At 50.1% G+C, this 115343-nt stretch carries 107 protein-coding genes, 1 other RNA gene, 1 pseudogene and 1 other annotated feature (2 of these 110 only partly in view); of the genes and pseudogenes, 50 read left to right on the top strand and 59 right to left on the bottom strand.

From position 1 onward, the window contains the following. The 5 genes from AC0IXI_RS18340 to AC0IXI_RS18360 form a co-directional block, all read left to right on the top strand. Positions 1–253 carry the 3' end of a TolC family protein gene (locus tag AC0IXI_RS18340; protein ID WP_471682907.1) on the top strand. Its footprint begins 398 nt before the window's first position, so 253 of the gene's 651 nt are visible here — the last part of the coding sequence; its start codon lies off the left edge, out of view; its stop codon occupies positions 251–253. A 128-nt stretch (positions 254–381) separates the two neighbouring features. Next, complete coding sequence (gene copA, locus AC0IXI_RS18345; protein ID WP_064516742.1) at positions 382–2889, top strand: copper-exporting P-type ATPase CopA; 2508 nt, start codon at positions 382–384, stop codon at positions 2887–2889. 90 nt (positions 2890–2979) lie between these two features. Further along, complete coding sequence (locus tag AC0IXI_RS18350) at positions 2980–3786, top strand: TraB/GumN family protein (protein WP_134183972.1); 807 nt, start codon at positions 2980–2982, stop codon at positions 3784–3786. Between the two features lie 356 nt (positions 3787–4142). Next, positions 4143–4622: a Cys-tRNA(Pro)/Cys-tRNA(Cys) deacylase YbaK gene (ybaK, locus tag AC0IXI_RS18355; RefSeq protein WP_064516738.1), complete on the top strand. Its 480-nt coding sequence runs from the start codon at positions 4143–4145 to the stop codon at positions 4620–4622. Between the two features lie 83 nt (positions 4623–4705). After that, entirely contained in the window at positions 4706–5593 is an 888-nt protein-coding gene (locus tag AC0IXI_RS18360) for an AraC family transcriptional regulator (RefSeq protein ID WP_471682908.1), read from the top strand. 85 nt (positions 5594–5678) lie between these two features. On the opposite strand, the gene ushA is transcribed toward AC0IXI_RS18360, so the two are convergent. Continuing rightward, positions 5679–7331 carry a bifunctional UDP-sugar hydrolase/5'-nucleotidase UshA gene (gene ushA, locus AC0IXI_RS18365; protein WP_471682909.1) on the bottom strand — a complete coding sequence of 551 codons (1653 nt, stop codon included), beginning with the start codon at positions 7329–7331 and terminating at the stop codon, positions 5679–5681. Positions 7332–7520: 189 nt separating this feature from the next. On the opposite strand from ushA, the gene AC0IXI_RS18370 reads away from it, so the two are divergent. Both AC0IXI_RS18370 and ybaL read left to right on the top strand, forming a co-directional pair. Beyond that, positions 7521–8729 (top strand): MFS transporter, encoded by a 1209-nt coding sequence (locus AC0IXI_RS18370; protein ID WP_471682910.1) that lies wholly within the window; start codon positions 7521–7523, stop codon positions 8727–8729. Between the two features lie 215 nt (positions 8730–8944). Continuing rightward, positions 8945–10621 (top strand): YbaL family putative K(+) efflux transporter, encoded by a 1677-nt coding sequence (gene ybaL / locus AC0IXI_RS18375; RefSeq protein ID WP_471682911.1) that lies wholly within the window; start codon positions 8945–8947, stop codon positions 10619–10621. A gap of 39 nt (positions 10622–10660) precedes the next feature. On the opposite strand, the gene AC0IXI_RS18380 is transcribed toward ybaL, so the two are convergent. The 7 genes from AC0IXI_RS18380 to AC0IXI_RS18410 form a co-directional block, all read right to left on the bottom strand. After that, positions 10661–11965 (bottom strand): inosine/guanosine kinase, encoded by a 1305-nt coding sequence (locus tag AC0IXI_RS18380; RefSeq protein ID WP_064516728.1) that lies wholly within the window; start codon positions 11963–11965, stop codon positions 10661–10663. A 62-nt stretch (positions 11966–12027) separates the two neighbouring features. Then, positions 12028–12990, bottom strand: coding sequence for a ferrochelatase (gene hemH, locus AC0IXI_RS18385; RefSeq protein ID WP_064516726.1), 963 nt, complete (start codon positions 12988–12990; stop codon positions 12028–12030). A 182-nt stretch (positions 12991–13172) separates the two neighbouring features. Continuing rightward, complete coding sequence (adk, locus tag AC0IXI_RS18390; RefSeq protein WP_064516724.1) at positions 13173–13817, bottom strand: adenylate kinase; 645 nt, start codon at positions 13815–13817, stop codon at positions 13173–13175. A gap of 207 nt (positions 13818–14024) precedes the next feature. Beyond that, positions 14025–15899 carry a molecular chaperone HtpG gene (gene htpG / locus AC0IXI_RS18395; protein WP_424222136.1) on the bottom strand — a complete coding sequence of 625 codons (1875 nt, stop codon included), beginning with the start codon at positions 15897–15899 and terminating at the stop codon, positions 14025–14027. A 236-nt stretch (positions 15900–16135) separates the two neighbouring features. Further along, positions 16136–16741, bottom strand: a complete 606-nt coding sequence (gene recR, locus AC0IXI_RS18400; protein WP_034458095.1) for a recombination mediator RecR — start codon at positions 16739–16741, stop codon at positions 16136–16138. Between the two features lie 105 nt (positions 16742–16846). Next, a complete protein-coding gene (locus AC0IXI_RS18405; RefSeq protein WP_064557068.1) occupies positions 16847–17524 on the bottom strand; it encodes an isochorismatase family protein in 678 nt (225 codons plus the stop codon). Positions 17525–17598: 74 nt separating this feature from the next. Continuing rightward, complete coding sequence (locus AC0IXI_RS18410) at positions 17599–18465, bottom strand: pirin family protein (RefSeq protein WP_134183984.1); 867 nt, start codon at positions 18463–18465, stop codon at positions 17599–17601. 104 nt (positions 18466–18569) lie between these two features. On the opposite strand from AC0IXI_RS18410, the gene AC0IXI_RS18415 reads away from it, so the two are divergent. Further along, on the top strand, positions 18570–19481 hold the full coding sequence (locus AC0IXI_RS18415; protein WP_471682912.1) for a LysR family transcriptional regulator: 912 nt from the start codon (positions 18570–18572) through the stop codon (positions 19479–19481). 109 nt (positions 19482–19590) lie between these two features. Here AC0IXI_RS18415 and AC0IXI_RS18420 read toward each other — a convergent pair whose 3' ends face one another. From AC0IXI_RS18420 to AC0IXI_RS18435, 4 genes are all read right to left on the bottom strand, one after another. After that, positions 19591–19920, bottom strand: coding sequence for a YbaB/EbfC family nucleoid-associated protein (locus AC0IXI_RS18420; RefSeq protein ID WP_064557065.1), 330 nt, complete (start codon positions 19918–19920; stop codon positions 19591–19593). A 211-nt stretch (positions 19921–20131) separates the two neighbouring features. Beyond that, positions 20132–22051 carry a DNA polymerase III subunit gamma/tau gene (gene dnaX, locus AC0IXI_RS18425; protein WP_471682913.1) on the bottom strand — a complete coding sequence of 640 codons (1920 nt, stop codon included), beginning with the start codon at positions 22049–22051 and terminating at the stop codon, positions 20132–20134. Further along, positions 20738–20802, bottom strand: a sequence feature (DnaX frameshifting element). (Overlaps the previous gene by 65 nt.) 162 nt (positions 22052–22213) lie before the next feature. Next, complete coding sequence (apt, locus tag AC0IXI_RS18430) at positions 22214–22765, bottom strand: adenine phosphoribosyltransferase (RefSeq protein ID WP_034493753.1); 552 nt, start codon at positions 22763–22765, stop codon at positions 22214–22216. A gap of 138 nt (positions 22766–22903) precedes the next feature. Next, positions 22904–23281: a DUF454 family protein gene (locus AC0IXI_RS18435; RefSeq protein WP_034458081.1), complete on the bottom strand. Its 378-nt coding sequence runs from the start codon at positions 23279–23281 to the stop codon at positions 22904–22906. A gap of 45 nt (positions 23282–23326) precedes the next feature. Here AC0IXI_RS18435 and priC point away from each other — a divergent pair, with 45 nt between their 5' ends. The 3 genes from priC to rsmS are packed head-to-tail and all read left to right on the top strand — an operon-like array spanning position 23327 to position 24296. Next, a complete protein-coding gene (priC, locus tag AC0IXI_RS18440; RefSeq protein ID WP_064516711.1) occupies positions 23327–23863 on the top strand; it encodes a primosomal replication protein PriC in 537 nt (178 codons plus the stop codon). Positions 23864–23891: 28 nt separating this feature from the next. Then, positions 23892–24140: a GlsB/YeaQ/YmgE family stress response membrane protein gene (locus AC0IXI_RS18445; RefSeq protein ID WP_471682914.1), complete on the top strand. Its 249-nt coding sequence runs from the start codon at positions 23892–23894 to the stop codon at positions 24138–24140. Beyond that, the gene (gene rsmS, locus AC0IXI_RS18450) at positions 24141–24296 is read left to right on the top strand and encodes a pleiotropic regulatory protein RsmS (protein ID WP_064516707.1); all 156 of its coding nucleotides are present in this window, start codon (positions 24141–24143) and stop codon (positions 24294–24296) included. A gap of 3 nt (positions 24297–24299) precedes the next feature. On the opposite strand, the gene mscK is transcribed toward rsmS, so the two are convergent. Together mscK and acrR are read right to left on the bottom strand one after the other, a co-directional pair. Beyond that, positions 24300–27680, bottom strand: a complete 3381-nt coding sequence (mscK, locus tag AC0IXI_RS18455) for a mechanosensitive channel MscK (RefSeq protein WP_064516706.1) — start codon at positions 27678–27680, stop codon at positions 24300–24302. A 129-nt stretch (positions 27681–27809) separates the two neighbouring features. After that, positions 27810–28451 (bottom strand): multidrug efflux transporter transcriptional repressor AcrR, encoded by a 642-nt coding sequence (acrR, locus tag AC0IXI_RS18460; protein ID WP_422568921.1) that lies wholly within the window; start codon positions 28449–28451, stop codon positions 27810–27812. Positions 28452–28594: 143 nt separating this feature from the next. Between acrR and acrA the strand changes: the two genes are divergently transcribed. From acrA to AC0IXI_RS18490, 6 genes are all read left to right on the top strand, one after another. Beyond that, a complete protein-coding gene (acrA, locus tag AC0IXI_RS18465) occupies positions 28595–29794 on the top strand; it encodes a multidrug efflux RND transporter periplasmic adaptor subunit AcrA (protein ID WP_134183992.1) in 1200 nt (399 codons plus the stop codon). A 22-nt stretch (positions 29795–29816) separates the two neighbouring features. Then, the gene (gene acrB, locus AC0IXI_RS18470; protein WP_134183994.1) at positions 29817–32966 is read left to right on the top strand and encodes a multidrug efflux RND transporter permease subunit AcrB; all 3150 of its coding nucleotides are present in this window, start codon (positions 29817–29819) and stop codon (positions 32964–32966) included. Positions 32967–33519: 553 nt separating this feature from the next. After that, entirely contained in the window at positions 33520–33894 is a 375-nt protein-coding gene (gene tomB, locus AC0IXI_RS18475) for an Hha toxicity modulator TomB (RefSeq protein WP_034458068.1), read from the top strand. Between the two features lie 30 nt (positions 33895–33924). Next, positions 33925–34143 (top strand): HHA domain-containing protein, encoded by a 219-nt coding sequence (locus AC0IXI_RS18480; protein ID WP_034458066.1) that lies wholly within the window; start codon positions 33925–33927, stop codon positions 34141–34143. Between the two features lie 322 nt (positions 34144–34465). Continuing rightward, the gene (gene maa, locus AC0IXI_RS18485) at positions 34466–35032 is read left to right on the top strand and encodes a maltose O-acetyltransferase (RefSeq protein ID WP_064516698.1); all 567 of its coding nucleotides are present in this window, start codon (positions 34466–34468) and stop codon (positions 35030–35032) included. 101 nt (positions 35033–35133) lie between these two features. Further along, positions 35134–35592, top strand: coding sequence for a YlaC family protein (locus tag AC0IXI_RS18490; RefSeq protein WP_134183996.1), 459 nt, complete (start codon positions 35134–35136; stop codon positions 35590–35592). Positions 35593–35635: 43 nt separating this feature from the next. Here the strand turns inward: AC0IXI_RS18490 and ykgO are convergent, their stop codons facing one another. Further along, the gene (gene ykgO, locus AC0IXI_RS18495) at positions 35636–35776 is read right to left on the bottom strand and encodes a type B 50S ribosomal protein L36 (protein ID WP_034458060.1); all 141 of its coding nucleotides are present in this window, start codon (positions 35774–35776) and stop codon (positions 35636–35638) included. A 3-nt stretch (positions 35777–35779) separates the two neighbouring features. Then, positions 35780–36037 (bottom strand): type B 50S ribosomal protein L31, encoded by a 258-nt coding sequence (locus tag AC0IXI_RS18500; protein WP_471682915.1) that lies wholly within the window; start codon positions 36035–36037, stop codon positions 35780–35782. Between the two features lie 312 nt (positions 36038–36349). On the opposite strand from AC0IXI_RS18500, the gene AC0IXI_RS18505 reads away from it, so the two are divergent. The 4 genes from AC0IXI_RS18505 to AC0IXI_RS18520 are packed head-to-tail and all read left to right on the top strand — an operon-like array spanning position 36350 to position 39659. Next, positions 36350–37387, top strand: a complete 1038-nt coding sequence (locus AC0IXI_RS18505) for an isopenicillin N synthase family dioxygenase (RefSeq protein WP_471682916.1) — start codon at positions 36350–36352, stop codon at positions 37385–37387. A gap of 18 nt (positions 37388–37405) precedes the next feature. Next, a complete protein-coding gene (locus tag AC0IXI_RS18510) occupies positions 37406–38215 on the top strand; it encodes a MetQ/NlpA family ABC transporter substrate-binding protein (protein WP_034458056.1) in 810 nt (269 codons plus the stop codon). Further along, positions 38212–39003: a methionine ABC transporter ATP-binding protein gene (locus tag AC0IXI_RS18515; protein ID WP_424221941.1), complete on the top strand. Its 792-nt coding sequence runs from the start codon at positions 38212–38214 to the stop codon at positions 39001–39003. Before AC0IXI_RS18510 ends, AC0IXI_RS18515 begins: the two co-directional genes overlap by 4 nt. After that, entirely contained in the window at positions 38988–39659 is a 672-nt protein-coding gene (locus AC0IXI_RS18520) for a methionine ABC transporter permease (RefSeq protein ID WP_471682917.1), read from the top strand. The genes AC0IXI_RS18515 and AC0IXI_RS18520 overlap by 16 nt, the downstream gene beginning before the upstream one ends. Positions 39660–39748: 89 nt before the next feature. Here AC0IXI_RS18520 and AC0IXI_RS18525 read toward each other — a convergent pair whose 3' ends face one another. Then, positions 39749–41119, bottom strand: a complete 1371-nt coding sequence (locus tag AC0IXI_RS18525; protein WP_471682918.1) for a PTS transporter subunit EIIC — start codon at positions 41117–41119, stop codon at positions 39749–39751. A 304-nt stretch (positions 41120–41423) separates the two neighbouring features. On the opposite strand from AC0IXI_RS18525, the gene AC0IXI_RS18530 reads away from it, so the two are divergent. Beyond that, positions 41424–42623, top strand: a complete 1200-nt coding sequence (locus AC0IXI_RS18530; protein ID WP_134184006.1) for an enolase C-terminal domain-like protein — start codon at positions 41424–41426, stop codon at positions 42621–42623. On the opposite strand, the pseudogene AC0IXI_RS18535 reads toward AC0IXI_RS18530, so the two are convergent. Further along, a pseudogene (locus AC0IXI_RS18535) lies at positions 42611–43331 on the bottom strand (GntR family transcriptional regulator). The gene AC0IXI_RS18530 and the pseudogene AC0IXI_RS18535 sit on opposite strands and share 13 nt — an antisense overlap. Positions 43332–43473: 142 nt before the next feature. On the opposite strand from AC0IXI_RS18535, the gene AC0IXI_RS18540 reads away from it, so the two are divergent. Then, complete coding sequence (locus tag AC0IXI_RS18540; RefSeq protein WP_471682919.1) at positions 43474–45045, top strand: EAL domain-containing protein; 1572 nt, start codon at positions 43474–43476, stop codon at positions 45043–45045. Between the two features lie 5 nt (positions 45046–45050). Here the strand turns inward: AC0IXI_RS18540 and norR are convergent, their stop codons facing one another. Then, complete coding sequence (gene norR, locus AC0IXI_RS18545; RefSeq protein WP_064516679.1) at positions 45051–46565, bottom strand: nitric oxide reductase transcriptional regulator NorR; 1515 nt, start codon at positions 46563–46565, stop codon at positions 45051–45053. 218 nt (positions 46566–46783) lie between these two features. On the opposite strand from norR, the gene norV reads away from it, so the two are divergent. Next, positions 46784–48223 carry an anaerobic nitric oxide reductase flavorubredoxin gene (norV, locus tag AC0IXI_RS18550; protein WP_471682920.1) on the top strand — a complete coding sequence of 480 codons (1440 nt, stop codon included), beginning with the start codon at positions 46784–46786 and terminating at the stop codon, positions 48221–48223. After that, positions 48220–49353 (top strand): NADH:flavorubredoxin reductase NorW, encoded by a 1134-nt coding sequence (gene norW, locus AC0IXI_RS18555; protein ID WP_064516675.1) that lies wholly within the window; start codon positions 48220–48222, stop codon positions 49351–49353. Before norV ends, norW begins: the two co-directional genes overlap by 4 nt. Before the next feature lie 53 nt (positions 49354–49406). Here norW and AC0IXI_RS18560 read toward each other — a convergent pair whose 3' ends face one another. From AC0IXI_RS18560 to yczE, 3 genes are all read right to left on the bottom strand, one after another. Continuing rightward, the gene (locus AC0IXI_RS18560; RefSeq protein ID WP_064516673.1) at positions 49407–49760 is read right to left on the bottom strand and encodes a DUF1428 domain-containing protein; all 354 of its coding nucleotides are present in this window, start codon (positions 49758–49760) and stop codon (positions 49407–49409) included. 96 nt (positions 49761–49856) lie between these two features. Then, positions 49857–50675, bottom strand: a complete 819-nt coding sequence (locus AC0IXI_RS18565; protein WP_471682921.1) for a GNAT family N-acetyltransferase — start codon at positions 50673–50675, stop codon at positions 49857–49859. 34 nt (positions 50676–50709) lie between these two features. Continuing rightward, positions 50710–51324: a membrane protein YczE gene (yczE, locus tag AC0IXI_RS18570; protein ID WP_471683251.1), complete on the bottom strand. Its 615-nt coding sequence runs from the start codon at positions 51322–51324 to the stop codon at positions 50710–50712. Positions 51325–51414: 90 nt separating this feature from the next. Here yczE and yczR point away from each other — a divergent pair, with 90 nt between their 5' ends. After that, the gene (yczR, locus tag AC0IXI_RS18575; RefSeq protein ID WP_471682922.1) at positions 51415–52845 is read left to right on the top strand and encodes a MocR-like transcription factor YczR; all 1431 of its coding nucleotides are present in this window, start codon (positions 51415–51417) and stop codon (positions 52843–52845) included. Between the two features lie 59 nt (positions 52846–52904). Here yczR and AC0IXI_RS18580 read toward each other — a convergent pair whose 3' ends face one another. After that, complete coding sequence (locus tag AC0IXI_RS18580) at positions 52905–53543, bottom strand: helix-turn-helix domain-containing protein (protein ID WP_424221954.1); 639 nt, start codon at positions 53541–53543, stop codon at positions 52905–52907. Positions 53544–53776: 233 nt separating this feature from the next. Between AC0IXI_RS18580 and AC0IXI_RS18585 the strand changes: the two genes are divergently transcribed. Next, positions 53777–55753 (top strand): alkyl/aryl-sulfatase, encoded by a 1977-nt coding sequence (locus AC0IXI_RS18585; RefSeq protein ID WP_471682923.1) that lies wholly within the window; start codon positions 53777–53779, stop codon positions 55751–55753. A gap of 148 nt (positions 55754–55901) precedes the next feature. Here AC0IXI_RS18585 and ffs read toward each other — a convergent pair. After that, an RNA gene (gene ffs / locus AC0IXI_RS18590) (signal recognition particle sRNA small type) lies at positions 55902–55998 on the bottom strand. Positions 55999–56169: 171 nt separating this feature from the next. On the opposite strand from ffs, the gene AC0IXI_RS18595 reads away from it, so the two are divergent. Further along, positions 56170–56478, top strand: a complete 309-nt coding sequence (locus AC0IXI_RS18595; RefSeq protein WP_064516663.1) for an MGMT family protein — start codon at positions 56170–56172, stop codon at positions 56476–56478. A 34-nt stretch (positions 56479–56512) separates the two neighbouring features. Here AC0IXI_RS18595 and AC0IXI_RS18600 read toward each other — a convergent pair whose 3' ends face one another. After that, positions 56513–57088, bottom strand: a complete 576-nt coding sequence (locus AC0IXI_RS18600) for a YbaY family lipoprotein (RefSeq protein ID WP_064516661.1) — start codon at positions 57086–57088, stop codon at positions 56513–56515. 214 nt (positions 57089–57302) lie between these two features. On the opposite strand from AC0IXI_RS18600, the gene tesB reads away from it, so the two are divergent. Continuing rightward, positions 57303–58163: an acyl-CoA thioesterase II gene (tesB, locus tag AC0IXI_RS18605; protein ID WP_471682924.1), complete on the top strand. Its 861-nt coding sequence runs from the start codon at positions 57303–57305 to the stop codon at positions 58161–58163. A gap of 109 nt (positions 58164–58272) precedes the next feature. Here the strand turns inward: tesB and amtB are convergent, their stop codons facing one another. The 5 genes from amtB to AC0IXI_RS18630 form a co-directional block, all read right to left on the bottom strand. Beyond that, on the bottom strand, positions 58273–59559 hold the full coding sequence (gene amtB / locus AC0IXI_RS18610) for an ammonium transporter AmtB (protein WP_064516657.1): 1287 nt from the start codon (positions 59557–59559) through the stop codon (positions 58273–58275). Positions 59560–59590: 31 nt separating this feature from the next. Then, on the bottom strand, positions 59591–59929 hold the full coding sequence (glnK, locus tag AC0IXI_RS18615; protein ID WP_034458018.1) for a P-II family nitrogen regulator: 339 nt from the start codon (positions 59927–59929) through the stop codon (positions 59591–59593). A 253-nt stretch (positions 59930–60182) separates the two neighbouring features. Then, positions 60183–61961, bottom strand: a complete 1779-nt coding sequence (locus tag AC0IXI_RS18620; RefSeq protein WP_471682925.1) for a SmdB family multidrug efflux ABC transporter permease/ATP-binding protein — start codon at positions 61959–61961, stop codon at positions 60183–60185. Next, entirely contained in the window at positions 61954–63732 is a 1779-nt protein-coding gene (locus AC0IXI_RS18625; RefSeq protein ID WP_064516652.1) for a SmdA family multidrug ABC transporter permease/ATP-binding protein, read from the bottom strand. The genes AC0IXI_RS18620 and AC0IXI_RS18625 overlap by 8 nt, the downstream gene beginning before the upstream one ends. Positions 63733–63798: 66 nt before the next feature. Beyond that, positions 63799–64260: an Lrp/AsnC family transcriptional regulator gene (locus AC0IXI_RS18630; protein ID WP_064516763.1), complete on the bottom strand. Its 462-nt coding sequence runs from the start codon at positions 64258–64260 to the stop codon at positions 63799–63801. Positions 64261–64374: 114 nt separating this feature from the next. Here AC0IXI_RS18630 and AC0IXI_RS18635 point away from each other — a divergent pair, with 114 nt between their 5' ends. Beyond that, entirely contained in the window at positions 64375–65424 is a 1050-nt protein-coding gene (locus AC0IXI_RS18635) for a PLP-dependent cysteine synthase family protein (protein ID WP_134184030.1), read from the top strand. Between the two features lie 42 nt (positions 65425–65466). On the opposite strand, the gene cof is transcribed toward AC0IXI_RS18635, so the two are convergent. Next, positions 65467–66288, bottom strand: coding sequence for an HMP-PP phosphatase (gene cof, locus AC0IXI_RS18640; protein WP_422567997.1), 822 nt, complete (start codon positions 66286–66288; stop codon positions 65467–65469). Positions 66289–66391: 103 nt separating this feature from the next. Between cof and AC0IXI_RS18645 the strand changes: the two genes are divergently transcribed. Both AC0IXI_RS18645 and queC read left to right on the top strand, forming a co-directional pair. Then, positions 66392–68095 carry an SgrR family transcriptional regulator gene (locus tag AC0IXI_RS18645; protein WP_471682926.1) on the top strand — a complete coding sequence of 568 codons (1704 nt, stop codon included), beginning with the start codon at positions 66392–66394 and terminating at the stop codon, positions 68093–68095. Positions 68096–68159: 64 nt separating this feature from the next. Then, positions 68160–68855 carry a 7-cyano-7-deazaguanine synthase QueC gene (gene queC, locus AC0IXI_RS18650; protein ID WP_134184036.1) on the top strand — a complete coding sequence of 232 codons (696 nt, stop codon included), beginning with the start codon at positions 68160–68162 and terminating at the stop codon, positions 68853–68855. A 49-nt stretch (positions 68856–68904) separates the two neighbouring features. Here the strand turns inward: queC and AC0IXI_RS18655 are convergent, their stop codons facing one another. The 9 genes from AC0IXI_RS18655 to bolA form a co-directional block, all read right to left on the bottom strand. Next, positions 68905–69303: a YbgC/FadM family acyl-CoA thioesterase gene (locus AC0IXI_RS18655; protein WP_134184038.1), complete on the bottom strand. Its 399-nt coding sequence runs from the start codon at positions 69301–69303 to the stop codon at positions 68905–68907. Between the two features lie 124 nt (positions 69304–69427). Then, complete coding sequence (locus AC0IXI_RS18660) at positions 69428–69799, bottom strand: ComEA family DNA-binding protein (protein ID WP_134184207.1); 372 nt, start codon at positions 69797–69799, stop codon at positions 69428–69430. A 162-nt stretch (positions 69800–69961) separates the two neighbouring features. Then, positions 69962–71833 carry a peptidylprolyl isomerase gene (gene ppiD / locus AC0IXI_RS18665; RefSeq protein WP_413498091.1) on the bottom strand — a complete coding sequence of 624 codons (1872 nt, stop codon included), beginning with the start codon at positions 71831–71833 and terminating at the stop codon, positions 69962–69964. 357 nt (positions 71834–72190) lie between these two features. After that, the gene (gene hupB / locus AC0IXI_RS18670; RefSeq protein WP_034457998.1) at positions 72191–72463 is read right to left on the bottom strand and encodes a nucleoid-associated protein HU-beta; all 273 of its coding nucleotides are present in this window, start codon (positions 72461–72463) and stop codon (positions 72191–72193) included. A 210-nt stretch (positions 72464–72673) separates the two neighbouring features. Beyond that, positions 72674–75028, bottom strand: a complete 2355-nt coding sequence (gene lon / locus AC0IXI_RS18675; RefSeq protein WP_064516637.1) for an endopeptidase La — start codon at positions 75026–75028, stop codon at positions 72674–72676. 251 nt (positions 75029–75279) lie between these two features. Then, on the bottom strand, positions 75280–76554 hold the full coding sequence (gene clpX / locus AC0IXI_RS18680) for an ATP-dependent protease ATP-binding subunit ClpX (RefSeq protein WP_034457994.1): 1275 nt from the start codon (positions 76552–76554) through the stop codon (positions 75280–75282). Between the two features lie 132 nt (positions 76555–76686). Beyond that, positions 76687–77310, bottom strand: coding sequence for an ATP-dependent Clp endopeptidase proteolytic subunit ClpP (clpP, locus tag AC0IXI_RS18685; RefSeq protein ID WP_064516635.1), 624 nt, complete (start codon positions 77308–77310; stop codon positions 76687–76689). Between the two features lie 320 nt (positions 77311–77630). Beyond that, complete coding sequence (tig, locus tag AC0IXI_RS18690) at positions 77631–78929, bottom strand: trigger factor (protein ID WP_064516633.1); 1299 nt, start codon at positions 78927–78929, stop codon at positions 77631–77633. A gap of 356 nt (positions 78930–79285) precedes the next feature. After that, on the bottom strand, positions 79286–79603 hold the full coding sequence (gene bolA / locus AC0IXI_RS18695; protein ID WP_064516631.1) for a transcriptional regulator BolA: 318 nt from the start codon (positions 79601–79603) through the stop codon (positions 79286–79288). 305 nt (positions 79604–79908) lie between these two features. Between bolA and AC0IXI_RS18700 the strand changes: the two genes are divergently transcribed. From AC0IXI_RS18700 to AC0IXI_RS18735, 8 genes are all read left to right on the top strand, one after another. Further along, the gene (locus tag AC0IXI_RS18700) at positions 79909–80487 is read left to right on the top strand and encodes a lipoprotein (protein WP_471682927.1); all 579 of its coding nucleotides are present in this window, start codon (positions 79909–79911) and stop codon (positions 80485–80487) included. A gap of 48 nt (positions 80488–80535) precedes the next feature. Continuing rightward, positions 80536–82011 carry a muropeptide MFS transporter AmpG gene (gene ampG / locus AC0IXI_RS18705; protein WP_064516629.1) on the top strand — a complete coding sequence of 492 codons (1476 nt, stop codon included), beginning with the start codon at positions 80536–80538 and terminating at the stop codon, positions 82009–82011. Positions 82012–82485: 474 nt separating this feature from the next. Then, entirely contained in the window at positions 82486–83433 is a 948-nt protein-coding gene (gene cyoA / locus AC0IXI_RS18710; RefSeq protein ID WP_064516627.1) for a cytochrome o ubiquinol oxidase subunit II, read from the top strand. Positions 83434–83452: 19 nt separating this feature from the next. Next, positions 83453–85444, top strand: coding sequence for a cytochrome o ubiquinol oxidase subunit I (gene cyoB / locus AC0IXI_RS18715; protein WP_064516625.1), 1992 nt, complete (start codon positions 83453–83455; stop codon positions 85442–85444). Continuing rightward, positions 85434–86048 (top strand): cytochrome o ubiquinol oxidase subunit III, encoded by a 615-nt coding sequence (locus AC0IXI_RS18720; protein ID WP_064516623.1) that lies wholly within the window; start codon positions 85434–85436, stop codon positions 86046–86048. The genes cyoB and AC0IXI_RS18720 overlap by 11 nt, the downstream gene beginning before the upstream one ends. Then, complete coding sequence (locus AC0IXI_RS18725; RefSeq protein WP_034457975.1) at positions 86048–86377, top strand: cytochrome o ubiquinol oxidase subunit IV; 330 nt, start codon at positions 86048–86050, stop codon at positions 86375–86377. The genes AC0IXI_RS18720 and AC0IXI_RS18725 overlap by 1 nt, the downstream gene beginning before the upstream one ends. Positions 86378–86388: 11 nt before the next feature. Next, complete coding sequence (cyoE, locus tag AC0IXI_RS18730) at positions 86389–87276, top strand: heme o synthase (protein ID WP_064516621.1); 888 nt, start codon at positions 86389–86391, stop codon at positions 87274–87276. A 147-nt stretch (positions 87277–87423) separates the two neighbouring features. Further along, complete coding sequence (locus tag AC0IXI_RS18735; protein ID WP_422568002.1) at positions 87424–88788, top strand: MFS transporter; 1365 nt, start codon at positions 87424–87426, stop codon at positions 88786–88788. Positions 88789–88802: 14 nt separating this feature from the next. Here AC0IXI_RS18735 and AC0IXI_RS18740 read toward each other — a convergent pair whose 3' ends face one another. Beyond that, a complete protein-coding gene (locus tag AC0IXI_RS18740) occupies positions 88803–89294 on the bottom strand; it encodes a YajQ family cyclic di-GMP-binding protein (protein WP_064516617.1) in 492 nt (163 codons plus the stop codon). A gap of 127 nt (positions 89295–89421) precedes the next feature. Here AC0IXI_RS18740 and panE point away from each other — a divergent pair, with 127 nt between their 5' ends. Both panE and yajL read left to right on the top strand, forming a co-directional pair. After that, positions 89422–90336, top strand: a complete 915-nt coding sequence (panE, locus tag AC0IXI_RS18745; RefSeq protein ID WP_471682928.1) for a 2-dehydropantoate 2-reductase — start codon at positions 89422–89424, stop codon at positions 90334–90336. Beyond that, positions 90296–90892: a protein deglycase YajL gene (gene yajL, locus AC0IXI_RS18750; RefSeq protein WP_064516613.1), complete on the top strand. Its 597-nt coding sequence runs from the start codon at positions 90296–90298 to the stop codon at positions 90890–90892. The genes panE and yajL overlap by 41 nt, the downstream gene beginning before the upstream one ends. An 85-nt stretch (positions 90893–90977) precedes the next feature. Here yajL and thiI read toward each other — a convergent pair whose 3' ends face one another. After that, positions 90978–92426: a tRNA uracil 4-sulfurtransferase ThiI gene (thiI, locus tag AC0IXI_RS18755; RefSeq protein WP_064516610.1), complete on the bottom strand. Its 1449-nt coding sequence runs from the start codon at positions 92424–92426 to the stop codon at positions 90978–90980. A 199-nt stretch (positions 92427–92625) separates the two neighbouring features. Here thiI and xseB point away from each other — a divergent pair, with 199 nt between their 5' ends. From xseB to AC0IXI_RS18775, 4 genes are all read left to right on the top strand, one after another. Then, positions 92626–92874, top strand: a complete 249-nt coding sequence (gene xseB, locus AC0IXI_RS18760) for an exodeoxyribonuclease VII small subunit (protein ID WP_471683252.1) — start codon at positions 92626–92628, stop codon at positions 92872–92874. Beyond that, positions 92875–93774 (top strand): (2E,6E)-farnesyl diphosphate synthase, encoded by a 900-nt coding sequence (gene ispA / locus AC0IXI_RS18765; protein WP_471682929.1) that lies wholly within the window; start codon positions 92875–92877, stop codon positions 93772–93774. Positions 93775–93845: 71 nt separating this feature from the next. Beyond that, a complete protein-coding gene (dxs, locus tag AC0IXI_RS18770) occupies positions 93846–95708 on the top strand; it encodes a 1-deoxy-D-xylulose-5-phosphate synthase (RefSeq protein WP_413498126.1) in 1863 nt (620 codons plus the stop codon). 55 nt (positions 95709–95763) lie between these two features. Further along, positions 95764–96738, top strand: coding sequence for an aldo/keto reductase (locus tag AC0IXI_RS18775; RefSeq protein WP_413498093.1), 975 nt, complete (start codon positions 95764–95766; stop codon positions 96736–96738). Positions 96739–96789: 51 nt separating this feature from the next. Here AC0IXI_RS18775 and pgpA read toward each other — a convergent pair whose 3' ends face one another. The 6 genes from pgpA to nrdR all read right to left on the bottom strand — a co-directional run bounded on the left by pgpA (position 96790) and on the right by nrdR (position 100989). Then, complete coding sequence (gene pgpA / locus AC0IXI_RS18780) at positions 96790–97296, bottom strand: phosphatidylglycerophosphatase A (protein WP_064516602.1); 507 nt, start codon at positions 97294–97296, stop codon at positions 96790–96792. After that, entirely contained in the window at positions 97283–98260 is a 978-nt protein-coding gene (thiL, locus tag AC0IXI_RS18785) for a thiamine-phosphate kinase (RefSeq protein ID WP_471682930.1), read from the bottom strand. The genes pgpA and thiL overlap by 14 nt, the downstream gene beginning before the upstream one ends. Before the next feature lie 168 nt (positions 98261–98428). Beyond that, positions 98429–98848 (bottom strand): transcription antitermination factor NusB, encoded by a 420-nt coding sequence (gene nusB, locus AC0IXI_RS18790; RefSeq protein WP_034457944.1) that lies wholly within the window; start codon positions 98846–98848, stop codon positions 98429–98431. Between the two features lie 20 nt (positions 98849–98868). Then, positions 98869–99339, bottom strand: a complete 471-nt coding sequence (gene ribH / locus AC0IXI_RS18795) for a 6,7-dimethyl-8-ribityllumazine synthase (protein WP_471682931.1) — start codon at positions 99337–99339, stop codon at positions 98869–98871. 79 nt (positions 99340–99418) lie between these two features. Continuing rightward, the gene (gene ribD, locus AC0IXI_RS18800; RefSeq protein ID WP_471682932.1) at positions 99419–100534 is read right to left on the bottom strand and encodes a bifunctional diaminohydroxyphosphoribosylaminopyrimidine deaminase/5-amino-6-(5-phosphoribosylamino)uracil reductase RibD; all 1116 of its coding nucleotides are present in this window, start codon (positions 100532–100534) and stop codon (positions 99419–99421) included. A gap of 5 nt (positions 100535–100539) precedes the next feature. Then, complete coding sequence (nrdR, locus tag AC0IXI_RS18805; RefSeq protein ID WP_471682933.1) at positions 100540–100989, bottom strand: transcriptional regulator NrdR; 450 nt, start codon at positions 100987–100989, stop codon at positions 100540–100542. Positions 100990–101140: 151 nt separating this feature from the next. Here nrdR and AC0IXI_RS18810 point away from each other — a divergent pair, with 151 nt between their 5' ends. Beyond that, positions 101141–101704, top strand: coding sequence for a SadB/YajI family lipoprotein (locus AC0IXI_RS18810; RefSeq protein WP_134184057.1), 564 nt, complete (start codon positions 101141–101143; stop codon positions 101702–101704). 377 nt (positions 101705–102081) lie between these two features. Continuing rightward, a complete protein-coding gene (locus tag AC0IXI_RS18815; protein WP_064516594.1) occupies positions 102082–102966 on the top strand; it encodes a nucleoside-specific channel-forming protein Tsx in 885 nt (294 codons plus the stop codon). 31 nt (positions 102967–102997) lie between these two features. Here AC0IXI_RS18815 and AC0IXI_RS18820 read toward each other — a convergent pair whose 3' ends face one another. The 7 genes from AC0IXI_RS18820 to queA all read right to left on the bottom strand — a co-directional run bounded on the left by AC0IXI_RS18820 (position 102998) and on the right by queA (position 109784). Beyond that, positions 102998–103717 (bottom strand): helix-turn-helix transcriptional regulator, encoded by a 720-nt coding sequence (locus AC0IXI_RS18820; RefSeq protein WP_471682934.1) that lies wholly within the window; start codon positions 103715–103717, stop codon positions 102998–103000. 71 nt (positions 103718–103788) lie between these two features. Next, on the bottom strand, positions 103789–104154 hold the full coding sequence (locus tag AC0IXI_RS18825) for a VOC family protein (RefSeq protein WP_064516591.1): 366 nt from the start codon (positions 104152–104154) through the stop codon (positions 103789–103791). A 140-nt stretch (positions 104155–104294) separates the two neighbouring features. Further along, complete coding sequence (gene secF, locus AC0IXI_RS18830) at positions 104295–105266, bottom strand: protein translocase subunit SecF (protein ID WP_064516589.1); 972 nt, start codon at positions 105264–105266, stop codon at positions 104295–104297. Positions 105267–105276: 10 nt separating this feature from the next. Then, positions 105277–107124 (bottom strand): protein translocase subunit SecD, encoded by a 1848-nt coding sequence (gene secD / locus AC0IXI_RS18835; protein ID WP_424222899.1) that lies wholly within the window; start codon positions 107122–107124, stop codon positions 105277–105279. Between the two features lie 27 nt (positions 107125–107151). After that, positions 107152–107484, bottom strand: a complete 333-nt coding sequence (yajC, locus tag AC0IXI_RS18840; protein ID WP_034457929.1) for a preprotein translocase subunit YajC — start codon at positions 107482–107484, stop codon at positions 107152–107154. A gap of 21 nt (positions 107485–107505) precedes the next feature. Then, entirely contained in the window at positions 107506–108633 is a 1128-nt protein-coding gene (tgt, locus tag AC0IXI_RS18845) for a tRNA guanosine(34) transglycosylase Tgt (protein ID WP_064516584.1), read from the bottom strand. Between the two features lie 80 nt (positions 108634–108713). Beyond that, the gene (gene queA / locus AC0IXI_RS18850; RefSeq protein WP_064516582.1) at positions 108714–109784 is read right to left on the bottom strand and encodes a tRNA preQ1(34) S-adenosylmethionine ribosyltransferase-isomerase QueA; all 1071 of its coding nucleotides are present in this window, start codon (positions 109782–109784) and stop codon (positions 108714–108716) included. Positions 109785–109887: 103 nt separating this feature from the next. Between queA and acpH the strand changes: the two genes are divergently transcribed. Both acpH and AC0IXI_RS18860 read left to right on the top strand, forming a co-directional pair. Then, positions 109888–110469 carry an ACP phosphodiesterase gene (gene acpH / locus AC0IXI_RS18855; protein ID WP_471682935.1) on the top strand — a complete coding sequence of 194 codons (582 nt, stop codon included), beginning with the start codon at positions 109888–109890 and terminating at the stop codon, positions 110467–110469. A gap of 200 nt (positions 110470–110669) precedes the next feature. Further along, positions 110670–111272, top strand: a complete 603-nt coding sequence (locus AC0IXI_RS18860) for a peroxiredoxin C (RefSeq protein WP_034457921.1) — start codon at positions 110670–110672, stop codon at positions 111270–111272. A gap of 60 nt (positions 111273–111332) precedes the next feature. Here the strand turns inward: AC0IXI_RS18860 and AC0IXI_RS18865 are convergent, their stop codons facing one another. The 4 genes from AC0IXI_RS18865 to malZ all read right to left on the bottom strand — a co-directional run. Next, entirely contained in the window at positions 111333–113201 is a 1869-nt protein-coding gene (locus AC0IXI_RS18865) for an amidohydrolase (RefSeq protein WP_471682936.1), read from the bottom strand. Between the two features lie 23 nt (positions 113202–113224). Next, entirely contained in the window at positions 113225–113767 is a 543-nt protein-coding gene (locus AC0IXI_RS18870; protein ID WP_471682937.1) for an antibiotic biosynthesis monooxygenase, read from the bottom strand. A 16-nt stretch (positions 113768–113783) separates the two neighbouring features. Then, on the bottom strand, positions 113784–114425 hold the full coding sequence (locus AC0IXI_RS18875; protein WP_064516574.1) for a hydrolase: 642 nt from the start codon (positions 114423–114425) through the stop codon (positions 113784–113786). 175 nt (positions 114426–114600) lie between these two features. Next, a protein-coding gene (gene malZ, locus AC0IXI_RS18880; protein ID WP_413498098.1) for a maltodextrin glucosidase crosses the window boundary here: on the bottom strand, positions 114601–115343 show its end. The gene runs 1075 nt beyond the window's last position; only the last 743 of its 1818 coding nucleotides appear in the window; its start codon lies beyond the right edge, outside the window; its stop codon occupies positions 114601–114603.

Here is a 115343-nt window from a genome sequence, read left to right on the forward strand (position 1 = left end):
TGATGCTAAAACGGCGTTGGGCGTGCTGACCGTCAGCCAACAATTGCTCGACGCCGCACAAGCCAGCGTTAATTCGTCACGCCGTCGTTACGATAAAGATGTGGCCGATATTCTTGAAGTTTTGAATGCTCAATCGGCACTGGCTGATGCACAACAGCAACGTATTCAGGCTATTGCTGAATGGCAATCTGCGCGCTTAAGCCTGCTTGCGAATACCGGAATACTGAGTCAACTGCCCGCAGGAACTGAATAATCTAACGGAGATATGCCCTAAATAGGTCGATGTATTGGCTGCGCCGCGAAATATTTAGGGTATAGCTTGACCTTACCCTTGAGGGAAGGTTTAGGCTTACCACAATCCCACATAAAAGGAGTCGGATGATGTCTCACGTTATCGATCTAAACCTTGATGGCCTAACCTGCGGCCATTGCGTTAAACGCGTTAAAGAAAGCCTGGAGCAACGTCCTGACGTTGATACAGCTGAAGTGACGCAAACTCACGCCAGCGTAACCGGAACGGCTTCCGTTGATGAGTTAATCAACACAGTAAAACAAGCCGGGTACGAGGCGACTGCGGCCAGCCACCCAAAGTCTGATCCGCTGACAGAGTCATCAATCCCGTCGGAAGTGCTGACAGCGGACGCATTGAAGCTTCCGACAGCTACCGATGATGATGACGATAGCCAACAGTTGTTGATCAACGGGATGAGCTGTGCCAGCTGCGTGACCCGGGTACAAAGTGCATTGCAAAATGTCCCTGGTGTCAGCCTGGCGCGGGTAAACCTTGCCGAGCGCAGTGCCCTGATTATGGGTACTGCCTCCGCCGAATCTTTAGTAAAAGCGGTGGAAAGTGTCGGGTACGGTGCGGAAGCCATCGAAGATGATGCAAAACGCCGTGAACGCCAACAAGAGACCGCCAACGCCGCCGTAAAACGATTCCGCTGGCAGGCTATTCTGGCACTGGCCGTCGGTATCCCGGTAATGGTCTGGGGAATGTTCGGTGACAATATGATGGTCACCGATGACAACCGCTCGTTATGGCTGACCATCGGGATTATCACGCTGGGCGTGATGGTGTTTGCTGGTGGGCATTTCTATCGCAGCGCCTGGCGCAGCTTGCTCAACAAAACCGCCACCATGGATACGCTGGTCGCGCTAGGAACTGGCGCCGCGTGGATTTATTCCATCACAGTGAATATCTGGCCACAGCACTTCCCAATGGAAGCTCGCCACCTCTATTACGAGGCCAGTGCGATGATTATCGGCCTGATAAACCTTGGGCATATGCTGGAACAACGTGCACGCCAACGCTCTTCTAAAGCGCTGGAACGGTTGCTGGACTTAACGCCACCAACGGCGCGCGTGGTCACCGAAGAAGGTGAAAAGACACTGCCACTGGCAGAAGTCACCGCAGGCATGATACTGCGCTTAACCACCGGTGACCGCGTGCCGGTCGACGGTGAAATTACCCAGGGCGAAGCGTGGTTTGATGAAGCGATGCTCACCGGTGAACCGGTACCGCAGCAAAAATCCACCGACGAGCCGATTCATGCAGGCACCGTGGTACAAGACGGCAGCGTATTATTCCGTGCTACCGCAACCGGCAACCACACTACACTTTCGCGCATTATTCGAATGGTGCGCCAGGCGCAAAGCAGTAAGCCTGAGATTGGCCAACTTGCCGATAAAATCTCGGCGGTGTTTGTGCCTGTAGTGGTACTGATTGCTTTGTTTAGCGCCGCAATCTGGTACTTCTTCGGCCCGGCACCTCAAATCGTTTATACGCTGGTGATTGCCACAACCGTACTGATTATCGCCTGCCCTTGTGCGCTGGGTCTGGCAACACCGATGTCGATTATTTCCGGTGTGGGCCGTGCCGCTGAGTTTGGTGTATTAGTGCGTGATGCCGATGCCCTGCAACGCGCCAGTACACTCGATACTATTGTGTTTGATAAAACCGGTACGCTGACCGAAGGCAAACCGCAGGTTGTCGCCGTCGTGACTTACAACGACTACTCAGAAGCTGATGCATTAAGACTTGCCGCGGCCCTTGAACAAGGATCAAGCCACCCGCTTGCTCGCGCTATTATCGATAAAGCCGAAGGGGCTGAATTACCGCAGGTTAATACCTTCCGCACCTTGCGTGGGTTGGGTGTTAGCGGTGAAACCGAAGGGCATCAATTACTGCTTGGCAACAAAGCACTGCTTGATGAGCAAAACGTGGATACCAGCCCTATGGCTGCTGAAATTGAAGCACAGGCCAGCCGTGGTGCAACACCGGTGCTACTGGCGGTCGATGGCAAACTGGTCGCCCTGCTCGCCATCCGCGACCCGCTGCGTGCCGACAGTGTTAGCGCACTGCAACGCTTGCACCGTAACGGCTACCGCCTGGTGATGTTGACCGGCGATAACCCAACTACGGCTAACGCCATTGCCAAAGAAGCGGGTATTGATGAAGTGATTGCGGGCGTATTGCCGGATGGCAAAGCTGAAGCGATCAAAAAGCTGCAACAACAAGGGCGGCAAGTTGCAATGGTCGGCGATGGTATCAACGATGCGCCAGCGTTAGCACAGGCTGAAGTGGGTATTGCAATGGGTGGCGGTAGCGATGTTGCTATCGAAACGGCTGCCATCACGTTGATGCGCCATAGCCTGGTGGGTGTCGCTGATGCGCTGGCAATATCTAAAGCGACTTTGCGTAACATGAAGCAGAACCTGGTCGGGGCGTTTATCTACAACACGTTGGGTATCCCAATTGCTGCGGGGATTTTATATCCACTGACCGGAACGCTGCTTAACCCGGTAGTTGCAGGCGCTGCAATGGCACTGTCATCCATTACAGTAGTCAGTAACGCCAACCGTTTGTTGCGCTTTAAACCGAAGGACTGAATGATCTTCCCCTCGGCGTAAAAACCGTGGGGAAATTTGCACCAGGTCACTCGCAGCGGTAGCATGACTTTTTAGCCAGGGAATCTGCAAATGGGTCTGCTATCGCGAATTACCGCATTATTTTCAAGCCTTTCAAACACCCAATATCCCTGGCCTGCTCTGGATATTGTTCTACCCGGAGATCGCCATCTTCACCTTGTCGGCAGTATTCATATGGGTACGCGCGATATGGCGCCGCTATCGAGCAAGCTTATCGATAAACTCAACAATTCCGATGCGCTGATTGTTGAAGCCGACATATCCGAAGGCGGTTCCCCCTTCCCGAATAATCCCGATGAACTCCCGCTTGAACAACGACTATCAGCTGATGACCTGGCGCAGGTGATGTCGTTAATCCACGAGTTGGGTATCCCCCTGAGCCAAATTGATAATCAACCCGCCTGGCAAATTGCGCTGGTGCTACAGGCCCACCAGGCACAGCGACTAGGGTTAAGAGCCGATTATGGGATTGATTTTCAGTTGCTGGAAGCCGCGAAGGCGCAGGCAGTACCGATTATTGAACTGGAAGGTGCGCAGCATCAGGTGGATATTCTCACCCGCCTTCCTGATGGCGGCATGCCGTTATTAACAGATACGCTCACCCATTGGCACACCAATGCGCGTTTGCTGCAAACGATGATTAGCTGGTGGCTGGAGTCGCCACCGCAAAGTGGGAAAGTGCTGCTACCTAATACATTTGGCGATGAGTTATACGATGTTCTTATGCATCAACGTAACCTTCAGTGGCTACATTTCTTGCAGCAACTTCCTGCCGGTCGCTACGTTGTGGCCGTCGGAGCACTGCATTTGTACGGTGAGGGGAACCTACCAGGGCTATTGAAATATCCCACTAAATAAGCGGAAAGCCTGGTCTAAATAATTCGAGTTGCAGGACAAAAGGCTTTAGCCTTTTGAACAGCGCTTGCGCTGGCCCCTTCGGGGCGAGGCCCTGGATGGGCCGAGTATTGCCAACGCACCTGCAGCTTGGAGTATGACGACCGGGAAAAAAAACGGCCAATATCGCTATTGGCCCGTCAAAGAGGAATTTGTATATTATTTTAATTATTCTGGCCAAATTAATGGCCAGATACAGAATTGTCGCTCAATGTAACGATTAACGCCAACACTATTGCGTGACATTATAATATTTGAAAAACATATCACCCTGTTTATTAATTTGTGCGTATATCAGACAAATTCACTAAGAAGGTCCCATGACTCCCGCCGTAAAACTCCTCGAAAAAAACCGTGTTCCATTTCAGTTACATGCTTATGACCACGACCCAAGTGAAACAAACTTTGGCGATGAAGTGGTACGTAAACTCGGTCTGAATGCCGAGCAAGTCTACAAAACGCTGCTTGTTGCCATCAACGGTGACATGAAACAGTTAGCGGTTGCTGTTACGCCAGTTTCGGGCCAACTGGACTTAAAAAAAGTGGCCAAAGCATTGGGTGCCAAAAAAGTGGATATGGCTGACCCCATGGTAGCGCAGCGCATTACCGGTTATTTGGTCGGTGGCATTAGTCCGCTGGGGCAAAAGAAGCGCCTGCCAACGGTTATCGATGCCCCTGCACAAGAATTTACCTCTATCTATGTTTCCGGCGGTAAACGCGGGCTGGATATCGAACTGTCCGCCGCAGATCTCGCAAAATTGCTGAATGCGACTTTTGCTGAAATTGCCCGCCGTGACTGATCGTTATTTCCTCCCAAAAGAGCAATCTCAGTCAGGATGGAAAAGAGAGCCGCTGGCAAAGTAAACGTCTTGAGGGAGGAATTATGACGAGCAATAGACACGAACTTTATGCCCGGCGTTTTGAGCAAGTATTTGCCTGGATTGAACAGCATCTTGATAGCCCGTTAACGGTCGAGCAACTAAGTGAAGTCGCCTGTTTTTCGCGTTTTCATTTTCACCGGCAATTCAGCCAGTTTTGTGGAATCAGCGTTAGCCGTTACATCACTCTAATGCGGCTAAAAAGAGCCTCTTTCCAGTTAGTGAAAAATCCTCAGGAAAGAGTGATTAACATTGCCCTGGATGCCGGGTTTGAAAACCCCGAATCATTTTCCCGTGCCTTCAAAAATACCTTCGGCCTGACACCCAGCGAGTTTCGCAAAGATCCTGTTTGGGTTGACTGGCATGTGCATTTTCAATTTCCCGGACGGGAAAATCAGCAGAGGTTAAAAAATATGGACGTGAAAATCATTACTGTCGAACCGATGAAAGTCGCGGTGCTTGAGCATCTTGGCGATCCTATGCACGTAAATAATACCGTCGCGGCGTTTATTGAATGGCGTAAAGCATCAGGGCTTTCGGATTGCAGTACACAAGGGACTTACGGTGTTCCGTGGAACGACCAGCTGACCACACCGGGTCCAGAGTTTCGTTTTGATGTATGTGGTGAGCTAAACCCTAAGGCCACCGGCCTGGTTCCTGAAAATCCTCAGGGTGTTATCAGTAAAACAATACCCGGCGGGCGCTGTGCAGTGGTACGCCATGTTGGTGCTTATGAGCGCATCAGCGATAGCGTTTATTATCTTTATCGCCAGTGGTTGCCAAACAGCGGTGAGGAGTTACGCGATTTTCCGGTCTATTTCCGCTACCTCGAACTCGATAAAGACCATCCCGAGCATGCGCAGCAGACTGATATATTACTGCCGTTGAAATAAAAAATGGTGGATGTCGTTTCCGCTAATCCCCTTACAAAGGTTACCTTGTAGGTTGGATTAGCGTAGCGACATCCGACAAATTCCCTTACTGCCAGCTCACCTCGCCTTTCGGCTCATAAGCATTAACATCAAGCGGAGAATTCTTCTCGATATATTGCTTCAGCACTTCTGCATCAACAAAACCGGTGTTCACATAACCCGGTTTTTTATCGATAGCTGGATAGCCGTCACCGCCGGAAGCGTTAAAGTTTAACGTCGCCATACGGTAGGTTTTCGCAGGATCAACCGGCTCACCTTTGATTTTCAGGTCCTGCAGGCCAGCAGCCGTTGCCACAAAGCTGACATTCGCGAACTGCGGATACGCGCCAGAGTCTGGTTTTTTCTGCGCCACGGCGCTCAGATACTCGGTGACTTCTTTGCCCGTCATATCGGTATAAACCACGGTGTTGCCAAACGGCTGCACCTTCAGCACATCTTTATAAGTGATGTCCCCGGTTTCAATCGAATCACGAATACCGCCGCCGCTCATCACAGCAAAATCAGCACCGGTACGGTCCATTTGTGCCGCCAGCAGCAGACGCGCCAGGTTGGTTTGCACGAAACGCACTTTGCTACGATCGCCTTCCAAGTGGCCGTTAACGCTGCCGACTTTCACATTCAACTGCGCCTGGCCTTTATTCTGGAATGGCGTCAGCAGTGAGAGCATTTGCTGGTTTTCCGGGATCTGCGGTGTATACAGCACGCGCTCACTTTCACCGTTATCGTAGGTGATTTTTTTCTTCAAATTGATGGGGATCAGCTGGTAGTGCACCAGTTTCATTTCGCCATTACGGAATTCAAAATCAGCACGGCCGACATACTTGCCCCACTCATGGGCCTGCACAATCCAGATACCGTTTTGCTGATCTGGCGCACATGGCGTGCCAGGCACGTAATCCACCTGCTTTTTATTTTCCGCCACCATGCAGACCGGATCTTGTGAGTGCCCTCCGACAATCATCGTCAACGCACCAGCAGGGAGGCTGCGCGCCATTTCTACGTCGCCCGGCGCGTTAGAACCATGGTCGCCGTTGTCATAGTGGCCCATATGGGTTGCCGCGATTAACACATCAGGTTTTTCAGTGCTTTGCAGCTCTTGAATCACCAATTTTGCTTCTTCAGCAGGTTTGCGGAATTCGATATCAGTGAAGTTTTCCGGGTTACCAATTTTCGCGGTGTCGTCAGTGGTTAAACCGATAACCGCAATTTTAATGCCCTGTGGCTTAAAGATGGCCCAAGGCTTAAATAGACGCTCGCCGGTGCTTTTCTGGTAAATGTTGGCCGAAAGCAGCGGGAATTTGGCCCACTTTTCTTGCTGACGTAACACTGTCAGCGGTTTGTCGAATTCGTGATTACCGATTGCCATCGCGTCATAACCAATCAGGTTCATGCCACGAAAATCAGGCTCTGCATCCTGCAAGTCAGATTCAGGTACACCGGTGTTGATGTCGCCGCCAGAGAGTAACAATACGCTGCCTCCCTTCTCTGCCACCTCTTTACGAATGCTATCCACCAGGGTTTTCTGTGCAGCCAGGCCATATTCCGCGTGTTCGTTGCGCCAGAAATGACCGTGGTGATCGTTGGTGTGTAGAATGGTGATGTTATAAGTTTTATCTTTTTCCCAGGCCAGTGCAGATGCGCTGGTCAAGCCGACTGCTATAAGCAGTGCTGCGGTCACCCCTTTCACGACGAACTTCATTGCAAATCTCCATATTCAAAAAAATACTTCCGCACCAATAGCAGACAGCTACTAGCATAGACAAATAACTTTTCACGATTGTGACTTTCTTCAGAAAGTTCCTGCAGGTATGTTAGCAGGGTAACTGTTTCCCACGGTTCCATCGCTGAACCGATATAAAATAATATAATCAATTCCTTGCAGGTATTTATGGCAATCTCGGAACAAACACTCGCACCAACGGAGCCTAAAAAGGCTCGCACCGCGTTTGGCATTCTGGGGGCAATTAGCCTCTCCCATTTGCTCAACGATATGATTCAGTCGCTTATTCTGGCGCTCTACCCGCTACTCCAGAGCGAGTTCTCTTTGAGCTTTGTGCAGATTGGGATGATAACGCTCACCTTCCAGGTGACCTCATCACTCCTTCAGCCGGTGGTAGGATACTACACCGACAAATACCCGATGCCGTGGTCGTTGCCGATTGGTATGTGCTTCACACTTTGCGGGTTAGTTATCCTCGCTTTAGCTGGCAGTTTCCCGATGGTGCTGTTGGCAGCCGGGCTTGTAGGAACGGGTTCTTCCGTTTTCCACCCGGAATCATCCCGCGTAGCGCGTATGGCATCTGGTGGCCGTCATGGCCTTGCACAGTCGCTGTTCCAGGTTGGCGGCAACTTTGGTAGCTCTTTAGGCCCATTGCTGGCTGCGCTGATTATCGCGCCTTACGGCAAAGGCAATGTCGGCTGGTTTGTGTTGGCCGCTCTACTGGCGATTATTGTATTGCTGCAAATTAGCCGTTGGTATGCCGCGCAGCATCGCATGGCGAAAGGTAAAACCGCAGCACCTGTCGTTAACCCGCTGCCGCGCAAGCAAGTGATTCAGGCGGTATCTGTACTGCTGGTACTAATTTTCTCCAAGTACTTTTATATGGCGAGTATCAGCAGCTACTACACCTTCTACCTGATGCACAAATTTGGTTTGTCGGTGCAAAATGCCCAATTCCATCTATTTGCCTTCCTGTTTGCAGTAGCAGCCGGGACAGTAATTGGTGGACCAGTGGGAGATAAAATTGGTCGCAAATACGTTATCTGGGGTTCAATCCTGGGCGTCGCGCCATTTACCCTGTTCCTGCCGTACGTTTCACTGTACTGGACCGGGATTCTGACCGTGATTATCGGCTTTATCCTTGCCTCCGCGTTTTCAGCGATTCTGGTTTACGCGCAAGAGCTGATGCCTGGACGTATCGGCATGGTTTCCGGGCTATTTTTCGGTTTTGCTTTTGGGATGGGTGGGCTGGGTGCTGCAATACTCGGCCTGGTAGCCGACCATACAAGTATCGAGTTAGTCTATAAAATATGTGCTTTCCTACCACTTCTTGGCATATTGACCATATTCCTACCTGATAATCGCCATAAGTCATAGTTATAAAGGGTCAGAGAGCCCCTCTGATCCTTTATATTACCCACATTTACCCATACCTTTCTTAAACTAAGTGTATAAAACCCCCTTCAGACACCATTTTTTGTCTAAATGCGCCTTTTATTAAAAAACGTTCTATTTAACACACACATCGATTAAAAAATTGTCATAAACTAAATGTAGATTATTGGATCTTATTTGTTACGAAAGGAGACGGAATGCATCACGCCACCCCGCTTATCACCACCATTGTCGGCGGCCTCGTATTGGCCTTTTTGCTCGGTATGATCGCCAACAAACTTCGCATCTCACCCCTTGTGGGCTACTTACTAGCAGGGGTACTTGCCGGCCCTTTTACGCCAGGCTTTGTTGCAGATACTAAACTCGCGCCTGAACTGGCAGAGCTCGGTGTGATTTTGCTGATGTTTGGCGTGGGTTTGCACTTTTCGTTAAAGGATTTGATGGCGGTAAAGGCCATCGCCATCCCCGGAGCTATCGCCCAGATTGTTGTGGCGACGCTACTGGGAATGGCGCTTTCATCGCTGATGGGCTGGTCGTTAATGACCGGCATCGTATTTGGCCTGTGTCTTTCCACCGCCAGTACCGTGGTACTGCTACGCGCCCTTGAAGAGCGGCAATTAATTGACAGCCAGCGCGGGCAAATCGCCATTGGCTGGCTGATTGTTGAAGACCTGGTGATGGTGTTAACGCTGGTTCTGTTGCCAGCTGTCGCCGGAATGATGGAAAAAGGCGGCGTCGGCTTTGCGACGCTGACGCTGGACTTGGGTTTGACCATCGGTAAAGTGGTGGCGTTTATTGCCATTATGCTGATTGTTGGCCGCCGCGTGGTGCCGTGGATTCTGGCGCGAAGTGCTGCAACCGGTTCGCGCGAACTCTTCACACTGGCCGTTCTCGCATTGGCTCTCGGCATTGCTTTTGGTGCGGTTGAACTGTTTGATGTTTCATTCGCCCTGGGTGCGTTTTTCGCAGGCATGGTGCTCAATGAATCTGAATTAAGCCACCGCGCCGCGCACGACACGCTGCCACTGCGCGATGCGTTTGCCGTGCTGTTCTTTGTTTCCGTCGGCATGCTGTTCGACCCATTAATTCTGATTCAGGAACCGCTCGCGGTGCTTGGCACGGTGGCTATCATCGTCTTTGGTAAGTCGTTAGCCGCTTTCTTCCTGGTGCGTCTGTTTGGCCACTCACAACGCACAGCGTTAACCATCGCCACAAGCCTTGCGCAAATTGGTGAATTCGCCTTTATCCTTGCAGGTCTCGGTATGGTGCTAAATCTGCTGCCGCAGACCGGGCAAAATCTGGTACTTGCAGGGGCGATTTTGTCGATTATGCTCAACCCCATTTTGTTTGCGATTCTTGAGCGCTATCTCGCAAAAACCGAAACGCTGGAAGAACAGACACTGGAAGAAGCCATCGAAGATGAGAAACAAATTCCAGTCGATATTTGCCATCACGCGTTGCTGGTTGGTTTTGGCCGCGTAGGCAGCCTGCTGGGCGAGAAATTGCTGGCGCAAGGCATTCCACTGGTGGTGATTGAAACCTCTCGCAGTCGGGTTGATGAGCTACGTGCGCGTGGGATCCGTGCGGTACTCGGCAATGCGGCCAATGAAGAGATCATGAATCTCGCCCATCTGGATTGCGCGCGTTGGTTATTACTGACGATTCCTAATGGCTACGAGGCGGGTGAAATTGTTGCAGCAGCACGTGCAAAATGCCCGGATATCGAGATTATTGCCCGCGCTCATTATGACGATGAAGTGGATTACATCACCGAACGTGGTGCTAATCGGGTCGTGATGGGTGAGCGCGAGATAGCCAATACCATGATGGGGTTGCTGGAAAAACCAACAGTGCAGGAATCCGTCTCGGGGTAGTTGTTGTAGGGTGGGTTAACCACCCTACAAACTAAAGACTTAGCGAGCCCAATAAGACTCTTCGAGGCTATCTTCGCGCTCTGGCAAGCCACGCGTCAGGCGCGGAGAGTGCTGGTTCAGCACCTGGTAACTGACGCGGTTTGCGTATTTACACACTTGTGCCAAAGAGGAATAAGTCAGCCACGTATGCTGGTGTTTGCTGGAGTTTGGCACGTTAGAACGGTGATAATTATTCGCCGTTATATCATGCAGAAGTGCAGCCAGCGCACCGTCGCCCGCGCCATTGGTGTTCATGATTTTCTCAGGCCCGCCCATGTAGGGCGCGATGTGCGAGAAAATACGCATCGGGTTCTGGCAGTCTTTATGGCGCATTGCACGGCTAAATTCGTACTGGTTAAATTCAGCAATCGCACCCGGCAACAACGGATGTTGTGTCGTGCGTTTTGAAGACTCTTCTGTAAAGCCCGCCATGTACAGGCCAACAGGCCCTGCGGTACACAATACTAAATCGACCCAATCCAGCGCTTTATCAGCCGCCAGCAGTGGATCGTTTTCACCGGTCAGCGCCAGCCCTTCTTCTTCGTTCATCGCAAGAATCGAGACATGTTCTTTCAGGAACGCCTGCCACCACTCCGGGTTTTCTGCGATGACATATTTGGTGCCAAGTGTGAGCACCACAGGAACGTTGTATTTTTTTGCATAGGCGATGGCCTGCATCGTTGCTTCCGGCATTGGTTCGCCATCTTTACAACGCACCAGATACGACGTCAGAACCAACGCAGACGCGCCAGCAATCACCTCTTCCGGGATGCTCTCGGCGCGAAGCTGGTTCATGTAGCCGGGGCTTATCGCAAAAGTACGCTCGCCCTGCTCGCCAATCAGCGTAAAGCAGCGGCCAATCGGCCCGTTAACGCCTTGCAGGTAGTTGAGGTCGGTACGGCTGGAGGTGTTGCACAGGTAGCGGTAGGCGTAGCTACCAATTTCGATGTGGCTGCACATCACGCCCAACAAAACAGAGCGGTCATCGGCTAATACCGAATAGTTGTGCATGGTGTTGCCGATGGTGCCACCGGCAAACTGGTGAGTAATCAGATCTTTTTGCACCAGTTCCTGATACAGCGCTTCTGCAACATCATCTTCAATAACCAAAGAGTGCCCGAAACTCAAACCGTAACGATGAACAAACGCATCATCGACTTTGGCTTCGATATCCACCAGCGTCTGGTCTATCCCGACAATCCAGGAAGTGCCTGTTTCGTTTTCAGGCTGAACCTGTTGCAGTAACGGATCGCGCGCGTTTACAGGGAAGTAGTGTTTGGATTTTCGTTTGCCGGGAAATTTCATGATGTTGTTCGAGTTTGCTAATCAGGCCGGAAATGGTAGCACATTAACGGCCAGTAGTGAGATTAGCGATATTTCTGCACCAGATTCATCATCATGGCGATGTGAGCCGGGTCGTCATTAAGTGCAGGGATATATTCATATTTTGTGCCGCCCGCTTCGATGAAGACTTCACGGTTTTGCACCGCCATTTCCTCAAGCGTTTCGAGGCAATCGGCAGAAAAACCAGGGCACATCACCTGAATGTGTTTCACCCCTTTCTCCGCCAACATTTTCAGCGTTTCATCGGTATACGGCATCAGCCAAGGTTCGCGGCCAAAACGCGACTGGTAAGTCATCATCACTTTTTCTGGCGGCAGCTCAAGCGCTGAAAGCAGCTCGCGCGTAGTGTCGCGGCAGCGTTGCGGGTAATCATCACCTTCGTTGGCATAACGCTGCGGAATGCCGTGGTACGAGAGCAATAACACATCCGGCTCGCCATGCTGGGCAAAAGAGTGTTTTACCGAAGCCACCAGCGCATTGATATATGAAGTGTCTTCAGCATAATCGCGAATCAGTGAGATTGAAGGCAATGAGCGATAGTTAGCAAAAATACGCCCCAGTTCATCCCAGACGGCCGCAACCGTCGAGCAAGAAAATTGCGGATAGAGCGGCAGTACCACAATATGGTCTACATGATGCGACATCAGCTCTTCCACAGCACTTTTCAGCGAGGGAGAACCATAACTCATCCCGAGTACAACCGGAGTGCCTGGTAACTGCGCCGCAAGTGCGGCCTGCTGACGGCGGCTGTAGACCAGCAACGGAGAACCTTCATCCATCCATACCGACTGGTAAAGTTTGGCGACTCGAGCCGAGCGCAGAGGAAGAATCACGCCACGCAGTAGCGGCCACCAAATCAGGCGCGGTGTATCAACCACGCGTTTGTCGCTCAAAAACTGGCGTAAATAGCGTTTTACCGCAGCCGGAGTGGGTGCGTCAGGCGTGCCAAGGTTTGCCAGTAAGATACCCACTTTTTCCTGATTCATTTCCACTCCTTATCAACAGATTGCTGATAATTGTAACGTAAAAGCGCCTCAGGAGAACCGATTACAGCGAAAGGGCAAAATTTGGGCAAAAAAATACCAGGAACAGGTCCTGGTATTTTTATCTACCCAAAGATTTCGGGGTGCAGGAGTGTTATCTGCAACTTGAAAGATGACGGGTACGATTAGCCGAGGATTTTAGCCAGCTCAGCGCTAACTTCTGTCACTTTACGGGTGCCGTCGATTTTCACGTATTTGGTGTTACCGGCTTGCGCTTCTTTGCTGTAGTAAGAGATAAGCGGAGCAGTCATCTGATGGTATTCTACCAGGCGCTTACGCACGGTCTCTTCCTGATCGTCTTTACGAGTAGTCAGCTCTTCGCCAGTCGCATCGTCTTTACCTTCCACTTTTGGTGGATTGAAGGTGACGTGATAAACGCGGCCAGATGGTGCGTGTACGCGACGGCCAACGATACGCTCAACAATCAGCTCGTCCGGCACTGCGAACTCCAGAACCACGTCCACATTGATGCCAGCTTCTTTCATTGCATCAGCTTGTGGAATAGTGCGTGGGAAACCATCAAGCAGGAAACCGTTACGGCAATCTTCCTGGGTAATACGTTCTTTAACCAGAGCGATAACCAGTTCATCTGTAACCAGTTTACCGGCATCCATGATGTCTTTTGCTTGTTTGCCCAGCTCTGAGCCAGATTTCACTGCAGCACGCAGCATGTCACCTGTGGAGATTTGCGGAATGCCATATTTCTCCATGATGAACTGAGCCTGAGTTCCTTTGCCTGCGCCCGGAGCGCCAAGCAGAATAATACGCATTGCGTAATTCCCCATTCGTTTGGATTTTTGATTATTTAAAGCAGAGGCGATGACCTTACCATTAAAGGCGTATTCACCTCAAGAATAGCGGGGCTTGCGAGCGTTGTTAGCAGGGTTTAGATGAAAAAAAACCTGCCATTTTGGCAGGTTTTTGTCTTTTCTTGATGGAGGATGGCGGGTAAACGTAATCGCTACCCGCCCCTGTCATTAAGAAACCAGCAACTGGTTCATACGACGGATAAACTGGTTTGGATCTTCCAGCGTACCGCGCTCAGCTAACAGTGCCTGGTCGAGCAGCAGCTCAACCCACTCAGCGAACAACGCTTCATCCTGAGTATCCGCAACACGTTTCACGAGGCCATGATCCGGGTTCAGCTCGAAGATGTACTTCACTTCCGGCACTTCCTGGCCCGCAGCGGCAAACAGTTTTGCCATTTGCGTGCTCATGTCATTGCTGTCAGTGGTCACGATAGCCGGAGTGTCGGTCAGACGGTGAGTCAGACGCACTTCTTTCACACGTTCACCCAGCAGGGTTTTCACACGGTCAACAAACGGCTCAAGTGCTTTTTCAGCTTCTTTTGCTTCCGGAGTCTCTTCGTCGGCCATTTTTTCCAGTGACTCGTCAGTTTTGCTGACTGACTGGAACATTTTGCCGTCGAATTCGGTCAGGTAGCTCATCATCCACTCGTCGATGCGGTCAGAAAGCAGCAACACTTCGATGCCTTTCTTACGCAGCAATTCCAGATGCGGGCTGCTCTTGGCGGCTGCATAGCTGTCGGCGGTGATGTAGTAAATCTTCTCCTGCCCTTCTTTCATGCGTGACACATACTCTTCCAGCGACACAGTCTGTGCAGCGGAATCGGTATGCGTGGTCGCAAAGCGCAACAGTTTAGCGATAGCTTCCTGGTTCGCGTTGTCTTCAGCAGGGCCTTCTTTCAGCACCAGACCGAAGTTTTTCCAGAAGGTCTGGTATTTTTCGCTGTCGTCTTTTGCCAGTTTTTCCAGCATCTGCAATACGCGTTTGGTCAGTGCACTACGCAGGTTTTGCGTTACACGACTGTCTTGCAGAATTTCACGCGACACGTTCAGTGGCAGATCGTTGGAATCTATCAGACCACGTACAAAACGCAGGTAGTTCGGCATAAACTGCTCAGCGTCGTCCATGATGAAAACGCGCTGCACGTACAGCTTCAGGCCGTGCTTATGGTCACGGTTCCACATATCCCACGGCGCCTGAGACGGGATGTACAGCAGGCTGGTGTACTCTTGCTTCCCTTCCACGCGGTTATGGCTATACGTCAGCGGGTCAGTGAAGTCATGAGCCACATGTTTGTAGAACTCGTTGTACTCTTCGTCTTTAATTTCAGACTTGCTACGGGTCCACAGCGCCTGGGCTTTGTTGATCTTTTCCCAACCGAGAATGGTTTCGCCATCTTTCTCTTCGCGAGTTTCAATCTCAACCGGCAATGCGATGTGGTCAGAGTATTTGCTGATGGTCGAACGCACGCGCCAATCATCTAAGAACTCATCTTCACCTTCACGCAGGTGCAGGGTAATTTCAGTACCGCGATCGGCTTTAGTGATATCCGCAACGGTATATTCGCCAGCACCTTCTGATTCCCAGAACACAGCTTGATCTGCAGGCACACCTGCTGCGCGAGTACGCACAGTCACTTTATCTGCCACGATAAACGCAGAGTAGAAGCCCACACCAAACTGGCCGATAAGCTGGCTGTCTTTTGCCTGGTCAGAACCCATAGATTCGAGGAACGCTTTGGTGCCAGATTTTGCAATCGTACCGAGGTGATCAATCGCTTCGTCGCGCGTCATACCGATGCCGTTGTCGGCAATGGTCAAAGTGCGTTTTTCTTTATCAAAAGAGACGCGCACGCGCAGTTCGCCGTCACCCTCGTAGAGGTCAGCCTGAGACAATGCGCGGAAGCGCAGTTTGTCTGCCGCATCAGAGGCGTTGGAGATCAGCTCACGCAGGAAAATTTCTTTATTTGAGTAGAGGGAGTGGATCATCAGGTGCAGAAGTTGTTTCACTTCAGACTGGAAGCCACGTGTCTCTTGTCCTTTCATGGTCATTGATACCTCAACAAAATCAAAATACAGGGGTGATGAAAACGCTGAAGGTGATATGAGGATAGAACTTGAGGTTTTCAAGCGGGAAAAGAGATTCTTCCAATCTTTACCCTAAATAATTGGAGTTGCATCAAGGCGGCAAGGGAGCAAATCCCCAGGAGCTTACTCAAGTAAGTGACTGGGGTTTGTGAGTGAAGCCAACGCCGATGCAGCTTCAAGTATGACGGGTAAAATTAGAAATTAATCTTGTGACGCCCTGCTAAAGAGTGGGACAACGTCGTGCCATCGACCATTTCCAGCTCGCCGCCCACCGGCACACCGTGCGCGATACGGCTGGCATCCACACCATATTGCCCGCATAGCTCGGCAATATAGTTGGCGGTGGCTTCACCTTCCACGGTTGGGTTGGTGGCAAGAATAAGTTCTTTGATGGTCTCGCGCTCAAGACGCTGTTCGAGCCTGTCGAGGCCAATATCTTGCGGGCCGATGCCGTCGATTGGAGACAAATGCCCCATCAGCACAAAGTAACGCCCGGAAAACTGCCCGGTCGCTTCAATGGCGTGGATATCCGCAGGCGTTTCCACCACACAAATCTGGCCATTTTCCTGGCGGCGCGGATTGGCGCAGATTGCGCACACTTCCTGTTCGGTAAAGGTACGGCAATCAGCACAGTGGCCGATTTCAGACATCGCGCGTGTTAACGCTTGAGCAAGACGCATTCCACCGCTGCGGTCGCGTTGCAGGAGCGCGAACGCCATACGTTGGGCAGACTTTGGGCCAACGCCTGGCAGGCAGCGCAAGGATTCCATAAGGGCGGTAAGTAAAGGACTGGTTTGCATCGCTCAGACTTCTGAAAAAAGAGTGGACCATAGCCTAACATTAGCCCCGCAGGAGGGCATAGAAAATAATCCCCTTGTGCGAGGTGCTGCGCAAGGGGAAAACTTTTATGCGCGTTGGGAGTCGAGTTGCTCCTGATTGGTCACTACGTCTTGCGCTTTTTGGTAGCTTTCCATCAGCAAGCCGTACTCAATAAACACGCCACCCCACAGGTTTGCCCACTCCATAGCATCATCACGGTTCCAGGTGTGCTGGACTTCGGCTACTACTGCGGCGGTGTCCATCGGCACAACACCCGCCTGCACCACACGCGCCAAAGTCACTTCCTGGGCCATTTTGGAATAGGTGCCGGAGGCGTCAATCACTGCAAAGACTTTAAAACCTTCGGCCGCGGCACTGATTGCCGGGAAAGCCATGCACACGCTGGTTACAGTACCGGCAATAATCAGTGTTTTGCGTCCGGTAGCTTTTACCGCAGCGACGAAATCAGGGTTGTCCCAGGCGTTGATTTCACCTTTACGCGGCACATACTGCGCATGCGGTGCGTACTGGTGGATTTCTGGAATCAGCGGGCCATTCGGGCCCTGTGGTACAGAAGCGGTGGTGATGACCGGAATATTTGCAAGCGTTGCAACTTTAGCAAGCACGGTGGCATGAGTGCGTAAAGTTGGCATTGGCATATCGTGCACGAGCTGGAACAAACCGCTTTGATGGTCGATAAGCAGCATTACCGCGTCACTCGGGTCAATCATTGGAATTTGTCCGTTAAAGTTTGCAGGTGCCATGTTCATATCCTCTTAATTTAATAAATAAACTACTGAAAGTTAACGGCTACCTGGACGATAGCCGTTTATGCTAGTTAAACTTTCTGACCAAATTTGCCCTGATTAAAATCGTCAATGGCCTCTTTGATTTCCTCACGGGTGTTCATGACAAACGGCCCGTATCCCACCACTGGCTCGTTCAGCGGCTCACCGCTCAATACCAGAACGACTGCGTCATTGTTGGCTTCAAGCGTCACTGTTTCACCTTTAGCATCCAGCACCACCAGTTGCGCCTCACGAACCACTTCCTGCCCATTGACCTGTACTGTGCCTTTGAGAACCACCAGCGCCGTGTTCCAGCCATCTGGCAACGTCAGTTGCGTAGAACTGTGCGCATTGAGCCGCATATCCAGCACACGCAGTGGAGAAAACGTGTGTGCCGGGCCTTTTGCGCCATCCATTTCACCTGCGATGACACGTATCTGTCCTGCGTTATCCGGTAGCGTGACAACCGGGATATCGGCGTCGGTAATGGACTGGTAGTTCGGTGGCGTCGACTTGTCTTTGGCTGGCAAGTTGACCCACAGCTGAACCATTTCAAGCGTACCGCCCTTCTCGCTGAAAGCCGGTGAGTGGAACTCTTCATGCAAAATGCCACTGCCAGCGGTCATCCACTGCACGTCACCCGGGCCAATCACACCGCCGCTGCCGGTGGAGTCGCGGTGAGCCACTTCGCCTTTGTAGACGATGGTGACGGTCTCAAAACCGCGGTGCGGGTGTACATCAACGCCGCGCTGCCCTTTGTTGCTCGGCTTAAATTCCGCTGGGCCTGCGTAATCGAGCAGCAGGAACGGGCTGAGCTGTTTTTCAAATTTTGAGTAAGAAAACAGTGAGCGAACCGGGAAGCCATCGCCCACCCAGTGGGAAGTCGGTGCTGAATAAACGCCAAGAATTGATTTCATCGTTATCTCCATAGAGTGTCGATTTCTGTTGAGATAAAGTTTACTCATAAGACGAACTCCCCGGTAGACTCTGAAAATGAACTCAGTGTTCCATAAACAGGACAATGGCAATGCAAGACCTCAACGATCTGTGGTATTTCGTGCAAGTGGTGGATAACGGAGGGTTTTCTCCAGCAAGCCGCGTTATCGGCATTCCAAAATCACGCTTGAGTCGCCGTATTGCACTACTGGAAGAAAGTCTTGAGACACGTTTGATTCAGCGTTCAACACGCAGTTTCACGGTAACCGAGGCCGGGCAGATTTTTTATCGCCACTGCAAAGCAATGATTATTGAAGCCGAAGCCGCGCAGGAAGCGATTAACTCGTTACGCGCAGAGCCTCGTGGGCTGATTCGCCTGAGCTGTCCGATTGCTCTGCTGCATGTGCATATCGGAGAGATGCTGGCGAAGTTTATGGCCCTTTATCCGCAAGTCACCGTGCAGCTTGAAGAGACAAATCGCCAGGTTGATGTGCTAAATGAAAATGTCGATTTAGCGGTGCGGGTACGCCCATTGCCGCTGGACGATAGCGATCTGGTGATGCGCAAGCTGGCGGATCGCGGCATGTGCCTTGTGGCAAGCCCCGAACTGGTTGAGCGCTTTACAACGCCTGCATCACTGGCAGATCTTCAGCACTGGCCAAGCCTTGCGTTGTCAAAACCGCAGCAGATTTACCGCTGGTGCCTGTTCGGCCCGGATAATCAGGAAGTGACGCTGCACCACAAGCCACGCTTTGTGACCACCGATATGGATGCGCTACGAGCGGCTGCGCTGGCAGGTGTGGGGTTGGTTCAGTTGCCAATATTAATGGTTAACAAGCAACTGGCAGATGGAAGCCTGGTGCGTTTATTACCCGAGTGGCGAGCAAGGCGTGAGGTTATTCATTTGGTGTTTCCTTCGCGGCGCGGTCAGTTACCGGCGGTCAGGGCATTGATTGATTTTCTGGTGGAGAGTTATGCGGAGTTTGAAGAGGAGTAAGGGTGTTAGTTAGATGCCCTCATTGAGTTAAGGGCAAACTATTAATGCCCTAAATAATTCGTGTTGCGAGTGCAGCTAACGCCCCCGCAACACGAAGAATGACGGGAAATTAGAATGGCATTTTGAAACCTGGCGGCAACTGCATCCCGTTGGAAACACCCGCCATTTTCTCTTTCTGCGCTTCGCCGATACGACGAGCAGCATCGTTGAAGGCCGCAGCAACCAGGTCTTCAACCATCTCTTTGTCATCTTCCATCAGACTTGGATCGATTTCCACGCGACGGCAGTTGTGCGCGCCGTTGATGGTGACTTTGACCAGACCCGCGCCAGATTCGCCAGTGACTTCCATTTGGGCGATTTCTTCCTGAACCTGGGCCATTTTTTCCTGCATCTGCTGGGCTTGCTTCATGATGTTGCCCAGACCGCCTTTTCCAAACATAGTCTTCTCTCTTTTGCTCGGGCCGACTAACCGTACGTGACGATTAACGGCTATCAGGGTTTACAACAAACCGGTATATACCCAAGCTACTTCAAGATGCAGGTAGGCGGCAATCGAATGAATCCCGATGAGCTTACTTGAGTAAGTGATTCGGGTGAACGAGAGCAGCCAACAACCCTGCAACTTGAAGGGCGAAGGGTATAACGGTCTGTCAAATAGGTCGAATACTGTCTTCATCCAGTTCCGCATCAAAGAAACGACGCAGCGTCTGAATGTTATTGTCAGTTCTCATTGATTCCCGCGCGTTCGCAAGCTTCTCTTCATAGATAGCCTGACGCCACTCCAGCGGGGTACGTTGTGCAAGATTATCATCTTCAATAATAGTCAGCTCAACAGTTTCACCACTAAAAGTACTCAACGCGTCCACCAGCGTTTTCTGCGCCGACGGTGAATTCAAATGCCGTAGCGCCGGGCGCAAGTGTAAACACACCCGGTTGCCGTCCTGCTCTTTCCAGGCGTTCAGCGCCAGTTGCTGCACTAATTTTGGCAGCACCAGTTGGCTAATTTCAGCCGACCAGCTATCGCGCTCAATGGCTTCCACAGCCAGCTTTTGCGCAAGCTCTGGCGTTTTCTCATGCTCCATCGCGCGTTTTAATGCTTTAGGTGTCGCAACGGGTTCTTCGACGACATCAGAAACAATTTGCGATTTCCAGCGATAAGCCTCGGGCTTGGGTTCAGGCTTTTCTTCTGTCTGCGCTGCGGGCCGGGACTGGATACGTTCGCTCACCGAGGCTAAACGTTCCAGAGCGGTGTTGTTCTTTGCCGGCCGCGCTAGATTTGGCGCTGCCGGCTCACTCTTTTTTGCTTTGTTGGCTCCCTGCTGACGCATGAGCTGTGTTCGTGCTTGCAATACCTGACTGGTGGTGTCTGGCAGCGCAGTCTCATTTGGCCGTGGCGCGGATGCCATTTGTTGGCGCACCGGAACAGGGTTCACCACCGGAATACTTGGCGCCTGACGCGGTTGTTCTGGCTCTGGTAGCGGCTTGCGCGGGTGGAATGCCAGCGCGCGCAACAGAGTCATTTCAATGCCCATACGGCGATCTGGTGCCCAGGATAGCTCCTTGCGGCCAATCAGCAAGGTTTGGTAATAAAGTTGGACTTCAGCAGGCGGCACGACACGCGCTAGTTCACGCATACGCTGTTCATTCGCGGCCATGTCGCTGCCTAAGGCTGCAGGCGAAAGCTGAACCATTGCTACGCGGTGCAGCAAACTCAGCATTTCCACCAGCAAAGCTTCCCACTCAACACCGCGCCCGGCGGCTTCATTAAGCAAGTTCATCACTCGCTCACCATCAGCCTGCACCATCGCCTCAACTAGCGAAAGAGCCTGGTCGTCATCGAGCGTGCCCAGCATCGTGCTGACAGCGGCTGTTGTTACATGCCCATCACCACTCGCAATCGCCTGGTCGGTAAGACTTAGTGCATCACGTAGGCTGCCATCTGCGGCGCGAGCCAACAGTTGCAGAGCACGGGTTTCGCTGGGGATTTTTTCTTCGCCAAGAATGTATTCCAGCTGATGGCGGATTTGTTCGACATCCAGCGCTTTCAGGTGGAATTGTAGGCAGCGAGAAAGAATAGTGACCGGCAGTTTTTGCGGGTCAGTCGTCGCCAGCAGGAATTTGACGTGCGATGGCGGCTCTTCCAGCGTCTTCAACAATGCGTTGAAGCTGTGGCGGGAGAGCATGTGCACTTCATCGATAAGATAAACTTTAAAGCGGCCACGCGCTGGCGCGTACTGAACGTTGTCCAGCAAATCACGCGTATCTTCTACTTTGGTGCGCGAGGCGGCATCAATTTCAATCAGATCAACAAAGCGACCTTGTTCGATTTCGCGGCAATTGTCGCATACACCGCAAGGGGTGGCGGTAATGCCGGTTTCACAATTTAACCCTTTCGCCAACAGGCGAGCGATGGACGTTTTACCCACGCCGCGCGTCCCTGAAAAGAGATAGGCGTGGTGGATTCGGCCCATGGATAAGCCATTAGCCAGGGCAGTCAACACGTGTTGCTGGCCGACTACATCAGCAAAAGTTTGTGGCCGCCATTTGCGGGCTAAGACCTGGTAGCTCATTCGAGATAGGCTCTACATCGCGGGAGTGAATTGAGGGGGTAATGCTAACATAAGCCTCACCTTATGGGCGAGGCTTCTATACCCATCATCCTTCAAGCTGCAGGGGTGTTGGCTGCAACTCGAATGCTAACGGGTATAATTTGGGGAATACGAAGGCTGGACTTAGTGGCCAGGGAAAAGCACGAGGCTGTAGCTTTTCACGCCCATTTTTTCCAGGCGCTGCTCACCACCAATATCAAACAGATTGATGATAAACGCAGCGTCAGTCACTTCCCCACCCAAACGGCGGATCAGTTTCACTGTTGCTTCGATGGTGCCGCCAGTTGCCAGCAGGTCATCCACCACCAGAACTTTGTCGCCAGGCTGGATTGCATCAACGTGGATCTCCAGCTGATCGGTGCCGTATTCCAGCTCGTAGTTTTCAGCGATAGTTTCACGCGGCAGTTTGCCAGGCTTGCGTACCGGCACGAAGCCGACACCTAATTCCAGCGCAACCGGTGCGCCAAACAAGAACCCACGCGCTTCGGTACCCACCACTTTGGTGATACCGGCGTCTTTGAAGCGTGAGACTAATAACTCGATGCTGGTGGCGTAGGCTTTCGGATCTTCAAGCAAGCTGGTAACGTCACGGAATAAGATCCCAGGTTTTGGGTAGTCTGGAATACTTTTGATGCTATTTTTCAGATATTCAAGCTGCTGCGCAGTCGCGGTCATAATTAATGCCTGCTAAAAACATGATTCTAACAAAGCACGAGACGGATTTATTAAACGTTCAATAATCGGTCATACCGTGCTCGAAAACGGTCGAATTTACTGGCTGGCACCAACAATTGCAACCACTGCAAATGCGGTTTATGGCTTTTGTTGCTTTTCATCAATTACCGGCATACGCCACATAAAGAACAGCAGCGCGCACATCATCACTAATAATAGTAGTCTGACCCACAGAATATTGACCAGATAAAGGGATACCGCAAAGGTTAATACGATGAAAATCAGCGCCCTGGGTTTAGCTCCCGGCGGCAGCGCACGATGGTCCTGCCAATGGCGGATATAACTGCCAAACCATGAGCGGTACAGTAACCAGTGATGAAAGCGCGGCGAGGAACGGGCGAAGCACCAGGCCGCCAGCAGCAAAAATGGGGTTGTGGGAAGTAAAGGTAAAACAACACCCAGCGTCGCAAGGACTACCGCCAGCCAACCAATGATGATTAAAATGATCCGTTTCATTCATTATTCCGTACTTAAACACGTGCAACACTGGAGATTCATTTTGTGAAAACCGCCGCGCTGTTACAAGCTTTGGATGCTCGCGTCGCGGAACTCGCACAGGCCATTGCGCCTGTCTCGTTACAACGCGCATCGCAAGCACGCTTCGATCGTAAACTGTTTTCCACTCACAGTACGCAACTTAAAGATTATCTGACCGAAGTTCAGGCAAATCTCGCACAGCTACAGCTTAGCGTGAAAGTGGGTAAAGCGGAGCAAGTTGCGTATCTGGCCGAAAAGCTGGTGGCGCAGATTTCCGCTTTGCAGCGTGAGCTGGCGACCTGGAAGATGCGTAAAAACGATCCGCAGCCGCCGGTTGTCGAAAACTTGTATGAGAAGCTCTCCACTCACCAGGATTATGAGCGCCGCATCCAGATTATGATTAGCGATCGTGAAAGCCAGCTTTCAGTACAGGTCACGCTCGCCGGGCAACAAAAGCTCCAGAAGGAACTGGCCGCTCTTGAAGGCCGTTTGCAGCGTTGTCGCCAGGCTTTAACGCGTATCGAGCGATCCATCGAACGCCGGGAACGTGGGCTAAGCTAACGAGAGTCGGTCAATCGGGAGAAGCTCCATGGGACTTTTAGCCTGGGTATTAATCGGTGTGCTGGTCGCGGTAATGATGAGGCTGTTATGGCCAGCAAGAAGCGGCATGTTTGCGATTGCAGTCGTGACAACCACCGCAGGGGCACTGATCGGCGGCTATATTTGCGCCGTCTTTAATATTGGTACTTTGGCCACGCTTGATGCGCGAGCGCTGTTTGCCGCCATCATTGGCGCGCTGTTATTTCTCTTTTTGTTTCGCAAACTACGGGTTAATTAAATGTCGCTGGAAAACGCACCAGAAGAAGTCAAACTGGCTGTCGATTTGATAATGCTGCTGGAACAACATGAAATCCCGACGGAAACCGCGCTCGCAGCGCTTGAGATTGTCCGTCAGGATTTTTTGCGTAAGCGGGAAGAGAACACCTCCCGCTAATTTTTACTGAGCAGGAACGATGTCGTCACCGTTTGAGTTGCCCTTGATATCGCGTTTCACTTCTGTCAATTCATTACCTTTGTCATTACGCAAATGCACTTCGAGTTGGTTGAAGGCGATATTAATGCCATTTTCGCGACACAGACGATCGATAGTCCGGTTTAGCTCATCGACGGTGTAGCTGCGATCACGCAGTTCACGCACATACAATCGCAGCTCGTGATCCAACGTACTGGCCCCAAAGGTAGTAAAGAACACTGTAGGCTCAGGGTCGTGCATCACTTTCGGATGCTCATGCGCAGCTTTCAGTAAGATCTCACGTACTTTATCCAGATCGGATCCGTACGCCACTCCCAGACGGATAACCACGCGGGTGATGGTGTCGGTAAGCGACCAGTTGATCAGTCGCTCCGTCACAAACGCTTTGTTCGGGATGATCACTTCTTTGCGGTCAAAGTCTGTAATCGTGGTGGCACGAATACGAATTTTGCTGACGCTACCGGAATATGCACCAATCGTAACGGTATCGCCGATACGCACCGGGCGTTCAAACAGGATAATAAGGCCGGAAACGAAGTTACCGAATATCTCCTGCAAACCAAAACCTAAGCCCACCGACAGCGCGGCTGCCAGCCATTGCAACTTATCCCATGACACACCGAGAGAGCCGAAGATGGTCATCGCCCCTACGGCAGTAATGGCGTAGTTAAGAATGGTAGTGATGGCGTATGAAGCACCCTGACGCATTTGCAGACGTGAGAGTACCAGTACTTCAAGCAGGCCCGGTAAGTTGCGAATCAGCACCCAGGCAACAGCGAAAGCAATCGCGGCAAATAACAGGCTGCCCATGGTGACGTTTTTCACTACTGCTACACCCGCTTCGGAAGCGCTATAACTCCAGAGCTGGATACTGTCCAGGTAACCGAATACCCCGAACAAATCTGACCAAATGGTGTAGAACACCAGTGCAAACAGGGCGAACAGAGCAATAATAGCCAGACGCATGGTTTGTTGGTTGATTTGGTCCAACGCTAACGGTGGCTCTTCTACCGGCTCGCCCCCTTCTGCGCCCTCTTTCACCAGATTCTCACGGCGCGCAACGGCGCGGCGGTAAGCCATACGACGCGCTGCAACGCTTAATCCACGCAGTACGGTCTGATAAACCAGGTTCCAGATAAGTATCAGATAGATAGTTTCAATCCAGCGACCGGCAAGGCGAAGTGTCGTATAAAAATAGCCCATCGCTGTAAGCACGATTAACACCGCGGGTACCACGCCCATCATCGTGACAGTAAACAACTGCATGGTGTGGTTGTTTTTATTGCGCCAGTTTTCACGGCACATTGGGAAGACAAGCGCGGTGATAAGCAACAGGTTGAAGAAGATGATCAGTTGACCCAACGCATCTTCAACCAGATGTAGCGGCGAACGCTCCCCGAGCACCGACCAGAATAACAACGGTAATAGTGCACAACCAATACGCACCAGTTGGCGGCGATAATGGCTGCACAGTTGCGGTTGCATATTAAAGTGGCTAACAGCTACACCATTTTTAGAGAGCACCTGGTAAGTTAAACCGAAGACTAACCAGAACAAGGAGAGCTGTTTGCAAAACGCCAACATCGATTCGCTGATGTTCATCTGCAAGCCAGCAAACACCAGGCCGATTGAGTAGATGACCAGAGCGCCCGGCAAAACTTTAACCAGCGTCAGAGCAATGGCTTTCGGGGTCAGCATTTGGCTGTCGTTACGCAATTGCCCGACACGACTCGCCTGCTTTTCCAGATAACGGTCTATCGCTTTAAAGCGCCAACGTATAACGCCTGCCAACAACAAAGCCGGAATCATCAGCAGCAGAATGGCGAGAATTTTAAGCGAGTTTTCTGGCCCTTTGAAATTGAGTCTGGCGTTTTTAAACTGATCGCGCAGAGAAGAAGGCAATGATTTCAGCCAGTCCCAATCCATCGGCTTATTACTGGTTACCCAGAAAATTTGCTCAGTCAGGATCTGGTCGAGGGATTTGGTGACGTTTTGCAGCTGCTGCTGGTTGTTCTGCAAGTTGATGGCCAGCATTAACTGCATGCCAAGCTGCTTATTCAACTGATCGAGCAATTCACGACGAGTATCCAGAACCTGCAATAACGCATCGTGAACTTCCGGGGTGACATCGGCTTTATGACCATCTTCGATTTTCGCGACCAGCTCGTCCGGTTGGAACAACGCGTCACGTTGCTGGTTTACATCAAACTGTTCGAGACGAATATCCGCAATGCGGTTGGTCAGATCTTCAGTGTCTTCCGCCGACGGCAGGTTTTGTTGCTGCTGTTGGTAAAGAATACGCGACAGCAACAAGCTGCCTTTCAGAACGGCGATCTGTTCTTTGAGGTTACGTTCAGATTGCAGAGCACGATCCAGCGTATTTTTAATGCGGATGCTCGAAGGCACCATTTCATTGGCATGCTGAGTGGCATCAATCAGACGCTGGCTCAACTGATGGTTGATATCGAGCTCCTGCTTAACCAACGGGTTTTGCTGAATTTTAACGGTATCTTCAGAGTCTATGGCGTCCTGCGCGGTCTGCTGCGTCAGGGTTAAACGCTTGCTGCTCGCCACTTTTTGCAGGATCTGGAGGGTCGCCTCCATTTGATTAATATGCGCATTGGTGTAGTCACGTTGCTTTTGCAACGTATCTTGCAAGATGGTGTTGCCTTTGAGGCTGTCACGCTGTTGATCTAACTGCGCGTTCAATAATGCTTGTTGGGCCAGTAATAAAGTTTGCTGGCTTGGTCGTAAGTCTACAGCGCCTGGAGTGACACCATTAAGACGATTGCGAATCGCTTCAAGCTGAGTCGATGCCGCAGTCATTGCATTCTGAACACGCTCAGGTTGCGTTTGCAGCGAAATCAGTTGGCTATTCCAGGTCGCTAAATCGCTTTGCGCGTTCTGTAACTCCGTCATTAAATCATTCAGGCGAGACTCAAGTTGGCGCAAACTGAGCGCTTCGATTTCCGCTTCTTCATCGGCCGGATTGGCGTGTTGGTTTTTAATCTCGTTGAGCGCATCAGTGGCTTTGCGCAGCACTTTTGGTGCTTCCGTCACCTGCTGATGGAGTTTTGCCGTTTCGTCCTTGACCCGATCAATTTTATCCAGCACCTCAAGAGTCTCATTGAGATCTTGTTGGGTGAGTTTGTCATTTGGAGACAGTGTCTTTTGCTTATTCAGTGCGGACAGCTGATTTTGAATCTCATCGCGGCTAGGGAGATCGCTACCATTTTTTTGCGCCCAGGCTGGCTGCGCCAGCACGCAAAGCAGGCTAACGAATGCAATGAGCAAAAAACGTGCGGGTACGCGACGTGAATACAGTGAATACAAGAGTTGCGGCATAGTTTGACAGTGTTTGAGAACAGGCCGAAGAATGGCGAGTTAAAGACGAAATATGAGCCGCAAGATTAGCACGTCTTTTCGGAAAAACCTTGGTCTACTATGTTCAGAATCACCCTAATAAGCATATTTTTATTGTGGGATGGATCTCAGGGTTGGGCAGGTTTGAAACATTTCCAGCAGAATGGCGACGTAGTCCTCGGCCTGGCCGTGGAGATCAAAACTATCTGGTGCAACCAGCCAGTTTTCAATCAGCCCGGTAATATAACTACGCAGTAAGATAACGGCGTGGGGAAGACGCAAGTTTTTGGGTAACATTTCAGCATCAATACAACGCTGCAAACTGCTCTCAATTCTCTCGTTTCCTTCCATATAAAGTTCGCGTCTGGCCTGTTGTAAAACAGCCAGTTCACCTACAAACTCGCACTTATGGAAGATGATTTCGGTCATTAAGCGGCGGCGTTCATCGGCGACAGTTGCTTGTAATATGTAAATAAGTAACTCTCTGACAACAGAAAGTGGATCGTCAGGAAATTTTGCCCGATACTCAGTTTCTAAATCGCCAATACTGGACTCAGTTAGCTCCCAGATTTCATTAAACAAATCCGACTTATTTTTGAAATGCCAGTAAATTGCACCACGGGTTACACCAGCTGCTTTTGCGATATCTGCAAGCGAAGTTGCGGAAACTCCGTATTGTGAAAACAAGCGGATCGCAACATCCAGAAGGTGTTGGCGTGTTTCCAGTGCTTGTTGTTTGGTTTTTCGTGCCATAAGTGGGTGAAATAACGGTAGTTAGATTTACATACATTTGTGAATGTATGTACCATAGCACGACGATAATATAAACGCAGCAATGGGTTTGTGGACATTTGATCCATTGAACAACTTTGAAATCGGACACTCGAGGTTTACATATGAACAAAAACAGAGGGTTTACGCCTCTGGCGGCCATTCTGATGCTCTCAGGCAGCTTAGTACTTACAGGATGTAATGACAAAGAGACAAAACAGAGTGCGCCGCATACCCCGGAAGTGGGTGTGGTAACTCTGAAAAGTGCTCCTTTGCAGATAACTACAGAGCTTCCTGGCCGTACAAGCGCTTATCGTATTGCAGAAGTTCGCCCGCAAGTCAGTGGCATCATCCTGAAACGTAACTTCGAAGAAGGAAGTGAAATCAAGGCTGGCGTTTCGCTGTATCAAATCGACCCTGCAACATACCAGGCCGCATATGACAGCGCTAAAGGCGACCTCGCAAAAGCACAAGCAAGTGCAAATATTGCTCAGCTGACGCTTAAACGTTATCAGAAACTGTTAGGTACTAAGTACATCAGTCAACAAGACTACGACACTGCACTTGCCGATTCTCAACAGGCAAACGCATCTGTTGTGGCTGCTAAAGCCGCCGTTGAAACTGCTCGCATTAACCTTGCATATACCAAAGTGACTTCACCTATTAGCGGTCGCATTGGTAAGTCTTCTGTTACAGAAGGCGCTCTGGTGACTAGCGGACAAGCTTCTGCACTGGCAACCGTACAACAGCTCGACCCGATTTATGTCGATGTAACCCAATCCAGCAATGATTTCTTGCGCCTTAAGCAAGAGCTGGCTGAAGGCAAACTGAAACAAGAAAACGGTAAAGCTAAAGTCAAATTAGTGACCAACGACGGTATCACTTTCCCACAAGAAGGCTCTTTAGAGTTTTCTGATGTGACGGTTGACCAGACCACCGGTTCTATCACTTTGCGAGCTATCTTCCCGAATCCAGATAAAACGTTACTGCCGGGCATGTTTGTTCGCGCACAACTGGAAGAAGGTACCAATCCAAACGCACTGTTAGTTCCACAACAAGGTGTGACTCGTACACCGCGTGGTGATGCTTCAGCAATGGTTATTGGTAAAGATGACAAAGTAGAAGTACGCAATATCACCGCAGCTCAAGCTATCGGCGACAAATGGCTGGTAACCAGTGGGTTGAAGGATGGTGATCGCGTTATTGTGACCGGTTTGCAAAAAGTGAAACCCGGTGTTCAGGTGAAAGCGCAGGAAGTGGCGGCAGAAAATAAAGGCCAGGATCAAGCAGCCGCTGGCGCACAGTCTGAACAAACGAAGTCTTAACTTAAACAGGAGCCGTTAAGACATGGCTAAGTTTTTTATCGATCGCCCGATTTTTGCCTGGGTAATCGCCATCATTATTATGTTGGCGGGCGGGCTTGCGATCATGAAATTACCGATCGCGCAATATCCAACCATTGCGCCACCGGCAATTTCGATCTCAGCAAACTATCCAGGTGCAGATGCGAAAACGGTACAGGATACCGTTACACAGGTTATCGAACAGAACATGAACGGTATCGACAACCTGCTGTACATGTCCTCATCCAGTGATTCCTCTGGTTCTGTAACCATAACCATTACCTTTGATTCTGGTACTGACGCGGATATCGCCCAGGTACAGGTTCAGAACAAACTGCAACTTGCGATGCCACTGCTTCCTCAAGAAGTACAGCAGCAAGGTGTTAGCGTTGAGAAGTCCTCCAGTAGCTTCCTGATGGTTCTCGGTATGATCAACACCGATGGCTCCATGACACAGGAAGATATTTCGGACTACGTTGGCGCAACCATTAAAGACCCGATCAGCCGTACTCGCGGTGTCGGTGATGTTCAGCTGTTTGGTGCTCAGTACGCGATGCGTATCTGGATGGATCCGAACAAACTGAACAATTACCAGCTCACGCCGGTTGATGTTATTGCCGCTATCAAAGCGCAGAACGCCCAGGTAGCAGCAGGTCAGTTAGGTGGTACTCCACCAGTTAAAGGTCAACAACTTAACGCCTCAATCATTGCTCAGACCCGTTTAAAATCTGCCGATGAGTTCAGCAAAATTCTGCTGAAAGTGAATCAGGATGGCTCACGTGTTCTGCTTAAAGATGTGGCAAAAGTTGAGTTGGGCGGCGAGAACTATAACGTTGTTGCACGTTTCAACGGCCAACCTGCGTCTGGTTTAGGTATCAAGCTGGCAACCGGTGCTAACGCCCTGGATACCGCCAATGCGGTACGTGCCACTGTGGAAAAACTACAGCCCTTCTTCCCTGCGGGTCTGAAAGTTGTTTATCCATATGACACCACGCCATTCGTTAAAATCTCTATCAAAGAGGTAGTAAAAACCCTCGTTGAAGCAATCGTGCTGGTGTTCCTGGTAATGTATCTGTTCTTGCAGAACTTCCGCGCCACATTGATTCCAACGATTGCGGTACCGGTGGTACTGCTGGGGACGTTTGCCATCCTTGCCGTCTTTGGCTATTCGATAAACACCCTAACGATGTTCGGGATGGTGCTTGCGATAGGCTTGTTGGTTGATGATGCCATCGTGGTGGTAGAGAACGTTGAGCGTGTAATGGTGGAAGAAGGATTGCCACCAAAAGAAGCCACACGCAAATCAATGGAGCAGATTCAGGGCGCTCTGGTCGGGATCGCGATGGTACTGTCGGCGGTATTTATACCAATGGCATTCTTCGGTGGTTCTACAGGTGCAATCTATCGTCAGTTCTCTATTACCATCGTATCGGCAATGGTGCTTTCTGTACTGGTAGCAATGATTTTGACACCAGCACTTTGTGCCACCCTGCTTAAGCCAATCGCGAAAGGCGAGCACCACGAGAAGAAAGGCTTCTTCGGCTGGTTTAACAATATGTTCGACAAGAGCACGCATCACTATACCGACAGCGTCGGTAATATTTTGCGTAGCACCGGTCGTTACTTAGTGCTTTATCTGCTGATTGTGGTTGGCATGGCCTTCCTGTTTATTCGCCTGCCAAGTTCCTTCTTGCCAGATGAAGACCAGGGCGTGTTCCTGACCATGGCACAGCTGCCTGCGGGTGCAACACAAGAACGTACACAAGCCGTTCTTGATGATGTGACCAAGTACTACCTCGAAAAAGAGAAAGACAACGTTAACTCCGTATTTACCGTTAACGGCTTTGGCTTCTCTGGTCAGGGGCAGAACACCGGTCTGGCATTCGTATCCTTGAAAGATTGGGATGAGCGTCCAGGTGAAGAGAACAAGGTTCCGGCCATTGCAGCTCGCGCCAGTGCCGAGTTCTCGAAAATCAAAGATGCCATCGTGTTCGCATTTAACCTGCCAGCTATCGTTGAACTGGGTACTGCAACGGGCTTCGACTTCCAGTTGATTGACCAGGCAAACCTTGGCCACGAAAAACTGACTCAGGCGCGTAACCAGTTGTTTGGCGAAGTCGCTAAACACTCTGATCTGTTAGTGGGCGTGCGTCCAAACGGTCTGGAAGATACGCCGCAGTTCAAAATCGATATTGACCAGGAAAAAGCGCAAGCATTGGGCGTTTCTATCAGCGACATCAACACCACACTGGGTGCTGCATGGGGTGGTAGTTACGTGAATGACTTCATCGACCGTGGTCGTGTGAAGAAAGTTTACCTGATGGCTGATGCGCCATTCCGTATGCTACCAAGCGATATCAACAGCTGGTATGTTCGCGGCTCTACTGGGCAGATGGTGCCATTCTCAGCGTTCTCTTCTGCGCACTGGGAATACGGTTCACCGCGTCTGGAACGTTACAACGGTTTGCCGTCCATGGAAATCCTTGGTCAGGCGGCTCCGGGTAAGAGTACCGGTGAAGCGATGGACCTGATGGAACAACTGGCCAGCAAACTGCCAACCGGTATTGGTTATGACTGGACGGGTATGTCCTATCAGGAACGTTTATCTGGTAACCAGGCCCCTGCCCTGTATGCCATTTCCCTGATAGTGGTGTTCCTGTGTCTGGCTGCACTGTACGAGAGCTGGTCGATTCCATTCTCGGTCATGCTGGTTGTTCCACTTGGGGTTGTCGGTGCACTGCTTGCCGCGACGCTGCGTGGGCTGACCAACGACGTGTACTTCCAGGTAGGCCTGCTGACAACCATTGGCTTGTCGGCGAAGAACGCGATACTTATCGTGGAATTCGCCAAAGACTTGATGGAGAAAGAAGGCAAAGGCTTAATTGAAGCTACGCTGGAAGCTGTTCGTATGCGTCTACGTCCAATTCTGATGACATCACTGGCGTTTATCCTCGGGGTAATGCCACTGGTAATCAGCTCCGGTGCAGGCTCTGGTGCACAGAACGCCGTAGGTACAGGGGTAATGGGCGGGATGGTTACTGCAACAGTCCTGGCTATCTTCTTCGTACCAGTGTTCTTCGTGGTAGTTCGCCGTCGCTTCAGCCGTAAGTCTGAAGATGTCGAACACACTCACGCTGTTGAGCACCACAAGTAAGTCTTAAATCTGCAATTAAAAGGCCGCGCAAGCGGCCTTTTTTATATCTGCGGCCCTATTTGTCATATTAATAAATAACGATAGCTGCTGGCTTTTTCTACGATAGGTTTCTAAATGTTGCAATAAAAACTCAGTTGGAGTTGAATATGATGACAAGATATTTCTTAAATTCACTGGCAGATAAGGCAAGAAGGTTCATACTTATATATTAGGAAGATTCTTAATTAACCTCTTATTTACACCTCGTTTAAGATTCATTGCGATAACACAAAATTAACCTATTGAATATAAACTGCTTTCCTAAACATTCACTTAAGTTAATTTATCAGACAATGCTTTTAAAAAAAGTGAAAGTCTTAATAAACATTACGTTAGAGTAAACAGCTTTGCTGTAAATGTAATTTTTCGTAATAGTGAAAGGAAATCTACTACGGATTGATTTATAGTAAACGTATATGGAATAATCGTTGTAATTGATTCCCACCTCATCCAGGTGTGTCCACCCCAAGGCGTTTTGTTTATCAAATTTTCTTCGATAAAAAGGGGCTGCATTATGGACGAATACTCACCAAAACGGCATGATATCGCGCAGCTTAAATTTCTCTGCGAAAACCTGTATCATGACTGCCTTACCAACCTTGGCGAGAGTAATCATGGTTGGGTTAATGATCCTACTTCGGCCATTAACTTGCAGTTGAATGAATTGATTGAGCATATTGCTGCTTTCGCACTTAATTACAAAATTAAGTACGATGATGAGAGTAAATTGATTGAACAAATTGACGAATATTTAGACGATACATTTATGCTGTTCAGTAACTATGGCATCAATGCCCAAGACTTGCAGAAATGGCGTAAGTCCGGGAATCGGTTATTCCGATGTTTCGTCACAGAGAGTCGCGCTAACCCTGTAAGCCTCTCCTTTTAGAACTATTACAAGATGTAATAAGGTGATTTCATGACAACAAAACCACTAACTAAGACCGATTATTTGATGCGCCTGCGACGCTGCCAAACAATTGACACTTTAGAGCGCGTAATCGAAAAGAATAAATACGAATTACCAGATAATGAGTTGGCTGTATTTTATTCAGCAGCAGACCATCGTCTGGCTGAACTGACCATGAATAAGCTTTACGATAAAATACCACCATCTGTATGGAAATTTATCCGCTAATACCCCTTAACTGTTATTACCTTTATGGTTTCAGACTGACATGCTGTTGTAATCAGCGACAAATGGATTCAGGAACTCTTTTTGTCACTTAATAGCGTGCTAAATAGATATTTATCCTGGGCTGTTCAGCTTTCGAGATACAAGCTGCTCATCGCTCTTTTGTAAGGCTTGCTACATTCTGTCCGTCGCTTCCCTTAATTTGTGATTGTTAATAGCACATTTAACCATGTGATTACCGTCACAAAAAGGAGCTATAGCCACATTAATTACAAACTAATCGCTTAGGGTAACGGGTGTCCTGTCTATTTTAAAAGGCATCACCATGAGTGAAGAAAAAAACAAAATGATTGCAGGCGAATTTTATCGCCCTGCAGACCAACAGCTCCGAGATGACCGCGTAAAAGCGCGCCATCTGATTCACCGTTTTAATCACACCGCTCCAGATGAAAAAGCCATTCGTAGTGAACTGCTCGAACAACTATTAGGCCAAAGTCTGGATGCCTATATTGAACCATCGTTTCGTTGTGATTACGGCTACAATATTTTCCTCGGCAAAAACTTCTACGCCAATTTTGACTGTGTGATTCTCGACGTTTGTCCTGTTCACATCGGTGAGAATTGCATGTTGGCTCCAGGTGTTCATATTTATACTGCGACTCATCCGCTGGATGCTGAAACGCGCAACAATGGTGTTGAGTTCGGTAAACCTGTCACGATTGGCAATAATGTCTGGATTGGCGGGCGCGCGGTTATCAACCCTGGTGTGACTATTGGCGATAATGTAGTGATAGGTGCCGGCTCCGTCGTCACTAAAGATATTCCGGCGAATTCGGTAGTTGCAGGAAACCCAGCTCGGCTGATTAAAATGGTGCCTGACACGCCACATTAACTGTTATGGTTTTTTATGGCGAAACTGTTACTTTTTTACCCTCGCAGGGCTTCTTAAAATAACAGTTCTCTGCCTGTCGCGTTCCCGTTCAGAAGGCCATCATGACTGAAATTCAGCGTCTGCTCACCGATACAATCGAACAACTTAATGCGGAAGAAAAGCGCGACAATCGCCCGCGTTTTAGCATCAGCTTTATTCGCAAGCATCCGGGGTTATTTATTGGCATGTGGATAGGTTGGTTCGCAACTCTATGGGTGATGCTTGAGTCGGATACTCTGTCGGGATCGGTTTGGCTATTGGTTGTGTTGTTTGCGCTGCTAAACGGCTTTTTCTTTTTTGATGTGAATCCCCGTTATCGCTATGACGACATTGATGTGCTGGATTTACGCGTTTGCTATAACGGTGAGTGGTACAACACGCGTAACGTTCCACCCACATTGATCGATAAAATCCTGCATTCCCCTGGTGTTGACGAACAACAAAAATCGCTACTGCATAAGATGGTGGCGACGAAAGGCGAGCTCTCATTTTACGATATTTTCTCGCTCGGACGTCCGTAACGTTCACAACTTATAAGAGACAAGGGGCGAAATGCCCCTTGTCTTAACGCCGCTTCTTCCCGCCCTGCACCGCTTTGAAACGCGGGTTACTTTTGCAAATCACATACAGCCGCCCTTTACGCTTCACAATCTGGCAATCTGGATGGCGTTGCTTTGCACTACGTAATGAATTCAGAACCTGCATCTCTTACTCCCTCTTGCCAAAAAAACGACCGAAACGCTGCTGGAAACGAGCCGGACTGCCTTCATTGGTGAATGTTCTTTGTTTACCCGTGTAATGTGGATGAGAGGCCGATGAAACCTCCAGTGTGATATAGGGATATTTCACACCCTCAAGCTCAATTTCCCGGTCTGTCTTGATAGTCGAACCCACTTTAAAGAACTCATTGGCGGTGGTGTCGTGGAACACGACTGTTCGATAGAAAGGATGGATGTCACGTTTCATTTTCTTTTCCAAGATATGTTATAACATAACAATAAAGTAAAAGATGAATGAAAAAAAAGCAAGTCTGTTTGGCAACAAACCTTAATAACCGTTGATTGCCAAATTCTGCAAAAGCTTAGAACCCCGCCCAGCAATAACTTAGAAGATAACAATATTGGGCGGCGTGGCGCAGTTGCGGCAATGTCATTTCCACGAACAACACATCAATACAGAAGGGATAAACCATGAGTCAGCGCTGTCGTTGTGAAAATTATTGTTGGGCTAAAACATCAAAACGTGACGGGAAAACATCTGAATTACGTGGAGTTCAAAATGAGCAAAACAACGACCCAGGCATTGCCAATACTCGATCTCTTAGCCCTTGATGGCACCGACACCGATCGCGCAGCCTTTCTTGAACAACTACGCCATGCTGCTCGTGACATCGGCTTCTTTTATCTGATTAATCATGGTATCAGCCCGGAACTGCAACAGGCCGTTCAGGATGAAGCCCAGCTGTTTTTCTCTTTGCCTGACGCAGAAAAACAAAAAGTAGCGATGATTCACTCCCCCCATTTTCGTGGTTACAACCGCGCCGCCAGCGAATTAACACGTGGTAAACCTGACTGGCGTGAGCAATTTGATATTGGCGCTGAACGCCCGGTACTTTCCGTCAGTCCATCACAGCCTGGCTGGCTACGTCTGCAAGGGCCCAACCTGTGGCCTGAATCGCTGCCAACTCTCAAGCCGACTCTGTTGCAATTTCAGCGTGAAATGACCGCTGTGGCGTTGAAATTACTACGCACTTTTGCATTAGCGTTGAAGTTACCGGCTAATAGCTTTGATGATCTGTATGGCAACAAACCCAACGAGCATATCAAGCTGATTCGATATCCCGGCCAACAGGCTACCGATAGTAATCAGGGTGTTGGCGCTCACAAGGACTCCGGCTTCCTAAGCTTCCTGCTACAAGACAGGCAGCAGGGTTTACAGGTTGAAGTCAGCCCCGATAACTGGATAGATGCAGCCCCCCTACCCGGTAGTTTTGTGGTGAACATTGGTGAGTTGCTTGAACTGGCAACCAATGGCTACTTGCGCGCCACGGTTCATCGCGTGGTTTCTCCTCCGCCTGGGCAGGAGCGCCAGTCCATCGCATTTTTCCTCGGCGCACAGTTAGATGCCGTGGTTCCGGTTTATACATTGCCCCCTGACCTTGCAAGCCAGGCTCATGGCCCAGAAAGCGATCCTCACAACCCGTTACTGCGTGATGTTGGTTGGAATTACCTGAAAGGCCGCCTGCGATCTCATCCCGACGTGGCGGAACGTTATTACCCGGATGTCTTGCGTAGCAGCACTGAACTCATCGCTTAAATATTGAAGGAAACCACCATGAAATATGCCTCTTTTAAACTGGCAGGGATCGCGTTGTCTTTGACTCTGGCTTTCAGTGCTCAAGCAGCAGATACCTTACGTATTGCAGCAGATGCTGTACCACACGCAGAAATTCTGGCCTTTGTGCAGAAACTCGATCCTAATTTAAAGCTCAAAGTCATTGAGCTCAGTAACGGCGTAAATGCCAACGAACTACTGGCCAACGGCGATGTGGACGCCAACTACTTCCAGCATGTTCCGTATTTACGCGACCAGGAGAAAGCGTTAGGTAAAAAATTCACCGTTGCGGCCACTGTTCACATCGAGCCACTGGGGATTTATTCACACAAATATAAAGACCTGAAATCGGTGCCGGAAAATGCCACGATCGCCTTACCAAATAACGTTACCAACCTAAGTCGGGCTCTTTATCTATTGCAGGACAAAGGGCTTATCACGCTGAAACCTGAATTTAAAGATGCTGCGCAAAACCAGGCGACACCGCGCGATATCGCCAGCAATCCTAAAAAGCTAAAAATTATTGAAATCGAAGCGCCGCAACTGCCGCGTTCGCTTGATGATGTCGATTTAGCCGTGATTAATGGTAACTACGCATTGGAAGCTGGGTTAACGCCGTCAAAAGATGCGCTGGGCCTGGAAAGTGCCACTCATAACCCGTATGCCAATATTCTGGTTACCAACCCAAATCTGGCAAACGATCCACGCATCAAGGAGCTGGCGAAAGATCTGCAATCACCGCAGGTTGCTGACTTTATTCGCAAGCAGTTTAATGGCTCAGTGATCCCGGTTGCTACGCCACAGTCATGATAACCCTTGAGCGGCTGAGCAAAGTGTATGCCGGAGGAGGCCAACCGGCACTGGATGATGTCTCACTGATTGTGCCAGACGGCGCAATCTACGGCATTCTCGGGCGCAGTGGCGCTGGGAAAAGCACCTTGATTCGCTGCCTTAATTTGTTGGAGCGGCCCACTTCGGGCCTCATTCTGATGCAAGGTGTCGATATCACCACGCTCAATAACCGGGAGTTGCGAGTGCATCGCCAACGCACCGGAATGGTATTCCAACACTTCAACCTGATTCATGCGCGAAATGTGGCGGACAACATTGCCGTACCGTTAGAAATTGCGGGCCTGCCTCGTGAAGAGCGGCAAAAACGCATCACTGAACTACTCGAGTTAGTAGGCCTTAGCGATAAAGCACTGGCTTTTCCTTCACAGCTATCCGGTGGGCAAAAACAGCGTGTAGGAATTGCTCGCGCGCTGGCTGCTCATCCTGATGTTCTGCTGTGTGATGAAGCAACCAGCGCATTAGATAGTGAAACCACCGCATCCGTGCTGGCACTACTGAAAGATATTAACCATAAGCTTGGCGTCACCATTGTGCTGATAACCCATCAACTGGAAGTCGTGAAAGCTATCTGCGACCACGCAGCATTGCTGGAAAACGGCAGGCTCATTGAAAGCGGCTCGTTATCTGAATTACTGCTCATCCCCAGTTCCCGTCTGCGCCAGGCGTTGCTCCCTGGAGATGCGGCCGAACAAGCATTCTTACGCCGTATCGGTGTGACAAGGAGTCTATTATGCGAAGTCGCCTAGACTGGGATGATTTATGGCCATTACTGTTAGATGGTTCACTGGATACGCTGTACATGGTCAGCCTCGCGGCACTCTTAACCGTGCTGATTGGATTGCCGTTGGGGGTGTTGTTGTTCCTCACTCGCCGTGATGGCGTATTGCCCGCTCCGCTATTTAATCAGGTCATTGGTAGTGTCGTGAATGTCGGTCGTTCACTGCCGTTTATTGTGCTGTTAATAGCGCTGATCCCCTTTACGCGCATAATTATCGGCACCACGTTAGGCAGCACAGCCGCAGTGGTTCCGATAACAATTGGTGCCTTCCCCTTCTTTGCGCGGGTAGTAGAAAACGCGTTAGATGAGGTCGATAAAGGTCGCATTGAGGCCATTTTATCCATGGGAGGAAATGTCTGGCATATCATCAGCAAAGTACTGCTACCCGAAGCGCTGCCTGCTCTGCTTGCAGGGATCACGCTGACCATCGTAATGCTAATTGGTTTTTCATCTATGGCTGGTGTGATTGGCGGTGGCGGCTTGGGAGACCTCGCAATTCGCTACGGCTATCAGCGATTTAATGACCAGGTCATGGTTGGCACCGTGGTTATTCTGGTGGTCATGGTGCAATTAGTACAAAGTATTGGAGACCGTCTGGTGCGCCGCCTGGCGCACCGACGTTAAAGCATTTGATGTCGCTACGTTAATCCAGCCTCCAAGGCCCGTAGGGTGGATTAACGTCAGCGACATCCACCATTTGCAGTGGATCCCGTTTATGCTTTCTCGCGCACCAGCAAAGTAGTCAGCGTAAATGACAATCCTAATGCCAGCGCCACCCCCATCAAAGCAAAGATAAAGTATGGCCCGATGTAAGCCGGCAGGCTGAAAATACTCGACAAAATATAGCCATACAAACGCACACCGAAGAAGGCAATAAATGCCGAGGCGATGGAGCTGGCAATCGTGGCGGCGATAAACGCTTTCTTGTAGCGCGTCAGAACACCAAACAATGCAGGTTCGGTAATACCCAGCAAGGCGGAAATAGCCGCAGGCAGAACCACCGCTCTTTCTTCGCGAGATTTACTTTGTTTCCAGATGGCAAACGTTGATCCGGCAATCGCCATATTAGCCATAAACATCATTGGCATAAGCATGTCGTAGCCGCGGTCGGTAAAGTTTTGCAGCGCGATTGGTGTCATCGCGTGGTGCATTCCGGTCAAAATAGCTACCGGGCGAATAGCCCCCACTACTAATCCTGCAAAACTTGCGGATACACCAAACAGCCCTTCAATAAACCACGCCAACGCTTTACCCAGATAGATCCCTAATGGCCCGATCACCACCAGCGCAACTAACGCGGCGAGGAACAAAGTGAGCGTCGGAGTAAATACTGTTTTCAATACATCCGGCATAAACCGGTCCACCCAGCGATGGATGTAGCTAAGGGCCAGAACCGAGAAAATCACCGGGATCACGCTCGAGGCGTAGTTAAATACCGAAACAGGCACCACGTTCAGAAAATAGAACGTATCGACAGCATTCGGCGCATGACTTGCCAGTAACTTTGCCGCTTCAATAAGTGATGGATACATCAGGCAGGCCGCCACCGCTGCGGCCAGGTATTCGTTAGTTTTAAAGATACGTGCCGCAGAGATAGCGAGGAAAAACGGTAAAAAATAGAACACGCCGCTGGCAATTAAATCGATGACAATTACCGTATCGCTTTTTGCCGAAACGAATTTAAGCGCAATCAAACCTGCTAACAGACCTTTGATCATCCCGGCGCCAGCGATAGCGGGAACAATCGGCCCAAATACGCCCGATACGGTATCCATAAACATCGACACCAGGCTTTTACGGGCTTTCTTGTCAGTCGCGGGGGCAATTTGCTCACCAGATGTCTCCAGCGCGCTGTTCAGCTGTTCGTACCAACTGTTCACCTGCGGGCCAATAATAATCTGGAATTGGTCACTCTGAATCTGCGCCCCTAATACACCGGGGATTTTTTTAATTTCGGACTGATCAATTTTATTCTCATCAATCAGAGAGAAGCGTAAGCGCGTCATACAGTGCCAGGCTTTGTTAATATTATCCGCACCACCTACAAGGTGAATAATATTATTAATGGCATCACGAGTCCCCATCTGTCGCTCCCAAAGAATTACTAATTATTATGTGTTGAATGCCTGAGATGGTAGAGAATCGAAAGAACCAAAACAAACCAATAAACTTTGAACAACATCACAATTACGTCTATCAAAGGGCATTAAACACCTCAAACTAACAAATTGGTATGGTTTTTAGGTTGCACACAACTATTTTACGGACCAATAAAAATAAGCAAAAATAATGGTTTACCCACATATAAAAATAAGGTGATAGTAAATAACAGAAGCCTTTAATTGATGAGTAAATGACCGCGATTGACAAGGTCTGTGGAGTAATCTCGTGCAACCAACCATTATTGAAAATATTGAATGTTTTATTACCCGCCCTGACCGTCACAACCTGATTACGGTGCGTGTCACCACCAATAAGGGTGTAATAGGTCATGGATGTGCGACCTTCCAGCAACGCCCACTGGCAGTAAAAGTGATGGTCGATGAATATCTCAAACCACTGCTAATAGGGCGCGATGCCAATAACATTGAAGATCTGTGGCAGATGATGATGGTCAACGCTTACTGGCGCAACGGACCGGTTATCAATAACGCTATCGCAGGTGTCGATATGGCGCTTTGGGATATTAAAGGCCAACTGGCAGGAATGCCGCTATACCAACTTCTGGGCGGTAAATCGAAAGACGCTATCGCGGCATATAGCCACGCCGCCAGTGAAACGCTTGAAGGTTTGTATCTGGAAGTCGACAAACTTTTGGCACAAGGTTATCGCTACATTCGCTGTCAGTTAGGGTTTTATGGCGGAACACCTCAGGGTTTGCATGCTACAAAGACACCTACTCCGGGCGCCTACTACGATCAGGACGAATACATGGCCAATACTGTGGCAATGTTTAAGGCGCTGCGCGAAAAGTACGGCAACCAGTTCCATATACTTCACGATGTGCATGAGCGTCTGTTCCCGCAACAAGCGGTGCAACTGGCAAAAGCTCTTGAGCCATACCAGCCATGGTTTATCGAAGACATTCTACCGCCGCAACAAAGCGCCTGGCTTGAGCAGGTTCGCGCGCATTCTTCGGTTCCACTTGCTTTGGGGGAGCTATTTAATAACCCTGCCGAATGGCATGATTTGATTGTTAATCGCCGCATCGATTTTATCCGCTGCCACGTTTCGCAAATTGGTGGAATCACCCCTGCATTGAAGCTCGCTATTCTATGTCAGGCATTCGGTGTACGCCTGGCATGGCATGGCCCATCGGATATGACGCCTATTGGCGTGGCGGTAAATACCCATTTAAATATCCATCTGCACAATGCAGCGATTCAGGAATTTATTCCCAATAAGCCAAATACCGAATCGGTCTTTCCAGGCAGCCCGGTTGCGGAGAAGGGCTATATTTATCCGCTTGAAAAACCGGGTATTGGCGTAGGTTTCGACCAACAAAAAGCGGAAACCTTCCCGGTGGAATATCGCCCACATGAGTGGACGCAAAGCCGCTTACCAAACGGAGCCATTCACACTCCCTGAATGCCCTGCCGCCAGGCCAAATTATTGTGGTTATAGGGGGTAACGTAGGTACAGGAATAATTGATATCAATGATATCGCTGATTTCAAAAACCCGTCCTCCGTCAAGAATTCCCCGGTTGATGATGTGCATCGCCGGGATACCTTTTACACTCCAGCAATACCGCCTGCTCTTTACTGACTGCTACCGCCTGATAACTGGTTAACAGGTGCGAAATCCGCAACCCTTTACTCAGCACATATTGTTGAATCGAGCGCTCGATGACCTGCTGGTTCAGATCGGGAAAATCCTGTACCGGCATGCGCGAAATCTCAATTTGTATCTTTTGATTTTCGACATATCGCAGGCGGCAAAATTGCCAAATGTAGTCATCTTTACCCAAACCAAATACCTGCTGCTCTTCGCGATTGGGTAATTTCTTATGCAGATTGACCATGCGAAAAGCTATCTGGTCGAAATGCTTCTCGGTGATGGAGTTATAAACCAGTGGGTTGTTTCTTGCCTGCGGATTAATCCAAATCCCGGATCCCTGAATAATCTCAATGACCCCAATGCTGACCAACTTTTCCAGCGCTTTACGAATCGTGAAACGCGAGACATCATATTCCAGTGCTAATTGGCGCTCAGGCGGTAATTTGCGCCTTTGGTTATCGTTGCGCTGATAAATTTTGCTCAGTAGATCCTGAATAACAAACTCTTTTTTCTTCATTTATTGCTCACCAGACACTCGCTTTCACAGGTTATCCCACTACAGAGGCAGGAAAACATAACATCACCTATTCATGTGAGATAGACTGTTCTCGTCTATGAAAAACCATTATAAAAACTAACTCTTAACTGGGTCTAAAAGAATGACATCCCGAAAGCTCATCAGCCTGGTAAGCGGTGTACTTATTTTGGCATTTTTGCTACCAATTCTGTTAAGCATTTATCTTGCTCATCGTAATGCTGAACACGCATTTCATGATGAATTAGGAGAGTTTGCCGATCACGCATTGCTTCGCACCGGCAAAGTCATCGACCAGGCTGTTTCTGCGATTAATGATATTAACCGCTTTAATGACAATACATGTTCGCCAGCACACGCGGAAGCCATGCATCGTATCGCTCTTGAATATCGCTACGTGCAAGAAGTGATGTTCCAGCAAGATGCGCATATTTTGTGTACTTCACTGGAGTCCATTACTCATAGTGCTACATTAGGTAAGCCAGACCGTCAGGGCATTCATGGTTTTAACGCTTGGTATACCACTCCACCGATACCCGATTTTCAACGCAAGATGGTATATATCGGCAAAAAGCCTCATCTTGCATTAATTGACCCAATGTCATTTATTGATGTTCTCCCCTTTGGTAGTTACACGTTAAATATTGCGATGATTGGGCTGCATAATAATCAGATCATTGCCAGCAACAGCCGATATATCCCCGAGACATGGCACGAAGCGCTGAAACAAGGTACGGACGAATTTCAAAGCAACAACAATTTCTACGTGATTCGTCGGGATAATAATCTTGGTCTGGCCATGATTGCCTGGGCGTCAATGGAACCCCTGACGACCGCCTGGTATCAGCAATTGTTTATCTGGCTGCCTGTGGGCTTAATTATAAGCCTCGCTGCAGGTGGACTCTTGATTAGTATTTTGCGTCGATTGTTATCACCTCGAAACAGGCTGATGGATGCTATTAAAAACAATGAATTTAGCGTGGTTTATCAACCTATTGTTCATCTTCAAAGTGGCGAGATTGTCGGTGCGGAAGCCTTAATTCGTTGGCAGCAACAAGATGGCTCAATGTTAAACCCGGATATGTTTATCCCACTGGCGGAGCAAACCGGGTTGGTAACACAATTAACAGAGCAGGTCATTAAGCGCATTTTTCTTGAGTTGGGCGACTGGTTAAGCAAGCATCCTCATCATCATATTTCTGTGAACATGGGTGTTCAGGATGCGCGTAGCCTGCATATTCTTGATATCACTCGTCCGTACCTGGCACGTTATTCAGTTAATCCAAAACAGATAGCATTTGAGATTACTGAACGTGGCTTTTCTGACCCGAAAATTACAGCACCGATTATTGCGCAATATCGAAAGGCCGGGCACGCCATCTATATTGATGATTTTGGAACCGGTTATTCCAGCCTGAGTTATTTACAAGATCTGGATGTAGATATCCTTAAAATAGATAAATCATTCGTCGATGCTCTCGAATATAAAAATGTCACTCCACATATTATTGAAATGGCAAAGGCTCTGGGTATTTTGATGGTGGCCGAAGGCATTGAAACCCCCAGTCAGGCGGCATGGTTGCGTAAACAGGGTGTGCAGTACGGACAGGGCTGGTTCTTCAGTAAAGCCCTGCCTAAAAATGAATTTATCGAGTGGGTAGCAGGCTCTTGTGCCAGGAAATCAAAAATTCCCTGAAAACACTACTTCACACCAAGACGTTTCGCCAGGCGGTGTAAATTAGCGACATCTAGTTGCAACTGCCGGGCACTCGCAGCCCAATTCCCCGCATTAGCCTCCAGCGTGCTGATAATAATCCGCCGCTGGAAATCATCAGTTGCCGTCCGCAAGTTATCGACCTCAGCCACGCGGGCTACAGCTGTACTTGCAGGTTTAGCCTCAACATCCATCAGTTGAAAATGCTGCGGTTCCAGCCAGATTTCTCCATCCGGTTTACCGGAGCGTGCAAGCACAGTGGCGCGATAAAGAGCATGCTCCAGCTCGCGAATATTTCCGGGCCAGTCGTATCGACGCAGTAATTCCCGAGCGCCATCCGTTAAGGCGACCTGTTTCAGCCCCATTTTTACGCGGCTTTGCTCACAGAAGAACCCAGCCAATAGAGTGATGTCATCGCCACGCTCGCGTAGCGGTGGAACGTGCAGTGGGAAGACGCTTAAACGGTGGAATAGATCGGCACGAAAATCACCTGCTAGTACGTGCTGCTTTAAGTCACGATTGGTCGCCGCCAGCACCCGCACATTTACCCTTTGGCTGCTGTCATCGCCCACACGCTGAATATCGCCATACTGTAAAACTCGCAACAATTTTGCCTGTAGCGTTAATGGCAGTTCCCCTATTTCATCGAGGAATAGCGTGCCGTTATCCGCCATTTCAAATTTGCCGGTTCGATGATGAATTGCCCCGGTAAATGCCCCCTTTACGTGACCAAACAGTTCACTTTCCGCCACGCTTTCCGGTAATGCCGCACAGTTGAGATACACCAGCGGATTTGCGGCACGTACCGACCCACTGTGAATAGCACGCGCCACCAGCTCTTTCCCAACACCCGTTTCCCCAGTTATCAGCACATTCAGGTCAGAACCGGCGACAATTTCTATCTCTTTCTTAAGCTGCATAATCCCTGCAGACAAGCCCACCATCTCGGCACTGCTGGTTTTGCTCGTAATGGGAGTGGAGACAACAGCAGGCGTTTGGTTTTCAAGCTGTTCCATCAACAAGGCATTATTCAGTGCCCCTGCGGCCAACACGCTAATTAAGCGCAATTCTTCATCGCTGAAATGATCGAACTGCAAAGGGTCCATACCATCCACGGTTAATGCACCTATCAGGTTCTGATCGGCAAATAGTGGTAACCCAAGACAGGCATGAACTTTTAAGTCGGTGTGGTCAGGAATGAGTCCATCATAAGGATCGGGCAATTCACTTTCTGCCGGGAAGCGCACCACGTCCCCTGCCCGTGCTATTGCTTCCAGGCGAGGATGGGCATCTAAATCAAAACGTCGACCAAGCACATCTTGCGCCAGCCCATCAATTGCCAGCGGGCGAAACTGCCGCGCTTCATAACGCAGTAGCGCCGTGGCATCTCCCCCTAAAAGTTGGCGCAAAGTGCGAATTAAACGAGCAAAGCGATCCTGATGAGAAATGCCGCTTTGCAGGTCAATGGCAATGTTGGCAAGGGAGGTAATTGAAAGGCTCATAAGCGGCTCCAGAGGACGATTCTCGCTAACTTAGCCCTTGATAGTCAAAAAGACAATTCAATTGTCAAAAAGACTAATATTATAATTGTCATTTTGACAATGAAAAGTTAAAAAAAACAAATATATTCATATTAATCAATATTATAAAAAGTTGGCACGCCATTTGTAATAACTCAAATACGAGCACCGTTTTTTCATTCTTTTTGAGGTACTGACAAATGGCAATTCAGGTTAAAAACAACATTCAATGGGTTGGTCAACGTGACTGGGAAGTGCGTGATTTTCACGGCACCGAATACAAAACGCTGAAAGGCAGTAGCTACAACAGCTATCTGATCCGTGAAGAGAAAACGGTACTCATCGACACTGTTGACCATAAATTCAGCCGTGAGTTTGTGCAGAACCTGGCTGCCGAAATTGACCTGAATAGCCTCGATTACATCATCATCAATCACGCTGAAGAAGACCATGCGGGCGCGCTGACGGAATTGATGTCACGCATTCCCAACACACCGATTTACTGTACCGCCAACGGCGTGGACTCCATCAACGGCCACCACCATCACCCGGAGTGGAATTTCCACGTAGTGAAAACTGGCGATAGCCTGGACATCGGCAACGGCAAGCAACTGATTTTCGTTGAAACACCTATGCTGCACTGGCCTGACAGCATGATGACTTACATGACCGGTGACGCAGTGCTATTTAGTAACGATGCTTTTGGCCAACACTATTGTGATGAGCATCTGTTTAACGATGAAGTCGATCAGGCCGAGCTATTTGAACAATGCCAGCGCTACTACGCCAACATTCTGACCCCGTTTAGCCGCCTGGTCACTCCCAAAATCACCGAAATTCTCGGCTTCAATCTGCCGGTAGATATGATTGCGACGTCTCACGGTGTGGTATGGCGCGATAACCCAACACAAATCGTGGAGTTGTACTTAAAGTGGGCGGCTGATTATCAAGAAGATCGCATCACGATTTTCTACGACACCATGTCCAACAACACCCGTATGATGGCGGATGCTATTGCCCAAGGGATCAACGAAGTCGATCCGCGCGTGGCGGTGAAAATTTTCAACGTTGCCCGCCATGATAAAAACGAGATCCTCACTAATGTGTTCCGCTCCAAGGGAGTGCTGGCAGGAACATCCACGATGAATAACGTGATGATGCCGAAAATTGCAGGCCTGGTTGAGGAGATGACCGGCCTGCGTTTTCGTAATAAACGCGCCAGCGCATTCGGTTCCCATGGCTGGAGTGGCGGTGCAGTAGACCGACTCTCTACCCGCTTGCAGGATGCCGGTTTTGAAATGTCACTAAGCCTAAAAGCGAAATGGCGCCCGGATATCGATGCGCTCGCAATCTGTCGTGAACACGGTCGCGAAATTGCCCGCCAGTGGGCGTTAACGCCGCTCGCTTCTGCGCCCTTTGTAGCACCGCAAGAAAGCATGGTTGAAAAGCCAGCCTGCGCCGATTTAGGCCCACAAATGCAATGCAGTGTTTGTCAGTGGATTTACGACCCACAAACCGGCGAACCGATGCAGGATGTCGCGCCAGGAACGCCGTGGAGCGAAGTGCCGGACAGCTTCCTGTGCCCTGAATGCTCGCTTGGGAAAGACGTATTTGATGTGCTGGCAACGGAGGCAAAATGAAGCATGGCATTGTGATTATCGGTTCGGGCTTTGCCGCCCGCCAGCTGGTGAAAAATATCCGCAAACATGACGCGCAGGTACCTGTGCGCATGATTGCCGCCGACAGCATGGACGAATACAACAAGCCCGATCTCAGCCATGTTATCAGCCTGAATCAGCGAGCTTGCGACCTCACGCGGCAACATGCCGGTGAATTTGCTGAACAGTTTGACCTGACGCTAAACGCCAACAGTTGGGTGTCAGGTATCGACACTCGCGAACGCCTGGTGAAATGCGGTGACCAGCAATGGCAGTACGACAAACTGGTGCTGGCAACGGGTTCCCGCGCCCTCCTGCCGCCAATTGAAGGCAAAGAGCTGATGCTGACGCTCAACAGCCAGCAGGAATATCTGGCCTGTGAATCAACGCTGCGCGAGGCTAAACGCGTGATGATTCTGGGCGGCGGTTTGATTGGCACCGAACTGGCGATGGATTTTTGCCGCGCTGGGAAGCAGGTGATTCTGGTGGATAACGCCGCCAGCCTGCTCGCCTCGTTGATGCCTGCGGAGGTTAGCAGCCGTTTGCAGCAGCGCCTGAACCAAATGGGCGTCGAACTGTTGTTTAATCAGCGGCTTGAATCACTCAGCCAAACACCACAGGGAATTCATGCGGCATTGAGCAACGGGCGAATAGTCACCGTGGATGCCGTGGTAGCGGCGATTGGCCTGCGTCCAAACGTCGACCTGGCGCAGCACGCCGGGCTGGCGGTAAACCGTGGGATTCAGGTGAACCGCCAGTTGCAGACATCTGACGCGAATATTTATGCCCTCGGTGATTGCGCGGAAATCGACGGCAAAGTGCTGCCGTTCCTGCAACCGATTCAGTTCAGCGCCATGACGCTTGCCAAAAATCTGCTGGGAGCCGCCGACGGCCTGAATCTCCCCGCGATGCTGGTAAAAGTGAAAACGCCGGAGTTGCCGCTACATCTGGCGGGTGAAACGCAACGCCATGATTTGGCCTGGCAAATCAGCACCGAGCAGCAGGGTCTGATTGCCAAAGGCTATGACGAAGCACAGCAGTTACGGGCGTTTATTGTCAGCGAAGCGCACATGAAAATGGCGTTTGGATTGTTACGGGAATTGCAGGTTTAGCGGATGTTCATGCGGGTGGCGCTAGATATGATGTCAGCGCCGCCCGCGTGACGTTACTCGTCAAGAATTGGCGCAAAGCCACCATAGATCATACGTTTGCCATCAAATGGCATCGACTCGCCAAACTCTTTCATCCTTGGGTCAGACATCATCCTGGCATTGGCGGCATCCCGCACTTCTTTTGATGGATACTCAATCCAGCTAAACACCACTTCTTCGCTCTCTTCGGCTTTCACCGCCATGCGAAAATCAGTGAGTTTACCGTCAGGCACATCATCAGCCCAACACTCCACGACGCGTAGCGCGCCAAACTCTTTAAATAACGGTGCCGCTTTTGCGGCTAACTGCTTATACGCTTCTTTATTGGCTGCGGGAACCGCAACAACGAAACCATCAACATAACTCATTGTGAACCTCCACGGTGTGGGGAATACGGGTAGATAATTTCCACCCGTGATGATTACGATTGATAAGTTTAGTCGTTAAGAATGAACACTACCTGTTCATAATTTGAGCAGCATCTCATATTGGGTAATGGGATCCTGACGGTAGCCACTGCTCAGATAAAGCGGTGCCAGTTGCTCAGGAATAGCTGTTGCGGTGAATAATCCTGGGAAACGTTCACGTAATAGCGTAAGCAATTTTTTCGCCTGCCCTTTGCCACGTGCCATCGGGTCAACATAGAGCATCCGTAATCTGGGCTTAGGGGTTGTGGCAACCATTGCGTATGCAATGTCATTGAGAACGAATGCCTTGCCCGGTAATTTATATAGCGTTTCAGGTGCGCTTAACCACGGCAGATTCAGGCTTTCGTCCATCATCATTTTTTTCGCCATCACTAGCGGGTCGATTTCCTGCAATTCGCCGGTTTCTGTAAACTGCGGCGACTGAATGGTATCAAACCCGACCAATGTCTGCTGGCGAACAAACCCCATACGTTCATACAGTGACACTCCACTCTCGTTGCCAACAATAACTTCCAGCCAAAAGTTACGGTCACCACGCGCTCGCGCACCATCAATTAGCTCCTGCATGAACTGTTTGCCAAATCCCTGCCCACGCAATTCAGGACGAATCGCGAATGCAGCAAGGCGACAGCTCTGCCCACGGCGCGTGATGAGCGCCAGCGCTTTTGGCTCACCATTTTGCGTCCAGACTCGGCTGTCATTGAGACTGAGATCTTCAGCGCTAAAACGTGAAGCAAAAGTTTCACCATCAATATTGAAAGGGACCAGATACCCTTCAAAACAGTGGGAAAGAATTTCAGCCAACTGATGGCTATTCCAGTGCGCCGCCGCGTTGCTGATTACCTTGCTATTCATCGCTACCTCATCCAATGGGGGTTTGGCTTCAACATTAGGGTGCGACGGTCGGTTCAACCAGGTTTTTTTGTGCTCTGGATGCAATACGGAACCATGGTAAACAGAGTTGGATAAGCGGGCCGATTGCCAGCGCGTACAACACCGTACCCACGCCAAATGTGCCTCCCATCAGCCAACCGGCCAGTAAAACCGTCAACTCAATCGCTGTTCGCACACTACGCACAGACCAGCCAGTACGGGCATTGATTCCAGTCATCAAGCCATCACGCGGGCCAGAGCCAAAACCCGCGCCGATGTACATTCCGGTCGCGATGGCATTCACCAAAATAGCGGCAAAGAGCAAGATGCTTCGTGCCACCAATGACTCAATCGGCGGCATTAATGCTAATGCCGCATCTGCGGCAAGCCCCAAAACAATCACGTTGCTTATCGTGCCCAATCCCGGTTTCTGCCGCAGCGGAATCCACAGCAACAACACCAATGCCCCGACACCTATCATCACCATGCCAATGTTGAGGGAGAAGATTTGGGCCACTCCTAAGTGGAATACGTTCCAGGGGTCAGCACCTAAATTGGCACGGACGAACATAGCCGTGGACACACCGTACAGCACCAGCCCGATGTAAAGTTGCAGCAAGCGACGAGCGATCATTATCTTCACCTCAGAGATCTTTTGTGGCTTTACTATTATGGAAAATGGTTACTATATTAAGGTCCAGTTAATACAAAGTGGATTGCTATGGTACAGCGCAGAACGGGCTCATCATCACTGGTGAAATTGCTGGGAAACTGGCATCAGGATTTACCACGTACCCCGGTTTATCGGCAACTGGCAGATGGGCTGCGGTTATTGATTCTGGATGGACGACTGCCACTTGATGGCCGCCTACCAGGGGAGCGTGAGCTGGCAACGGCCCTGGGAATTAGCCGAACTACAGTGGCAACTGCGCTGGCACAACTACGTGATGAGGGATATTTGGCAAGCCGCCAGGGTTCAGGTTCCGTCACTATGTTGCCAGAAGGCACGCAAACCGTTTCGCCATTACCTGGGCGTGCCACCACACTGGATCTTTCGACCGCAGCACTGTCTGCCGGGCCGGAAATTCATCAAGCTTATGCTAATGCATTGATTGCATTACCAGAACACTTGGGTAGCACTGGGTACAACCAACAAGGCTTGCCTGAATTACGTCATGTCATTGCACAACGCTATGCCGATCGCGGGCTGCCAACGGATGCCGATCAGATTATGATAGTGAATGGTGCGCTAAGTGGTTTTGGCCTGGTTTTACGCCTGCTAACTGGCCCAGGCGACCGCGTAGTTCTTGATCACCCCACCTACCCCATGGCACTCACAGCAATAAAAGGCGCTTCATGCCACGCCGTTCCCGTAAGCCTGACTGAATATGGCTGGGATACTGATGGGTTAGCCGCAACCATTGCGCAAACATCACCCCGACTCGCCTATTTGCTGGCTGATTTTCATAACCCAACCGGGCACTGCATGGATGTTGCAACGCGTTCAGCCATAGCTGATATCGCTGCAAGGACACGTACCACCATTGTGGTCGATGAAACCATGGTAGACCTGTGGTATGACAATCCACCACCGCCTCCATTGGCCGCTTTCGACGCGTCAGATCGGATCATCACGCTGGGGTCTGCCGGGAAAAGTTTCTGGGGAGGCTTGCGATTGGGTTGGATTCGCGCCAGCTCTCGCACCATAGCCTCACTGATCCAAATTCGCGATTCGTTAGATTTGGGCTCGCCAATACTCGAACAGCTAGCCGCCATCAATCTGTTTAATGAGGCCGAAAACTTCCAGCCGCAACGCCGCGAAATGCTACGCCAGCAACGTGATGCCTGTGCGGAGGTCGTTAAAGAATTATTCCCGGACTGGAAAATGACGGTAATACCGCAAGGCGGTTTATCCTGGTGGATTGAACTGCCTAAACCACTGGCTACGGTTTTTGCGGCCAGCGCTGAGGGTATCGGTATCCGGATTGGCGCAGGGCCACGTTTTGGCGTTGAAGGTGCGTTTGAGCGTTATTTACGGCTACCGTTCACGCTGGAGACTACGCAAATGCGAGCCGCTCTCGAAAGGTTAAAACCGCTTTGGGATAATATGGCGCAGACTAGAAATGAGAATTTGAAAAGATCTGTTGTTTAATTTTTCAAATTAACGGTTCACATTACTAAAATGTGAACCTTTTTCCCTTTAAAAGATGATTAATAACCATCCGGCAAATCCTTATCAATGGATATCAGCTTGCCACCTTTCATCGTGATATATCCACCTTCTTTTAAATCGGCCAACACTCGGAATACATGAGTACGGGATAACTTAGTGCGACTTATAATAAAACTTGCCAAACCTTCGGTTTCATTTGGAAAAGCGAGGGAACGGTAGAGATAACGGTAAAGCATAGGTTTAATGGTTTGGTAGCTGGTCAGTTGTTTTCTTTCCGCATGCAGATCAAGTGAAAAAATAGTCATAAAAATCAAAATACTTGAGAGAGCCTGCATGCTCTCAGCGTTCTGAAAGAAAATCTCATCAAATTTCTCATAAGAGATTTCAACGACTTTCACGGACGTCATGCACTTATATTCAAAAATCAACATTGGGCAATACCGCTCCATCAAACCAATGGGCATATAGTCAATGGCATTACCAATAGTGAGTTCGCTTTCTGCATGTAAAATGGCCACTGAGCCTTCAACAGGAACGTAAATAAAGCCGGGCGTTATGGCTAATTCATCTGTCGCGGCAAAAATGAGCTCTTTGCCATTGCTGCGGACACCATTAACCTGACTCTCTATATCCAGAGATTTATAACAACGATGAATACTTTCAAAACTGGCGCTCATAACACATCCAACATATATCATCAATTGTTATAGTGTAGCGCTATCAATAGAAAATGTCTGTACTAAATGAAGAGAGTAATTTCGTCAATATATCAAAAAAATCCTAGTCCCATATGGCACTACTTCCAGGTTAATTCATCCATTAAAATTGCCTGTGTTAATCCACAGGTTATTTAAATTATCGAAAAATATCTTCTATCTTTTAGAGTTTATTAATTTCTGAGGTTGAATTAATGAGATTGAATCTAATAGCCAAAAGCCTGATTGCTGCGGGGTTACTGACGACACTGTCAGTTAACGCAGCAACTCCAGCGCCCACTAACGATGCAACATCTGCAACAAAACAAGCCAATGAAGCGCTTTATCAGCAGCTCCCGTTCTCTGATCACACCGATTTCGTGAATGCTCATAAAGGCATTATCGCTGCACTGCCGCAGGATGTGATAAAGGGCGAGCAAGGCAATGTTATCTGGAATCCACAGCAATACGCCTTTATTAAAGAGGGTGACAAAGCGCCAGCGACGGTTAATCCAAGCCTGTGGCGTCAGTCCCAGTTGATTAATATCAGCGGTCTGTTTGAAGTGACCGACGGTGTTTATCAGATTCGTAATCTCGACCTTTCTAATATGACCATCATTGAAGGTAAAACCGGGATTACCGTTGTCGACCCACTGGTTTCTGCTGAAACCGCGAAAGCCGGTTTGGAACTGTATTACAAAAATCGCGGCAAAAAACCTGTTGTGGCGGTGATTTTCACCCACAGCCACGTTGACCACTACGGCGGCGTGCGCGGTGTGGTTGATGAAGCCGATGTCAAAGCGGGCAAAGTGAAACTGTATGCTCCGCAAGGCTTTATGGGCTCTGCCGTCGACGAAAACATTATGGCGGGTAACGCCATGAGCCGCCGCGCAAGTTACATGTACGGCAACTTGCTACCTGCCAATTCTAAAGGCCAGGTGGGCGCGGGTCTGGGCACCACGACCTCTGCGGGTACAGTGACATTGTTGGCTCCAACCAACTACATCACGCATACCGGACAGGAAGAAGTGATCGATGGCCTGACTTACGACTTTATGATGGCTCCGGGTTCTGAAGCGCCGTCGGAAATGCTGTGGTACGTCAAAGAGAAGAAAATGATCGAAGCAGCGGAGGATGTCACTCACACGCTGCATAACACCTATTCTCTGCGCGGCGCGAAAATCCGTGATCCACTGGCATGGTCGAAATACATTAATGCCGCGATTGACCGCTGGGGCAGCGATGCCGAAATTATTATCGCCCAGCACCACTGGCCGACCTGGGGTCAGAATAACGTCGTCAACCTGATGAAAGGCCAGCGCGATATGTATCGTTTCATCAACGATCAGACGTTGCGCATGGCAAACGAAGGTCTGACGCGCGATGAAATCGCCGCGAACTTCAAACTGCCACCGAAACTGGCGAAAACCTGGGCAAGTCGAGGTTATTACGGTTCGGTCAGTCACGATGTGAAAGCCACCTACGTGTTCTATCTCGGCTGGTTCGATGGCAACCCGGCAACCCTGGATGAACTGCCGCCGGAAGAATCCGCGAAAAAATTCGTTGAATACATGGGCGGTGCGGACAGCATTCTGCAAAAAGCGAAATCTGATTACAGCCAGGGAAATTACCGTTGGGTGGCCCAGGTCGTGAGCAAAGTGGTATTTGCTGATCCAACCAACAAAGCGGCCCGCAACCTGGAAGCCGATGCGCTGGAACAGATGGGGTATCAGGCGGAATCCGGCCCATGGCGTAACTTCTATCTGACAGGCGCGCAGGAATTGCGTAATGGCGTGATTAAAGGCCCTACGCCAAATACCGCCAGCCCGGATACCGTTCGTGCGATGACGCCAGAAATGTTCTTCGATTACATGGCTGTTCATGTCAACGGTGAGAAAGCGGCGAATGCCCACGCGGTGCTGAACTTCGACTTTGGCAACCAGGGCGGTAAATACAAGCTGGAACTGGAAAACGGAGTGCTTAACCACACGCCAAATTCAGAAGCCAGCAACGCTGACGCAACGATTAATCTTTCCCGCGATACGCTCAACCGTATTATTTTGAAAGAAGAAACATTGCAGCAGGCGAAAGACAAAGGTGACGTAAAAATCACTGGTGATGCAGGCAAACTGGATGAGGTGCTTGGTTATATGGACAAGTTTAACTTCTGGTTCAACATCGTTACGCCATAAGCCATACACATAGATACGCTTTAACCCAGATGCTCTGTGACGCAAGTTGCAGGGCGTTTTTTGTTTTGTATTTTTTGAGTGTGAGCGAAGTAGAACAGAGAAAGGCATAAGCATGTTGAAGTTTACATGCGCCAGAATTGGGTGGGGGCCCTGCCAGCTACATCCCGGCACACACGTCATCTGCTGCGGCTGCTTCCTTCCGGACCTGACCGAATTCACAAATTAGTGTTGCGGGAGAACCAACAGGGCCCCCATTGAGAGCGCTAGTTACCTAACGCGCTGGCGCATTATCCATGTTGCCCTATGCAATTGCAAGCAAGGCGCGGTCAGGTGTTGCTTTCTTGCGCACCCGCTGTTTTTCTTCCCTGTTTGATAACCGCCGATTATCCTAAACCCTGGCTGTTTTGGAGTTTGCTATGGACAACGATTCATTCCCACACCGGGTTTACCAAATTATCGCCGCTATTCCGGAAGGGTTTGTCACAACGTACGGTGACGTAGCACGCCTGGCCGGATCACCACGTGCAGCAAGGCAAGTGGGAGGCGTACTCAAACGGTTACCCGAAGGTAGTAAACTGCCCTGGCACCGAGTGGTCAATCGTCATGGACAGATATCTCTGACTGGCCCGGATTTGCAACGCCAACGGCAAGCCCTGCTTTCAGAAGGCATTATGGTTTCTGGAGATGGGTATATAAATATGGAACGTTATCGCTGGAATTACTAAAGAGCGCCTCCGTAGAGGCGCTTAAACATCACAATCAGAACTGCGTTGGTGCAGGAACCGCTGAAGAAGGGTTAACCTGAGTCGGTGATGTTGAAGGCACTGTTGTTACCGCCCCGCCATTCGTCTGAACTGGAACCGCTGTTTGCTGAACAGGAACCAGTGTCAGATCCACTTTTGTCCCGCCCTGATTAACAGCCGGTTGAATGGTATCGGTGATAAACATCAGTTTATCGTTCACGGTAATAGCCGCACTCAGGATAATGCGCGCGTTCGGCTGTATATCAGCCGGGTTATACGGCAGCACAAAACTGAATGGCGACTGTTTCCCTTCGGTACGCACCGCTTTTTGCGCTAACACTTTTGACGGAGCATCCGCCAAAGAGGCATCAGACAACGTAACAGTGAGTACCGCATCAGGCGGCAATGCAACTTTTTGACGAATCCAGACCGTACCGGAAACGTTAGGCTGTCTAATATCAGACTGCGCCGTTGCCGCTGCCGATGAGGTCGTTGCAGCAGGTGCAGGCGTTGGGATATCGGCACTTTTCTGCGCGCATCCCGCCATTGCAACAGCAATGGCTAAACCACTTAACGTGTGCACAAGTTTCATTGATTTGTTCTCCTTATTATCAATGCATCAGCAGGCCATAGGCCCACGAGTAATGAGTGGTTAAACATGCTTATCACGCTAAGTGTGGCACATATAACTGATTTTTGCCCAAAACCGAAACACATCATCAGGTCGGGCCACTACGTGGCGAATGTTGGAAACCTGTTATAATCAGGCCAATTGCACGATTTTAATTTTTTATTGAGGACACTTTATGAGTCAGGCGCTCAGCAATTTGTTGGCATTACTCAATCTGGAAAAGATTGAAGAAGGTATTTTTCGTGGCCAGAGCGAGGACTTAGGTTTACGTCAGGTGTTCGGTGGACAAGTCGTTGGCCAGGCGTTATATGCCGCTAAAGAAACCGTGCCGGTTGACCGTCTTGTGCACTCATTCCACAGTTACTTTTTGCGCCCAGGCGATAGCCAAAAACCGATTGTTTATGATGTGGAAACCCTGCGTGACGGCAATAGCTTCAGCGCCCGTCGTGTTGCAGCGATTCAGAATGGCAAACCTATTTTTTATATGACGGCCTCTTTCCAGGCACCGGAGCCAGGTTTTGAGCACCAAAAAACCATGCCTGCGGCCCCTGCCCCGGAAAACCTGAAATCAGAAACTGAAATTGCGATGGCGTTTGAAAAGCTGCTGCCGCAAACGCTCAAAGAGAAGTTTTTGTGTGAAAAGCCGCTAGAGATTCGCCCGGTGGTGTTCCATAACCCAATGCAGGGCCACGTTGCTGAACCTGTACGCCAGGTGTGGATGCGGGCTAATGGCCAAATGCCAGCCGATTTGCGCATCCACCAATCTTTGCTGGGTTACGCTTCTGATTTTAACTTCCTGCCGGTTGCCCTCCAGCCCCACGGCGTCGGTTTCCTGGAGCCGGGTATGCAGGTTGCCACAATCGATCACTCAATGTGGTTCCATCGTCCGTTCGATATGAATGACTGGTTACTGTATAGCGTGGAAAGTACGTCCGCTTCGAGCGCACGTGGATTTGTACGCGGTGAGTTTTATTCGCGCGATGGCGCTCTTGTGGCGTCAACGGTGCAGGAAGGCGTGATGCGCAAGCGCGGTTGAGATTGTGCGGGTTGGCGCTTCGCTTAACCGACTTACTGTTTTGCCGGGTTAATCCTGAAAGCATAAAAAAGCGGAGCCTGTGCTCCGCTTTTTTTATTTCATGTCTTACTTATGCGTTGTAAGCATTTTCGCCGTGGCTGTTCACGTCCAGACCTTCGCGCTCATGCTCTTCAGGTACACGCAGGCCCACAGTCAGGTCGGCAACTTTGAAGCCGATGAATGCAACTACCGCAGACCACAGAATCGTCACACCGATACTTTCTAACTGCACCAGCACTTGATGGCCCATAGTCACACCTTCTGCGTAACCCACACCGCCAAGGGATGGAGCGGCGAAGATACCCGTCATGATGCAACCAACGATACCGCACACGCCGTGGACCCCGAACACATCGCAAGGGTCATCTACACGCAGCCATTTTTTCAGCAGCGTCACGCCCCACAAGCCAGCCAGACCAGCAACGATACCGATAATCAATGCACCGCCGACACCAACATAACCACAGGCAGGAGTGATACCAACCAGACCTGCGATAGCACCGGAACATGCACCCAGCAAAGAAGGTTTGCCACGCAATGCCCACTCGCCAAATACCCAACCAAGAACCGCAGCTGCTGTTGCAACAACAGTATTCACAAAGGCCAATGCAGCAATTTCGTTAGCAGCACTTGCAGAGCCTGCGTTGAAGCCGAACCAACCGAAATAGAGAATTGCTGTACCGGTAAATACCATCGGCAGGTTATGCGGTTTGAATGCTTCTTTACCATAACCCACACGTTTGCCAATCAGATATGCACCCACCAGGCCTGCTACTGCGGCGTTGATGTGAACCACTGTACCGCCTGCAAAGTCCATCGCGCCGTGAGTGGCCAGCAAACCACCGCCCCATACCATATGTGCAATCGGCAGGTATGAAAGCGTCAGCCAAATTACGACAAAGATAAGCACAGCCGAGAAGCGAATACGTTCAGCCAGTGCGCCAACAATCAGGCCAACAGTGATACAGGCGAAGGAACCCTGGAACGCAACATGAATATATTGGTAGAAAGAACCAGTCAGCGCGGTGAGCTGGATGTTTTTGAGCATCACCCAATCGAAGTTACCGAAGAAACTCCCGCCGGCACCGAAGGTTAATGAGTAACCGTAAACCACCCAGAGTACACAAACCAGCGCAAACGTAACCGTAATCTGAGTCAGCATTGAGAGCACGTTTTTAGAGCGAATCAGGCCGCCGTAAAACAGTGCCAGCCCAGGAATTGTCATAAACAGCACCAATGCGGTGCTAATCATCATAAAGGCGTTGTCTGCTTTATCGACCACAGCCGGTGCCGCAAGAGCAATTGATGGCGCAAGTGCCAGGGCTACAACGCCTAAGATAGAGGCTAATTTTTTCATTTTTTCCATCCCTTCACGAGTGGCAAGACGATTACAATGCAGCTTCGTCGGCTTCGCCGGTACGAATGCGGACGACTCGTTGCAACTCAGCAACGAAAATTTTGCCATCGCCAATTTTGCCGGTGTAGGCAGCTTTGCTAATGACATCAATAACTTCATCGAGTTGATCATCGGCAATTGCCACATCAATTTTCACTTTAGGCAGGAAATTGACGCTGTACTCAGCACCGCGGTACAACTCTGCATGACCCTTTTGACGACCAAAGCCTTTCACTTCAGTCACGGTCAGCCCTTGAATACCGATTGAAGACAATGCTTCACGAACGTCTTCGAGTTTGAACGGTTTGATCACCACGGTAACCAGCTTCATAGATCCCCTCCAGTCAGAATTGGGTAATAGCCTCTGCGATACGAATTAGATAAAGCAAAGGTCATGCCACATTTGAAAAAGAGATAATTTCAGCGCGCTAAGCTGCGCCAAATGGGGATTTTCAGGAGAGAAATTACGATGACTGGGATTAAGAAAGTTCTTAGAGAATAAAAACGCACCATTTTAGTGCATGGTGCGTTTCGCTTCTGCACCAATGGGGATAACCATTGGCTTTATGCGTGATTTTGGTGCATTACGCGGTTTCGGGTTCTTCGCGCGTGGCAGCGGCTAATTCTTCACCAGCCAGTTGTAGTTGGTACATCTGCCAGTAACGCCCTTGTGCAGCCAGCAATTCGCTATGTGTGCCACGCTCTACAGCCTGACCGCGGTGCAGTACCAGAATCGTGTCGGCATCGGTAATAGTCGATAAGCGGTGCGCGATAACGACCAACGTGGTGTGCTCACGGACAGCTGCCAGAGCTTGTTGGATTGCCTGCTCGGTGCCAGAGTCGATATTTGCGGTTGCTTCATCAAGGATCAGAATCTGCGGGGCATCCACCAGCACCCGAGCCAGCGCCAGTAGCTGTTTCTGGCCGACGGACAAATTATTCCCTTGCTCGCCCAGCCGTGTATGAATTCCATCAGCCATGGTTCGAGCAAGTTCCGCAAGCTGCACCGTCTCCAGCGCCTGCCAGACGGCATCTTCGCTGATGTCACGCCCAAGCGTAACGTTGGCAAAGAAAGAATCCGCCAACACCACCGGGTCTTGCTGAACCATTGCGACACCCTGGCGCAGCACGCTATGACTCAAGGTATCCAGCGGGCGACCATCCAGACGGATTTCACCGTTGGTGAGTGGGTAATAACCCATCAGCAAGTTAGCAAGAGTACTTTTCCCACTGCCCGTGTGCCCAACCAGGGCCACAAAACTGCGCGCAGGGACATCCAGATTAATGTCCTGCAATACCAGGCGATCGCCACGATAAGCAAAAGAGACGTTATCGACTTCGATATGGCCGCTCTCCAGCGGGCGCTTGTCGTTGCCGTAATCCTGGCGCTTGCCGTCCATTAGCTCGAATACACGCTCACCAGCAACCACCGCCTGTTGCAGCATGGATTGCTGGGTGGTGAGTTCGATTAACGGCTCGTTAAGTCGCCCAAGATAGTTGATAAATGCGTACAACACGCCAACTTCAATGGTGCCAACCGAGGTAAAACCAAACAGCATCAGCAAGCCACACAGCACCATTGCAGAGAACAGGCTCAGCAACGGGCGCAGTAAAAAGCCATCAAGACGCAGAGTCTGCATTCGCGCCATGTAGTGCGAACGGCTCGCGGCATTCATGCGTTCGCCAAAACGGGCCTGCTGGCGAAACTGCTGGATAACGCTCATGCCATTAATGACTTCGTTGAAGCCATCGTTGATATCAGCCAGATAACTACGCACGCGGCGCACAATCGGCGTGCTGTATCGCTGATAAATAAACATCACGATAATCACTGCCGGGAAGATGCAAATCGCCACCGTCGCCATACGCCAGTCGAGTGTAAACATCGCCACCAGCATCGCACCAATCAATGCCGCACTACGTAATACGGTGGCGACCACCGTCACGTAGAGATCGCGGATCACTTCGGTATCGTTGGTGACGCGAGATATCAACTGCCCAACGGGTTGGGTATCAAAAGTGCTTAATGGCTGACGTAGTGCAGCATCCATTACATCAGTACGTAATTTTTGCACTACGCCAACGGCTGCCTGGTTAAACAGCAATGCCTGCCAGTAGTGCAGGCCCGCAGCAGAAATCGACAGCAGCAAATACGCCGTCGCAAGCCCTGCCACGGCGGTAACCGGCAAGCGATGTTCAGAAACCATATTATCAATGAAGTAACTAACAAGAATCGGACCAGTCACTTCAGCCGCCGCCGCAATCCACAGCATCACAACCGCTCCTGCGAGCGGTTTACGCCACGGTGAACCATAAGCCAGTAGGCGTTTGATGGTTGGCCATTGCTGTATTGATTTACGCATTGGCAGGTTCCTCATCTGGCGTTGCTTCTGGCGCATCATCCAACGCCGCTTCCAATTGTTGATAGCGATACATATCGCGATACCAGCCAGGTTTACCCACCAGCGCATCGTGATTACCACGCTCCACCACCTGGCCGTGTTGCATTACCAGAATTTCACTGGCTTCGGTCAGCGCCGACAAACGGTGCGCGCTGATGATAACGGTGCGGTTTTCGCCCCACTGGCGCAGGTTATGGAGGATCTGGTATTCGGTGCGCCCATCGACCGCAGAAAGCGCGTCGTCAAGGATCAGGATCTCCGCATCGAGCAACAATGCACGGGCGATAGAAATACGTTGTTTCTGGCCGCCGGAAAGCATCACACCACGCTCGCCCACTTCGGTTTCATAGCCTTGTGGCAGACGTAAAATATCTTCATGCACACTTGCAAGCCTGGCGACATGTTCGATTTCTTCCTGTGTGGCACCCGGCTTACCCAGCGCAATATTGCTGGCAACCGTGTCAGAGAACAGGAATGGCGTCTGGTTTACTACGGCCAGACGGCTGCGCCAGGAGTCGAGTTGCATCTGCGCCAATGGGATCCCGTGGAAGCAAATCTCGCCCTGGTCGATGTCAAAATGGCGCTGGATAAGCGACAGAATGGTGCTTTTCCCTGCACCGGTTGGCCCACACAGGCCCAACATTTCACCCGGTTTCAGGGTAAACGAAACGTTCTCAAGAGTCGGTCGCGCAGTTTGCGGGTAGTGGAACGCCTGAATATTGGCTTCCACCGTGCCGCGCCCGGCAGGCGCTTCTAGCTCGCCATCTTTCACTGATGGCGCTTCCTCCAACATGCTGCGAATACGGCTGTACGCTGCGCTACCACGCTCAACAATGTTGAACATCCACGCCAGCGCCAGCATCGGCCAAATCATCAGGCCGAGGTACATCACAAAACTTGTCAGCTGCCCAAGTGTCAGCGTGCCCTGAATTACCATCCAACTGCCGCCGCCAATCGCAAGCAGGTTTGCAGTGCCGATAGTGATGTAAATAGTTGGGTCAAAACGCGCATCCACACGGGCGACTTTCATGTTCTTCGCACCAGCATCTTTGGCTTCAGCAGCAAACAGCGCAGACTGCCTGTCTTCGAGCCCGAATGCTTTGATCATGCGGATGCTGGACAGGCTTTCCTGGGTACGGTCATTCAGCGTGGAAAATGCAGCCTGTGCCAGTTTGAAACGCTGGTGTAGCTGGTCGCCGTAACGTTTGATGACCAGCGCCATAATCGGCATCGGCAGTAAGGCAAGCAGAGTCAATTCCCAGCTGATTTGCGTCGACATCACAATCAACACCGCGCAGCCCATCACGAGTGAGTCCACCAGCGTTAATACGCCCTCACCTGCGGCAAATACCACACGGTCAACATCGTTTGTTGCGCGCGCCATTAAATCACCGGTGCGGTGACGTAGGTAAAATTCGGGATGCTGACGGCTTAACTGGCGGTAGTAATCTTCGCGCAGTTCAACAGCCAACTGATAAGACGCCCCAAAAAGCAGCACGCGCCAGACATAGCGCAGCATGTAGACGATCACTGCGATGACCAGCATCACACCAATCCACATCAGCACGTCATTACCTGAGAGGCTCTGTTGGGTAACACCATCGACAATCACGCCCACCAGTTTTGGCGGCACAAGCTGCAAGATGGCAATAATAATAAGCAAGGCAACCGCCCCGAGATAGCGTCGCCACTCGCGGGTGAAGTACCAGCTTAATTGAGCAAATAATCGCACGCAGTCAGATTCCTGAGATATCGTCTGCCGATGCATGGCAGAAATTGAAGGCCGGGAGCGCGGGACTTAGCGCTCTAAAGGCAAAGCCGTGGTGTATTTTATCTGTTCCATGGCGAAACTCGAAGTCACATCGGTTAAACCTGGAATGCCGTTCACCAGCCGTTTGTAAAAATCATCGTACCGTTTCATGTCTTCTACCTGCACACGCATCAGGTAGTCGTACTCACCAGCCATACGCCAAAACCCCAACACTTCTGGCATTTCCGCAACGACCGAAACAAATTTGCAGTACCACTCACTACTGTGTTGTTGAGTTTTGATAAGCACAAAAGCCGTCAGCCCAAGGCCGAGTTTTTCCGGGTCTAGTAATGCTACTTTTGCCCGGATAACACCGTCGTCTTCAAGACGTTTCAGGCGCTTCCAGCAGGGTGTGGTGGTCAGATTAACGGCATCCGCGAGAGCCTGCAAAGAGAGGGTGCAGTCGTTTTGCAGCAAGGATAGCAGCTTACGGTCAATTTTATCTAACATGGCAGCATCCAGGAGAAAATTTTTCTCCATTGAATCGCCAATGAAGGCTAAAAGGCAACTTTTTTATCTTCTATTTGCATTACTCTAAGCACAAATAGACAAACGGACATCACCATGACCAGTACCTGGGTAAACCACGCGATTAGCGAAATTAACGCCGACTACCAACGCTCTGCCGACACACATTTGATTCGCCTGTCGCTACCTGGTTTTCCCGGTATTCAGCTCTACCTGAAAGATGAAAGCACACACCCAACGGGTAGCCTCAAGCATCGTCTTGCTCGCTCGCTGTTTCTATATGGTTTGTGTAACGGCTGGATCAAAGAAGGCACCACGATCATTGAAGCCTCTTCCGGTTCAACTGCGGTTTCTGAAGCCTATTTTGCCCGCCTGTTAGGGTTACCGTTTATTGCCGTCATGCCAGCCTGCACTGCAAAACGTAAAGTAGAACAAATTGAATTTTACGGTGGCCGCTGCCATTTCGTGGAAAGTGCGTGTGAAATTTACGCGGCTTCCGAAATACTGGAACGCGAGCTGAATGGCCATTATATGGACCAGTTCACGTACGCTGAACGTGCGACTGACTGGCGCGGTAACAACAATATTGCCGACAGTATTTTCCGCCAAATGGAACATGAGCCTCACCCGGTACCAGATTACATTGTAATGAGCGCAGGTACTGGCGGTACATCGGCGACCATCGGGCGTTACTTGCGCTACCAGGGCCATCCAACAAAATTGACCGTGGTCGACCCACAAAACTCAGTCTTTATGGATTACTGGCAGCAACGTGATTGCAGCCTACGCAGCTCCATTGGCAGCAAAATTGAAGGGATTGGCCGCCCACGCTGCGAACCGTCTTTTATCCCGGATGTAATTGACGAAATGATGCGTGTGCCAGATGCCGCAAGCATTGCCACCATGCAGTGGCTGGAAACGATTCTCGGCCGCAAAGTAGGCGCATCAACTGGCACCAATATGTGGGGCGTTCTGCAGTTGGCAGCTCGTATGCGCACTGAAGGCCGCTCGGGTTCAATTGTGACACTGCTTTGCGACAGCGGTGAACGCTACCTGGAAACTTATTACAACGCAGAGTGGGTGAAAACGAATATTGGTGATGTGTTGCCAGCCCGAGCGGAAATCGAAAAACTGCTTGAAAGATAAAGAAAAAAAGCCGGGCAAACGCCCGGCTGGCTTAATGCCTTATCATTCGGGGGAATAAGTGAGGTTTGGTGTATCCAGCCAATGCGTCAAATAATGCGAAACAGCCTGTTTATTGCAGTGACCAATAACAGGTAAATGCGGTAAATCTTCTTTCAGTTGCGCCATCGCGTTGCCCATGATCAAACCATGACCCACGCTTGAGAGCATTTCGCGGTCGTTCATCGCGTCGCCAAACGCCATGCAATCTTTCATCGTTAAACCAAGGTGCTGGCTCAACACATTCAGCGCAGAACCTTTGTTACAGCCAACGGGTAACACTTCCAGGCAATCTACTGCCGAGAAACATAAAAATGCTTGCCCGCCCAAAGCCTCATCCAACTGAACTTTCAAACGAACAAGATCGTCGTGAGGGGCGCAGAAACAAATTTTGGTGACTTCATCGGAGGGAATGCGTTTGACATCGACAATTTTCGGGCTAAAACCGCTATAAACGTGAGCATTCAGCATTTTGCCGACTTCATATTGGGTCAGCCAACCGGTGTCATTAAACACATGCAGACTCGCCTGAGTATCCCACTGCCCGTGGATAACCATTTCCGCCGCCTCAGGAGATAGATCCTGGCGATGTAGAAGATCACCCTGCGTTGAGTGAATACGCGTGCCATTGCCGGTAATCAAAAACGCTTCAAGGGAGAGTTTGCTCAGCACATGACGCATTTCCAGCACATGGCGGCCAGTGGCAAACGCGAGGGTTATCTGGCGTTCATCCCGCAGACGGTTAAGGGTACGTACGGTTTCTTCACCCAAAAGATGATTGGGCATTAACAGCGTACCATCCATATCAAATGCAGCCAGACGAGCCATGTTTACTCCGATTTGTGACAACTAAAACACTGAAGGCAGTATCACCTGGCATATACGGAACTAATAGTGAATACTTTCTGAAAATCGTTCCGGGTTTACACCAATGCGACTGTTAAACCGATTAAATCAATTTCAACGCTTATGGCAGCCTTCGGCTGGAGAACCGCAGCAAGTGACGGTAGCGGAACTCGCTGCACGCTGCTTTTGCAGTGAGCGCCATGTGCGAACATTGCTTAATCAACTTGAAGATGCGGGTTGGCTGACATGGCATGCGCAGTCTGGGCGCGGAAAACGCGGCACATTGAGTTTTCTGGTGACTCCAGAAAGCGTGCGCTCCGGAATGATGGAGCAAGTACTCCACAAAGGGCAGCATCAGAACGCGCTGGAACTGGCACAAATCGCACCAGAACAGTTGCGCCAATTGCTGCAACCGTTCCTTGGTGGGCAATGGCAAAACGATACGCCGACTTTACGTATTCCCTACTATCGCCCGTTAGAACCGTTGCAACCGGGGTTCCTGCCAGGTCGTGCCGAACAGCACCTTGCGGGCCAGGTCTTTGCCGGGCTCACCCGATTCAACTCGAACAGCGCGACACCGCAGCCCGATCTCGCTCACCACTGGCAAGTCTCCGAAGATGGCCTGAGTTGGTACTTTTTCATTCGCTCGACACTGCACTGGCATAATGGCGAACCGGTAGAAACCACGCAGTTACAGCAACGGCTGATGATGCTATTGACGCTCCCGGCGATGCGACGTTTGTTTATCAGCGTGAAAAGCATTGAGCTTGCCCATACGCAATGCATCCGCTTTGTTTTGCACACTCCCGATTACTGGCTGGCGCATCGTCTAGCCAGTTATTGCAGCCGCCTGGCACATCCTGAAGATACCCAAATCGGCTGTGGACCATTCCGCATCAACAGCTTTAAAGAGAACCTGGTGCGCATCGAGAGTTTTGAGTATTACCACCTCAGCCACCCGCTGCTCAAAGCAGTAGAGTTCTGGATTACCCCGCAATTGTTCGACGCCGAACTGGGCACCAGTTGCCGCCATCCAGTGCAGATCGCCATTGGTCAGCAAGACGAGTTGGTTCATTTACGGCCTGTAAGTAACAGTATCAGTCTTGGGTTTTGCTATCTGGCGGTAAAACAAAACGGCAATTTAACACCGGTGCAGGCACGCTTTTTGATGCAACTCATTCAGCAGCAGCGGTTGATTGAAAGCCTTCCTGTCGATGAGTCGCTGATCACCCCAAGCAGTGAGATGATCCCTGGTTGGAAACTCCCCGAATGGCCATTCTCCGAAGCGATCACGCTGCCGCCGCAATTAACGTTGATTTATCATTTGCCCGTTGAGTTGCACGTCATGGCGCAGCAGCTTAAAACACATTTGGCTGATTTGGGTTGCGAGCTCACACTGATATTTCATGATGCAAAAAACTGGGCAGGATGTGAGGCGTTGGCTGAGGCCGATTTAATGATGGGTGACCGTCTGATTGGCGAAGCACCTGTCTACACGTTGGAGCAGTGGTTACGCAGCGATGTGCTGTGGCCTGCGGTGCTTACTGAAAGCCAGTACACCCATTTGCAGGCAACGCTCGACCGCGTACAAATCCACCCGGATGAACACGCACGCAGCACCGGTTTGCAGGAAGTATTCAGCGCACTAATGCGCGATGCGATAGTCTCGCCGCTGTTTAATTACCGCTACCAAATCAGCGCGCAGCCGGGTGTTAATGGTATCGAACTTAACGCCTGGGGTTGGTTCGATTTTACCCAAGCCTGGTTACCGCCACCGACGATGGCGTGAAGAAGCTGGGCAGCCATCAGCCCACGAGTTACCATAGGTTTTTAGCTGTTTAACAGGATTACTCATGAAACGTGCAGTTGTCGTCTTTAGTGGTGGCCAGGATTCCACAACCTGCCTGATTCAGGCATTACAGCAGTATGATGAAGTCCACTGTGTGACATTTGATTATGGCCAGCGCCACCGTGCTGAGATTGACGTTGCCCGTGAACTAGCGCTGAAACTGGGTGCTCGTGCGCATAAAGTGCTGGATGTAACGTTATTGAATGAATTGGCTGTCAGCAGCCTGACGCGCGATAGCATTCCAGTGCCAGGATACGATCCCGAAGAAAAAGGTATCCCAAGCACTTTTGTACCAGGACGTAATATTTTGTTCCTGACGCTGACGGCAATTTACGCTTATCAGGTTGAAGCCGAAGCCATAATCACCGGTGTTTGTGAAACGGACTTCTCCGGTTACCCGGACTGCCGAGACGAATTCGTAAAAGCCCTGAATCATGCCGTAAGTCTTGGTATGGCTCGCGATATTCGCTTTGAAACACCCCTGATGTGGCTCGATAAAGCAGAAACCTGGGCGTTGGCGGATTACTGGCAGCAACTAGATCTGGTGCGTAGCGAAACACTGACCTGCTATAACGGCATTAAAGGCGACGGCTGTGGCGAATGTGCCGCTTGCAACCTGCGTTCTAACGGGCTAAACCATTTCCTGGCGGATAAACCCGGGGTAATGGCAGCAATGAAAAAGAAAACTGGCCTGAAATAAATATTAGTGGGCGTGGTCCGCTAATTGCCACGCCCCTTCATCGACTCTATTACTCCATCATTTGAACTAACTTCTCGCGCAGTTCCCCTTCCAGTGGAACCGACTTCTGAGTTTTCAAATCGATACAAACGAAAGTCAGTAGCGCATCTGCAACGACCTCACCTTCTGGTTCAAGTTTAACCACCTGGCTCAAAACACCACTTTTACCATTGAGTTGTTGTAACGAACTTTCAATGCGTAGCAAATCACCAAGCACCGCTGGACGACGATAATTGATGTTGATATTCACCACAATGAACGCGATGTTGTGCTCCGTCATCCATTGGAATCCTGCCGCATTTTCCAGCCCTTCCCAGCGGGCTTCTTCGAGAAACTCAAGGTAGCGGGCATTGTTAACATGCTGATAGAAATCAAGATGGTAACCCCGAACTTTGATTTGTGTTTGCATAGCGCTAAAACCCTTTCACTGTAGTTTTAATATTAAGGTGAGGTAACAGGCCACACCAAACTGGTATGACCTGTGATTTAGCATAGCAAACTTTCCCGGCTGCGTGAGCAAGGAGCCCTAAGCGTTAAAGCTTAATGTGAGACAGATTACGTTCTACCAATGCACTGCCAATCCCGGGTACCTCTTGCAACTGTTCCAGTGCCTTGAATGGGCCGTACTCTTCCCGATAACTCACTATCGACTGCGCTTTTTTCAGGCCAACACCCTTCATTGCTTGTGCCAAAGCTTCTGCGCTCGCCGTGTTAATACTTACCACGCCATCATCAGCATCGCTCGATTTAGCAGTTGCAACGGGGGTTACAGGGGTTTTATCGCTGCGCTGTTGAGCTTGGGCCGTATCATTTTTGACAGCAACTGGGGCCGCCAAAGCTTGAGTGCAGATGCTTGTACCAATAAATGCCACGGCAATGCACACGGCTTGTATTCCACTTTTGATTCCTGTTTTCATGCTGTTCCTCCTTGTGTGTTGACAGCGAAGCCACCTTATCCAGGAAAAAAACAGCTACAAATGGCAATCTTCAAATGTGGAAAAGGCCGCGAAAGCGGCCTTTGAATGTTGCAGAGCGTTGCAATTAACTGCGAGAAACCTCGAGGTTAATTACTGCTGTTCGATGCTGTCACCCATCTTAATTTTCGCTTCTTTGCGCAAGTTGGTCATCAGCGCTTCGAAAGTGATCTGGGCGTTGTTCTGAGTGATGCCCTGAACCATCGCTTTTTTCTGTTCCGCCGGCATGTCACCAGGTTTAACTTGATCCAGAGCTAACAGAACCACATTACCCTGCATGTCATTTGCCACGCCGTAGGCTGGCTTATCTTTTGCCGGTAATGGCAGGTTGAAAGCAGCCTGGCTGATTGGGTCCTGGCCAGTACGGGTCAGCGTTTTCGCTTCACCGAAGCTCAAGCCAGCGGCTTTCATAGCTTCATCACCTTTACCCAGCTTCAGCGCATTCAGCAGTTTGTCAGCATCGAGCTTCGCTTGTTGCTCAGCTTTCTGATGTTTGACCTGTGCGATAACTTGCTCACGAACTTCAGCTAACGGTTTGATAGCTTCAGCTTTGTGCTCAGCGACACGAATAACAAACGCGCGATCACCATCTACTGTAATGATGTCGGAGTTCATACCCGGAGCACCGTTCGCACCAACCAGACCACCATTGAAAATAGCATCTGAAACAGGTTTGAAGTTCAGCTCAGCAGGTAAGTTGTCGTGGCCAAACCAACCGGTCTCGACAACTTTAACACCAGCGACTTTCTCAGCACTCGCCAGAGATTCGTTATCATTGCTCGCCGCATCGCTAACTTTCTGCTGCAACGCGTAGTAAGCATCAACCGCTTTCTCTTGCTTCACTTTCGCAGCAATAGCGTCTTTCACTTCTGCCAATGGTTTAGTTTGCGCAGGCTGAATGTCATCAAGACGAACAACGAGGAAGCCAACAGAAGATTTGATCACACCAGAAAGCTGGCCTTTGTCTTTCAGACCGGCATTTTTCAGCTCATCAGGTGTGGTGCCTGGCTCAAGCCAACCCATGTCGCCACCGTTCCGGGCAGAGATAATGTCAGCTGATTTTTCTTTTGCCAGAGTAGCAAAATCACCGCCTTTGCTCAGTTCATCAAGAACTGCTTTAGCTTCGGCTTCAGTTTTAGTCTGAATCACGCTGTAACGGTTACGTTGAGGCTGAGTGAACTCGTCCTGATGCTGGTCGTAGTAAGCCTGAATATCTGTATCGGCTACTTCAACATTCTGAGAAGCCGCATCAAGCATGATGTAGCTTACTTTGAACTGCTCAGGGGCAATGTAGTTGTTTTTGTTCTGCTCGTAGCTGGAGTTGATTTCCTGCTCGGAAACTTCCTGCTTCGCAGCCAGTGCGTTTACATCAATTGTGGCTTCACGAACCACACGTTGCTGCGATACCAGTGCTGCCAGTTCGTCAGTTTCACCCGCCAGCATGAAATCAGTACCCACAACAGCATTAATCAGCTGCTGAGTGGTAAGTTGATTACGCAGTGCCTGAGCGTATTGATCCGCAGTCATACCCATGTTGCCGATGATGGCGGTATAACGCGCGTTATCGAATTTTCCGTTGTTCTGGAATGCAGGTTCTTTAAAGATGGCTTGTTTGATTTGCTCGTCACTAATGCCAAGACCAAGATGTTTGGCGTATTGGTCCATTAACGCTTCATCAATCATGCGCGACAGCACCTGTTGGCGCATCTGCTTCATGTAGCCTTCATTACCGGCTAGCACAGAAAACTGTTCGCCAAGCTGTTGCTGCTGGCGATTACGCTCACTAGCAACAGCATTTTCAAACTGACCACGGCTAATTTCCTGACCATTCACTTTTGCGGCGTAGTTGGCGCTACCGCCAATCAAGTAGCCACTCACGCCAGTCAAAATGAATGACACGATAATGATCCCGAAAATTATCTTGATTACGAGGCTGTTTGCCGCCGTACGTAAATTGTCCATCATGGTGTAACAACACTCCACTGTAGTGTGAATGGTAAACCCAGCGCAGTCGCTAAATGGGCATCCCTGAATATGCGTACTGCTGTGCCGCTGCGTGCAAGCGGGTATTGTGACAAGAAAACGGGTTCAAATCATCAAACATGCGCAAAATTAGCCATCAGGCATAAAAAAAGGCACATCTAACGATGCGCCCTGACCTAACTTTACTAGCCTTGCCCTATACACCCATCATCCTTCAAGCTGCTGGGGCGTTGGCTGTACTCACTTACCCGAATCACTTACTGAAGTAAGCTCATCGGGATAAGCTCCCAGGCCGCCTACCTGCAACTCGAATGCTAACGGGTATTAGCTAGCGATAAATCAGTTAACAGCTTCTTTCAGCGCTTTACCAGCACGGAAACCTGGTACTTTTGCAGCAGCGATGGTGATTTCTTTACCTGTTTGTGGGTTACGGCCAGTACGGGCAGCACGTTCACGAACAGCAAAAGTTCCAAAGCCAACCAGTGCCACGTCTTCCCCAGATTGCAGAGATTCGGTAACAGAAGCAATCACAGCGTCTAATGCACGTCCAGCCGCAGCTTTAGAAATATCAGCACCTGCGGCAATTTTGTCTATCAGTTGAGATTTATTCACTCTTCTCTTCCTCTCTTTATAATTTATATCGCACCAATATCCTTCAAAGTGCGACCGCGCAGCAGTTATATCAGGCCTGTCATGCCCTTACAACACCCGTTGTTAATGGCATGCATCACCAGCGATCTAAAGTAGCGATACAAAAAAAAGCTGGCAAGTGACAATTCACCAGCCAGCTCTGATTTTATTAACCGAATATGCGTCAGGTCACTATTTTGCGGTCACAACCTGCATTCCGTAAGGTTCGTTCTGCAATGCAAGGGTCAGAACTTCCTCGATGCGCTTCACCGGATGAATATCCAGGTCGGCGAGAACGTTGTCAGGAATCTCTTCCAAATCGCGTTTATTTTCATCCGGAATCAGAACCGTTTTGATACCGCCACGGTGTGCCGCCAGCAGTTTTTCTTTCAAACCACCGATTGGCAGAACCTGGCCACGCAACGTAATTTCACCGGTCATAGCCACATCTGCACGAACAGGGTTACCCGTCAGGCAAGATACCAGTGCGGTACACATCGCAATACCCGCACTTGGGCCATCTTTCGGCGTCGCACCTTCTGGCACGTGAACGTGGATATCACGTTTTTCATAGAAATCAGCATTGATGCCTAATTTCTCTGCACGCGCACGCACAACGGTCAGTGCAGCCTGGATAGACTCTTGCATAACTTCACCCAGAGAACCGGTGTAAGTCAGCTTGCCTTTGCCCGGTACACATGCGGTTTCGATAGTCAGCAGATCGCCACCCACTTCGGTCCACGCAAGACCAGTTACCTGGCCCACACGGTTTTCGCTGTCAGCACGGCCATAGTCAAAACGCTGAACACCAAGGAAATCTTTCAGGTTGTCACCGTCAATTTCGATGTGTTTAAGCGATTTATCCAGTAGCAGTTGTTTAACTGCTTTACGACACAGTTTGGAAATTTCACGTTCCAGACTACGTACGCCAGCTTCACGAGTGTAGTAACGAATGATGCCTGTAATAGCGCTATCGTGAACGGTAATTTCGCCTTTTTTCAGGGCGTTACGTTCAATTTGCTTCGTCAACAGGTGCTGTTTAGCAATGTTCAGCTTCTCGTCTTCGGTGTATCCGGAAAGACGAATAACTTCCATACGGTCCAGCAGCGGTGCCGGAATGTTCATGGAGTTAGACGTAGCAACAAACATCACGTCGCTCAGATCGTAATCCACTTCCAGATAGTGGTCGTTAAACGCCACGTTCTGTTCTGGATCAAGGACTTCCAGAAGAGCAGATGCCGGATCGCCACGCATGTCCGAAGACATTTTGTCGATTTCATCCAACAGGAATAATGGGTTTTTAACGCCCACTTTCGCCATTTTCTGAATCAGTTTACCTGGCATAGAACCGATATAAGTACGACGGTGACCGCGAATTTCCGCTTCATCACGTACGCCACCCAAAGCCATGCGCACATATTTACGTCCGGTCGCACGAGCGATGGACTGACCCAGTGAGGTTTTACCTACACCTGGAGGCCCAACCAGACACAGGATTGGTCCTTTGAGCTTGTTAACGCGACTCTGTACTGCGAGATATTCCAGGATACGATCTTTCACGCGCTCAAGGCCGTAATGATCGGTATCGAGGACTTCCTGCGCCTGACGCAGATCTTTTTTCACTTTGCTGCGCGCATTCCACGGCACCTGCACCATCCAATCGATATAGCCACGAACCACGGTTGCTTCCGCAGACATTGGCGACATCATTTTCAGTTTTTGCAGTTCCGCTTCGGTTTTTTCACGCGCTTCTTTCGGCATTTTAGCCGCGTCGATTTTGCGTTTTAGCGCTTCGTTTTCATCTGGCGTGTCGTCCATTTCGCCGAGTTCTTTCTGAATGGCTTTCATTTGCTCGTTCAGATAGTACTCACGCTGGCTCTTTTCCATCTGCTTTTTAACGCGGTTGCGAATACGTTTCTCAACCTGCAGCAGATCGATTTCTGACTCCATCATGGCCATCAGATATTCAAGACGTTCGTTAATATCAGACATCTCGAGAACGGACTGTTTATCAGTCAGTTTCAATGGCATATGTGCAGCGATGGTGTCAGCCAGACGAGCAGGATCGTCAATACTGTTCAGCGATGTCAGTACTTCTGGCGGGATTTTTTTGTTCAGTTTGATATAGCCTTCAAACTGACCAATTGCGGTGCGCACCAGCACTTCCTGTTCGCGCTCTTCGATAGCTGGCGAATTCAGGTACTCAGCCTGAGCTGAGAAATGGTCACCGTTGTCAGAAAGCGTGGTGATACGCGCACGCTGTAAACCTTCAACCAGCACTTTTACCGTGCCGTCTGGCAGTTTCAGCATTTGCAAAATGGATGCGACGGTTCCCACTGAGAACAGGTCATTTACACCTGGCTCATCTGTCGAGGCTTCTTTCTGCGCCACCAGCATGATTTTTTTATCATGATCCATGGCCGCTTCCAGGCAACGAATGGATTTTTCTCGCCCGACAAACAGTGGAATTACCATGTGCGGATAAACCACCACATCGCGCAATGGCAATACGGGGATTTCAATGCGTTCAGAACGCTCAGGATTCATAGAGCTCTCTCTTAGTTAAGGTCCGCCTGGTGATGGGGCGATGTCCTCTGTTTATACCTTAAATCTTTCAATTTGCAGGAAGGCGTAAACAACGCACCTGCACTTGAAGGATGACAGGAATCATGGCATCACCAACAAGTAATTCAGTATATGGGGATGTTTCCCGAGCATTCAATGCCAGGAATGAAGGAAAAGCAAAAGGGGGATATAAATCCCCCTTTTTAGACTAACTGACTGGTTATTTTGGCGAATTATTCACCGGATGCTTGTTGCGCTTCCGGCTTGCCATAAATTAATAATGGCTTGCTTTGACCGTCGATGACGGATTCATCAATCACCACTTTCTCGACGTCTTCCATAGAAGGAAGATCGTACATGGTATCCAGCAATGCGCCTTCTACGATGGAGCGTAGACCACGAGCACCGGTTTTACGTGCCATTGCTTTCTTGGCAATTGCATCCAGCGCTTCGTCGCGGAATTCCAGATCCACACCTTCCAGATTGAACAACGCCTGGTACTGCTTGGTCAGGGCGTTTTTCGGCTCTTTCAGGATCTGAATCAGTGCTTCTTCGCTCAGTTCTGTCAGCGTAGCCACTACTGGCAGACGGCCGATAAACTCAGGGATCAGACCAAATTTGATCAAATCCTCCGGCTCAACCTGGCCTAACAACTGCCCTTCGGTCGCCTTCTGAGATTTACCTTTTACGGTCGCGCCAAAGCCAATACCTGAACCGGTTTCAACGCGGTTAGCAATAACTTTATCCAGCCCTGCGAATGCACCGCCACAAATAAACAGAATCTTGGAGGTATCAACCTGCAAGAACTCTTGCTGTGGATGCTTACGGCCACCTTGTGGTGGAACCGCCGCAACAGTACCTTCGATAAGTTTCAGCAACGCCTGCTGCACACCTTCACCAGACACATCACGAGTGATGGACGGGTTATCAGATTTGCGGGAGATTTTGTCGATCTCATCGATATACACGATACCGCGCTGTGCTTTCTGCACATCGTAATCACATTTCTGCAGCAGTTTTTGGATGATGTTTTCGACATCTTCACCCACGTAACCTGCTTCGGTTAACGTTGTGGCATCAGCCATGGTGAATGGAACATCCAGTAAACGTGCCAGGGTTTCAGCCAGCAGGGTTTTCCCGCTACCCGTCGGCCCGATGAGCAGAATGTTACTTTTGCCCAGTTCGATGCCGTTGGTGCTGTCGCCGTTACGCAGACGTTTGTAGTGGTTGTAAACCGCAACCGCCAGGACTTTTTTAGCCTGTTCCTGACCGATGACGTAATCATCGAGATGGTGACGGATTTCATGCGGAGTCGGCAACGCACTACGTTCGCGGTGCGGAGCGACTTCTTTAATCTCTTCGCGAATAATGTCGTTACATAAATCGACACACTCATCGCAGATATACACTGACGGCCCGGCAATCAGTTTACGCACTTCATGCTGGCTTTTGCCGCAAAAAGAGCAGTACAGCAGTTTGCCTGAACCGTCTTTGCGCTTATCTGTCATCGGTAAAACCTCTTTTTGTTTCTGTGCACCGAACAGGACGGCGCAAGTGCCATTCTACGGCGCAGCCAATCGTAAGCGCGCTATGAGCCGTTGCTATAACAATAATAGTATACGGCTCACTATTTTCGGGCGTTAGCTACGGTGAGTCAGGATTGAGTCAACTAAGCCATACTCTACCGCTTCATTTGCTGCGAGGAAACGGTCACGCTCGGTGTCTCTCTCTATTTCTTCAAGAGATTTGCCCGTGTGTTGCGCCATAAGTTCGTTCATACGAGCTTTCACTTTCAGGATTTCGCGGGCATGGATTTCGATATCCGTAGCCTGGCCCTGATAACCGCCCAGCGGTTGGTGAATCATGACTCGTGAGTTCGGTAAGCAGAAGCGCTTACCCTTCGCCCCAGCGGTCAGCAGGAATGCACCCATAGAACAGGCTTGTCCCATACAGATGGTGCTGACATCTGGTTTAATAAATTGCATCGTATCGTAGATAGACATACCAGCGGTAATCACACCACCTGGTGAGTTAATGTAGAGATAGATGTCTTTTTCTGGGTTTTCTGCTTCCAGGAACAACATCTGCGCTACGATCAGGTTAGCCATATGGTCTTCGACCTGGCCCGTCATAAAGATGACACGTTCCTTGAGCAGACGGGAATAGATATCGTATGAACGCTCGCCACGCGATGTCTGTTCAACAACCATCGGCACCAGGGCCATATGGGGTGCAAATTGATCTCTTTCGCCACTGTATGACATTTCCGTCTCCTGGAATAATTAAGCCTTCGATACCTGCAGCACTGATTCTACTTGAGGTGCCAGAAGAAGACTACGCTCCTGCTTACACCTATTACCTTATTCGGACGGATTATCAGTCAGGGATCCATTTTCGAGCCATGCCCTTATTTATGGGGATAAGCTTGCCCTGTTTCAAGCATAACAACCTTTTCTTGTTACGCTAACCCTGAAACTGCGTTTTATTGATGGGTTTTCAGGGAGTCACTGATAAAAAAAGCCCGCCACCAGTAGGTGACGGGCTTGATGCAGCAATATTTTGGCGATGATGCCAAAAATTATGCTTACGCTTGCTGGTTCATCAGTTCGCTAAAGTTAGTGGCTTTCTCAGTCACTTTCGCTTTAGACAGAACAGCTTCAACAGCTTGTTCTTCCAGAGCAACATTACGCATGTTGTCCATCAGTTCTTTGTTTTTGCCGTAGAATTCTACAACTTCAGTCGGATCTTCGTAGGCAGAAGCCATTTCTTCGATCAGACCTTTAACGCGTTCTTCGTCAGCTTTCAGCTCATGGGTACGAATTACTTCGCCCAGCAGCAGGCCAACAACTACACGACGCTTAGCTTGTTCTTCGAACAGTTCACGTGGCAGTTCCAGCGCTTGTTTCTCGTTGCCACCAAAACGCTGAGCAGCCTGGCGACGCAGAACGTCGATTTCGCTGTCGATCAGTGCTGCTGGAACGTCGATGTTGTTCGCATTAACCAGACCGTCGATTGCTTGAGACTTGATGCGGTTACGCACTGCGCCTTTCAGCTCACGATCCATGTTTTTACGAACTTCGGTACGCAGACCAGCTACAGAACCATCTTCAACGCCGAAACGCTTGATGAATTCTTCAGTAAATTCTGGCAGTTCACGCTCTTCTACTTTCTTCAGAACGATGTCGAACTTAGCCGCTTTACCTTTCAGGTTTTCAGCATGGTAATCTTCTGGGAAGGTCACTTCGATAGTGAATTCTTCGCCAGCTTTGTGACCAACCAGACCGTCTTCAAAACCTGGGATCATACGACCCTGGCCCATTGCCAGCACGAAGTCAGATGCTTTGCCGCCTTCGAATACTTCGCCGTCTACAGAACCGGTGAAATCGATAGTTACGCGGTCTTCTGCAGTTGCAGCAGCGTCTGAATCTTTCCAGGTCGCCTGTTGCTTACGCAGGGTGTCCAGCATTGCATCAACGTCTTCATCAGTCACTTCAACAACCGGTTTTTCAACTTCGATTGCTTCCAGACCCTGCAGCTCAACTTCTGGGTACACTTCAAACTCAACCGCGTAGGTGAAGTCTTCGCCCAGTTTGTATTCGCCTGGAACGTAGTTCGGTGCGCCAGCTGGATTGATTTTTTCTTTGATGATCGCTTCAACAAAGTTGCGGCTCATCAATTCGCCCAACACGTCCTGGCGAACAGAAGCGCCATAGCGTTGTGCGATAACAGTCATCGGCACTTTTCCTTTACGGAAACCGTCGATACGGGCTTTCTTTGCCACGTTGACCAGCTCGCTTTTTACAGCGGTTTCGATGCTGTCTGCAGCGATAGTAATCGTGAGACGGCGGCCAAGGCCCTGAGTGGTTTCAACTGAAACTTGCATCTTGTTACCTCAAAAAATCACAGTGCTCGGTCAACTCTGGAAGCGCTCATTTGCACTCCGCAGAACCGGGATGCCTTCTGTATCAGAATCACATTCCCTGTCGTCAGAATCGTCCCGAAGACATTCCGAAAAATAAGACGCAGCATTATAGCGGCATCACCAAGGTGAGTCGAGAACGGCAACACAGTGTTGCTGCGGCCCTTTTCACAGTTCTTTTGGATTTTTTGCCCAAACCCTGGAATAACGAGGGCTATTTCAGACAAAACAAAACGGCCCGCAGGCCGTTTTATAAAACACGATTCATATACCGCAACATAAAGGAAAAGTTCCCTCAGTTGCAAGTCTGAAGGTTAACTTCAGGCGATTGACCCTGCTCCACGGCAAGGTGGGGAGGCAAGAAGAGTGTCATGCAACCCCTCCCATTCCTTAATGGTGTAGGTATGCAGTGCCAGCGCATGCACAGTTGACGAGAGTTCTGCACTCAAAGTGCCATAAATCATACGATGACGATTTAAAAAACGCTCACCCACAAAACGGTCGCTGACCAGAACCACTTTGAAATGACTCTCTGAACCTGCCGGGACATTGTGACGATAGCTTTCATCCGCAACTTCCAGGATCACGGGTTCAAACGCTGCCCTTAATTTTGATTCTATTTGCTCGCGCATCATCATGAACTTTCTCCTCGACTACGTAGAGATGCCACTCATCCCTTTAAATGTTAGCCGCTTTTAGCCGTTTTAATAACGGAATTACAACAATTATTTAGCTTTCGTCTGATTTTCTAAGCCAAGCCCCTGTAGATTAATGTGATTACGGCACTAATCGAGGGCAAAGTGGTCAGATAGCTTTGCAACCGCTCAGAAAAAGCGCAACGCGATGAAATTACGTGCGTTAACTACTTCCCCTGGGCAACCGCAGTGTTATGATGGCGTGATTTTTTATCTGCCTGCCCCTTGAGTACATTGAGATAGCGAACATGTTAAAAAAACTATTATTCCCGTTGGTCGCCGTATTTATGCTGGCCAGCTGTGCAACACCACCTACTACCATTGATGTTTCTCCAACCATTAGCTTGCCACAGCAAGACCCAAGCTTGATGGGTGTGACTGTCAGCATCAACGGTGCAGATCAACGTAAAGACCAGGCTCTGGCTAAAGTCACTCGTGATAACCAACTGGTTACATTGACTCCATCTCGTGACCTGCGCTTCTTGCTGCAAGAAGTGCTGGAAAAACAGATGACTGCTCGTGGTTACATGGTTGGACCAAACAGCCCGGTTGATCTGCAAATCATCGTAAACCAGTTGTTTGCTGACGTGTCTCAGGGCAGCGTGCGCTACAACATCGCCACTAAAGCTGACATCGTGATCATTGCGACAGCGAAAAATAGCAACAAGATGACCAAAAACTACCGTTCTAGCTATAACGTAGAAGGGGCGTTCCAGGCCACCAACAAGAATATCGCCAACGCGGTGAACTCCGTATTGACTGATACCATTGCTGATATGGCTCAGGACACCAGCGTTCACGACTTTATTAAGCAGAACGCTCGTTAATCAATACCCCACCAGCCCGCGTCATGCGGGCTGGCTGTAGAGCAAAGTATGCCCAATCACTATCTGCGTCTCTTCCAACAACCTAAGTCAGCCATCCTTTTGATTTTAGGTTTTGCATCCGGTCTTCCACTCGCCCTCACCTCCGGCACGCTACAAGCATGGATGACGGTCGAGAACATTGATCTTAAAACCATTGGTTTCTTCTCGCTTGTCGGGCAAGCCTATGTATTTAAGTTTCTGTGGTCGCCGATTATGGACAGATACACGCCGCCGCTGCTTGGGCGTCGTCGTGGTTGGTTGCTGATCACCCAAATTCTGTTGCTGGTTGCTATTGCAGGTATGGGTTTCCTTGAACCCGGCTCGCAGTTACGCTGGATGGCAGCATTGGCTGTTGTCATTGCTTTCTGCTCGGCATCTCAAGATATCGTCTTTGATGCGTGGAAAACGGATGTTCTTCCGGCTGAGGAACGCGGCACGGGTGCAGCAATCAGTGTGTTGGGTTATCGCTTGGCAATGCTGGTATCGGGTGGTTTAGCGCTCTGGCTTGCGGATAGATACCTTGGCTGGCAAGGCATGTACTGGTTGATGGCCGCATTGATGCTGCCTTGTATCATCGCTACATTGCTAGCTCCAGAGCCCACCGATGCCATTCCGGTCCCAAAAAGCCTTGAACAAGCTGTGGTCGCTCCGCTGCGTGATTTCTTTGGCCGCAACAATGCGTGGCTCATTCTGCTGCTGATTGTATTGTACAAACTCGGGGATGCGTTCGCCATGAGTTTGACGACCACATTTTTGATCCGCGGCGTAGGTTTTGATGCCGGTGAAGTCGGTATGGTGAATAAAACACTGGGTTTGATTGCCACAATCATTGGCGCACTCTACGGCGGCATTTTAATGCAGCGCCTGTCACTGTTCCGCGCATTGCTGATCTTTGGCATTTTGCAGGGTGTCTCTAATGCTGGTTACTGGCTTCTTTCGATTACCGATAAGAATATGTTCAGCATGGCAGCAGCCGTCTTCTTCGAAAACCTCTGCGGTGGCATGGGTACAGCGGCATTTGTCGCGCTGTTGATGACACTGTGCAATAAATCGTTTTCAGCCACTCAGTTTGCGCTGCTTTCAGCATTATCCGCAGTAGGCCGCGTTTATGTTGGCCCGATTGCCGGTTGGTTTGTTGAAGCGCAAGGTTGGCCTACTTTTTATTTATTCTCTGTTATTGCCGCTGTTCCAGGCATTCTGTTGCTGTTGGTTTGTAAAACAACGCTGGAATACACCCAGAATAACGATAGTTTCATTCCGCGAAGCGAATTTTCTTCCGCTTATCGTATAGCGCTTCAGGCATTGATGTTAGGTTGTGCCCTCTTAGCTGTATGGCTGGTGGTATTAATTACCAATGCGACAGGCCTGACAAACTGGGCGTTCAACATTCAGTTCCTGGAGTGGGGAGCGTTGTTTGCAGTTGGTGGGATTTTACTCGGAGGGATACTTGATTATCTGGCGTTGCGAAAATCAGCTTTAGTGTAAAATTCGTCAGATTAATAAAAATAATAAATTTCGCTTAGTAACTATATCGTTCGATTAACACGCAAATATTGATGTGATGAATTAATTGGCGAAAGCAAGCCAGTTTTTTTGCATTATTAGCAGGAAAATTATTTTCTTCGCACCTTTAACCGATTCAGCGAGCCGGTCAAATAATTTGCAGCTCATTTCGTTTGTTAATTGATGCTGTTTTGTTAAATTTATGTTTAGTAAAATGATTGGTTATACCAATTAACCTGTACTATTTATAGCAACATAGGTTTTCGTTATAACCCAGCAGGGTTGCGGGCTATCTCGATATTTTACAGTTTGTTGCATTCTATGTGACATTGTCGGCAGAACCCGGTAACACCACACTGACACTACGCCATTCATGTTTACAGTAATGTAACCTTCCCGTAAAATGCCTTCACACTTTAAACGACAATTAGAGCTCCCCGGAATTGAGGTCGTTAAATGAGACTCAGGAAATACAATAAAAGTTTGGGATGGATGGCATTAATTACAGGCACTTTTTTACTGAGTGGCTGTGATTCTGCACTTCTGGACCCCAAAGGACAAATTGGACTGGAACAACGTTCATTGATACTGACAGCTATCGGGCTGATGTTGATAGTAGTAATACCCGCTATCGCAATGGCTATCGGTTTTGCCTGGAAGTATCGTGCTTCAAACACAAACGCCAAATACAGCCCCAACTGGTCGCACTCGAACAAAGTTGAAGCTGTGGTCTGGACGATTCCTATCCTTATCGTCATCTTCCTCGCGGTACTAACCTGGAAAACCACACACGCTCTTGAGCCAAGCAAACCGCTTGTTCATGATGCGAAGCCGGTGACCATCGAAGTTATCGCCATGGACTGGAAATGGTTCTTCATCTATCCAGAGCAAGGTATTGCTACGGTGAATGAAATCGCCTTCCCAGCCAACACCCCGGTGGAATTCAAAATCACGTCTAACTCAGTGATGAACTCCTTCTTTATTCCGCGCCTGGGCAGCCAAATCTACGCAATGGCAGGTATGCAGACCAAATTGCACCTGATTGCTGATGAAGCAGGCACCTACGACGGTATTTCGTCTAACTACAGCGGTAAAGGTTTCTCTGGGATGAAGTTCAAGGCAATCGCCACCCCAGATATGGACACCTTTAACCAATGGGTTGCTAAAGCTAAACAATCTCCAGAAGTCATGAACGATATGGCGACTTACGAGAAACTGGCACAGCCTAGCGAATACAACAAAGTCGAATACTTCTCCGCTGTTAAGCCAGATTTGTTTAAAGACGTTATTAACAAATTCATGGGACACGGGAAGAGCATGGACATGACCCAACCGGAAGGCGAGCACGCAGCGCATGAAGGAATGGAAGGCATGGACATGAGTCACGCGGAAACCTCTCACTAAGGGGCCGAGGAATAATACGATGTTCGGAAAACTTACACTGGATGCAGTCCCATACCATGAACCCATTATCATGGTTACGGTGGCAGCAATTCTCGTCGGGGGACTGGCGCTAGTTGCAGCTATCACTTACTTCGGTAAGTGGGAATATTTATGGAAAGAGTGGTTCACTTCGGTTGACCACAAACGCCTCGGCATAATGTACGTGATTGTCGCAATCGTCATGCTTCTGCGTGGCTTTGCAGACGCCATCATGATGCGTAGCCAGCAAGTTCTGGCCTCCGCCGGAGAAGCAGGCTTCCTGCCACCTCATCACTACGACCAGATCTTTACCGCCCACGGCGTAATTATGATCTTCTTCGTGGCGATGCCATTTGTTATCGGCCTGATGAACGTTGTCGTGCCGTTGCAGATTGGTGCGCGTGACGTAGCCTTCCCATTCCTGAACAACCTGAGCTTCTGGTTCACCGTTGTGGGTGTGGTGCTGGTTAACCTGTCTCTTGGGGTTGGTGAATTCGCGCAAACCGGTTGGGTGGCTTATCCGCCGCTATCGGGCATAGAGTACAGTCCGGGGGTCGGAGTCGACTACTGGATATGGGCACTACAGCTCTCAGGTATCGGTACGACATTAACGGGTATTAACTTCTTCGTTACTATCCTGAACATGCGTACACCTGGCATGACTATGTTCAAAATGCCGGTATTTACCTGGGCTTCACTATGCACCAACGTACTGATTATCGCGGCATTCCCAATCTTCACCGTGACCGTCGCACTGTTAACCCTTGACCGCTACCTTGGCACCCATTTCTTTACCAATGATATGGGTGGCAACATGATGATGTATATCAACCTCATCTGGGCATGGGGCCACCCGGAAGTTTATATCCTGGTGCTGCCGGTGTTTGGTGTGTTCTCAGAAGTGGTTGCAACATTCTCGAAAAAACGCCTGTTCGGTTACACCTCTCTGGTGTGGGCGACCATCGCGATTACGGTACTGTCGTTCATCGTTTGGCTGCACCACTTCTTTACCATGGGAAGCGGCGCGAACGTAAACGCCTTCTTCGGTATCGCCACCATGATTATCGCCATCCCGACTGGGGTGAAGATCTTCAACTGGCTGTTCACCATGTATCAAGGCCGTATCGTGTTCAACTCCGCGATGCTGTGGACCATTGGCTTCGTTGTCACCTTCTCTATCGGTGGCATGACCGGTGTTCTGTTAGCGGTTCCGGGTGCTGACTTCGTACTGCACAACAGCCTGTTCCTGATTGCTCACTTCCATAACGTGATTATTGGTGGTGTAGTGTTCGGTTGCTTCGCAGGCCTGACTTACTGGTGGCCAAAAGCCTTCGGCTTCACGCTGAACGAAACCTGGGGCAAGCGCGCATTCTGGTTCTGGATCATCGGCTTCTTCGTGGCATTTATGCCGCTGTACGTGCTGGGCTTCATGGGTATGACCCGTCGCCTGAGCCAGCAGATTGATCCGCAGTTCCACACTCTGCTGGTTGTTGCAGCTTGTGGTGCAGGGCTGATTGCTCTGGGCATCCTGTGCCAGCTGATTCAGTTCTACGTCTCAATCCGTGACCGTGAGCAGAATCGTGACCTGACAGGTGACCCATGGGGTGGCCGTACGCTGGAGTGGTCAACTTCCTCTCCTCCTCCGTTCTACAACTTTGCCCACCTGCCACACGTTCATGAACGTGATGCATTCTGGGAAATGAAAGAGAAAGGTGAAGCGTACAAACAGCCAACGCATTATGAAGAAATTCATATGCCACGTAACAGCGCAGCAGGCATCGTTATTGCCGCGTTCGCTACCGTGTTTGGTTTCGCGATGATCTGGCACATCTGGTGGCTGGCGATTGTTGGCTTTGCCGGCATCATCATCACCTGGATTGCGAAAAGCTTCGACGAAGATGTGGATTACTACGTTCCGGTTGCGGAAGTCGAAAAACTGGAAAACCAGCACTTCGATGAAATTACCAAAGCAGGGCTGAAAAATGTCAACTGAAACTCTCACTCACGCTAACGCCCACGCCGCAGAGCATGGGCATCACGATGCAGGAACCAATAAAGTCTTTGGTTTCTGGATCTACCTGATGAGCGACTGCATTCTGTTCTGTTGCTTGTTTGCTACCTATGCCGTTCTGGTGAACGGCACCGCCGGCGGCCCGGCAGGGAAAGACATTTTCGAACTGCCATTTGTGCTGGTTGAAACTGCTCTGCTGTTGTTCAGCTCCATCACCTACGGCATGGCGATCATCTCCATGAACAAAGGCAACAAGAGCCAGGTTATCTCCTGGCTTGCGCTGACCTTCCTGTTTGGTGCGGGCTTCGTCGCGATGGAAATCTATGAATTCCATCACCTGATCAAAGAAGGTTTCGGTCCGGATCGTAGCGGCTTCCTGTCAGGCTTCTTTGCCCTGGTTGGTACGCACGGTCTGCACGTAACTTCTGGTTTGGTCTGGATGGCGTTGATGATGTTCCACGTTTACCGTCGCGGCTTGACCAGTGCTAACCGTACTCGCCTGATGTGCCTGAGCTTGTTCTGGCACTTCCTGGATGTGGTATGGATCTGCGTATTCTCGGTTGTTTATCTGATGGGGGCGATGTAATGAGTCATTCAAATGAACACGCTGGCGCCCACCACGGTAGCGTTAAAACCTATATGACTGGTTTTATCCTGTCGATCATCCTGACGGCAATCCCGTTCTGGATGGTTATGACAGGTACAGCGTCTCACGCCGTAATTCTTGGCGTGGTGCTGGTAAGTGCTGTGGTACAGATTTTGGTTCACCTGGTGTGCTTCCTGCACATGAACACCTCTTCTGAGGAGCGTTGGAACTTGGTGGCCTTTGCCTTTACTGCGCTGATAATAGCCATTCTGGTGGTCGGCTCTATCTGGATTATGTGGAACCTCAACCAGAACATGATGGTTCACTAAGAGCAGCCTATATGATGAAGCGGTACCTACAAGTAACTAAACCAGGAATTATTTTCGGCAATTTAATTTCTGTCATTGGCGGATTTTTACTGGCCTCAAAGGGCAGTATTGATTATTCCCTGTTTATATCCACCCTTGTTGGGGTGTCGTTGGTCGTGGCGTCGGGTTGTGTCTATAACAACTTCATTGACCGCGACATCGACCGCAAGATGGAGAGAACCAAGAACAGGGTTCTGGTCAAAGGCCTGATTGCGCCGAAAACCTCGCTGGTATACGCCACCTTGTTGGGTATTGCTGGCTTCATGCTGCTGTGGTTTGGTGCTAACCCGCTGGCCATGTGGTTAGGTGTGATGGGCTTTGTGGTTTATGTCGGCGTTTATAGCCTGTACATGAAGCGCCACTCCGTCTACGGCACGTTAATTGGCAGCCTGTCAGGTGCTGCACCGCCGGTTATTGGTTACTGCGCTGTAACCAATGAATTTGATGCCGGTGCTTTAATCCTGCTGGCTATCTTTAGCCTGTGGCAGATGCCGCACTCGTACGCGATTGCTATCTTCCGCTTTAAAGATTACCAGGCCGCCAACATTCCGGTGTTGCCGGTGGTTAAAGGGATTTCAGTCGCGAAAAACCACATCACGGTTTATATCATCGCTTTTGCTGTCGCAACGTTGATGCTGTCGCTGGGTGGTTATGCCGGATGGAAATATCTGGTTGTAGCTGCCGCCGTCAGTGTCTGGTGGTTGGGCATGGCATTACGTGGTTATAAAGTGGAAGACGATAAAGTCTGGGCGCGCAAATTGTTCGTCTTTTCAATCGTTGCTATCACCTCATTAAGCGTGATGATGTCGGTCGATTTCATGGTGCCAGATTCACAAAATCTTATGACTTACGTCTGGTAAGTTATGAACCTCATAAAAGGGCGCAATTGCGCCCTTTTTTATTAATGCCATCAAGCATTCCACATTGTAATATTTATTAAACAACCAGCCATTTACCCTCCCCTGCCCACGCACTACACTAAGGCCTGCTTTTTATCTGAGGTGGTAATGAACGATTACAAAATGACGCCCGTCGAGTTACGTGCGACGTGGGGTTTAGGCACGGTATTTTCACTGCGCATGCTCGGCATGTTTATGGTGCTACCGGTTCTTACTACTTACGGAATGGCGCTACAGGGTGCCAGTGAAGCGCTAATTGGTATTGCCATCGGCATCTATGGCCTTGCTCAAGCTGTCTTCCAGATTCCTTTTGGTCTGCTTTCCGACCGCATTGGCCGCAAACCGCTAATTATCGGCGGCTTGCTGATTTTCGTGCTTGGTAGCGTAATAGCAGCGCTGTCTGACTCTATCTGGGGCGTTATTCTTGGCCGTGCATTGCAAGGCTCAGGTGCAATTGCTGCGGCTGTAATGGCACTGCTTTCGGATTTAACCCGCGAACAGAATCGTACCAAAGCTATGGCTTTTATCGGCGTGAGCTTCGGCGTCACCTTTGCCATCGCCATGGTACTTGGCCCAATCATCACTCATAGCCTCGGCTTAAACGCACTGTTCTGGATGATTGCCGTATTGGCAAGTTGCGGCATTTTAATCACCCTCTGGGTGGTACCAAACACCAAAAATCATGTGTTGAACCGTGAGTCCGGCATGGTGAAAGGCTGCTTTAGCAAAGTGCTGGCCGAACCAAAACTACTGAAACTGAACTTCGGCATCATGTGCCTGCACATCATGCTGATGTCGACGTTTGTCGCACTCCCAGGTCAACTCGAACAGGCTGGATTCCCGGCGTCTGAGCACTGGAAAGTTTACCTTTGCACTATGCTGATAGCTTTTGCTTCGGTGGTGCCATTTATCATTTATGCGGAAGTAAAACGCCGTATGAAACGCGTGTTTGTCGGCTGTGTTGCATTACTACTTATCGCTGAAATTGTCCTGTGGGGTTCCGGCCCGCACTTCTGGGAACTGGTGTTGGGTGTCCAATTGTTCTTCCTCGCCTTTAACCTAATGGAAGCTATTTTACCGTCGCTTATCAGCAAGGAATCTCCGGCAGGTTACAAAGGCACGGCGATGGGGATTTATTCCACCAGCCAGTTTTTAGGCGTAGCCATTGGCGGTTCACTGGGCGGATGGATTGACGGATTATTTGATTCACAGACGGTATTCTTGATGGGCGCATTGCTGGCAATGGTGTGGCTACTGGTAAGTAGCACTATGACTGAGCCGCCGTATGTGGCAAGCCTGCGAATTGAACTACCGGAAGATGTAACCGCAGACGAATCACTAAAACAGCGTTTGCTGGCTCAACATGGTGTGAGTGACGTGAATATTATCGCGCAGGAACGCAGCGCCTACGTGAAGATAGACAGTAAGCTAACGAATCGATTTGAGATTGAACAGTTGGTGAAAGGGGCGTAAAGCCCCTTTAAAAATCAGTCGCGGAAGTTTTTAAACTGGAACGGTTGCCCCAAATCACCACCACGAACCAGCGCCATTGCGGCCTGTAAATCGTCGCGAGATTTGCCCGTAACACGCAGCTCTTCGCCCTGAATCTGCACCTGAACTTTTGTTTTGCTGTCTTTAATCAGCTTCACAATTTTCTTGGCGATAGTCGATTCAATGCCCTGCTTGAGCTTCGCTTCAACGCTCCAGGTTTTACCGCTGTGCACGAACTCTTCCGGCACATCAATTGAAGCCCCTTCGATACCGCGCTTAAGCAGCTTGGCACGAAGAATATCCAACAGTTGGTTGACCTGGAAGTCAGACTCGCTGGCAACTTTGATGGACTGATTTTTCTCATTCAGTTCAAATGTTGCCGGCACATTACGGAAGTCAAAACGAGTAGCAACCTCACGTTCCGCGTTTTCAATCGCGTTACGCACTTCCTGGATATCAATTTCAGACACAATGTCAAAAGATGGCATGCTTTCTTCTCCCTCTCTTTTTGTTGCGTTGCATAATACCTGCTGGGCCGCGCAAAACAACCCGTTAAAGCACGAGAGAGCCCTGTATAATATAGATTAAGCAAAACATCTGCTGCCAGGAGGCAAAATGAAAATCACCGTGCTAGGTTGCGGTGCGCTCGGCCAACTCTGGCTGGCATCGCTTTTTAAGCAAGGACATGAAGTCCAGGGATGGTTGCGCGTGCCGCAACCTTTTTGCCATGTCAATCTGGTTGAAACCGATGGTAGCGTGTTCAACCAAACGCTTATCGCCAACGATCCTGATTTTCTCGCCAACAGTGATTTGTTGCTGGTGACACTTAAAGCATGGCAGGTTTCTGGCGCTGTAAAAGTCCTGGTGGGAAGACTACCGGCAAACAGCCCAATTCTGCTGCTCCACAACGGTATGGGGACGCTCGAAGAGTTACGCAGCATACATCAACCCATTTTACTGGGCGTCACCACACACGCCGCACGCCGCGACGGTAACGTGATTATTCACGTCGCCAATGGCATAACGCATATTGGGCCAGGAAACGCGGCGGGCCACAATTTCAGCTATCTCGCCGATACCCTGCACAATGTGTTGCCCGAAATAGCCTGGCACGACAACATCCTGCCTGCCAGTTGGAAGAAGCTGGCGGTAAATTGCGTGATTAACCCTCTCACCGCACTCTACAATTGCCCGAATGGTGATTTACGCCAGCATCAAAATGAAGTCAGCGATATTTGCCACGAAGTCGCTATGGTAATGGAACGCGAAGGCCACCATACGACGCCTGAAGACTTGATTTATTATGTCGGCGAAGTTATCGAAAGCACGGCGGAAAACATCTCGTCGATGCTTCAGGATGTGCGGGTCGAACGCCACACCGAGATTGATTACATTACTGGTTATTTACTGCAACGCGCGCGCGCCCATGGCCTTTCAGTGCCGGTGAACAGCCGCTTGTATGAGCAAATAAAGCATAAGGAGAATGAATATGAGCGCTCGAGCACTGGTTTGTCTGGCTCCTGGGACTGAAGAGACCGAAGCCGTCACCACTATCGATCTTCTGGTCCGTGGCGGTATTAGCGTTACCACAGCAAGCGTTGCCAGCGATGGGGATCTGACGATTACCTGCTCGCGTGGGGTAAAACTACTGGCTGACGCGCCGCTGGTTGAAGTGGCGGACGGTGAGTTCGATATCATCGTGTTGCCGGGCGGCTTAAAAGGTGCGGAATGTTTCCGCGACAGCCCACTACTGGTTGAAACCGTGCGCCAGTTCCATCTTTCAGGCCGCATTGTGGCCGCGATTTGTGCCGCAGCGGGTACGGTATTGGTTCCGCATGAGCTTTTCCCGATTGCAAATATGACTGGCTTTCCAGGGCTGAAAGAGACGATTCCCGAAGCTCAGTGGCAGGATAAGCGTATTGTGTGGGATCCGCGCGTCAACCTGTTAACGAGCCAGGGGCCAGGTACAGCCATTGATTTTGCGCTGAAGATTATCGACTTGCTGGTGAGCCGTGAAAAAGCCCATGAGGTGTCACAGCAATTGGTATTGGCGGCGGGAATTTATAGCTACAGGGATTATCAGTAAACGTGCTGTCGGATGTCGCTTTGGCTAATCCGACCTACGTGAAGCAGTTATTGAGCGGGTATGCAGAACGCAACCCGCCAACTGATTAAGCGCGATAAACCTTCACATTCTCAAAACCTTGCTCACGCAGATACAGCGCCTGCAAACGACTCATCACACCGCGGTCGCACCACAGCAAATAGTTTTTGCTCTGATCCAAATCGCCAAATGCAGTGCTCAGCTTGTAGAACGGCATTGATGCCACTTCCACACCTTCTGGTTTGAATGGCTTATCGTCCTGCTCGTCGATAGAACGGATATCCAGCAGCACGTCATTCGGGCCAAATGCATCAACGGTTTCAACTTCCGTAACGACTTCTTTGCTCTGATTGGCGATTTCACGGATATCGATGTTGCTGGCTTCTTCAATAACGCGATCGAGGATGGAGAAGTCAAAGTTGGCTTCTTCAGCTTCAATCTTCGCTTTCACCGCTTTAACGGTTGGGCTCTTCGAGATAACACCGCAGTATTCCGGCATGGTACGCGCAAAGTCGGCTGTACCAATTTCACGAGCCAGATCGATGATGTGCTCTTTATCGTGAGAGATAAGCGGGCGCAGAATCAACGTATCAGAAACATTATCGATTAAACGCAAGTTGGTCAGCGTCTGGCTGGAAACCTGGCCCAGCGCCTCGCCGGTTACCAGTGCCTGCACGCCGTAGCGTTCAGCAACACGGGACGCAGCACGCACAAACATACGCTTAAGCACCACGCCCATCTGGCCGTCTTCGACTTTCTCGAGGATTTCGCCAACAACAGGTTCAAAGTTGATCGCCACAAAGCGCACACGGTGGGAGCTGCCAAAACGGTTCCACAAATAGTGAGCAACCTGTTTAACGCCGATTTCGTGCGCAGCACCACCGAGGTTAAAGAAGCAATAGTGCACGCGGCAACCGCGACGCATCAGCATGTAGCTGGAAACACCGGAGTCGAAACCGCCGGAGATCAAAGACAGCACATCTTCTTGCGTGCCAATCGGGAAACCGCCGATGCCTTCATAGCGGCCTTTAACCAGCAGCAGGCGATCGTTTTCGATTTCCAGATTAACGGTAACTTCTGGTTTAGTCAGTTTTACGCGCGCAGATTCAATGTGCTGGTTCAGGCCACCACCGACATAACGCTCAACTTCAATCGAGCTAAACTCATGTTTACCACGACGTTTTACACGCACGCAGAAGGTTTTGCCTTCCAGTTGATCGCGATAAAGCTCCAGCGCCTGTTCGAAGATATTGTGCAAGTCGGTAAACGGCACATCTTCAACTTCCAGAATGTGGTGGATACCGGGAATGCGGGTCAACGCTTCACGAATGGCGATGCGCTGATTTTCATCTTTAGCGCGAACTTCAATGTTGTCCCAGTGGCGAACAACCGCCAGATCTTCATCGTAGTGTTTTAAAACGTTGCGAATGTTCCCGGTGAGCATCTTAATAAAGCGTATGCGCACAGATTGACTCTTGATGGTGATTTCCGGGAACAATTTAATGATAAACTTCATGGCGGCTTAGATTCGTTGATGAGCCAGGCATAATATGAATCATGCGGGCTGGAAGACTTAAAGAACTGCAACGGCGAGTTGCCGCTGCATCCGAGGCGCGCAAGTATATCACTAACCTCTGCTAACCAACATGCTCATGGTTACTTGCTTGTCAGTTTCCGCTACCATTGCAGAGTCGCAAAAATTATTAGAGTCAGACATTCACTATGCCGAAAAAACCGAAGTCCCAGCCAGTTTTGAAACTGCGCTTGTGGAGCTTGAGCAGATTGTTACTCGTCTGGAGAGCGGAGATTTAGCGCTCGAAGAGGCGTTAAATGAATTTGAACGTGGGGTGCAGCTTGCACGCCAGGGTCAGGTGAAACTGCAGCAAGCAGAACAACGTGTGCAAATCCTGCTAAACGATAGCGAAGACGCCCCACTCAAGCCTTTTACCCCGGATAACGAGTAAATGGATTTTAACCATCAGTTGCAGGCCCACGCCGAGCGGGCCAACGATGCGCTGCTGCGTTTCCTGGCACCGCTACCGTTTCAGAACACTCCTCTGGTTGAGGCAATGCACTATGGCGCACTATTTGGTGGCAAGAGACTCCGCCCTTTCCTGGTCTACGCGACCGGGGAAATGTTCGGCATAGTGCAAGAAACGCTGGATGCACCTGCTGCGGCAATCGAATGTATCCATGCTTATTCATTGATTCACGATGATTTACCCGCCATGGATGACGACGATTTGCGTCGTGGGCAACCGACTTGTCACATCAAATTCGGTGAAGCCAGTGCCATTTTGGCAGGAGATGCCCTACAAACGTTGGCGTTTTCTATACTAAGTGATGCACCAATGGCGGGCGTGGCGATTGCAGACCGGCTGGCGATGGTAAAAGAACTCGCAACTGCCAGTGGCGTGGCTGGAATGTGTGGCGGCCAGGCGCTTGATCTGGAAGCAGAAGGTAAGCATGTTGACCTGCAAAGCCTTGAGCGCATTCATCGCCATAAAACAGGGGCGTTAATTCGTGCCGCTGTTCGTCTGGGTGCATTAAGCGCAGGTGATGCAGGCCGTAACGCCCTGCCGTTGCTTGACCGTTATGCTGAAAGCATTGGGCTAGCATTCCAGGTTCAGGACGATATCCTCGACGTTATTGGTGATACCGCGACATTGGGTAAACGCCAGGGCGCCGACCAGCATCTGGGTAAAAGTACCTATCCGGCCTTGTTGGGGCTTGAAAATGCCAAAGCTAAAGCTTGGGATCTCTACCAGGATTCTCTCAGGGCGCTGGAAGGCCTGGCTCGCCAGTCGTTAGACACTACCGCACTGGAAGCGTTAGCGAGCTATATAATCCAACGTGATAAATAATTATTAACTACCCTTTGGCATTCAGGCGCAGGCTTGAAGGATGAAGGGTAAACACCACGATGAGTTTCTTAATGAGTTTTGATATTGCCAAATACCCGACCCTCGCACTGGTGGAATCAGCCCCTGAGCTACGCCTGTTGCCAAAAGAGAGCTTACCGAAACTTTGTGACGAGCTGCGTCGTTACCTGCTCGATAGCGTAAGCCGTTCCAGCGGGCACTTTGCCTCTGGCCTTGGCACGGTAGAACTGACCGTGGCGCTTCACTATGTGTATAACACCCCGTTTGACCAGTTAATCTGGGATGTCGGTCATCAGGCTTATCCGCATAAAATCATTACTGGCCGTCGTGACAAAATTGGCACTATCCGCCAGAAAGGTGGCTTGCATCCCTTCCCATGGCGCGCCGAGAGCGAATATGACGTATTGAGCGTGGGCCACTCGTCCACCTCAATCAGTGCGGGAATTGGTATCGCAGTAGCCGCTGGCAAAGAAGGCAAAGAGCGTCGTACCGTTTGCGTCATTGGCGATGGCGCAATCACCGCAGGTATGGCATTTGAAGCGATGAACCATGCGGGTGACATTCGCCCAAATATGCTGGTTATTCTTAACGACAACGAAATGTCGATTTCTGAGAATGTCGGTGCGCTAAACAACCACCTCGCGCAACTGCTTTCGGGCAAACTCTACTCTTCGCTGCGTGAAGGCGGGAAAAAAGTGTTCTCCGGCGTACCGCCGATTAAAGAGCTGCTCAAACGTACCGAAGAGCACCTGAAAGGTATGGTGGTTCCGGGAACGTTGTTTGAAGAGCTGGGCTTTAACTATATTGGCCCGGTTGACGGGCATGATGTTGTTGGCCTGGTGAATACGCTGAAGAACATGCGTGACCTGAACGGGCCGCAGTTCCTGCACATCATGACCAAAAAAGGTCGTGGCTACGCGCCTGCTGAAAAAGACCCGATTAGCTTCCACGCAGTGCCTAAATTTGACCCGCAAAGCGGCACGCTGCCGAAAGCGGCGGGCGGCCTGCCGAGCTATTCGAAAATCTTCGGTAACTGGTTATGCGAAACCGCAGCCAAAGACGACAAACTGATGGCTGTCACGCCTGCAATGCGCGAAGGCTCCGGTATGGTGGAGTTTTCACGCCAGTATCCGTCGCAATATTTTGATGTCGCGATTGCCGAACAGCACGCAGTTACATTTGCTGCTGGCCTCGCCATTGGCGGTTACAAACCGGTTGTCGCCATTTACTCGACCTTCCTGCAACGCGCATACGATCAGGTGATTCACGACGTCGCCATCCAGAAGTTGCCGGTGTTGTTTGCCATCGACCGTGCGGGCATTGTTGGCGCTGATGGCCAAACCCATCAGGGCGCGTTCGACATCTCCTTCCTGCGCTGCATTCCGGAAATGGTCATCATGACACCGAGTGATGAAAACGAATGCCGCCAGATGCTGCACACCGGTTATCACTACAACGCAGGCCCATCGGCGGTGCGTTATCCGCGTGGTAATGGTACTGGCGCTGAATTACAGCCGCTGGAGTCGCTGCCAATCGGTAAAGGTGTGAAGAAACGCGCTGGTGAGAAAGTCGCGCTGCTGAACTTCGGCACGCTGTTGCCGGAAGCGGAAGCCGTTGCCCAATCACTGAACGCAACGCTGGTCGATATGCGTTTTGTGAAGCCGCTTGATGAAGCGCTGATTCTGGAACTGGCTGCCAGCCACGAATCACTGGTGACAATAGAAGAGAATGCGGTCATGGGTGGTGCTGGGAGTGGCGTCAACGAAGTGCTGATGGCCAACCGTAAAGTGGTTCCGGTGCTGAATATTGGCCTGCCGGATTACTTTATTCCGCAAGGCACTCAGGAAGAAGCGCGTGCCGCCATTGGGCTTGATGCTCAAGGCATGGAAACGAAGATCCGCGACTGGCTTAAATAATCCCCTGCTCCACTCCTGCTATGCTTAAAGGAACCTGAATAGTTGGAGTGGAAGTATGCAATACAACACGTTAGGAAAAACAGACCTCAAAGTTTCCCGCCTTTGCCTGGGCTGCATGACCTTTGGTGAGCCAGACCGTGGTAAACACGCCTGGACGCTTCCCGAAGAGAGCAGCCGCCTCATCATCAAACACGCCATCGATAACGGCATTAATTTCTTTGATACCGCCAATAGCTATTCCGACGGTAGCAGCGAAGAGATTGTCGGGCGTGCTCTTAAAGACTTCATGCGCCGCGAAGATGCCGTACTGGCTACCAAGGTTTACCATCAGGTCGGCGATTTGGCTGAAGGCTTGTCACGAGCACAGATTTTGCGTTCGATTGATGACAGCTTGCGCCGCCTTGGGACCGATTATGTCGATCTGCTGCAAATCCACCGCTGGGACTACAACACGCCTATTGAAGAGACGCTTGAAGCGCTAAACGATGTGGTGAAAGCGGGTAAAGCACGTTATATCGGCGCGTCGTCCATGCACAGCTCCCAGTTTGCGCAAGCGCTGGCATTGCAGGATCAACATGGCTGGGCGCGTTTCGTCACCATGCAGGATCACTACAATCTGATCTATCGTGAAGAAGAGCTCGATATGCTGCCGCTGTGCTACGAACAGGGGATCGCCGTGATCCCATGGAGCCCGCTTGCACGCGGCAAGTTGACTCGCCCATGGGGTGATACCACCGCGCGCTCGGTGTCTGATGAGTTTGGTAAAACGCTGTACGAAGGGAGCCGGGATAACGATGCGCTGATTGCTGAACGTCTGGCGAATGTCGCGGATGATAAAGGTGTGTCACGTGCGCAAGTCGCGCTGGCATGGCTGCTGAGTAAGCCGGGGATTGCCGCGCCGATTATTGGTACCTCGCGTGAGCACCAACTGGATGATTTACTGGGTGCGGTGGATTTAACGCTGAAACCTGAAGAGATTGCCGAGCTGGAAACGGTATACGAACCGCATGAAAAGGTAGGATTCAAGTAACTGTTCAATGCCCTAACACTCTCCATCAGGAGAGTGTTAGGGTTGTTTAAATCAGAACAAGCCAATCGGCCAGTGGTGACCAATCACATAGATTATTCCCGCGGAGAACACCCCGGCGACAATGTCATCCACCATGATCCCCATACCTCCATGCACGTTACGGTCAAACCAACGGATTGGCCACGGCTTCCAGATATCGAGAATTCGGAATACCAAAAAGCCTGCGGCAACCCAGCGCCAGTCGTTGATTGGCAGCGCCATCAGCGTAATCCACATGCCGATGAATTCATCCCACACTATACTGCCGTGGTCATGAACCCCCATATCACGTGCGGTCTGGTGGCACAGATAAACACCAATACAAATACCAAGCATGATGACCATGGAATAGAGCTGCCATGGCAAAAATGTCATCAGATACCAGAATGGGATCGCTGCAAGCGACCCCACGGTACCCGGCATTATTGGACTTAAGCCACTGCCAAAACCAGTGGCAAGCAAATGCCAGGGATTGCTGAGTTTGAGACGGCTTTTAGCCACATCTTTAGCGCGAGGCAAAGTGATCGTATCCTTTTAAATCCAGCGTAACCGGTTTGCCATTTTGCAAGAACTGCAGCCCTTCAGACTCAGGCGCAACCTGGCCGATGCAAGTAAATGGAATTCCAAGATTGCCAATAGCGACATCCAGGGCACCACGATTGAGTTCCGGCACGGTAAAACACAGCTCGTAATCTTCTCCGCCAGAAAGCGCCCATTGCAACCCGAGTTCAGCGCTGACGTTAGTTTTCAAGGCGGTCGAATATGGCAGAGCATCGAGATCTATGCGCGCTCCACATCCGCTTGCTTTAAGAATATGACCTAAATCAGAGATTAGCCCGTCAGAGAGGTCAATTGCGCTGCTGGCGAGATCACGCAAGGCCTGCCCGTGCAGCACGCGAGGAGTTGGGCGCAAATGGCGCTTTTTAAGATATGCAGCTTGCGCGGGATCTTTAACCTCTAAGCGATCCTGCAAAATGGCCAGGCCAGCTGCGCTGTCGCCCGGCGTACCCGTGACGTAGATCCAGTCACCTGGCCGCGCGCCACTTCGTTTAAGCGCACGCCCCACCGGCACGAGACCATGAATACCCAGCGTCATTGAGAGCGGACCACGTGTGGTATCACCGCCGATCAGCTGCATATCGTAGTATTCGAGTTGTTCAAACAGACTATCGCTGAAGGCTTCAAGCCAGCTTTCATCGACTTCAGGAAGGGTAATAGCCAGCGTCAGCCAGGCCGGATCGGCGCCCATAGCAGCCAAATCGCTTAGATTAACAGCCAGAGCTTTGTAGCCCAAATCGCGAGGATCGATATCCGGCAGGAAGTGGATGCCTGAGACTAGCGTATCAGTGCTTATCGCTAAAAGTTGCTTCTCGGCTACCGTCAGCAATGCACAATCATCGCCGATTCCGGTTTCCACATCGCGACGGGAACTGCTTACGCGATCAAAATAACGGGCAATTAAGGAAAACTCACCGCATGCCATTCGTTACGCCTCTGAATATACCCATCATTCTGCAAGCTGCAGGGGTGTTCGCTGCAACTTGAATGCTAACGGATATAGAATAAAAAAAGGCCGGGTATTCAGTATTCTTTAGGCTACAGCGTTGTTGGCTGTAGCTCAAAAACTCATGAATAATCACCGGCCAGAAGATTACTTTTTGCGGGGACGAATCTGTGGAGCAGCTTTATCAAGCACACCATTGACGAACTTGTGGCTGTCTTCAGCACCGAAGGTTTTCGCAAGATCAATGGCTTCGTTGATTGCCACTTTGTATGGCACGTCATCACGTTTAGCCAATTCAAACAGTGCAATACGCAGAACCGCTTTTTCTACCTGACCCAACTCTTCGAGCTGGCGAGACAGGTAAGGCTTCATTAGCCCATCCAGATACGCGCTGTTAGTAGCCACCCCGACCAACAGTTCGCGGAAGTAGTTAACGTCAACGTCTTTGACGTCCTGTTCAGCCAGGAACTGGTATTCGACATCAGCGATGTCATTTCGAGATAACTGCCAGGAGTATAGCGCCTGAACGGCACACTCACGGGCACGGCGACGAGCAGCAGGTTTCACAGATTTCCCCTTACAAAAAATCAGGCCTTGATGGCTTTCAATACATTAATCATTTCAAGCGCGGTCAGTGCAGCTTCTGCACCCTTGTTACCGGCTTTTGTGCCAGCGCGTTCGATGGCTTGTTCAATACTTTCGGTGGTCAGCACGCCAAAGGCGACTGGAATACCACTTTCCTGCGCAACATGTGCCAGGCCATTGCTGGCACCACCAGCAACATATTCAAAGTGAGCTGTGCCGCCACGGATAACCGTACCCAGCGCAATCACCGCGTCATAATTACCGGTTTTCGCCAGTGCATCTGCCGCCAGTGGCAACTCGTAAGCACCCGGAACCCAGACCACGGTGATATTTTCATCTTTAACCTGGCCGATACGTTTCAGGGCGTCAAGCGCACCATCCAGCAGGCTGCCATTGATGAAGTTGTTAAAACGCGCGATGGTGATGGCGACGCGAGCGTCTGGAGTAGCAACGGCTGCTTCAATGATGTTCATATTCTTCCTTTACGGTTCTGTTTAGCCCCGTTAGGGGGGCGGATTTTATCATAAACTTTTCGTGCCCGCTTACGTTTTACTAGCGACTGTATCGCGGCGTTAAATGCAGGCACAAATCAGGGCCGACCTGACGGACTTCACTAAAGCTAAATTCTGGCGCATCGGCTAATTTTTCAAGCCCTGGCAGGTTACAAAAGCCACGTGCGTCGTTACCTAATAATTTCGGTGCTACATACACAATCAACTCATCAACCAGACCAGCTTGAAGTAGCGCCCCACCAAGTGTTGCGCCCGCTTCCACCCAAATGGAATTCACCTGGCGTTTGCCCAGTAGCATCATCATGACGACCAAATCGAGATGACCGTTATGCTCTGGCACGATAAATTGCTCAACACCATTAGGCCATATTTGCTCATTCGCTTTACAACGTGCAAGCCAGGTTTCACCTGCCTGAGCGATAATTTTGTGGTGCGGCGTCACGAGATTTTCACGATCGAGAATAATGCGCGTTGGCTGGCGTAAGTTATCTTCGGCGTAAACGGCCTGAGTCGCGCTGTCTAATTCATTCCAACGCACAGTTAAAGACGGATCGTCAGCCAACACCGTTGCACTGCTGCTTAGAATAGCTGCACTTTGCGCACGCAAGCGCTGCACATCACGGCGTGACTCAGGCGAAGTGATCCACTGACTTTCACCACTTGCCATCGCGGTGCGCCCGTCCAGCGACGTGCCAAGTTTAAGTTGGATATATGGGAAGCCAGTGCGCATACGTTTCAGGAAGCCACGGTTAATGACCTCAGCTTCGTTCATCATCAAACCATGGCTGACTTCAATGCCTGCTTCTTTCAGGCGGTACAAACCACGCCCGGCAACTTGTGGATTCGGGTCTTGCATCGCGGCAACCACACGCGAAACACCAGCCGCAATTAACGCATCGCAGCACGGAGGTGTGCGACCGTGATGACTGCATGGCTCCAGAGTGACATACGCCGTAGCACCTTGTGCTTTGTCACCCGCCATACGCAACGCGTGAACTTCTGCATGAGGTTCGCCCGCACGAAAGTGGAAACCTTCACCAACAATTTCGCCATCTTTAGCAATCACGCAGCCAACATTGGGGTTTGGCATAGTAGTAAAGCGGCCACGCTTTGCCAATTGCAGCGCGCGAGCCATAAACTTTTCATCAAGCGACATCAGCATTAATCCTGTAAACGGGCAATTTCTTCGCCAAACTCGCGGATATCTTCAAAGCTGCGATAAACCGAAGCAAAGCGGATATACGCCACTTTATCGAGTTTCTTAAGCTGTTCCATTACCAGATTGCCGATCATTTTGCTTGGTACTTCACGCTCGCCTGTGCCACGCAATTGGGATTTGATGTGGTTTACTGCCATTTCAACGTCGCCAGAGCTCACTGGGCGTTTTTCCAGTGCTTTTAAAATACCGCTACGTAGCTTGTCTTCATTAAACGGTTCGCGAACATCATTACTTTTCACGACGCGTGGCATCACTAGTTCCGCCACTTCAAAAGTTGTGAAGCGTTCATGACAAACCAGGCACTGGCGGCGACGACGCACGGATGACCCTTCGCCGACAAGCCGGGAATCAATCACTTTGGTGTCTACTGCGAAACAGAATGGGCAATGCATGGCGCGTCCTGAAGGATTATTCAAATGAACAATAGTTTACCGCGAAGTAGCGGGAGTACAAAGGTAACGCCACATCATCCCAACAAATATGACTTTTCATTAGCGACAAGCTACGCTTAAATCAGGACAAAACCTCAAGGAAAAATTAGCGATGACAAAGAGTTACCTAAGAATACTCCTGGTTAGCAGCCTGGTGAGCCTCAGCGCCTGCGCGCAACAAACTGAAGTTCATCAAATGAAGAGTGAAGTGGGTTCACTGAATAAAGAAATGACAAAGCTCACTGACCAGACAATCAAGCTGACGCAACAAAATGCGCTGAATGCGAAATCAACTACTGGCGTCTACTTGTTACCAGGTTCTAAAACTCCGGCACGCCTGAATAGTCAGTTAGGTAATTTACAAATGTCGCTGAGCAGCATGACTCCTGAAGCAAATGGCAGCCGTGTGATGCTCGTTATCAAAGGTGAGTCCAACGATCCTCTGCCCGCTTTTACCGGCAAAGTAGAATGGGGACAAATTCAGGGCACTACGGATAACTACCAGGAAGTGAACGTCCAGTCACAGCAATTCAGTGCTCCTGCGAGCGTGCTGGCACCGAGCGATGTCAGTATCCCGTTGTTGCTTTCAGGGCTTTCGCCTGAACAATTAGGTTTTGTGAGAATTCACGATATACAACCAGTCGACCCTTCGCAGGCACTACCAGCCCAACAATAGATAATTGCCCTCGCGCTTGCGGGGGTAACCCTCAGTAACATCTGCGTTTTTTGTTACAACTAAACAAATGAAACACGATCAGCACCTTTCACTTCAAAGAATAAATCTAGTGATCTTAATCACATATACCTGTAACAACGGACCATCTATTTGCTTAAATTTCAGAAGCAGGTAGAATCTCGCCCGTTTTTAATGTGCGCAATTGAGAACGCAATCGATTACGTACTTAACGATAATGTGAAATGAAACATATTTTTGTGAGCAGGGATTTCTATAATAGGCGCGTCAATAAAAAGCCAAGTTAATGGTTGATGACCTTAGGTGATAAAACACCTCCTGCCCTCACGGGATCCATGTAAAAAACAGTGGCATATAAAATGAAAAAAATTATTTTGGCGGCTAGCACCGTCCTGGCGCTTTCAAGCTCTTTCACGGCTCAGGCTGAAGAAACAAAAAATACCGAATACCTTTCTGATTGGTGGCACCAAAGCGTTAACGTTGTGGGCAGCTACCACACCCGTTTCGGACCACAAATCCGTAACGATACCTACCTGGAATATGAAGCTTTCGCTAAGAAAGACTGGTTCGACTTCTATGGTTACATGGATGCGCCAGTATTCTTCGGTGGTAACACTGATGCGAAAGGTATCTGGAACCACGGTTCTCCACTGTTTATGGAAATCGAACCGCGTTTCTCTATCGACAAGCTGACTGGCACTGACCTGAGCTTCGGTCCGTTCAAAGAATGGTATGTTGCAAACAACTATATCTACGATATGGGTCGCAACAAAGATGGCCGCCAGAGCACCTGGTACATGGGTCTGGGTACCGACATCGACACTGGCCTGCCAATGAGCCTGTCCATGAACGTGTACGCGAAATACCAATGGCAGAACTATGGCGCATCCAACGAAAACGAGTGGGATGGCTACCGCTTCAAAGTGAAATACTTTGTACCGATTACTTCCCTGTGGGGCGGTAACCTGAGCTACATCGGTTTCACCAACTTCGACTGGGGCTCAGACCTGGGCGATGACAACTTCATGGATAACAACGGCAAGCATGCTCGTACCAGTGATTCCATCGCATCCAGCCACATCCTGTCTCTGAACTACGATCACTTCCACTATGCAGTTGTTGCCCGTTACTGGCACAACGGTGGCCAGTGGAATGACGACGCAAGCCTGAACTTCGGTAACGGTGATTTCAGCGTTCGCTCTACCGGTTGGGGTGGTTACTTAGTGGTTGGTTACAACTTCTAATAGCTGTCTGAATCCTTAAAAAGCCGATCCGCTATTTGCCGGTCGGCTTTTTTGTTTCTGGAAGACAGCCTTCATTTTGCTGCAACTGAATAAAATGATTTAAAGAACGGTCGGGTCGCTCCGAAAAATGCAGCCCCGTGGGGGCCACAGACAAACAGCGATCCAGGCGAAAACTGCGGTAATCTTCACGCGTTTCACACCAGGCTACCAGCAGCCAGACTTCGCCCCAAAATGTCAGCCCAAGCGGGTGTATATTACGGCTCGACACTTCCCCCTTATGATCTTCATAGTCGATGCGCAGTACCTGAAGCTGGCCAATTGCGCGATGAAAAACATCAAACCACGTTTTGACCTGCGGATATTTATTAAAATCAGGCGAAAGGATGCGGCAGCGCTCCGCAACCGCCCGTCGCTGTGGGGTGAGTACACCAAGCAGCTTTTCTTCTGCCGTTCCGGCAGCCTGCGCCAGCGTTTCACCGCTCCATGTTTGCAGCAGACGAATCGCGGCCACGAGCGCTTCCACTTCGTTCGCCGTAAACATCAGCGGTGGCAAATCATAGCCCGGTAATAATCGGTAGCCGCAGCCAGCCTCACCTTCAATGGGAACACCGGAAAGTGAAAGGTCGCGGATATCGCGATAAATGGTGCGTTCAGAAACCTCAAGGCGTTCGGCAAGTAACGCTGCCGTGGAAATACGACGCCCACGCAGGATCTGGACGATTTGAAAAAGGCGGTCTGCTCTTCGGCTCATGGCGTTATTTCAAAAGAGTAATGCCTGCCAGAATGTCCGGCAGGCGTTTGTCATTCAGTATATACCGGGAGTCAAACCGGTTGATGTAACCCGACACGATTCCCTTCACTGTCGACGATAAGCGCAAAAGTCCCAATGTCATCCGGGAGTTCTTGCGGGCCGAATACGCATTCGCCTCCGGCTTTAACCACACGCTCAAGCATGGCGGCTAAATCAGGTGCATGCAGATAAACAACGGTTCCCTGTGCAGCAGGTTTAAACGCATCGGATTTCAATAGTGCCCCGCCGGGATTCGGCTTGGTATGCGGGAAGATAGCCATCTCCATGCCAGACATACTTTCGCGGCGAAATTCAGTCGCAAAAACAGCTTCATAAAAAGCCGTTGCTCGTTCCAGATCCTGTACCGGAATTTCAAACCAGTTGATGATGGTGTCCATGTGTTTGCTCCTCATTGATAGGGTTCATCGAAGAGTCTAACGAGCCCCTCCTGACAGCATACTGTCAGGAGACTTTTAACCAGGCGAAAAAAACCGCAGCACAATGGCTGCGGTTTTAGCTTTCAGCGAAACCCTAAAGGTTAAGGCAGAATCGACGGTTGATCCGCGCCTTCTTTCTCTACTTTCTGCTGCAACATGTGCTCACGCTTCATGCCCAGTTTCAACGCCAGTGCAGACGCCACGTAGATAGAAGAAACAGTACCGATAGAAACACCGATAAGCATGGTCAGTGAGAAGCCTTTCAGCATTGCCCCACCGAACAGATACAGCATCAGAATCACAACCAACGTAGTACCGGATGTAATCAACGTACGATGCAGCGTCTGCGTCAAAGAAACGTTGAAGATTTCGTAAGGCGTTCCGCGACGAATCTTACGGAAGTTTTCACGAATACGGTCAGATACTACGATACTGTCATTCAGTGAGTAGCCGATAACCGACATCAACGACGCGACGATGGTTAAGTCTATCTCAATATGGAATAGCGACAGTACGCCCAAAGTTATGATCACGTCGTGCATCAGTGCGATAACCACACCGGCTGCCAGACGCCACTCAAAGCGGAATCCAACATATACCAGGATGGAAAGCAGCGCGGCAAGCAGTGCCAGAGCACCGTTTTGAGCAAGATCGGCACCCACACTCGGGCCAACAAACTCAATACGCTTTATTCCGGCATTTTGGCTGGTTGCTTCGTTAATTACGCTAACGACTTTGCTACCCAACACCTGCCCACCGGTTTCCCCTTTGGCAGGTGGCATACGTACCATAATGTCACGGCTGCTACCGAAGTTCTGCACCAGCGGATCAGCAAAGCCCGCTTTCTGCAACGCTTCACGCATTTGGTCTAAATCCGCTGGTTTTTCCAGCGAGATTTCGATAACCGTACCACCGGTGAAATCCAGACCCCAGTTAAAACCTTTCACGCCGATAATGGCGAGAGAAAGGATTAGCAGGAACCCAGAGATTCCGAAAGCCCAGAAATCCCAGCGCATAAAGTCATGGACTCTACGGCCGTAATTCAATTGTTCAACAGTATATTCCTGTGCCACAACGCACTCCTCAGATAGACAGCTTGTTGATGCGTTTGCCGCCGTACAACAGGTTTACGATGGCACGGGTACCGACGATTGCGGTAAACATGGACGTCGCCACACCAATACCGGTTGTGATCGCAAAGCCTTTAATTGCCCCGGTGCCTACGGCATACAGGATGATGACCTTGATAAGCGTCGTGATATTGGCATCGAAAATAGAGCTGAACGCGCCCTGGTAGCCCTCGTGGATAGCCTGTTGTACCGAACGTCCGTTACTAAGTTCTTCCTTAATACGTTCATTTATCAGTACGTTGGCATCGACGGCGACGGCAAGGGTTAACACGATCCCCGCAATCCCTGGCATGGTAAGCGTTGCCCCTGGCAGCAGGGACATAATCCCAACAATCATTACCAGGTTAACCAACAGTGCAGAGGTCGCAATCAGGCCAAACTTCTTATAGAAGAACAGCATAAAGAGGATTGAAACGGCCAGACCTGCCAGACACGCTTCCAGACCTTGCTTGATGTTTTCCATACCCAAAGTTGGGCCGATGGTACGCTCTTCAACAATCTGAATTGGCGCAATCAATGCACCCGCACGCAACAGCAGAGAAAGCTGGCGAGCTTCATTTGGATTGCTGATACCTGTGATACGGAAGCTGTTACCCAGACGCGACTGAATGTTCGCCACGTTAATAACTTCTTCTTGCTTCGCCAGAATCGCACGACCAGTAGCATCTTTCTTACCGCTGTCTTTGTACTCCACAAAAAGAGTTGCCATCGGTTTTCCGATGTTGTCCTTAGTGAAGTTAGACATGATGTTACCGCCAGCGCTATCGAGTGAAATATTCACCTGGGCCTGGTTGTATTCATCGGTGCTGGAAGTGGAGTCGGTGATATGGTCACCGGTCAGAATCACACGTTTGTACAGGACAACCGGTTGACCTTCACGGGTATCTTTCACTTCGGAATCACCCGGTACACGGCCAGAAGCCGCAGCGGAAGCATCCACGTTAGTGTTGACCAAACGGAATTCAAGCGTTGCAGTCGCGCCAAGAATCTCTTTCGCACGCGCAGTATCTTGAATACCTGGCAGTTCAACAACAATACGATCCGCACCCTGACGCTGTACCAATGGTTCAGCAACACCCAGTTGGTTTACACGGTTACGCAGAATATTGATGTTCTGTTGAACGGCATACTCACGCGCTTCACTCAGGCGAGCATCTGTCATTACAGCACGCATTGCGTTGTTGCCTTGAGCAGAAATCACCAGATCACGATGGCGTGGAGTTAAATAGGAGATAGCTTGATCACGCGTTTGGCTGTCACGGAAAACAACATTGACGCCATAGTTATCGGCTTTACGCACGTTGGTGTACGCAATGCTCTTATCGCGAAGATCGCTACGCAGGTTATCAATGGTTTGTTCCTGCAACTTGCTCAGCGCGGTATCCATGTCCACTTCCATCAGGAAGTGCACGCCACCACGTAGATCCAGACCGAGTTTCATCGGTTCTGCGGAAATAGCGGATAACCAGCGAGGAGTCGCCGCAGCTAAGTTAAGTGCCACAACGTATTTATCGCCAAGGACGCTCATCAGAGCCTCACGAGCACGAAGCTGCGTATCAGTGGTGTCAAAGCGTGCAAGAATCGCACCCTCTTCCAGGGCCACAGACTTAGCGGGGATTTTTTCTGCGTTTAAGGTGTTCTGGACCTGGATCAGCGTTTGCTCACTGGCGGCGACGCCGCGCGCGCCAGTGATCTGAACTGCCGGATCCTCACCATATAGGTTGGGAAGTGCGTATAGCAGACCGACGATAAACACGACGATCAGCATGATGTACTTCCACAAAGGATAGCGGTTTAGCACGGTAGTTCCCTTAGGGAAAAACGAATATTACAGCGCCTTCATAGTGCCTTTCGGCAGAACGGCAGCTACGAAATCACGCTTGATAACCACTTCAGTGGTGTCGTTCAACGCGATAGAGATATAGCCAGTTTCAGCTACTTTCACTACGCGACCAACCAGACCACCAGTAGTCAGTACTTCATCCCCTTTAGAGATGGAGTCCATCAGCTTTTTATGCTCTTTGGTACGTTTTTGCTGTGGGCGCAAGATCATGAAATAGAAGATCAGACCAAATACCACCAGCATAAGAATCAAAGAGTACGGGCTACCCTGCGCCGGAGCACCTGTTGCAGCAACCGCATCAGAAATGATAAAGCTCATTAAAAATCCCTCATTATTAAATTAATCAACATTCAAAGGTGGAACTGGTTTACCGATTCGCTCGTAAAAATCACTCACGAACTGCTCTAATTTACCCTCTTCAATGGCCTTGCGTAAACCTGCCATTAAACGCTGGTAATAGCGCAAGTTATGAATCGTATTGAGGCGTGCACCGAGTATTTCGTTGCAACGGTCAAGATGATACAAGTAGGCACGTGAATAATTGCGACACGTATAGCAATCACACTCAGAATCCAGCGTCGAAGTGTCATCTTTATGCTTCGCATTACGGATTTTCACCACGCCATCAGTAACGAAGAGATGACCATTACGTGCGTTACGGGTTGGCATCACGCAGTCGAACATATCAATACCGCGACGAACACCTTCAACCAAGTCTTCCGGTTTCCCTACGCCCATCAGGTAACGTGGCTTGTCAGCAGGGATTTGCGGGCAAACATGTTCCAGAATACGGTGCATGTCTTCCTTCGGTTCACCTACAGCCAGGCCGCCGACAGCGTAGCCATCAAAGCCAATCTCTACCAGACCTTTTACCGAGATATCTCGTAAATCTTCGTAAACACTGCCCTGAATAATACCGAACAGCGCATTTTTATTCTCAAGAGAATCAAAGCGATCGCGACTACGCTGTGCCCAACGCAGAGACATCTCCATTGAGCGCTTAGCGTAATCCCAGTCAGCTGGATACGGCGTACATTCATCGAAGATCATTACGATATCGGAACCGAGATCGTATTGAATTTCCATAGATTTTTCTGGATCGAGGAAAATTGCATCGCCGTTGATAGGGTTGCGGAAGTGAACACCAGCTTCGGTAATCTTACGGATGTCACCAAGGCTAAAGACCTGGAAACCGCCGGAGTCAGTCAGAATTGGGCCTTTCCACTGCATAAAGTCATGTAAGTCGCCGTGCAACTTCATGATTTCCTGGCCAGGACGCAGCCACAGGTGGAAGGTGTTACCCAGAATAATTTGCGCGCCAGTGGCTTCAACTTCTTCCGGCGTCATCCCTTTTACGGTGCCGTAAGTGCCAACAGGCATGAACGCAGGCGTTTCAACAACGCCACGGTCGAACACCAAACGGCCACGACGAGCGCGTCCGTCGGTAGTATCTAATTCAAATTTCACATTTCCTCCGGCATCAGAGAAACAGTCTGATGGTTAAGACAAAACGCCGTCGGAGTAACCGGCGGCGTAGAATTTAGTGATTACGCGCCTGGGCGCTCATCAATAGCCTGCGGATTGTACGTGATGAACATGGCATCCCCGTAACTAAAAAAGCGATATTCGGAACTTACGGCTTCTTTATAGGCGTTCATGGTGTTTTTATAACCAGCAAACGCAGAAACCAGCATGATCAGAGTCGATTCCGGCAGGTGGAAATTGGTCACCAGTGCATCAATCACTTTGTATTGATAACCTGGATAGATGAAAATTTGTGTGTCGCCGAAGAAAGGTTCGATCAGGTCATTTTTTGCTGCCTGAGCCGCGCTTTCTAAAGAACGAACTGATGTCGTGCCAACCGCGATAACGCGATTACCACGCGCTTTACAGGCTAATACGGCATCAACGACATCTTGAGGCACTTCCGCATATTCGGAATGCATGATGTGGTCTTCGATGCTATCAACGCGCACTGGCTGGAATGTCCCGGCTCCTACGTGCAGCGTGACAAACGCCTGCTCAATACCCTTGCTGCGCAGCGCTTCCAGCAACGGCTCATCAAAGTGCAGACCCGCAGTCGGAGCCGCAACCGCACCTGGTTTCTGGCTATATACCGTCTGGTACAGCTCACGGTCAGATTCTTCATCCGGGCGGTCAATATACGGTGGCAATGGCATATGGCCGATACTGTTTAAAATATCCAGCACGCTGCGGTCGTCTTCAAACTGCACTTCGAACAGCGCATCGTGGCGCGCAACCATAGTGGCATGTACGCTTTCATCATCGCCCAACAACAACTCAGCGCCCGGTTTCGGTGCTTTAGAAGCACGGATATGCGCCAGAATACGTTTGTCATCAAGCATGCGCTCGACCAGCACTTCAATCTTACCGCCGCTCGCTTTACGGCCAAAAAGGCGCGCCGGGATTACGCGGGTATTGTTAAAGACCAGCAAATCTCCAGGGTTGAGCTTGTCGAGCAAATCGGTGAAAGTGCCATGCGTTAAATTACCCGTCGGCCCTTCCAGCGACAGCAAACGACACCCACTACGCTGTGCTTGTGGATAATGAGCAATCAAGGAATCAGGTAATTCAAAGGAAAAATCGGCAACGCGCATGGTTTAGAACTCAAGACTTAAAAAGTGGCGCTACAGTCTAGTGCCAGGGGACTTTCCCTGCAAGGAATAAGCCGCCCTTACGCTATTTACGAATAAGGTTATTATGAATTTTCTCGCCCATTTACATCTCGCAAGCCTTGCTGACAGCTCACTCTTGGGTAATTTGCTGGCTGATTTCGTACGTGGCAACCCGGATGAAAGTTTTCCAGGCGATGTGGTGGCTGGCATCCGAATGCACCGCCGTGTGGATGTTCTGACCGATGGTTTACCGGAAGTAGCGATTGCACGTCAATGGTTCCGCCCTGAAACACGCCGTGTCGCACCAATTACGCTGGATGTCATGTGGGATCATTTCGTTTCACGCCATTGGCAAACGCTAAGCCCGGACATCTCGCTCCCAGAGTTTATCTCTGGCGCTCGCGCCAATATTGAACCGTTCTTATCGGATACCCCACCGCGCTTTATCAATCTTAACCAATATCTGTGGCAAGAGCGCTGGATGGAGCGTTATAGCGACATGGCATTTATTGCTAATGTTCTCAATGGCATGGCTAGCCGTAGACCAAAACTTGATGCTTTGCGAGCTTCCTGGCAAGATCTTGATGCTCACTATGATGCACTTGAAGATCTGTTCTGGCAGTTCTACCCACGCATGATGAATCAAGCCAAACAAAAGAATTTGTAAGCGATCCCAGCCTTGCGATTAAATTCTTGCCCTTTTATAAAAAAGGGCTATTTTGGATCGCTGCTGTGCGAATATTCATTTTTTGATAGGTAAATCCTATCTCATTAATTGGCGTAGCATGCTTGAGTTAGAGGGATTGCCGCCCCTATACTCCCCCCGTTGCGTTAACACTCACTTTAACAAAATTAACAGGAGTACATATGGTCCTGGTTACTCGTCCAGCCCCTGACTTTACAGCTGCAGCCGTTCTCGGTAGTGGCGAAATCGTTGAGAACTTCAACTTCAAAGCACACACCAATGGTAAAACCACCGTTGTGTTCTTCTGGCCAATGGACTTCACTTTCGTTTGTCCGTCTGAACTGATTGCGTTCGACAAGCGTTACGAAGAATTCCAGAAACGTGGCGTAGAAGTCGTTGGTGTATCTTTTGACTCCGAATTCGTTCACAACGCATGGCGTAAAACCCCTGTTGAAAATGGCGGCATCGGCGAAGTGAAATACGCGATGGTTGCTGACATTAAGCGTGAAATTCAGAAAGCTTATGGCATCGAACATCCAGACGCAGGCGTTGCTCTGCGTGGTTCTTTCCTGATCGACAAAAACGGTATCGTGCGTCACCAGGTTGTTAACGACCTGCCGCTGGGCCGTAACGTTGATGAAATGCTGCGTATGGTTGATGCGCTGCAATTCCACGAAGAGCACGGCGAAGTGTGCCCGGCTCAGTGGGAAAAAGGTAAAGAAGGCATGAACGCGTCTCCAGACGGCGTTGCTAAATACCTGAGCGAAAACGTTTCTAGCCTGTAATCGCTAAACGTTTTTGACGATAAAGGCCGCGCAAGCGGCCTTTTTTATTGGCTTGAGTAGTTAAAACGCAAAGCAAGAACATCCCATCACACCCCAGAATGCCCCTTCATCCGCAATCGGGATTGCCGATTTACGCGCAGTGTCATGCTGGTGACCATGCACATTGCAGCTACCACAACACTGATGCACCTGCGCCATCATACCCACTTTTGCGGCTTCTGGCGGTGCCGAGCGGTAATGTCCAGGAACAGTGGTAACGGGTGACCATTCAGGCACGACCGGGATTGGCGGCGGTGCTAGCGGCGTAAATGCACCTGCTGCGTAAACCACCTTGCCGTCAACGAATGTCAGCACAGACTCAATCCCTTTAATCTCATCCTCGGTTACTTTGAAGAAATCTTTCGAAAGCACAACTAAATCGGCCAGTTGCCCGGTTTTAATGCGCCCTTTTTTACCTTGTTCACTGGAAAACCACGCGCTGCCTGCAGTCCACAACTCAAGTGCCACATCGCGTGAAAGCCGGTTATTGTCGTCATACATTTGCATGCCGCCAACGGTACGCCCCGATACCAGCCAGTAAAGCGCCGTCCATGGGTTGTAGCTGGCAACTCTTGTCGCATCTGTGCCTAACCCAACAGGCAATTCAGCGGAGAGCATTTTCGCGACAGGTGGCGTCTGCTTAACCGCCTCTGCTCCGTAGCGTGCGGCATAATATTCCCCCTGAAACGCCATACGGTGCTGCACTGCAATCCCGCCGCCCAACGCTTTAACACGCTCGATATTTTTCTCAGTAATCGTTTCTGCATGGTCGAAAAACCAATGCAAACCATTAAATGGGATATCGCGATTCACTTTCTCGAATACATCCAACATGCGGCTGATGGACTCGTTATAGGTCGCGTGCAAACGGAATGGCCAACGATGCTCTACTAAATGGCGTACCACGCGTTCCAGCTCTTGCTCCATGCCTTCAGGCAAATCCGGGCGAGGCTGTAAAAAATCTTCAAAATCAGCGGCGGAAAAGACCAGCATTTCTCCGGCACCATTCGCACGATAAAAATCCGTCCCCTGCCCCGGTTTAAGCATATCGGTCCATTTTTCAAAATCTTCCAGTTCATGCTGCGGGCGCTGGGTAAACAGGTTGTAAGCGATACGCACTGTCATCTGCTTTTGAGCATGCAGCTGGTCGATTATCTGGTAATCCTCCGGGTAGTTCTGGAAACCACCACCAGCATCAATGGCGCTGGTTACACCTAAGCGGTTGAGCTCTCGCATAAACTGACGCGTCGAGTTCACCTGCATATCAAGTGGCAATTTCGGCCCTTTCGCGAGTGTTGAATAGAGGATCATTGCATTCGGTTTGGCGATTAGCATCCCGGTTGGATTACCATTGCGGTCACGCATAATTTCACCTCCCGGCGGGTTGGGCGTCTCTTTGGTGTAGCCCACCGCTCTAAGTGCCGCCTGGTTTAGCAGTGCACGGTCGTAAAGATGCAGCACAAAAACGGGCGTATCCGGTGCCGCTTCGTTGAGTTCTTCAAGCGTCGGCATGCGGCGCTCAGCAAACTGAAACTCCGTCCACCCTCCAACCACACGTACCCACTGCGGCGAAGGGGTGCGCAAAGCCTGATCTTTTAGCATGCGCAAAGCATCCGCAAGCGAAGGGATACCTTCCCAACGCAGTTCCAGGTTGTAATTAAGCCCGCCACGAATAAGGTGCAAATGTGAGTCATTAAGGCCGGGTATTACCGTATGGCCTTTGAGATCAACTCGCTGTGTTTCCACACTCGCAAAGCTCATTACCCACGACTCATCTCCTACTGCGATAATTTTGCCATCTTTGATTGCCACCGCCTCGGCCAGCGGTGCTTCACTATCAAGGGTATGAAATTGACCGTTAGTGAGAATTAATGAAGCAGATTGCGACATAACCTGTTCTCCTCAGTGGAACGTTATTTTTTCAGCCAGCCTGCAAACAGGCGCGTCATGATTGGCATCCATAGCCACACCACCAACGCCACCACTAACGCGTCATTGATGAGATGTAACAAAAGCGAACCATGCAGCGAAGGGAAAACCATGGCAGTGATACGTGGCACCACATTAGTGCTTGGGAAAATGACGGCCAGCGTTATCAGGAATTGCTTCCACTGTGCCGGACGTTTGATCGTTGGTGTTTCCGGAGTGAACCAAAATGCGTTTTCGGTGCGCACTTCCAGATGATCGTCCTGGCTGAGGATCGGTTTGATCTCATCGACCAACGCTTCACGCTCAGCTGATTTCGTCCAGGTGGTGAGATTTTCCAGCGTATCGAAGCGGATAACGATGTTGTACACATTGTTTCCGGTCGTTGGGCGAATAACGTGCACCCCGAGATGCCCGGGATAGCGTGCCGCCGCAGGCATAATTTTCGCGAGCCAATCTTCGTATCGCGTAGCATGCCCCGGTTTCAGGGCGTGAGTAATAACCAACGTAACCGTATTGTTGTCAGCCATGAACTATTCCTTTGAATCAGGCTTTTCGCTCTGGCGCGCCATGAACCATGGTGTAGGCGTAATCAACCCCTATCCCGTACGCGCCGCTGTGCTCGCGCACCAGATCCATAACCGCGTCGTAAGTGTCACGCCGCGCCCAGTCACGTTGATACTCAAGCAGCACTTGCTGCCAGGTCACCGGAACCGCCCCTGCCTGAACCATGCGGTCAATCGAACGCTCATGCGCATCCACAGAGGTGCCGCCTGAGGTATCGGTCACTACATACACTTCAAAGCCTTCTCCCAGCGCCATTAATGTGGGGAATGTCAGGCAGACTTCCGTCCACAACGCAGAAATCACCAGCTTCTTTCGACCGGTGGCTTTCACCGCTGCAACAAAAGCAGCGTCTTCCCAGGAATTCATTGAGGATCGTTCGATTGGAGTTATTTCAGGATGAACAGCCAGCAGTTCGGGCCAGATGTAGCCACTAAAACTTTTAGTTTCCACTGAGGTAAAAATGGTAGGGACGTTAAAAATCTTGCCTGCTTTTGCGAGCGCTACCGTATTGTTTTTCAATGTTTGTCTGTCAATATTTGCGACACCAAAAGCCATCTGCGGTTGATGATCGATAAAAATCAGAGTTGAGTTAGTCGGGTCGAGAAGTTCATGTATAGACATAAAGTTTCCTTAAATTTCATCTAGATAATTATGGAGGATGCACGCAGTGCTTCCTCCCAATTGGCATGAGATCTGGAAATGTCTAACTTAAGCGGGTCTTAACTGTGGGGGGACGAAGAATAAGAATAGCACCGGTTTTCCCCTTCGCGTGGCAAAAGGGAAACCGGTTACAGAATTACAAGCAATGCCAAACGGAAACCGAAACAGCAGGCAGCGCCAGTTGTTGGTTTTCAAACCTGGCTTCTCCTTCAAGCCGAGTCCAGGTTTTGTCGTTTAACAGGGGTTGCCTTGGCAGCGTAACCGCCACATTTTCTCCCCGGTTGATTGCCACCAGCACCCGTTCGCTTTGGTAAACGCGCACGAATACCACTACGTCGCCGTCAGCGTGAATGACCTGGCAACCTCCCTGGCGCAAAGCCCGGCTTTTATGTCGCAACTTTCCAAGGCGTTGGTAAAGCGCCAGCAGATCGAGATCCTGATGATCCGGGTTCCACGGGAATGGCTTACGACAGAACGGATCGTTATTACCATCCAGACCGACTTCATCGCCGTAGTAAACGCAAGGCACACCAGGCCAGCAATACAGCCACACTACCGCCAGCGGTAACCTGTCGACGTCATTACCCAGAATCGACTTGAAACGCGCAGTATCATGGCTATCAAGCTGGTTAAACATCCGCAATTGCTGCTGCTGAGAAAGCCCCGCACGATATTCATCCATCCAGGCCATACATGTTTGTGCGTCGATATGCTGCGGATCGTAGGAAATATCGGTGTTCGCAAGGAATCCCCACAGCGGGAATGTGAAGCCACGGTAGTTCATTGCCGCATCTTCAGTGTCATTCTGTAGCCACTGTCGCGCATCCCCAAAATGCTCGCCCAACACATAAGCATCGGGATTGGTCTCTTTTGCAGCTT

It is taken from the genome of Buttiauxella sp. AC038 (assembly GCF_979253565.1).

Excerpts from the sequence above, each read along its gene's own strand:
- AC0IXI_RS18520 (WP_471682917.1), top strand. The coding sequence starts at position 38,988 with ATGCGAAGTCGCCTAGACTGGGATGATTTATGGCCATTACTGTTAGAT.
- AC0IXI_RS18870 (WP_471682937.1), bottom strand. The coding sequence starts at position 113,767 with ATGGCTGACAACAATACGGTTACGTTGGTTATTACTCACGCCCTGAAA.
- rsmS (WP_064516707.1), top strand. The coding sequence starts at position 24,141 with ATGTCGCTGGAAAACGCACCAGAAGAAGTCAAACTGGCTGTCGATTTG.
- ribH (WP_471682931.1), bottom strand. The coding sequence starts at position 99,339 with ATGAACATCATTGAAGCAGCCGTTGCTACTCCAGACGCTCGCGTCGCC.
- tig (WP_064516633.1), bottom strand. The coding sequence starts at position 78,929 with ATGCAAGTTTCAGTTGAAACCACTCAGGGCCTTGGCCGCCGTCTCACG.
- AC0IXI_RS18655 (WP_134184038.1), bottom strand. The coding sequence starts at position 69,303 with ATGCAAACACAAATCAAAGTTCGGGGTTACCATCTTGATTTCTATCAG.
- acrB (WP_134183994.1), top strand. The coding sequence starts at position 29,817 with ATGGCTAAGTTTTTTATCGATCGCCCGATTTTTGCCTGGGTAATCGCC.
- AC0IXI_RS18510 (WP_034458056.1), top strand. The coding sequence starts at position 37,406 with ATGAAATATGCCTCTTTTAAACTGGCAGGGATCGCGTTGTCTTTGACT.
- mscK (WP_064516706.1), bottom strand. The coding sequence starts at position 27,680 with ATGCCGCAACTCTTGTATTCACTGTATTCACGTCGCGTACCCGCACGT.
- ribD (WP_471682932.1), bottom strand. The coding sequence starts at position 100,534 with ATGTCGCTTGATGAAAAGTTTATGGCTCGCGCGCTGCAATTGGCAAAG.
- norW (WP_064516675.1), top strand. The coding sequence starts at position 48,220 with ATGAAGCATGGCATTGTGATTATCGGTTCGGGCTTTGCCGCCCGCCAG.
- thiL (WP_471682930.1), bottom strand. The coding sequence starts at position 98,260 with ATGGCATGCGGTGAGTTTTCCTTAATTGCCCGTTATTTTGATCGCGTA.
- nrdR (WP_471682933.1), bottom strand. The coding sequence starts at position 100,989 with ATGCATTGCCCATTCTGTTTCGCAGTAGACACCAAAGTGATTGATTCC.
- glnK (WP_034458018.1), bottom strand. The coding sequence starts at position 59,929 with ATGAAGCTGGTTACCGTGGTGATCAAACCGTTCAAACTCGAAGACGTT.
- yczR (WP_471682922.1), top strand. The coding sequence starts at position 51,415 with ATGGTACAGCGCAGAACGGGCTCATCATCACTGGTGAAATTGCTGGGA.
- ybaL (WP_471682911.1), top strand. The coding sequence starts at position 8,945 with ATGCATCACGCCACCCCGCTTATCACCACCATTGTCGGCGGCCTCGTA.
- AC0IXI_RS18700 (WP_471682927.1), top strand. The coding sequence starts at position 79,909 with ATGTTAAAAAAACTATTATTCCCGTTGGTCGCCGTATTTATGCTGGCC.
- AC0IXI_RS18860 (WP_034457921.1), top strand. The coding sequence starts at position 110,670 with ATGGTCCTGGTTACTCGTCCAGCCCCTGACTTTACAGCTGCAGCCGTT.
- AC0IXI_RS18445 (WP_471682914.1), top strand. The coding sequence starts at position 23,892 with ATGGGACTTTTAGCCTGGGTATTAATCGGTGTGCTGGTCGCGGTAATG.
- tomB (WP_034458068.1), top strand. The coding sequence starts at position 33,520 with ATGGACGAATACTCACCAAAACGGCATGATATCGCGCAGCTTAAATTT.
- AC0IXI_RS18360 (WP_471682908.1), top strand. The coding sequence starts at position 4,706 with ATGACGAGCAATAGACACGAACTTTATGCCCGGCGTTTTGAGCAAGTA.
- queA (WP_064516582.1), bottom strand. The coding sequence starts at position 109,784 with ATGCGCGTTGCCGATTTTTCCTTTGAATTACCTGATTCCTTGATTGCT.
- AC0IXI_RS18825 (WP_064516591.1), bottom strand. The coding sequence starts at position 104,154 with ATGGACACCATCATCAACTGGTTTGAAATTCCGGTACAGGATCTGGAA.
- AC0IXI_RS18370 (WP_471682910.1), top strand. The coding sequence starts at position 7,521 with ATGGCAATCTCGGAACAAACACTCGCACCAACGGAGCCTAAAAAGGCT.
- AC0IXI_RS18635 (WP_134184030.1), top strand. The coding sequence starts at position 64,375 with ATGACCAGTACCTGGGTAAACCACGCGATTAGCGAAATTAACGCCGAC.
- AC0IXI_RS18725 (WP_034457975.1), top strand. The coding sequence starts at position 86,048 with ATGAGTCATTCAAATGAACACGCTGGCGCCCACCACGGTAGCGTTAAA.
- AC0IXI_RS18595 (WP_064516663.1), top strand. The coding sequence starts at position 56,170 with ATGGACAACGATTCATTCCCACACCGGGTTTACCAAATTATCGCCGCT.
- thiI (WP_064516610.1), bottom strand. The coding sequence starts at position 92,426 with ATGAAGTTTATCATTAAATTGTTCCCGGAAATCACCATCAAGAGTCAA.
- AC0IXI_RS18630 (WP_064516763.1), bottom strand. The coding sequence starts at position 64,260 with ATGTTAGATAAAATTGACCGTAAGCTGCTATCCTTGCTGCAAAACGAC.
- AC0IXI_RS18645 (WP_471682926.1), top strand. The coding sequence starts at position 66,392 with ATGCGACTGTTAAACCGATTAAATCAATTTCAACGCTTATGGCAGCCT.
- AC0IXI_RS18515 (WP_424221941.1), top strand. The coding sequence starts at position 38,212 with ATGATAACCCTTGAGCGGCTGAGCAAAGTGTATGCCGGAGGAGGCCAA.
- ampG (WP_064516629.1), top strand. The coding sequence starts at position 80,536 with ATGCCCAATCACTATCTGCGTCTCTTCCAACAACCTAAGTCAGCCATC.
- bolA (WP_064516631.1), bottom strand. The coding sequence starts at position 79,603 with ATGATGATGCGCGAGCAAATAGAATCAAAATTAAGGGCAGCGTTTGAA.
- ybaK (WP_064516738.1), top strand. The coding sequence starts at position 4,143 with ATGACTCCCGCCGTAAAACTCCTCGAAAAAAACCGTGTTCCATTTCAG.
- clpX (WP_034457994.1), bottom strand. The coding sequence starts at position 76,554 with ATGACAGATAAGCGCAAAGACGGTTCAGGCAAACTGCTGTACTGCTCT.
- AC0IXI_RS18350 (WP_134183972.1), top strand. The coding sequence starts at position 2,980 with ATGGGTCTGCTATCGCGAATTACCGCATTATTTTCAAGCCTTTCAAAC.
- htpG (WP_424222136.1), bottom strand. The coding sequence starts at position 15,899 with ATGAAAGGACAAGAGACACGTGGCTTCCAGTCTGAAGTGAAACAACTT.
- yajL (WP_064516613.1), top strand. The coding sequence starts at position 90,296 with ATGAGCGCTCGAGCACTGGTTTGTCTGGCTCCTGGGACTGAAGAGACC.
- AC0IXI_RS18565 (WP_471682921.1), bottom strand. The coding sequence starts at position 50,675 with ATGAATAGCAAGGTAATCAGCAACGCGGCGGCGCACTGGAATAGCCAT.
- AC0IXI_RS18505 (WP_471682916.1), top strand. The coding sequence starts at position 36,350 with ATGAGCAAAACAACGACCCAGGCATTGCCAATACTCGATCTCTTAGCC.
- AC0IXI_RS18410 (WP_134183984.1), bottom strand. The coding sequence starts at position 18,465 with ATGAAATCAATTCTTGGCGTTTATTCAGCACCGACTTCCCACTGGGTG.
- ppiD (WP_413498091.1), bottom strand. The coding sequence starts at position 71,833 with ATGATGGACAATTTACGTACGGCGGCAAACAGCCTCGTAATCAAGATA.
- cof (WP_422567997.1), bottom strand. The coding sequence starts at position 66,288 with ATGGCTCGTCTGGCTGCATTTGATATGGATGGTACGCTGTTAATGCCC.
- AC0IXI_RS18525 (WP_471682918.1), bottom strand. The coding sequence starts at position 41,119 with ATGGGGACTCGTGATGCCATTAATAATATTATTCACCTTGTAGGTGGT.
- yajC (WP_034457929.1), bottom strand. The coding sequence starts at position 107,484 with ATGAGCTTTATCATTTCTGATGCGGTTGCTGCAACAGGTGCTCCGGCG.
- queC (WP_134184036.1), top strand. The coding sequence starts at position 68,160 with ATGAAACGTGCAGTTGTCGTCTTTAGTGGTGGCCAGGATTCCACAACC.
- AC0IXI_RS18820 (WP_471682934.1), bottom strand. The coding sequence starts at position 103,717 with ATGAGCCGAAGAGCAGACCGCCTTTTTCAAATCGTCCAGATCCTGCGT.
- cyoB (WP_064516625.1), top strand. The coding sequence starts at position 83,453 with ATGTTCGGAAAACTTACACTGGATGCAGTCCCATACCATGAACCCATT.
- dxs (WP_413498126.1), top strand. The coding sequence starts at position 93,846 with ATGAGTTTTGATATTGCCAAATACCCGACCCTCGCACTGGTGGAATCA.
- lon (WP_064516637.1), bottom strand. The coding sequence starts at position 75,028 with ATGAATCCTGAGCGTTCTGAACGCATTGAAATCCCCGTATTGCCATTG.
- AC0IXI_RS18415 (WP_471682912.1), top strand. The coding sequence starts at position 18,570 with ATGGCAATGCAAGACCTCAACGATCTGTGGTATTTCGTGCAAGTGGTG.
- AC0IXI_RS18775 (WP_413498093.1), top strand. The coding sequence starts at position 95,764 with ATGCAATACAACACGTTAGGAAAAACAGACCTCAAAGTTTCCCGCCTT.
- AC0IXI_RS18500 (WP_471682915.1), bottom strand. The coding sequence starts at position 36,037 with ATGAAACGTGACATCCATCCTTTCTATCGAACAGTCGTGTTCCACGAC.
- acrA (WP_134183992.1), top strand. The coding sequence starts at position 28,595 with ATGAACAAAAACAGAGGGTTTACGCCTCTGGCGGCCATTCTGATGCTC.
- ykgO (WP_034458060.1), bottom strand. The coding sequence starts at position 35,776 with ATGCAGGTTCTGAATTCATTACGTAGTGCAAAGCAACGCCATCCAGAT.
- AC0IXI_RS18420 (WP_064557065.1), bottom strand. The coding sequence starts at position 19,920 with ATGTTTGGAAAAGGCGGTCTGGGCAACATCATGAAGCAAGCCCAGCAG.
- dnaX (WP_471682913.1), bottom strand. The coding sequence starts at position 22,051 with ATGAGCTACCAGGTCTTAGCCCGCAAATGGCGGCCACAAACTTTTGCT.
- clpP (WP_064516635.1), bottom strand. The coding sequence starts at position 77,310 with ATGTCATACAGTGGCGAAAGAGATCAATTTGCACCCCATATGGCCCTG.
- apt (WP_034493753.1), bottom strand. The coding sequence starts at position 22,765 with ATGACCGCGACTGCGCAGCAGCTTGAATATCTGAAAAATAGCATCAAA.
- AC0IXI_RS18740 (WP_064516617.1), bottom strand. The coding sequence starts at position 89,294 with ATGCCATCTTTTGACATTGTGTCTGAAATTGATATCCAGGAAGTGCGT.
- cyoA (WP_064516627.1), top strand. The coding sequence starts at position 82,486 with ATGAGACTCAGGAAATACAATAAAAGTTTGGGATGGATGGCATTAATT.
- ushA (WP_471682909.1), bottom strand. The coding sequence starts at position 7,331 with ATGAAGTTCGTCGTGAAAGGGGTGACCGCAGCACTGCTTATAGCAGTC.
- AC0IXI_RS18875 (WP_064516574.1), bottom strand. The coding sequence starts at position 114,425 with ATGTCTATACATGAACTTCTCGACCCGACTAACTCAACTCTGATTTTT.
- AC0IXI_RS18540 (WP_471682919.1), top strand. The coding sequence starts at position 43,474 with ATGACATCCCGAAAGCTCATCAGCCTGGTAAGCGGTGTACTTATTTTG.
- ispA (WP_471682929.1), top strand. The coding sequence starts at position 92,875 with ATGGATTTTAACCATCAGTTGCAGGCCCACGCCGAGCGGGCCAACGAT.
- panE (WP_471682928.1), top strand. The coding sequence starts at position 89,422 with ATGAAAATCACCGTGCTAGGTTGCGGTGCGCTCGGCCAACTCTGGCTG.
- AC0IXI_RS18620 (WP_471682925.1), bottom strand. The coding sequence starts at position 61,961 with ATGCGTAAATCAATACAGCAATGGCCAACCATCAAACGCCTACTGGCT.
- AC0IXI_RS18405 (WP_064557068.1), bottom strand. The coding sequence starts at position 17,524 with ATGGCACCTGCAAACTTTAACGGACAAATTCCAATGATTGACCCGAGT.
- norR (WP_064516679.1), bottom strand. The coding sequence starts at position 46,565 with ATGAGCCTTTCAATTACCTCCCTTGCCAACATTGCCATTGACCTGCAA.
- hemH (WP_064516726.1), bottom strand. The coding sequence starts at position 12,990 with ATGAATCAGGAAAAAGTGGGTATCTTACTGGCAAACCTTGGCACGCCT.
- AC0IXI_RS18810 (WP_134184057.1), top strand. The coding sequence starts at position 101,141 with ATGACAAAGAGTTACCTAAGAATACTCCTGGTTAGCAGCCTGGTGAGC.
- AC0IXI_RS18865 (WP_471682936.1), bottom strand. The coding sequence starts at position 113,201 with ATGTCGCAATCTGCTTCATTAATTCTCACTAACGGTCAATTTCATACC.
- AC0IXI_RS18560 (WP_064516673.1), bottom strand. The coding sequence starts at position 49,760 with ATGAGTTATGTTGATGGTTTCGTTGTTGCGGTTCCCGCAGCCAATAAA.
- recR (WP_034458095.1), bottom strand. The coding sequence starts at position 16,741 with ATGCAAACCAGTCCTTTACTTACCGCCCTTATGGAATCCTTGCGCTGC.
- AC0IXI_RS18380 (WP_064516728.1), bottom strand. The coding sequence starts at position 11,965 with ATGAAATTTCCCGGCAAACGAAAATCCAAACACTACTTCCCTGTAAAC.
- maa (WP_064516698.1), top strand. The coding sequence starts at position 34,466 with ATGAGTGAAGAAAAAAACAAAATGATTGCAGGCGAATTTTATCGCCCT.
- copA (WP_064516742.1), top strand. The coding sequence starts at position 382 with ATGTCTCACGTTATCGATCTAAACCTTGATGGCCTAACCTGCGGCCAT.
- AC0IXI_RS18490 (WP_134183996.1), top strand. The coding sequence starts at position 35,134 with ATGACTGAAATTCAGCGTCTGCTCACCGATACAATCGAACAACTTAAT.
- AC0IXI_RS18580 (WP_424221954.1), bottom strand. The coding sequence starts at position 53,543 with ATGAGCGCCAGTTTTGAAAGTATTCATCGTTGTTATAAATCTCTGGAT.
- AC0IXI_RS18720 (WP_064516623.1), top strand. The coding sequence starts at position 85,434 with ATGTCAACTGAAACTCTCACTCACGCTAACGCCCACGCCGCAGAGCAT.
- AC0IXI_RS18735 (WP_422568002.1), top strand. The coding sequence starts at position 87,424 with ATGAACGATTACAAAATGACGCCCGTCGAGTTACGTGCGACGTGGGGT.
- AC0IXI_RS18600 (WP_064516661.1), bottom strand. The coding sequence starts at position 57,088 with ATGAAACTTGTGCACACGTTAAGTGGTTTAGCCATTGCTGTTGCAATG.
- norV (WP_471682920.1), top strand. The coding sequence starts at position 46,784 with ATGGCAATTCAGGTTAAAAACAACATTCAATGGGTTGGTCAACGTGAC.
- AC0IXI_RS18585 (WP_471682923.1), top strand. The coding sequence starts at position 53,777 with ATGAGATTGAATCTAATAGCCAAAAGCCTGATTGCTGCGGGGTTACTG.
- AC0IXI_RS18815 (WP_064516594.1), top strand. The coding sequence starts at position 102,082 with ATGAAAAAAATTATTTTGGCGGCTAGCACCGTCCTGGCGCTTTCAAGC.
- cyoE (WP_064516621.1), top strand. The coding sequence starts at position 86,389 with ATGATGAAGCGGTACCTACAAGTAACTAAACCAGGAATTATTTTCGGC.
- acrR (WP_422568921.1), bottom strand. The coding sequence starts at position 28,451 with ATGGCACGAAAAACCAAACAACAAGCACTGGAAACACGCCAACACCTT.
- AC0IXI_RS18480 (WP_034458066.1), top strand. The coding sequence starts at position 33,925 with ATGACAACAAAACCACTAACTAAGACCGATTATTTGATGCGCCTGCGA.
- tesB (WP_471682924.1), top strand. The coding sequence starts at position 57,303 with ATGAGTCAGGCGCTCAGCAATTTGTTGGCATTACTCAATCTGGAAAAG.
- adk (WP_064516724.1), bottom strand. The coding sequence starts at position 13,817 with ATGCGTATTATTCTGCTTGGCGCTCCGGGCGCAGGCAAAGGAACTCAG.
- acpH (WP_471682935.1), top strand. The coding sequence starts at position 109,888 with ATGAATTTTCTCGCCCATTTACATCTCGCAAGCCTTGCTGACAGCTCA.
- AC0IXI_RS18435 (WP_034458081.1), bottom strand. The coding sequence starts at position 23,281 with ATGAAACGGATCATTTTAATCATCATTGGTTGGCTGGCGGTAGTCCTT.
- amtB (WP_064516657.1), bottom strand. The coding sequence starts at position 59,559 with ATGAAAAAATTAGCCTCTATCTTAGGCGTTGTAGCCCTGGCACTTGCG.